Genomic DNA, 114,632 nt, shown 5'->3' with positions numbered 1-114,632 from the left:
GCCCTTCGGGTCGTTGAGGCCGATCTTCCCGGTGGACCTGCCGAAGCCGCGGGCGGACCAGGTCAGCACCGCGTAGCCGTCGCGGGCGAGGTCCTCGGCCTCGGCGCGCATGTCGTCCTTGTTGCCGCCGAAGCCGTGGGCGAGGAGGACCGCGGGGCGTCGGCCGGTGCCGGCGGTGGTGAAGAACGAGGTGTCCAGACGCACCCCGTCCACGGCCATGACCTTGTCGGTCCGCTGCACCGGGGGCGGGTCGTCGGAGGCGACGGCCGTCCACGTACCGGCACCGGCGAGCACGACGACGGCGGCCGCGGCGGCCAGAAGCCGCCGCGGCCGCCGAAGCAGGGCTCGTAGGCCGGGGGGTCGAAGATCCATGCTTCAACGGTACGGGGCAGGACCGACATCCGATGCCGACGCTGGGGTGAACCCCCGGCCATCCCCGAGGAGTACGGGCACGTCGCCGTGTACTTCGGCCGCGGTACACCGGGTTGCCGCCGGGCACGATTCCGTCGGCGTTGAATCGGGCAGTGGATCCCCGCGGGCCGGTGGGGGCTGGTCGCGCCCACGCGGCGGCAGCCGCACATCAAACACAGCCCCGCGCCCCTGGGTCGGCCACCGCCCCGGCGCCCACAACCCACCGCCGCTCCCCCGAACATCGCCGCCCCACCCGATCCCGCCGCAACGGCGATCGGCCACAGCGGCGGATTCCGGCGGTGCCGGACCGGACGGTGAGTGCCCGCGGGCCGGTGGGGGCTGGTCGCGCAGTTCCCCGCGCCCCTTGCGGGGCGCTCCTGGCGGGGCGTCTCAAGCGGGGTGCCCCGAGCGGGGCTCGTCAGGGCTGGGTGTCGTCCGGGATGGAGACGACCCAGTGGGTGTTCTTGCGGGGGCGGAGGTAGAAGGCCCAGTAGAGGGTGGCGACGGCGGTGATGCCGCCGGTCCAGAGGAGGTAGGTCGTTTCCTGCTGGGTGAGGATGTAGGCGAGGACCGCGATGAGGAGGATCGGCATCGCCGGCCAGAGGGGCATCCGCCACGCGGGGGTGTGCTTGTGGTGGCCTCGGCGGGAGAGGAGGGCGGCGATGGCGACGAGGAGGTACATGCCCGTCACCGAGACGCCCGTGACGCCGTAGAGGGTGTCGAGGTTGACGAAGCAGAGGAGGGCGCCGGGGACGCCGACCGCGAGGGTGGCGACCCAGGGGGAGCCGAAGCGGCCCAGCCGGGAGAGGGCCCTGTTGACCGGGGCCGGCCAGGCCTTGTCGCGGGCAGAGGCGAACAGCACGCGGGAGTTCTGGATGACCATGACGATGCCCGCGTTGATGATCGCGAGGGCCACGCAGAGGCTGACGAAGGTGCCGACCGCGGAGTTGGACCAGGCGGTGACCATGGCGCTGATGTCGCCGCCCGTGAGGGCCTTGAGGTCGGTCGCGCCCATGGTGATCGCGGCGACCGGGACGAGGATGACGACCGTGGAGATCGCGAGGGTGGCGAGGACCGTGCGGGCCACGTTGCGGCGCGGGTTCTCCAGTTCCTCGGAGAGGTAGACCGCCGTCGAGAAGCCCTGGGTGACGAAGAGGGCGATGGCGAGGCCGGAGACGACGAGCATCGCGGTGACCGTGGTGGTGTGGCCGCCCGTGTCCGCCACCTGCATGGAGGTGAGGCTGCCGACCCCGCGGTGGCTGTGGGAGAAGCCGAGGACGGCCACGACGCCCGCCGCGATGACCTCCAGGACCAGGAAGATGCCGGTGATCCAGGCGTTCGCGCGCAGGTCCAGGAGACCGGCGAGGGTGGCGAGGAGCATCACGCCGGCGCCGGTCATGGCCGGGTCCAGGTGGACGATCGGGGACAGGTAGTCGGCCGTGCCCATCGCGATCACCGGAGGGACGATCATCACGACGAGGAGGGAGAGGACGAAGACCAGCCAGCCGGCCAGGCGGCCCGCCATCGTCGAGACCATCGCGTACTCGCCGCCCGCGCTGGGGATGAGCGTGCCCAGCTCCGAGTAACAGAAGGCCACGGCGATACAGAGGAGGGAGCCGATGGCGATCGTGAGGGCGGTGGCGGTCCCGAGGGAGCCGAACAGGTCGGGGACGACCACGAACAGCGTGGAGGCCGGTGTGACGCAGGAGAGGGTGAGGAGGGTGCCGCCTACCACTCCGATGGAGCGCTTGAGCGTCTTGGGGCTGTCGGACGCCTCTGTGACGGCGTTCTCGACAGGGCGGAGCGTGTCGGTCATGCGGCGGTTCCGATCGACTTGTGCGGATGCCTCCGGCGGTTGGGCTGTGCTGCATGGAACCCCGACGAAAACCGTCGCGTCAATGGCCGTTTACCTTCGGATTCCGCACTCTTAAAGCGACGGGCATCACATCGCTTTCGTAGGGTCGAGTACCCCAGTAGGGCAATCATCAAGACCCTGTCGCGCATGACCTTGCTTTCGAAGGTCATGAACGCAAAGAACTTAAGCCACCCGTTTCATCCCCGACAAACGAGAACCGCAGCGCGGCTTACAAAAAAAGTTGAGGCCGTCCGGTATCCGGACGACCTCAACGGGGTCAAGCGGTCACTCTCAGTGGTTGCGCGGGAAGCCCAGGTCGACGCCCGCGGGGGCCTCGGACGGGTCGGGCCAGCGGGTGGTGACGACCTTGCCGCGGGTGTAGAAGTGCGTGCCGTCGTTGCCGTAGATGTGGTGGTCGCCGAAGAGCGAGTCCTTCCAGCCACCGAAGGAGTGGTAGCCGACGGGGACCGGGATCGGGACGTTCACGCCGACCATGCCGGCCTCGATCTCCAGCTGGAAGCGGCGGGCCGCGCCGCCGTCCCGGGTGAAGATGGCGGTGCCGTTGCCGAACGGGGAGGAGTTGATCAGCGCCACACCCTCCTCGTACGTGTCCACGCGCAGGACGCACAGGACCGGGCCGAAGATCTCGTCCTGGTAGGCCTTGGCGGTGGTGGGCACCTTGTCGAGGAGCGAGATGCCGATCCAGTGGCCGTCCTCGAAGCCCTCGACCGTGTAGCCGGTGCCGTCCAGGACGACCTCGCAGCCCTCGGCGGCGGCGCCGGAGACGTAGGAGGCCACCTTGTCGCGGTGGACGGCCGTGATCAGCGGGCCCATCTCGGAGGTCGGGTCGTTGCCGGGGCCGATCTTGATCTTCTCGGCGCGCTCGCGGATCTTCTCCACCAGCTCGTCACCGATCGCGCCGACCGCGACGACGGCCGAGATGGCCATGCAGCGCTCGCCGGCCGAGCCGTAGGCGGCGGAGACGGCGGCGTCGGCCGCGGCGTCCAGGTCGGCGTCCGGCAGGACCAGCATGTGGTTCTTGGCGCCGCCCAGCGCCTGCACCCGCTTGTGGTTGGCGGCGGCGGTGGTGTGGATGTAGCGGGCGATCGGGGTCGAGCCGACGAAGGAGACGGCCTTGACGTCCGGGTGCTCCAGCAGGCGGTCGACGGCCACCTTGTCGCCGTGTACGACGTTGAAGACGCCGTCGGGCAGCCCGGCCTCGGCCAGCAGCTCGGCGATCTTGATGGAGGCCGACGGGTCCTTCTCGGACGGCTTCAGGACGAAGGTGTTGCCGGTCGCGATGGCCATCGGGAACATCCACATCGGGACCATCGCCGGGAAGTTGAACGGCGTGATACCGGCGACGACGCCGAGCGGCTGACGGATCGAGGAGACGTCCACGCGGGACGCGACCTGCGTGGACAGCTCGCCCTTCAGCTGCACGTTGATGCCGCACGCCAGGTCCACGATCTCCAGGCCGCGGGCCACCTCGCCGAGGGCGTCGGAGTGCACCTTGCCGTGCTCGGCGGTGATCAGCTCGGCGATCGCGTCGCGGTTGGCGTCCAGGAGGGCACGGAAGCGGAACAGGATCTCCGTGCGCTTGGCCAGCGAGGACTGGCCCCAGCTGAGGTACGCGTCCTTGGCGGTGGCGACCGCGGCGTCGACCTCGTCGACCGACGCGAACGCGACCTTCGTGGTGACCGCGCCGGTGGCCGGGTCGGTGACCGGCCCGAAGTTGCCCGACGTGCCTTCGACGGACTTGCCGCCGATCCAGTGGTTGACGATCTTCGTCATGACCGGTTACTCCTTCACAGATGGCGGCGTCGGGTGGAGACGTGCCGTTCGTAGAGCTCACGTGCCTTGACCGCGGAGGATCGGGTCGCGGTCGCGGCCACAGGTACATCCCACCAGGCCTGCGCGGGAGGCGGGCCCGACACAGTGTCGGCCGTTTCGGTCTCCACGTAGACACATGTGGGAGTGTCGGCGGCCCGCGCCTCGGCGAGCGCCGTGCGCAGGTCCCGGACAGTCTTCGCGCGCAGGACGCGCATGCCGAGGCTGGCTGCGTTGGCGGCCAGGTCGACGGGGAGCGGGGCACCCGTGAAGGTGCCGTCGTCCGAGGTGAAGCGGTACGCGGTGCCGAACCGCTCGCCGCCCACCGACTCGGAGAGGCCGCCGATGGAGGCGTAGCCGTGGTTCTGCACCAGCACCACCTTGACGGCTATCCCCTCCTGGACGGCGGTGACGATCTCGGTCGGCATCATCAGATACGTGCCGTCGCCGACCAGCGCCCACACGTTCCGCTCCGGCGCCGCGAGTTTCACCCCGATGGCGGCCGGTATCTCGTAGCCCATGCACGAGTAGCCGTACTCCAGGTGGTACTGGTCGTGCGAGCGCGCCCGCCACATCCGGTGCAGGTCGCCGGGGAGCGAGCCGGCCGCGTTGATCAGTACGTCGGTCTCGTCGACGATCGCGTCCAGGGCGCCGAGGACCTGCGGCTGGGTCGGCCGGATGTCGGGCTCGTCGGCCTCGTAGCAGGCGTCGACGCGCTGCTCCCAGCGCTCCTTGTCCTCGGTGTACTCGGTGACGTACGGGTCGGCGACCCGGTGGTCGTGCATGACCAGTGCCTCGGTCAGCTCCGCGAGGGCGCCGCGGGCGTCGGCGACCAGGGGCAGGCCGGCGAGCTTGTGGCCGTCGTACGGGGCGATGTTGAGGTTGAGGAAGCGGACGTCCGGGTTCTCGAAGAGGGTGCCGGAGGCCGTGGTGAAGTCGGTGTAGCGGGTGCCGACGCCGATCACCAGGTCGGCGGTGCGGGCGAGCTCGTCGGCGGTGGCGGTGCCGGTGTGGCCGATGCCGCCGACGTCCTGCGGGTGGTCCCAGCGGAGCGAACCCTTGCCGGCCTGGGTCGAGGCGACCGGGATGCGGGTGGCCTCGGCGAACTCGGCGAGGACGGCCTCGGCGCGGCTGTGGTGCACTCCGCCGCCGGCGATGACGAGAGGCCTGCGCGCGTCCCTGATCGCCCGTACCGCGGCGGCGAGTTCGACGGGGTCGGCGCCCGGCCGGCGTACGGTCCACACCCGCTCGGCGAAGAACTCCTCCGGCCAGTCGTACGCCTCGGCCTGCACGTCCTGCGGGAGGGCGAGGGTGACGGCGCCGGTCTCCACCGGGTCGGTGAGCACGCGCATCGCGGCCAGGGCGGAGGGGATCAGCTGCTCGGGGCGGTTGATCCGGTCGAAGAACCTCGACACCGGGCGCAGGCAGTCGTTGACGGACACGTCGGCCGCGTACGGGACCTCGAGCTGCTGGAGGACCGGGTCGGCGGGGCGGGTGGCGAAGACGTCGCCGGGCAGGAGCAGGACCGGGAGGTGGTTGATGGTGGCGAGGGCGGCGCCGGTGACCAGGTTGGTGGCGCCGGGGCCGATGGAGGTGGTGACGGCGTGCGTGGCGAGACGGTTCGATTGACGCGCGTAGCCGACCGCCGCGTGCACCATGGCCTGTTCGTTGCGGCCCTGGTGGTACGGCATCTCGTCCGCGTACTCGACGAGCGCCTGGCCGAGGCCGGCCACGTTGCCGTGGCCGAAGATGCCCCAGGTGGCGCCGATCAGGCGGCGGCGCTCGCCGTCCCGCTCGGTGAACTGGACGGCGAGGAAGCGGACAAGCGCTTGCGCGACGGTCAACCGAATCGTCATCGGTAACCCTCCGTATGGTCCGGGTGGAAGCAGATCCGCCACTCCCGCGTCGCACCCGGCCCCGCCATGACGTTCAGGTAGTACATGTCGTGCCCGGGCTGCGCGATCGACGGGCCGTGCCATCCGTCGGGAACGAGCACGGCGTCGCCGGAGCGGACCTCGGCGAGGACGTCCGTACCGCCCTCACGGGAGGGGAATACGCGCTGATACCCGAATCCGTTCGCGCCGTCGATCTCGAAGTAGTAGATCTCCTCCAGCTCCGACTCCTCGCCGGGCCGGTACTCGTCGTGCTTGTGCGAGGGGTACGAGGACCAGTTGCCGCCGGGCGTGATCACCTCGACGGCGATGAGCTTGTCGCAGTCGAAGGCGTCCGCGGAGGCGAAGTTGCGCACCTGCCGGGCGGCGGTGCCGCTGCCGCGGTCTTCGACGGGGACCTCCGGCGCGGGGCCGTAGCGGGCGGGGAGTCGTCGCTCGCACTTCGCTCCTGCCAGGGCGAAGCGGCCTCCCGCGCCGGAGGCGATCTGGACCTGGGCGTCCCGGGGCACGTACGCGAAGTCCGAGACTCCGCTGAACACGCTCTCCCGGCCCAGGATCTGGAACTCGGTTCCCTCTGTTTGCACCGTACAACCGCCCTGCAGCGCAAGCACGATCCACTCACTGTCCCCGGTGGTGAACAAGTGGGTACCACCAGGCGGCAGTTCGACGATCCGCAGGCTGCTGTGCGCCCAACCGGCCCGCTTGGGGTCGATGTCGAGCGCGTACTGGGCGTTCGCGGTCGAACCCTTGGTGAGATGCAGCTCGTTGGTCGTCATCTTCTCGCCCTCACAGCAGTCCGACGGCGGTGTCCACGGCGGCGGCCACGTCGCCGTCCGCCGGGTACAGCAGCGAGCGGCCGACCACCAGGCCGCGCACGGTCGGGAGGCGCAGGGCGCTGCGCCACTTCTCGTACGCCCCGGCTTGTTCCTCGACGGAGCCGCCGACCTCGCCGCCCAGCAGCACGGCGGGGAGCGTGGACGTCTCCATGACCTGGGCCATGTCGTCGGGGTCGTCGGTGACCGGCACCTTCAGCCAGGTGTAGGCCGAACTCCCGCCCAGGCCGGAGGCGATGGCGATGGACTTGGTGACCGCCTCGGGGGACAGGTCGTTCTTGACCTTGCCCTCGGGGGTGCGGCGGCTGATGAACGGCTCGACGAAGACCGGCAGCCGGCGCGCGGCCATGTCGTCGATGGCACGGGCCGTGGACTCCAGCGTGGTCAGCGAGCCCGGGTCGTCGTAGTCGATGCGCAGGAGCAGCTTGCCGGCGTCGAACCCGAGACGCTGTATGTCCTCGGCGCGGTGGCCGGTGAACCGGTCGTCGAGCTCGAAGGAGGCGCCCTGCAGGCCGCCGCGGTTCATCGAGCCCATGACGACCTTGCCGTCGAGGGCGCCGAGGAGGAGCAGGTCGTCCAGGATGTCGGCGGTGGCGAGGACGCCGTCGACGCCGGGCCGGGACAGTGCCAGGCAGAGGCGCTCCAGCAGCTCCGCCCGGTTGGCCATGGCGAGCCGGTCGCCGCCCACGCCGAGCGCGCCGCGGGCCGGGTGGTCGGCGGCGACGATCATCAGCTTGCCGTCCTCGTTGAGGAGCGGACGGCGGGCGCGCCGGGTGGCCGCCTCGGCGATGGCCTCGGGGTGGTGGGTGCGGGTGTGGACGAGGGCGGAGACGTCGACCTTCACCTGCGGGGCGGGGGCGCCCGCGCCGGCGCCCTCGTCGGGGTGCGCGCCCGTGACGCGGCCGGCCCTCACAGCACCGCTCCGGCGGCGAGCGCGGCGTCGATCTCTTCGCTGGTCGGCATCGCGGAGGAGCACTCGAGGCGGGAGGCGACGATGGCGCCGGCCGCGTTGGCGTGCCGCATGATCTTCTCCAGGTCCCAGCCTTCGAGGAGGCCGTGGCAGAGGGAGCCGCCGAAGGCGTCTCCGGCGCCGAGCCCGTTCAGGACGCTGACGGGCAGCGGCGGGACCTCGGCACAGGCGCCGTCGCGGTGGACGGCGAGGACGCCCTTGGGGCCCTGCTTGACCACGGCGATCTCGACACCGGCGTCGAGGAGGGCCTGGGCGGCGGCCTGCGGCTCCCGCACGCCGGTCGCGACCTCCACCTCGTCGAGGTTGCCGACGGCGACGGTGGTGTGCTTGAGCGCCTCGGCGTAGAAGGGCCGGGCCGCGTCGGGGTCCTTCCAGAACATGGGGCGCCAGTCGAGGTCGAAGACGGTCGTGCCCGCCTTGGCGCGGTGGGCGAGGGCCGCGAGGGTCGCCGTGCGGCTGGGCTCCTCGCTCAGGCCGGTGCCGGTGATCCAGAAGATGCGGGTGTCGCGGATGGCGTCGAGGTCCAGCTCGTGGGCGTCGATCTCCAGGTCCGGGGCCTTGGGCTGCCGGTAGAAGTACAGCGGGAAGTCGTCCGGCGGGAAGATCTCGCAGAACGTGACCGGGGTGTTCAGGCCGGGGACCGAGGTGACCCAGCGGTCGTCCACGCCGAAGCCCTGGAGGGCCTCGTGCAGGTAGGTGCCGAAGGCGTCCTCGCCGGTGCGGGTGATGACGGCGGTGCTGCGGCCGAGGCGGGCGGCCGCCACGGCCACGTTCGTCGCCGACCCGCCGAGGAACTTGCCGAAGGACGACACCTGGGCGAGCGGGACACCGGTCTGGAGCGGATAGAGGTCCACCCCGATCCGCCCCATGGTGATCAGGTCGTACGCCATCGGCTTCCCTTCGTCATGGCTCTCCCGTGGTTTGTAGTCCGGGAGAGGAGGTCGTGTCAATGGTTTGTCCGGACATTCGGACGAGAGGGTGGGGGGTGAGAGTGCCTACGGGGGTGGTGGGATCGGTGGTGTGGCGGGTGCGGGGCCGTTGTGGCTGGTCGCGCAGTTCCCCGCGCCCCTTAGGGGGCGCTGACCCTTCCGCCTACTGGAATGAGCCAGCAGGATGAGGCCATGGGCGGGTGGGAGATGGTCGTGGGGTGGCCGCACCCGGCGTTGCGGCCGGGAGTTCTGAGTTATCGGGGGATCCGGATCGCGCTCGACCGGCCCCGTCGGCGTCTGGAGACGCCCATCGGGGCCGCCACTCTGCTGCTGGGGTTCGGGGAGCCGGTACGGATCCTGCGGGACGGGCGGGCGCCCGTCACCCTCGTCTGCGTCTGCAACGGGCTCACCACCACGCCCGCCATCGGTGAGCACGGTGGCCGCATCTCGGGGATCGAGGTGCTGCTGATGCCCTGGGCCGCCTTCTCGCTCTTCGGCATCCCGCAGTACGAGTTGACCAACAGGTCGGTGGATCCGGACGAGTTGCCGCACTCGCTGGGGCACGGGGTGGGGGAACTCGCCGCCGCTCTCGGCGCCCTGCCGCGCTGGCCGGATCGGTTCCGGCTGCTGGACGACGTGCTGTTGCGGTGGAGCCGGGCCGGCGTTCCGGCCTCGCCCCAGGTGGAGCGCGCCTGGGAGCTGCTGCGGCGCGACTGGGGTGCCATGCCCGTGCCCCGGCTGGCCGACGAAGTCGGGTGGAGCGTACGGCACTTGGAGAACCGCTTCCGGGAGCGGATCGGGCTCGGGCCGAAGGCCGCGGCGCGGGTGCTGCGGCTGCAGCGGGCGCGGCGGATGCTGGCCGCGGGGCGGGGGCAGGCGGAGACGGCGGCGGTGTGCGGGTTCTACGACCAGGCACATCTCAGCGGGGAGTTCAAGGCGATGACCGGGTGCACGCCCGGGGAGTTCGTGGCGGCGCGGGCGGCCGCCGCCTCGGCGCCGGCGGACCGGATGTCGGGGCAGGCGACGAGCCTGGTGCTGGGACCCGGCGGAGGGAGTGCGGTTTTCTCCAAGACCGGCGCGGGCGGGGTTGTGCACGCTGATCGCCAGAGCCTTTGAGTGGGGGAAGCCGACGGGCCGGACCTGGCGCAGCGGGTCCGGCCCGTCCTGCTCGCCCCCGGTCGCACGGGCGCCGTTCACACGGATGTCAACACGCCCCGCTGACCAGCCGACGGGCACCTGTGCCCCAGCTGTGTCACAAACACCCCCCTTGTGTCACACATGTCGCGCCTACGCGGGTTCTCGGTCACACCAGGTCGACAGCCGCTTGCTCACAGTCACTCTCCGTCGTTCACCGGGCACAGGCTTTGTGATCGCCAGCGCAGCGCCCGGCTCCCCCGACGACCGACTCCGGTCGCCCCCGCGGTGCGCGCAGGGAGGTGCATCTCATGACCGACCGACGGCTCTGGTCCTACAAGGAGATCGCGGCGCACATCCGGGTGCAGCCGGACACCGTCCGCTCCTACCGCAAGCACGGGCTGCTTCCCCCGCCGGACCATGTGGAGGGCGGCAAGCCCTACTGGTACGCCGACACGGTCCGCGCCTGGGTCGCCTCCCGGCCGGGCAACCGAGGGCGCAGAGACATCTGAGCCCTGTCGCGGAATGCCCCGCCCTTCGAGGGCGGGGCGCGCACACGTCAGGCCCAGGGTTCGATGACGGTCACCCCCGCCGCCGGTGCCCCGCCCATCGCCGCCAGGGCTGCCGGGGCCGCGTCCAGGGGAATCGTCGAGGTGACCAGGAGGTCGGGGCGGAGGGTGCCCGCGCGGACCAGTTCGAGCATGGCGGGGTAGGTGTGGGCCGCCATGCCGTGGCTGCCGAGGAGTTCCAGCTCCAGGGCGATCGCGCGGGCCAGTGGCACCGGGGTGTTGCCGTCCGGGGACGGCAGCAGGCCCACCTGGACGTGCCGGCCGCGACGGCGCAGGGAGTTGACCGAGGCGGCCGAGGTGGCGGGTGAGCCGAGGGCGTCCAGGGAGAGGTGGGCGCCGCCGGAGGTCAGGTCACGGACCGCGGCCGCCGGGTCGCCGGTGTCCGTCGCGTCCACGGCGTGGGCGGCGCCGAACTTCCGTGCCAGGTCCAGCGCTCGGGGCGACACGTCGACCGCCACCACCCGCGCCCCCGAAGCCGCCGCGATCATCACCGCCGACAGGCCGACGCCCCCGCAGCCGTACACCGCCACCCACTCCCCCGCCGCGGCCCTGCCCTGCTGGACCACCGCGCGGAACGCGGTGGCGAAGCGACAGCCCAGGGAGGCCGCCGTCGCGTACGACATGTCGTCCGGGATCGCCACCAGGTTCACGTCTGCGTGGTCCAGCGCCACGTACTGGGCGAAGGAGCCCCAGTGGGTGAAGCCGGGCTGGGTCTGGCGTTCGCAGACCTGCTGGTCGCCGGCGGCGCAGGACGGGCAGCTGCCGCAGGCGCAGACGAAGGGGACGGTGACCCGGTCGCCGGGGTGCCATGCGGTCACCCCGGCGCCGACCGACTCCACGACACCGGCCAGTTCGTGGCCGGGGACGTGCGGGAGCGTGATGTCCGGGTCGTGGCCCGCCCAGCCGTGCCAGTCGCTTCGGCAGAGGCCGGTGGCTTCCACGCGGACGACCACTGCGTGGGGGGCGGCCGGGTGGGGGTCGGGGACGTCCCGTACCTCGGCGGGGGCGGCGTAGTGGTCGAAGACGACGGCGCGCATCGCGGGGGCTCCTTTCGGGGGCTGCGCGCAGATTAAGCGCCGTGGTGGTCCGGTTGCAGCGCTGGTTCCGGCTCGTTGTGGCTGGTCGCGCAGTTCCCCGCGCCCCTTTGGGGCGCGTCCGGCTGAGGTGCGTCGGGCTGGGGTGCGTCCGGCTCGGGTGCCGGCTGTTCACCCTCGCTGAGGCCGAAGCGGGCGTGGAAGCGGCGGAGGGGGGCCGGTGCCCACCACGTGGCCTTCCCCGTCAGGCGCATGACGGCCGGGACCAGGAGGCTGCGGACGACCATCGCGTCCATCAGGACCGCCAGGGCGATGCCGAGGCCGAGCATCTTGGTGTTGGTGACCCGGGAGGTGCCGATCGCCACCATCACCACCGCCAGGATGACCGCCGCCGCGGTGATCAGGCCCCCGGTGCGCTGCAGGCCGAGGCGGACCGCCCGCTCGTGGTCGCCCGTCCTGTCGTACTCCTCCTTGATGCGCGAGAGCAGGAACACCCCGTAGTCCATGGAGAGGCCGAAGGCCACGCAGAACATCAGGACCGGGAGGGTGGTCTCGATCGAGCCGGGGCTGGTGAAGCCCAGCAGGTCGGAGAGGTGGCCGTCCTGGAAGACCCAGACCACCGCGCCGAACATCGCCGTGAGGCTGAGCGCGTTGAGCAGGACCGCCTGGACGGGGATGAGGACGCTGCCGGTGAGGAGGAAGACCAGGAGCAGGGTGACGATCGCGATGATGGCCGCCGCCCAGGGCAGGCGCTGGGCGATGGCGTGCTTGGAGTCGACCAGGACCGCCGCCGTGCCCGTCACCTTCGTGTCGAAGGGGGTGTTCAGTGCGCGCAGTTCACCCACCAGGCGCTGGGCGCCGTCGTCCACCGACTCGCCCTTCGGCTGCACCGTGAAGTACGCCGCGTCGCCCTTGACCAGGGGACCGCTCACCCCGGCCGCCTCCGGCAAAGCCGCCACCCGCTCCTTGTACGCCGCGTACTGCGCCGGGGTCGCCCGGCCCTCGGCCAGGACTTCGAGGGCGCCGCCGGGGTTGCCGGGGAAGCCGTCACGGATGTGCTGCTGGACGACGTGGGACTCGGCGCCGGCCGGAAGCTGGCGGTCGTCGGCGGTGCCGAACTTGACGCCCAGGAAGGGGAGTCCGAGGACGATGAGGAAGGCCGTGGTGAGGATGGCGAAGAGCGGGGCCCTGCGCATCACCAGGGTCGCGGCGCGGGCCCAGGCCGTGCCCTCCGGGCCGGACGGCCGGGACTGCCGGCCCCTGCGGAACAGCCTGCGCAGGTCCAGCGCGTTGACCCGGTTGCCCAGCAGGACCAGGGCGGCCGGAAGCAGGATCAGGGCGGCCGCCGCGGCCAGCAGGACCACCGCTATGCCGGCGTAGGCGAACGAGCGGAGGAAGTACTGGGGGAAGACGAGCATCGCCGCGAGGGAGACGGCAACGGTCAGGGCCGAGAACAGCACGGTGCGGCCCGCGGTGCGCAGTGTCGTGGCCACCGCGGTCAGCGGGTCGGCGCCGGTGGCCAGCTCCTCGCGGAAGCGGCGGACGATGAAGAGCGCGTAGTCGATGGCCAGGCCGAGGCCGAGGGCCGTGGTGAGGTTCATCGCGAAGACCGAGACGTCCGTGAAGGACGTGATGCCGCGCAGCACCGCGTTCGTGCCGAGGATGGCGACGATGCCGACGCCCAGCGGGAGCAGGGCCGCGATCGCGCTGCCGAACACCATCACCAGCAGGACCAGCGTGATCGGCAGGGCGATCAGCTCGGCGCGGGACAGGTCCTCCTTGATGATCGTCTGCATGTCGCTGCGGACCGCCACCATGCCGCCGACCTTGACGGTCACCGGGCCGTGCGTGCCCCGGTAGTGCGGGGCGATGCGGTCCAGGGTGTCGGCCGCCGCCTTCTCGTCACCCGTGATGCGGGCCGCTATCAGTGCCTCGTGGCCGTCCTCGGCGCGCAGGGACGGCGACTTGGTCTGCCAGTAGGAACCGACCCCTGTGACGCCCTTCTCGCCGGACAGTCTGGTGACGAGGGCCTTCGCCTCCGCCGCCACGGCCGGGGTGTCCACCGAGCCGCCCCGCGCGTGCACCAGGAGGAGCAGGTTCGGCTGGGAGTTCGGGAACTCGCGCTCCAGCGCCTTCGTCGCATAGGTCGACTCGGCTGCCGGGTCCTCCCAGCCGCCGCTGCCCAGCCGGTCGGCGACCCCGCTGCCGGCCAGCACGGCGAGCGCGGTGATCACCAGGGCGAGCAGCAGGGAGAGCCGGGGCCGGGCGGTCACGAACCGGGTCCAGCCCCCTGGGCGGGCCCCGCCTGCGGCCTGCGGTGGCTTGTTGACTTCGGTCATCCTGCGGTGTCCCCTTCAGCGTGACCACTGCCTGCCGGTGCGCATCCGCTGCGTGCGCGGGGCAGCATGGGTCGGCCATTGCCACCTAGACTGGCAAACACGAGAGATCGCTCGCGTTCCATCAGAATGCGAGCGACCGCTCGTGTTTGTCAATCGCGTTCGAAGAGCTGGGGATAACGCGTGCCCGACAAGCCCGAGACACCAGAGCAGCCCGAGGCCACGGCCGCGGGCAAGGAGCAGCCGCGCCGGCGGCAGGCTCGCGGCGAGCGGCGCATCCAGCAGCTGCTCGAAGCCGCCGCCTCGGTCTTCTGCACCACGGGCTACACGGCCGCCAGCACCAACGCGATCGCCCGCGAGGCCGGCGTCTCCCCCGGCACGCTGTACCAGTTCTTCCCGAACAAGGAGGCGATCGCGATCGAGCTGGGCGACCGGCTCGTGCACGACCTGCGGAACACCTACGGCGAGGCGCTCGCGCCGATCGACCCCGCCACCCCGCTGGCGGACGCGGTCGCCGCCGTCGTGGACCGCCTCACCGCCTTCAACACCGAGCACCCCGTGTTCTTCGCGCTGATGCACGGCCCCGACATGCCCGGCGGCATCGCCGAGGCCCACGACGCCCTGCACACCAACCTGCTCGGCCGCATCGAGGGCCTGCTCGCCCCACTCCTCCCGCCGGGCACCGACCAGGCCGACGTCACACGGACGGCACACGTCTCACTCGGCATCTACAAGGCGGGCCTGGAGCTGGTGCTCAGCCACGAGGGCGCCGAGCGTCAGGCATACGTCCAGGAGATCAAGAACGTACTCACGCGCTACCTGGAGCCCCTGGTGGGCGACCGCCTCGGCCGGCCCGCCGGCTGACCGGCCGCCACCCCGCCGCCCGTCGACCGACAGGCCGCCAGCCCGCCGCCGCCCGCCCGACCGCCACCCCATAGCCACCCACCCGCGAACCGGACAGCCACTCCCCCGAGCCACCCGGACTGCGACACGCGGAACATCTGCCTAAGGTGCGGATAAATCACCCCGATCCAGATCCCGATCCGACGAGCGCCACCCTCACCCGCAGGAGCGCAAGGGGGACCCGCCGTGACCCACTCTCCGCCGCCCGGCAGGCCGAGGGCCCGTATCCCCGGTCCGCTGCAGCCGCCACCGCCGTACCCCCGCATCCGCGCCGGCCTGTGGAAGCGCTGCCTCGGCGGCGGGCTCGCCCTGTGGGCGCTGACGGCGGCGGTCACGTACGCGACGAGGGACACCACCCTGCTGCCGACGCTGATCCTGCTCGGCAGCTTTCTCGTGCCGGTCGCCTTCGCGCTGTGGGCCTACGAGCGGCACGGCCGCGACCTCGGGGTCAGCGCGGTCCTCGGCTGTTTCCTGGCCGGCGGCACGCTCGGGGTGCTGGGCGCCTCGGTGATGGAGTCCTACCTCGTCCGCCCCTCCTGGGGGATGTTCGTCACCGTCGGCCTGATCGAGGAGACCGCGAAGCTCGGCGCGCTGGTGTTCGTACTGCGCCGGATGCCCGGGATCCGGGGCATCCGGGCCGGACTGGTGCTCGGCGGCGCGGTCGGCTTCGGCTTCGCGGCCCTGGAGAGCGCCGGATACGCGTTCGACGCGGCCGTCTCCACCGAGGGGATCGACCTGCGCGCGCTGATCGAGACGGAGATCCTGCGCGGCGTACTGGCCCCCTTCGGACACGGCCTGTGGACGGCGATCGCCGGTGGCGTCCTGCTCGCCCTGCGCCGCCCGAACGGCCGTTTCCGCCTCACCGCCCAGGTCGTCGCCGCCGGCCTCGGGGTCACCCTGCTGCACGCCCTGTGGGACTCCACGCACGGCGTCGCGATCTGGCTGGTGGCACGTCTGGCGGGAACCGGACCGGACCGGCAGCTGTTCGCCGAGGGGTACATCCCGCGCCCCGACGCGGCACAGGAGCACCTCTTCACGATGTTCTCGGTCGGCCTGCTGGTCCTGGTCGCCCTGCTCGGGGTCACCTGGGTGCACTCGCTGGCGCGCCGGGACCCTTGGAGAAATACCCCCTAGGGGTATAGTGTGACAACAGTGGGGTTCCCTCGTGGGCCCCACCGGCCCCACACGCCTCGACGAGGAGAACCACATGACCGCCCAGACCGACACCCCGGGCTCCGTGACCGCCGTCTACAAGGTGACCGGCATGAGCTGCGGACACTGTGAGGGTTCCGTCTCCGCCGAGCTCTCCGGGCTCCCCGGCGTCAGCTCGGTGCAGGCCGTCGCGGCGAGCGGCGAGGTCACGGTCGTCTCCGCGGCCCCGCTCGACGACGAGGCGGTCCGCGCCGCCGTCGACGAGGCGGGCTTCGAGCTCGCCGGCCGCGCCTGACACCCCGGAGAGCAGACACAAAAGCAAGCAGGGGCGGGCAGGAACCACCAGCGCCACGAGCCGTACGTACGACGGAAACACATCTCTCCGCCGGGCCGTGCCGACCAGCTGATACTGGCTCCGCACGGTCCGGTCCGTTGTCTGGAGTCCGGACATGACGACCAGCACCACCACCAGCACCGCACAGACACCGATAGCCCCGCCGCGACCGGCCGGCGATTCCGAGGCCGATTCCCGGGCTGGTTCCCAGGTCGAGCTGCTCATCGGCGGCATGACCTGCGCGTCCTGCGCCGCCCGGGTCGAGAAGAAGCTCAACCGGATGGACGGCGTCACCGCCACCGTGAACTACGCGACCGAGAAGGCGAAGGTCACATACCCCCAGGGGGTTCAGGTCGCCGACCTGATCGCCACGGTCGTGAAGACCGGGTACACCGCCGAGGAGCCCGCACCCCCGGCACCCGAGCCGGACGGCGACGCGCCCGGGGCCGCGCCGGATCCCGAGCTCGCCGCCCTCCGCCACCGCCTCCTGGTCTCCGCCCTGCTGGCCGTCCCGGTCGTGCTGCTCGCGATGGTCCCGGCGCTGCAGTTCGACAACTGGCAGTGGCTGTCGCTGACGCTCGCCGCACCGGTGGTCGTCTGGGGCGGCGCGCAGTTCCACCGGGCCGCCTGGACCAACGCCCGGCACGGCGCGGCCACCATGGACACCCTGGTCTCGGTCGGCACGCTGGCCGCGTTCGGCTGGTCGCTGTGGGCGCTGTTCTTCGGCGACGCCGGCATGCCCGGGATGCACGACGAGTTCCGGTTCACCGTCTCCCGCATGGACAGCGCGTCCACGATCTACCTGGAGGTCGCCTCCGGGGTCGTCGCGCTGATCCTGCTCGGCCGCTACCTGGAGGCGCGTTCCAAGCGGCGCGCGGGGGCGGCCCTGCGGGCACTGCTGGAGCTGGGCGCCCGGGACGTGGCAGTGCTGCGGGACGGGCGCGAGGTGCGGGTGCCGGTGGCGGCGCTGGCGGTCGGCGACCGGTTCGTCGTACGGCCCGGGGAGAAGGTCGCCACCGACGGGACCGTGGTCGAGGGGGCGTCCGCGGTGGACGCGTCGATGCTGACCGGCGAGTCCGTGCCGGTGGACGTGACCGTCGGCGACGCCGTCACGGGCGCGACCGTGAACGCGGGCGGGCGGCTGATCGTCGAGGCGACCCGGGTCGGCGCCGACACCCAGCTCGCGCGGATGGCGAGGCTGGTGGAGGACGCGCAGAACGGCAAGGCCGAGGTGCAGCGCCTCGCCGACCGGATCTCCGCCGTCTTCGTCCCGGCCGTCATCCTGATCGCGCTCGGCACCTTCGGGGTCTGGCTCGGCGTCACCGGGGACACGGCCGCCGCGTTCACGGCCGCCGTCGCCGTCCTGATCATCGCCTGCCCGTGCGCCCTGGGCCTGGCCACGCCGACGGCGCTGATGGTGGGCACCGGCCGGGGCGCCCAGCTGGGCATCCTCATCAAGGGTCCGGAGGTGCTGGAGTCCACGCGCCGGGTCGACACCGTCGTCCTCGACAAGACCGGGACGGTGACCACCGGCCGGATGCGCCTCCAGGAGGTGTACGTCGCCGAGGCCGCCGGCAAGGACGACTCGGCCGAGGACGTCACGGCCGAGGTGCTGCGGCTCGCGGGCGCCCTGGAACACGCCTCCGAGCATCCGGTCGCCCGGGCGATCGCCGCGGGGGCGCGGGAGCGGGTCGGGACGCTGCCCGCGGTCGAGGACTTCGAGAACGTCCCCGGGCGGGGCGTACGCGGGCGCGTGGACGGCCGCCAGGTGGCCGTGGGGCGCCTCTTCGACGTGGTGCCCGAGGAGTTGGCCCTGGCGCGCTCCCGGGCCGAGCAGGAGGGGCGTACGGCCGTCCTGGCCGGGTGGGACGGGCGGGCCCGGGCGGTCCTCGCCGTCGCCGACGCGGTCAAGGAGACCAGCGCCGAGGCGGTCCGCGAGCTGCGCGCGCTCGGGCTGACGCCGGTGCTGCTGACCGGGGACAACCGGACGGTGGCCGAATCGGTCGCCCGGGCGGTCGGCATCACCGAGGTCGTCGCCGAGGTGCTGCCCGAGGACAAGGTGGCCGTCGTACGGCGGCTGCAGGACGAGGGGCGGACGGTCGCCATGGTCGGCGACGGCGTCAACGACGCGGCCGCGCTGGCCACCGCCGATCTGGGGCTGGCGATGGGCACCGGGACGGACGCGGCGATCGAGGCCGGCGACCTGACCCTGGTGCGCGGGGACCTGCGGGTGGCGGCGGACGCGATCCGGCTGTCCCGGCGGACCCTCGCCACCATCAAGGGCAACCTCGTGTGGGCCTTCGGCTACAACGTGGCCGCGCTCCCACTGGCCGCCGCCGGACTCCTGAACCCGATGATCGCGGGCGCCGCGATGGCCTTCTCCTCGGTGTTCGTGGTGACCAACAGTCTGCGGCTGCGCACCTTCCGCTGAAAGTTACCGGCGGTTCGGCACAGTGGATGTAGGAGTCCCCCTAGAGTCCAACGCGCACCTCACATAAGCTCTTCACAAGGCTCGCGCATCATCCTTACGCTTGAGCTCCGATCACCGTATCGGGGCTCTTGCGCATCTATCGGACGGATGCAAGAGACGCAGATCACAGTGGTGTGAACGTAACCATCGAAGGGCTTCGACGGTCTAAGTTGGCGATGTCAGAGAGGCGTCTTGGGGGGCGCTGACCTGGCATCTGGGGATGTCTTGGGGGACTTCCTCAGAGATGCGTTGCCGGGGCACGTACGACGGGAAGCTTTGAGCGGCCCTCTCGTGCCGTACGGGTCCCGGCAGATCGCACCGCATCACTGGATCAAGTACGGCGAGTTCTGCTCGTTGTGCTCAACGCAGCGATTCAGGCGCTGCCGTACCGAGCGCCCGGCCGGATCCCGTGGGGGGAATCCGCACCGGGACACGGGAAGGCGCCCTGGTCGCCGGCCCGTGGGGGGACCGGCGCTCCAGGGCGCCTTCTGCTGCGTCTGCACGCCTGCTGCGTTGCACGCCTGCCGTGCCTGTGCGCCTGCGGCGGGGGCGCCGATGAAGACAGCGCCCCCTGACCCGGTGACCGGCTGGTGTCAGCGCTCCTCGACCGGCACGAAGTCGCGCTCGACGACGCCCGTGTAGATCTGGCGCGGGCGGCCGATGCGGGAACCCGGCTCCTTGATCATTTCCTGCCACTGGGCGATCCAGCCGGGCAGCCGCCCGAGGGCGAACAGGACCGTGAACATCTCGGTCGGGAAGCCCATGGCGCGGTAGATCAGGCCGGTGTAGAAGTCGACGTTCGGGTAGAGGTTGCGCGAGACGAAGTAGTCGTCGGAGAGCGCGTGCTCCTCCAGCTTCAGCGCGATGTCCAGCAGCTCGTCGGACTTGCCGAGGGCCGAGAGGACGTCGTGCGCGGCAGACTTGATGATCTTCGCGCGCGGGTCGAAGGACTTGTACACCCGGTGGCCGAAGCCCATCAGGCGGACGCCGTCCTCCTTGTTCTTCACCTTGCGGATGAACGAGTCGACGTCGCCGCCGTTGGCCTGGATGCCCTCCAGCATCTCCAGGACGGACTGGTTGGCGCCGCCGTGCAGCGGACCCCAGAGCGCGGAGATACCGGCCGAGATCGACGCGAACATGTTCGCCTGCGACGAGCCCACCAGGCGGACCGTCGAGGTCGAACAGTTCTGCTCGTGGTCCGCGTGCAGGATCAGGAGCTTGTCGAGGGCCGAGACGACGACCGGGTCGAGCTCGTAGTCCTGCGCCGGCACCGAGAACGTCATGCGCAGGAAGTTCTCCACGTAGGAGAGGTCGTTGCGCGGGTAGACGAACGGGTGGCCGACCGACTTCTTGTACGCGTACGCGGCGATCGTCGGCAGCTTGGCGAGCAGCCGGATGGTGGAGAGGTCGCGCTGCTTGGCGTCGAACGGGTTGTGGCTGTCCTGGTAGAAGGTGGACAGCGCGGAGACGACCGACGACAGCATGGCCATCGGGTGGGCGTCACGCGGGAAGCCCCGGTAGAAGTTCTTGACGTCCTCGTGCAGCAGGGTGTGCCGCGTGATCTCGTTCTTGAACGTGGTGAGCTCGTCCACCGTCGGCAGCTCACCGTTGATCAGCAGGTAGGCCACCTCCAGGAAGGTGGAGCGCTCCGCCAGCTGCTCGATCGGGTAGCCGCGGTAGCGGAGGATGCCCGCCTCGCCGTCGAGGTAGGTGACGGCGGATTTGTAGGCAGCGGTGTTGCCGTAGCCGCTGTCCAAAGTCACAAGACCGGTCTGGGTGCGGAGCTTCCCGATGTCGAAGCCCTTGTCGCCGACGGTGCTGTCGACCACCGGGTAGGTGTACTCGCCGTCGCCGTACCGCAGTACTACAGAGTTGTCGCTCACGTCTTCCCTCACCGACGTAGTGCCTCATCTTCGAGGTGCCCTGACTGTCTCTACCATCCCCCATTTGGCTCAGGAGAGTGCACTCGGGGTCGACCGTTGGGCCCATCGGCGGCACTCAGTGCCGCCAACCTGCTCATCCTGCCCCCTTGTTTCCCAATCGGAAAGGGCTCTGTGACCTTCACGACTCATTTGATCGATCATTTTTCTGGAGATCGCCCCGACCGAGCCGGAAGTCCAGTGCCGTACAGCGCCGGCCTGCCGAGACCGTGCGCACCGCCTGGCCGATCGCCTTGCGCGAACCGACGAGCACGACCAGCTTCCGGGCCCGGGTGACCGCCGTGTAGAGCAGGTTCCGCTGGAGCATCATCCACGCTCCGGTGGTGACCGGGATCACCACTGCGGGATATTCACTCCCCTGTGAACGGTGGATGGTCACCGCGTAGGCATGGGCGAGTTCGTCCAGTTCGTCGAATTCGTACGGCACCTCCTCGTCCTCGTCCGTCAGTACGGTCAGGCGCTGGTCGACCGGGTCGAGGGCGGTGACGACGCCGACGGTGCCGTTGAAGACGCCGTTCTCGCCCTTCTCGTAGTTGTTGCGGATCTGGGTGACCTTGTCGCCGACCCGGAACACCCGGCCGCCGAACCGCTTCTCGGGCAGGTCGGGGCGGGCCGGGGTGATGGCCTGCTGCAGCAGGCCGTTGAGCGCGCCGGCACCGGCCGGCCCGCGGTGCATCGGCGCCAGCACCTGTACGTCGCGCCGCGGGTCCAGCCCGAACTTGGCCGGAATACGCCGGGCGGCGACGTCCACGGTGAGTCTGCCCGCCTCCTCCGTCTCGTCCTCCACGAAGAGGAAGAAGTCCTTCATGCCGTCGGTGACGGGCTGCTGCCCCGCGTTGATCCGGTGCGCGTTGGTCACCACCCCGGACTGCTGGGCCTGCCGGAAGACCTGGGTGAGCCGGACCGCGGGGACGGGACTGCCGTCGGCGAGCAGGTCCCGGAGCACCTCCCCCGCCCCGACGCTGGGCAGTTGGTCCACGTCCCCCACGAAGAGCAGGTGCGCGCCGGGCGGCACGGCCTTCACCAGTTTGTTGGCGAGGAGCAGATCGAGCATGGACGCCTCGTCGACCACGACCAGGTCGGCGTCGAGCGGGCGGTCCCGGTCGTAGGCCGCGTCCCCGCCCGGCTTCAGCTCCAGCAGCCGGTGGACGGTCGACGCCTCCGCGCCGGTCAGCTCGGCGAGCCGCTTGGCGGCCCGGCCGGTAGGAGCGGCGAGCACCACCTTGGCCTTCTTCGCCCGCGCCAGCTCCACGATGGACCGGACGGTGAACGACTTGCCGCAGCCGGGCCCGCCGGTCAGCACGGCCACCTTCTCGGTGAGCGCCAGCCTGACGGCGGCCTCCTGCTCGGGGGCCAGGTCGACGCCGGTGCGGTCCTTCAGCCAGGCGAGCGCCTTGTCCCAGGCGACGTCCCGGAACGACGGCATCCGGTCGTCGCCGGTGCGCAGCAGCCGCAAAAGCTGGGAGGCGAGGGCGACTTCGGCCCGGTGGAAGGGGACGAGGTAGACGGCGGTGACCGGTTCGGCGTCCGGAACGGCACCGGGCAGCTTCTCCCGTACGACGCCCGGGTCCTCCCCGCCCTCGGGCGGCGCCGCCAGCTCGGCGAGGCAGTCGATGACGAGCCCGGTGTCGACCTGGAGGAGTTTCACGGCGTCCGCGATGAGCCGTTCCTCGGGGAGGTAGCAGTGCCCCTGGTCGGCGGACTGGGACAGCGCGTACTGCAACCCCGCCTTCACCCGCTCCGGACTGTCGTGCGGGATCCCGACGGACTGCGCGATCTTGTCGGCGGTCAGAAAGCCGATGCCCCACACGTCGGCGGCGAGCCGGTACGGCTGGTTCTTCACGACGGAGATCGACGCGTCGCCGTACTTCTTGTAGATCCGCACGGCGATCGACGTGGACACCTCGACGGTCTGGAGGAAGAGCATGACCTCCTTGATCGCCTTCTGCTCCTCCCAGGCGTCGGCGATCTTCTTCGTCCGCTTCGGCCCGAGCCCCGGCACCTCGACCAGCCGCTTCGGCTCCTCCTCGATGATCCGCAGGGTGTCCGTCCCGAAGTGCTGGGTGATCCGGTCGGCGAACACCGGCCCGATGCCCTTGACCAGCCCCGACCCCAGATAACGCCGCATCCCCTGCACGGTGGCCGGCAGCACGGTCGTGTAGTTCTCGACGGTGAACTGCTTGCCGTACTGGGGGTGCGAGCCCCAGCGGCCCTCCATCCGCAGCGACTCCCCCACCTGGGCACCGAGCAGCGCGCCGACGACCGTGAGCAGATCGCCGGCGCCTCTGCCGGTGTCGACCCGCGCAACCGTGTAGCCGTTCTCCTCGTTGGCATACGTGATGCGTTCGAGCACACCTTCGACGGTGGCGAAGCGCTGTTCGCCGGTGGGGGTCGTCGTCTGCTGAGCCATGATCCGACGGTACTGGTACGGACTGACAGTCGTCCCCCGTCCCAGCCGGGCGTTCCAAGGGCATGACGTTTGCGCAGGTCAGAGTGGACGCGAGCGTTCCAGCGTCCCGTAATCCCCGGAGGTGTGGCAGCTGGAACGGATCACACTGCAAGGTTGTGGTCGTCGGACAGCGTGATGCACAACGACCGGTGCCACGCGACTTTCGTATCCGCGACTTTCGTATCCGAGGGGAACCCGAAACACCATGAAGAACAAGCTGATCGCCGTGATCATCGCGACCGTCGCCGCCGCCGGTACCGCCGCCACCGTCATCCCGGCCTCGGCCGCCACGGCCCAGCCGACCCGCTGCCACACCGCCGACCTGAAGGCCGGCTTCGCCACGGGGGGCGACGCGGCGCCGGAGATGAAGCAGACCAGCCACCAGACCCAGGCGTTCGTCTGGTTCACCAACAAGAGCAACCGCACCTGCACCCTGTCCGGCTTCGCCGGTGTCGACATGGTCGGCGCCCAGTCGACCGACGGCACCTGGTCGCTGGCGCGTTCCTCCAAGACGGTCGGGAAGGTCACCCTCAAGAAGGGGGACACGGTGGACTTCAGCATCACCCTGCAGCCGGTGGCCAAGTCCACGCCGAAGAAGCAGAAGTTCGTCCCGGCGAAGTTTGTCGTCACCCCGCCGAACGAGACGAAGTCCTTCACCCTGAAGTGGCCCTTCGGCGGCCAGATCCTCAAGCAGGACGGCGCCACCCACCCCGCCACCTACCTCAACCCGATCGGGAAGTAACCGACCGCAGCAGGCGCCGGCCACGATTCGGTGGCCGGCGCCGGCCTTGTCGAGGAGGCGCCGACGGGGAGGTCCTGAGGGCTTCGAGGAAGAGGGCGAAGGTGAAGGTGAGGGTGCGGGAGATGGGGGCTTTGGAGTCGCGGACGGCTACGGAGGTGGGGGGTGGCGGTGGCGATCTCGACGCAGTTGTTGCCGTCACCTTCGCCGCCGGAAGGCGCTGGCCTACCTGGGTCCCGCGCCCCGCCGAGCATCGAGGCCGCCGGTCGTGGAAGACGAGGGGACGGTGGAAGACGGATCTCCCGTGCCATGAACCGGGGGGCCGAACGCCCCGGCCGTGAGCCCGAGGGGATACCCCGGCAGGCCGGATTGCCCGGCACCCGCGCCGACGGCGGGGACCGCCGGGGGTGGACCGAGGGACTCGAAAACGGGCCACAGCAGTACCCCGGCGCCTTCCGGGTCAATCACAGGCCGGGGCTCGACACGCCCCTCAGCGATCGAACTGGCACTCTTGGCCAGCATGAATTTCAGCTGAACTGAATTGAACTGCCCTTCATGGAGCATGACGTCCGTCCGGAGAACCTTCGCCTCGCCGCGCTGGTCGAAGCGAAACTGTGCGTCCTCCAGCGCCCGCACCTCTTCGGGCTCCGGAATCCGCTCGCCGCGGGCGATCTCGTCGATCCCGGTCCGGGTCAGCACTTCGAAGAACGACGCGTCCGGCCCGAACTCCGGGCTCGGCGCAATTCCCAGCGGCCACAGGGCCTTTCCCCCCTTCTCCAGCCCGAAAGTGGCACGGATCGCCTGGGCCCGGTACCCGGCCTCCAGTGACACGGCCTGCGCCCTGATGAGCTCGGCACTCTCCGGCCGCTGCAAGGAAGAATATTCCGCGAGCTGCCCCTTGGTGAAATCAACCTCCCGGGGCACCTTGGATGAGATCTTCAGATCCATCCCCGCGTTCCCCACACGCTCCAAAGGCATGCACCCACCAAGCAGAGCCCGCAACTCCCCCACGCCCCCCACACGCCCGTCCTCCGCGAGCTTGTTCAACCCATGCACACCGAGCAACCTGTCCAGCGAGTCAATCCCACCCCACCTCCGGTCCGGCATCACCCCCACCGGGACCAGCCCCTCACTCCCGACCCGGTCGAAGACGCTCCCGAGAAAACTCGCCTTCAGCCGATCGACCTCCCGACGCTGCCCAGCCACAGACTTCAGAAAATCCTCAGGACTGAAACTACCGAGGACCGAAAGGCTGGAATTGAGCCTATATCCGACGTCTGGCGAGCCGACCGGATCAAGCCTCAGCACCCGCAGCAGATCATACTCAAGCGGATGGAATGCCTTTTGACCTTTATCGATTCCAAGCAATCCGATTCTCTTAGTAGCACTGTCACGTTGGCCAGTGGCCGGGCGAACCGCCAACGGAATCCCGGGATTCCGAACGCCCGGATGCACGCCGTAGAGTACGGCTTCACCCAGGACGATAGGAATCTGGCGATTATTGCCGTACACAACGGATTCGAGATCGACTGTGAGCCGACGATCATCCTGCAACTGCAGACGAAATCCCGCCTGCTCGAAGTCCGACCTCAGCTCCGAGGGTACCGGTAGCTGCTCAGCCACTACTTCGTGGATCAACTTGGCAGGGCGATCTTTTACTCCCGATAGCTTGCCGCCCGGCATATTGCCCAGCGGGTAGTGGTGAGGGATCTCACGATAAAGCCTCCTCAGCGATCCAACCACTTTCCACCGCCATAGCTCATTTCCGTGCGACTCACGCGGGGAATCGATATCAAGCCGCCACTGCTGACCATGGACTCTAGTGGCAAGAGCAGGAACAGCTCGTGTCAGCTCTTGCATTTCCCGGAGCTCCACCCCCTCTCCATCAACCAGGACTTCGATCATGCGGCTCTTGAAAGCCGCCTCCTCATCAGGACTGAGAGCTGACCCAGAAGGGGTGTACCGCCGGCGAACTACGTCCGCGTATTCTTCGTCGGTAGGCACGGTCTGATCCTCCGATCGTCAGGAACTATCACCACCGCGCACAACGTGACGGGCCGTGCGCCGGTTCACCGGCCGACACCCGCTCGGTCCGCCGACCGAAAACGCCGTCGAAAGACGAACTGCCTGCCGCACCGGGGATGCGATCCCCAGCAGCACGCCCACGACCGTGAACAGGTGGTCATCGACGCGTGGGCCGGTGTCGGCAGGGGGGCGACGGCGCAGCCGTTCTCCTCATGGATGTACGTGATGTGTTCGAGCACGCCTTCGAGGGTGTGACGGACTGCCGTTCATCGTGGCGGCTGCGCATGCCGAGCCCTGAACCGACGGTACCGGCGGGGACTTGCCGACGAGATGGGGCACAGTGCGCACGGACGCCCGCGGTCTGCCCAGCCTTCCCTGCCAGCCTGCGCGGCCCCTGCTGCGGGAAGGGCTGGGGGGCTCAGAGCGGCGGCGAGGGTAGAGCATGACCTCCTTGATCGCCTTCTGCTCCTCCCAGGCGTCGGCGATCTTCTTCGTCCGCTTCGGCCCGAGCCCCGGCACCTCGACCAGCCGCTTCGGCTCCTCCTCGATGATCCGCAGGGTGTCCGTCCCGAAGTGCTGGGTGATCCGGTCGGCGAACACCGGCCCGATGCCCTTGACCAGCCCCGACCCGAGATAGCGCCGCATCCCCTGCACGGTGGCCGGCAGCACGGTCGTGTAGTTCTCGACGGTGAACTGCTTCCCGTACTGCGGATGCGACCCCCACCGCCCCTCCATCCGCAGCGACTCCCCCACCTGGGCGCCGAGCAGCGCCCCGACCACCGTGAGCAGATCACCGGCACCTCTGCCGGTGTCGACACGGGCGACCGTGTAGCCGTTCTCCTCATTGGCATACGTGATGCGTTCGAGCACACCTTCGACGGTGGCGAGTCGTCGTTCGCCTGTGGGGGTCCCCGCCTGCTGAGCCATGATCCGACGGTACCGGTGGGGACTGACAAGAGGTGAAGGACCGTGTTCTTCGGGGGCGAGGCAGGCGCGGGGAACCGCCGGAACGCGTCGATCTGCCGTCGCGGTACGCCACCCGGTTCACCTTGTACATACCGTCCCGGCGTACCGCCTCCAGCCTGTGGGTGGCCCGGCAGAGCGGCCCGCGAACGGCGCGTCCGCGCCCACGCGGGAGGCGGCATGCCCTACCGGCTCAGCCGGTTCGTCATCTTGCCGAGCTCTCCATCGACTCCCAGGTGTGGTGCGGCTACTACCGCTTCGAGGCCTGCGGTTTCGTCGGGTTCTGCCGCTCCTGCCAGGTCGGCTGGGTGGAGGATCCGGCACCGAGAGCGCCGCCACCAGCGGGGAGGAAACTCCCGGCGCTGCCGGGGATCAGGTTGCCGGACGCGGCGGCACCCGCGCCGACGGGGGCCACCTGAGGGGGAAGCAAAGACTCAAAACCGGGCCACCGCGCAACGACGGTGCCCTCCGGGAGCTCAGACACCGGCCTGGGCACGACCTTGCCGGCACCGATCCACTCGGCACTCATGACCATCATGGCTTCCCTCAGCTCGTCAGTGAGCTGCCGTTCCTGGACCACCCCCTCTGTCCGCAGAACCTTCTCCTCGCCATGCCTGTCGAAGACGAACTGCACGTCCTCCAGCGCCCGTATCTCTTCAGGCTCAGCTCTCCGCACACCGCGGAAGAGCTCATCGATCCCGGTCCGCGTCAGCACCTCGAAGAACGACGCGTCCGCCCCGGACTGCGGATCCGGCCGCACTCCCAGCGGCCACAGCGCCTCTCCCCCCTCAAGCCCGAAAGTGACACGGATCGCCAGCGCCCGGTACCGGGCCTCCAGCGCCACGGCCTGTGCCGCCATGCCCTTGCCGACCACCGGATTCCGCTGCCAGGTAGCAAGCTCCGCGAGCTGCGGCTTGGTGAAATCACCCTCCCGGTACACCCTGGAAGAAATCTTCAGGTCGTTTCCCACACGCTCCAGTGGCATGCCCCCACGAAGCAGCACCCGCAACTCCCCCGGACCCCCCACACGTCCGTCCTCCGCGAGCTTGTTCACCCCATGCACACCAAGCACCCTGTCCAGCGAATCAATCCCACCCCACCGCCGATCCGGCATCACCCCCCACGGGACCAACCCCTCACGCCCGTCCAAAGAGAGAACATCACTGAGAAACCTCGTCTTCAGCGCATCAGTCTCCGGACGCTGCCCAGCCATGAGCCGGCCGAAATTCTCAGTGGAGGAATAGCCCTTCTGCAAGCCGGGACCGGACGTATATCTACCCTCCGAATCGACAAGGTCAAGTCCCACCACCTCCAGCAGATCACGTTCAAGCGAAGAAATTTGAGATTTTGTACCTTTTACGCCAATATCATAGATTCGCCTACCTGAAGTAGTGTTGTAACCGATCTGACTGGTCGGACAAAACGCCAATGGAAGCACGGGATGCCGAACACCGGGAGACACACCATAGAGTTCGGCTTCACCCAGAACATGAGGTATACCCGCATTGTTGCCATACGTAACGGATTCGGGATCCACTTTCAACTGCATATCATCCTGCAGCTGCAGACGAAATCCTGACCGCTCGAAATCGGGTCTCAGCTCGAAGGGCACCGGAAGCTGATTTTCCACTATCTCGCGAATCAGGCGAGCAGGCCGATTTGTAATACGACGTTTAGCACTAGGGGACGACACATTCCCCAGCGGGTATCGGGAGGGTGATCCACCATACAGCCATTCCAGCGATCCGGCGACTTTCCACTTCCAGAGCTCATACCCGCGCGGCTCCTTCGTGAAATTGATGTCAAGCCGATACCACCCCTCAGCATTACCTCTCGCGCGAATATCGTCAACGGCAGTAATCAGCGCTGCCCACTCCTGATGCTGCACCTGAACTCCATCAACCAGGATTTCGATCATGCGCTTTTTAAAATTTTCATCCAGAGCTGCCCCAGAACCGGCATACCGCTCGCGAACTAGAGACGCATATTCAGCGTCAGTAGGCATATTCTCATCCTCCGATCGTCAGGAACTGTCACCAACGACCACAACGTGACAGGCCGACCGCCGGTTCATCGGCCGGCACCCGTCGACCGGTCCCCATTCCTCGGTGGTCTGCTGCTTGCCCTACCGGGGATGCGAGGCCCAGCAGCGCGCCGACGACCATGAGCAGGTCATCGGCGCGCCTGCCGAGCCTTGAACCGACGGTACCGGTGGGACGGGCAGGGAGGCGGGGCACGGTGCCACGCATGCATCCGTGGCCAGCTGAACAGCCGCCCCCGCTACTTGGCGCGCCCTCCAGGGCTGGGGGACCGCTGCCCGCCGGTGGCGCGGCGCAAGCCGATCAGTTCCCAGGCGCTCGGCGCCTTCGGCTCCTCGGCCTTGCCAGCCCTGGGCTGGGGCCCGGAGGAAGGGGGCCCGTATCGGCCGGCACCACCAGAGACGGGGTTCCCGCTTGACGACGTTGAGGCCGAGTCCGAGGTTCCCGACGGCGCAGGCACCGGTTTCCTGCGAATTGCTTTGCTCCTCGCCAGGGGTCCGGATGAAATCCTCCGCGAACTCGCCTCGGCCGCCGCCGTGAAATCCGCCGCGGACGGCTCGCTCGGCTTCGGGTTCTGGCGCTGGGCCTCTCGGATGCTGCTTATAATCGCCCGTTCAATTGCCTGCTCCTCCGTCAGCCCTTTCGGCTGGTACACGGTAGTGTCCACAGGGGGCGCCGACGGCACGCTCGGCCTCGCGTTATCCGCAGAGGTTCCCGCCTCGGTGAATACGGGGTACCGCTCTGGGGTTGCCCTATCAAAATAGCCTGGGTAGTTTTCCTCCGAATCGGACCGGCCAGTGGGCGGAGGGCTCTCTGGTGGCACTGTGTGGCTCCCATCGCGTCGGCTTCGAATGGTCTTCGTCCGGCCTGGCCGAGAGGCGGGGCTCTCCGACTGGCCTGCGAGGCCACTACGGGACGACGGACTCAACGGTTCATTCCGGGCGGGGCCTGCTTCAGGGCTTCGAGGAAGGGGGTGAAGGTGGTCGTGGGGAAGGTGAGGGTGGCTCTGGCCGGGGCCTTGGAGTCGCGGACGGCTGTGCGGGTGGGGGTGGTGGATATCTCCACGCAGTTGTTGCCGTCGCCCTCGCCGGAGTAGGACGACTTCCGCCAGTTGTCCATGGGGCCCTCACAGCTCTTTCAGCAGCCGGTTGATGAAGTCACGCGAGCGATCCGGTTCGAGCGATACATCTTCCACCTTGTGGAAGCGTGTTCGATAGGTGCTGAGCTGAGCTTCAGAATCAAGGAAGATCGAGCCATGGGGAGCGTCGCGCGAGACTGTGTCGAGCTTGGGCACAGGCCCGCCCACGTACGTCATCGTGCTCGACGCCACAGCGAAGCCATCCAGGTCGAAGGGGATGACCCGCAAGGTGATGCGATCCGTGTCGGACAGCTGCAGGAGCGCGGAGAGTTGAGCCCGTGCGGCGGCACGGTCACTGACTCGCATGCGCAGCGCGGCCTCGTGGATCACGATCTCATGCGGGAAGTTGACCTTGGCCTGGCGTGCCATTCGGTGCCTGACACGCAGCTCAAGCTCGTCATCGGTCAGTTGCGGCAGTCGGGAGGAGAAGACCGCGCGCGCGTACTCCGCTGTCTGAAGCAGGCCCGGCACGTACACGATGGCCACATCCTTCTGGAACGCGGCATGGTGGTCGAGTTCCGACAGGTCCAGGAACGAGGTAGGCAGCAAACCCCGGTACTCCTCCCACCAGCCACGCGTCCGGTCGGTGGCGATGGCGACCAGGGCATCGATGAACGACTCGTCCGTGCAGGCGTAGTGGGATGCGAGGCGCCGTAGCCGCTCCTCGCTCACGCCCGCGAGTCCGGATTCGAGGTGGCTCATCTGGGCGCGGTTTGCCCCAAGCAGAGCTGCCGCCTCGATGGCCGTGAGCCCCGCCGCCTCACGGAGTCGGCGCAGTTCGACGCCCAAGCGCATCTGACGTGCGGTTGCTTCGCGCCTCAGGGGCATCGATTGCTCCTCGTTCGGGGGCGGATCACGCGATCGGCTTGCTCAGGTACACATGTTACCCCTACCGTCGGTGACGCACCGCTCACGCAGCGGAAGTGCACCGACCCGCCCTGCCACGGCGGCCGCGGTAACGCCACCCTGCGTGAAACTCCCCCACATCCACCGGAGTTGATGACGCATGCCCGAAGCCTGGGAGTACACGCTCACCATCCCCAACGACCTCCGTGCCGTCACCGTCAGCCGGCACACGCTCCGGCTGGTGCTCACCGCGCACGGACTCGCCCGCTTCCTCGACGTCGCCGAGCTGCTCGCGACCGAGTTGGTCTCCAATGCCGTACGGCATACGAAAGGCCCCGCCGCCCTGCGCGTGCGCTGGGCGCCGCCCGGGACGCTGCGGATCGGGGCGTGGGACGCGGATCCCGAACCGCCCGAGCCGCCCGTGCCGTTGGAGCGGCTCGGGGAGGTGGAGGACGGGCGGGGGCTGGCGCTGGTGCGGGCCTGTTCGGATCTGTGGGGCTGGCAGCCGCTGTCGAGGTTCGGCAACCGGGGGAAGTACGTGTGGTGCGAGCTGGCCGCGGCCTAGGCGAACCTGGCGGCCAGGCGGCGGAAGAGCGCGGGGGCGGCGCCGTGCAGGCGGGCCGGGAAGCGCATCCAGGCAACACGGCTTCGCCAGACAACACCGATCACCCCTGTTCGCTTCGGAACGGCCGCGATCAAGCTGACTGCGGGAACAGGACGGGGAAGATCGATCAGTACGAAGAGACACCCACGCCTTCCCGTCCGTACCGGGCGGGCCACGGCGCGAGGCAGTCCACTTTGTTGCGACTGGCCATGTCCCCACCGCCCGGGCGCCCGTTGTGATGGGGCTGATTCCCTCACCGAGAGGCCGTGATGACCATGCCGCCGCTCACCCGTCCCTTCGTCCAGGTCGACGTGTTCTCCACGAGTCCCTACCGGGGCAACCCGGTCGCGGTCGTCCTCGACGGGACCGGCCTGACGGACGAGGAGATGCAGCGCGTGGCGACCTGGACCAACCTGTCCGAGACCACGTTCGTGGTGGCTCCCACCGTCGCGGAGGCGGACTACCGGCTGCGGATCTTCACGCCCGACGGCGAGCTGCCGTTCGCCGGGCACCCCACCCTCGGCTCCGCGTGCGCCTGGCTGGACGGCGGCGGGGTGCCGCGGCAGGCCGACCGGATCGTGCAGGAGTGCGGCGCCGGCCTGGTCACCGTGCGCCGCGCCCCCGATGGCGTGCTGCTGTCCTTCGCCGCCCCGCCCCTCGTGCGCGACGGCGCGCTCGACGACGCGTACCTGGAGCGGATCGTGGCCGCGTTCGGCATCGGACGCGACCGGGTCCTCGCCCACCAGTGGGTCGACAACGGGCCGGGCTGGGCCGTGCTCCGGCTGGCCACGACCGAGGAGGTGCTCGCCCTCGAACCCGACCTCGCCCTCATCCCGGACGCGATGGTCGACGCGATCGGCGCCTACCCCGACGGTTCCCCGTACGACTTCGAGATGCGGACCTTCGCTCCTCGCTGCGGAGTGCCCGAGGACCCCGCCTGCGGCAGCATGAACGCCGCCGTCGGGCAGTGGCTCACCGGCACCGGCGCGGCCCCCGCCGCCTACCGGGTCTCCCAGGGCGCGCGGGTGGGACGGGCCGCGGCCATCGAGTCGCACCGCCCATCTACCAGACGGCCGCGTTCTCGGCCCCCGACGGCGAGACGTTCGCGCGGGGTGCCGTCGAACCGCGGGGCAAGGACTTCTACACCCGCTTCGGCAACCCGAACCACGCCCAGGTCGCCGCCGTCGTCGCGGAGCTGGAGGGCACCGAGGCGGCCATGGTCACCGCGTCGGGGATGGCCGCGCTCACCACCGCCGTACTGGCCCTGGTGTCCGCCGGTGACCACGTCATCGGACAGCGGTCCACCTACGGCGGTACGGCGTCGGTCCTGCTGAACCTGCTGCCCCGGTTCGGCGTGGCGACCACCCTGGTCGACCAGACCGACCCCGAGGCGTTCGCGCGGGCGCTCACCCCGCAGACCCGCCTGATCCTGGTGGAGACCCCGAGCAACCCGCTGCTCCAGATCACCGACCTGCGCGCGGTCTCCGACCTGGCCCGCGCGCACGACATCCTGACCATGGCCGACAACACCTTCGCCACCCCGCTGAACCAGCGCCCGGCGGACTTCGGCATCGACCTGGTCTGGCACAGCGCGACCAAGTACCTCAACGGACACACCGACGTCTCCGCCAGGGTGCTGGCCGGTCCGGCCGAACTCCTGGACAAGGTCTGGGACACAGGACTCCTCACCGGTGCCGTGCTCGGCCCGTTCGACGCGTGGCTGCTGCTGCGCGGTATGCGCACCCTGCCGCTGCGCATACCCCGGCACAACGCCAACGGCCAGGCACTCGCCGAGGCACTGGCCGCCCACCCCGCGGTGAGCCGGGTGCACTATCCCGGCCTCGCCTCCCACCCCCAGCACAAGCTGGCCACCGAGCAGATGAGCGGGTTCGGCGGAGTGCTGAGCGTCGAGTTCACCGACGGCTACGAGGCGGCCGACGCGTTCCTCGGCCGGCTGCGCTACGCCCGCCGGTCGGCCAGCCTCGGCGGCGTGGAGTCGCTGGCCGTGCACCCGGCGTCCATGTGGCGGGGCATGCTCGACGACGAGCAGATCGCCGCGTCGGTGCCGCCGGGCCTGGTCCGGCTGGCGGCGGGCACGGAGGACACGGAGGACCTGGTCGCCGACGTGGTCGCGGCGGCCGACGCGAGCGACGCGGGCGACGCGGGCTTGGGTGGCTGAACTGCCCGTGCCTCAGGGGGCGGAGAGCGTCTTCATCGTGACGTAGCTGCTGACGGTGGCGACGCCGGGCAGGTCGGCCAGCCGGTTGGCGTGGAAGTCCTCGTAGGCCGGCAGGTCGGCGACCTCGACCTGGAGCAGGTAGTCGTAGTTGCCGGTGACGTGGTGGACGTGGACCACCTCGGACAGCCGGACCACCGCGCGTTCGAACGCGGCCACGTCACCGCGGTTGTGCCGCATCAGCCGGACACCCGCGAACACGCGCAGGCTGCGGCCGACGGCCGCGGGGTCGATCTCCGCCCGGTAGCCGCGGATCACCCCGGTCTCCTCAAGGCGGTGCACGCGCCGCAGGCACGGTGACGGCGACAGGCCGACCCGCGCGGCGAGCTCGGCGTTGCTGATCCGCCCGTGCTTCTCGAGCACGGCGAGGATCGATCGATCCACATCATCCATGGGGCAGATTATTGCCCGCCTGCCTCCCCTACCACCATCCGATGCCCCGCTGCGGCGCAACTTCCTGCCAACGTTGCCAGGATCGGCTTACATCCGCGCGCCGCCCGGGAAGACTTGTCCGCATCGCGAATGCGGACAAACAACCACTTTTCACAGAGTCTCGTAGAGGAGTTTTCTGATGAGGATCCTGCTTACCGGCGGCACCGTGGTCAGCATGGACCCGGCCGTCGGCGATCTCGAACGCGGTGACGTGCTGATCGAGGACGGTGTGATCGTCGAGGTCGCCTAGGCGGTCGACGCCCCGGACGCCGAGGTGATCGACGCGAGGGACCGGATCGTCATGCCCGGCTTCGTCGACACCCACCGGCACACCTGGCAGACCGCGTTCCGCGGCATCGGCGCGGACTGGACGTTCCCCGAGTGGGCGCAGGCGATGCACCGCACACTGAAGCCCGAGTACCGGCCCGAGGACGTCTACGCGGGCACCCTGCTCGGCCGCCTGGAGGCCCTGCACTCCGGGGTGACCACGATGCTGGACTGGTTCCACTGCGCGCAGAGCCCGGAGCACGCGGACGCCGCCGTCGCGGCGCTGCGGGACGCGCCGGGACGGTCCGTCTTCTGCCACGGCGCGGGCTGGGGCACCGCCGACCCGGTCGAGGCCGAGATCCGCCGCGTACGGTCCGCACTCTCCTCGGACGACGGCCTGCTCACCATGTCGTTCGGGCTGCGCGGCGCGGAGGACACCTCCTTCGGGACCGTCGCCGCCGAGCTGAAGCTGGCGGCCGAGCTGGGCCTGCGGAGCAGCCTGCACGTCGAGTCCGAAGGGATCCGGCGCCCGGTCGCCGACCTGCACGAGCACGGCCTGCTGCGGGACACCACGACCTTCGTGCACGCCAACGGCCTCGGCGACGACGAGCTGCGGATGCTCGCCGACGCCGGCGCCTCGGTGTCCATCAGCCCGGACGTCGAGCTGAAGATGGGGTTCGGCTGGCCCCTCCGCACACCTCGACTGGACCCCACACCGTGTCCGCGGCAAGGACCGGGCTGCCGGAGTCGCCCGTGCAGGTGGTGCGGGCGGCGTCGGCGGTCGGCACGGCGGTTCAGCATTTCTTCTTCTTCGTCTCCACGGTCAGGCCCATCACGTTGTGCCATACGTAGGTGGAGTCGCCTACGTGATAGTGGACCAGGACTCCTGACGCGTGCGCCTTGGCGGCGGTGACCTGGATGTGCAGGACCAGGTTGTTCGCGACCTTCGCGTTGTCCGGCTGGGGAGAGACGGTCGCTCCCACGGCCCTGCGGCGGTGGGCCCAGTCGATGCCGGGCTGGTTGCGGGCCTCCGGGACGGGAGGGTACCCCCTGCTGACACCGATGAAAGCGGTCGAAGTGGACACGATGACCGCCTCGACCAGTCGCAGACCGCCGGCCTTGCGCAGCGTGACCTCGTCGATGACGACAGCCTTGCTGCCGTAGTTGTGCAACTCGTCCATACCGAACGTGACGCTGCCGCCCTCCTTTTCCGGGATGCAGTCCTCGCCCGATCCGGCATCGGCATAGTCGGGCCCGTTCAATGGCCCGTCGGCGGAATCCTGGTGATGGACCACGGAGCAGCCCGTCACCAGGGCCGCTAGCAATGCCAGGGCTGGCAGCGACCGCCTTACGTTCATCGGGTGTGTCCGCTCTTCGTGGTGGTGGCGACGAAGTTGTACGGACGGCTGCCGCCCGGCGGTCCGTGCGGCCGTCCGCATGGTTCTGGAGCATGACGAATAACGCGTGGTACGCATCGAATCCCCCGCTGCCGCATCCACCGTGACGGCTGCAAGTGAAGTGGGCACACCAACACGTGGGCAACACCAAATCCCTGCATCTCCAGCAGAGTTGACCACCCTTTTGCATGCGCACCGGATCCGCGAGGACGCCCCGGTACAGCCTGCTGTACCGGGAGTCGGGGCGCACGCGGCAATGATCGCGGGGCTCGGAATTGGTGTGCTGGTGGCATCGCAGGCACGCCTCCCGAACACCCCGAAGGGACCTCCGGTGACCCTCACCACCAGCCCCCCGCAGCCGCAGACCGACACGCCTCTGCGGGCCCGTGTCCGCCGTCGTCCGCTGACCTGGTTCTTCGCCCTGGCCATGGGTATGAGCTGGCTGGCCTGGACGCCGTACATCCTGGCCGGGAACGGGCTGGGGGTGTGGCACTGGGCCTTCCCCGGCGGCGCGCTCGGGAGTCAGCTGCTCGGGGTGCTGCCCGGCGCCTACCTCGGTCCCATCGGGGCGGCGCTGTTCGTCACCGGGATGACGCAGGGGCGCGCCGGGCTGCGGGAGTGGCGGGGGCGGATGACCGGGCTCAGGGTGCGATGGCGGTGGTTCCTCGTGGTCGCGGTCTCCGTGCCCGCCGCACTGACCCTCGCCTCGGCCGCGCTGACCGGCCAGGACCCCGTGACGCCGCCGGCGGCCGTACTCGCCGCGTACCTGCCGGGCCTGGTCGTCCAGATGGTCACCACCGGGCTCGCGGAGGAGCCGGGCTGGCGCGAGTTCGCGATGCCGCGGATGCAGCGGAGGTACGGTCCGCTGGTCGCCACCCTCGTCGTCGGACTGCTGTGGGGCGCCTGGCACCTGCCGCTGTTCCTCACCCAATGGGGCGGCGGGCCCGGCGTGAGCCCGGTGCGGCCGCTGGAGTTCATGGTCACCACGCTCGCCTTCAGCTACGTGATGACCTGGGTCTTCAACCGCTCCGGCGAGAGCATGCCGCTGGTCATGCTGCTGCACACCAGCGTCAACAACTACTTCTCCGTGGCCTGGACCGACCTGTTCCCGCACGGCACGGTCGAGAACACCACCCACGCCTTCCTGCTCGCCTCGGTACTGGCGGCGGCCGTCGTCCTGGTGGTGACCCGGGGGCGGCTGGGGCTCGCGGCCACTCCCGGGTGAGCCGAGCGTAAAACTCCGGCCGTTCGGGTGGCGGGAAAGGACCGGGGCGGTGAAGGTGGGCGGCGGGGAACTTCTTCGCGCGCAGGGAGAAATGCACATGCCCGAGATCACCACTCCGTACCCGGCCGGCACCCCGTGCTGGGTCGATCTGATGGCGCAGGACCAGCAGGCGGCGCTGGACTTCTACCGTGACCTGTTCGGCTGGCAGGGCGAGGTCGGCGGGGCCGACTTCGGCGGGTACGCGGTCTGCACGCTGCAGGGCAAGCCGGTGGCCGGCATCGGCTCGGCCATGGCGCCCGAGGGGCAGCCGGAGCCGCCGACGGTGTGGACCACCTACCTGGCCAGCACCGATGCGCAGGCCACCCAGGACACCATCGTCTCGGCGGGCGGCACGCTGATCGCCCCGGTGATGGACGTCGGCGACATCGGCCGGATGCTGATCGCCGCCGACCCGCAGGGCGCGGTGTTCGGGGTGTGGCAGCCGGGCGAGTTCCACGGCGCCGGGATCGTCAACGAGCCGGGCGCGCTGATCTGGAACGAGCTGAACACCACCGACGTACCCGGCGCCACCGGCTTCTACGGCGAGTGCTTCGGGATCGAGATCCAGCCGATGGAGGGCGCCGGCGGGAACTACTGGTCGCTGAACGTCGGCAACCGCGGCGTCGGCGGCGCCGCCCGGCTCGGCGACGACCGTCCCGGCGTCCCGCCGCACTGGCTCACCTACTTCGCGGTCGACGACGTCGACTCCACCGTGGACGCCCTGGTCAAGCGCAACGGCACGGTCTTCGCACCGCCGTTCGAGATGATGGCCGGCCGCATGTCCGTGGTCGCCGACCCGCAGGGCGCGACCTTCGCGGTGTTCAAGCCGAAAGAGATGTGAGCCACCGCCGACAGCAGAGCACCGGCAGAGCAGCCCCTCGCCGTAACGACCAGGCCCTGGCCCCCTTCCGCTTTCCGTACGGCCCGCGACACCCCCTGAGGTGACCGGCGGTACGGGAGAGGACGGGGGCACGGCCATGGGAACCGGACAGGCCGGGCGGCGCACCAGGCCCCGGACGTAGGCCAGCAGGAACACCAGGCCCCCGAATTCCACAGGTCAGGCCGTGCGTGGGCCAGCCCCCCTCCGCTCCCCCCTCGGTCACGATTGGGTTTCGGCCGCCTCCCGACCCTTGCCCGGCACTCGTGTAATCGATTCCAATCCTCGGCACACGCAACCGTGTAATCGATTCCACGCGGTGCACGAGTTCCACGAGGAGGTGGAGCGGCGATGGCGAGCATCAAGGACGTCGCCGCCGAGGCGGGCGTTTCCGTCGCCACGGTGTCCCGGGTCCTGAACGACCATCCGTCGGTCAGCGACGACGCCCGTACCCGCGTACGGGCCGCCGTCGCGGCGCTGGGCTACCGCCCGAACGCCGTCGCCCGTTCCCTGCGCACCGACCAGACCCGCACCCTCGGCCTGGTCATCAGCGACGTGATGAACCCCTACTTCACCGAGCTGGCCCGCTCGGTCGAGGAGGCAGCCCGCGCCCTCGGCTACAGCGTCATCATCGGCAACGCCGACGAGCGGCCGGAGCTGCAGGACCACCACGTACGGACGCTGCTCGACCGGCGGATCGACGGACTGCTGGTCTCCCCCACCGACGGCGGCTCGCCGCTGATGCTGGAGGCCGCGCGGGCCGGGACGCCCATGGTCTTCGTCGACCGGTGGATCCCGGGCGTCGACGTGCCGGTGGTGCGGGCGGACGGGCGGGCCGCCATCCGCGATCTCGTCGCCCATCTGTGCGGGCTGGGGCACCGGCGGGTCGCGATCATCGCGGGCCCGGCGGCCACCACCACCGGCAGTGAGCGTGTCCAGGCCTTCCGCGAGGCCCTCGCCGAGTACGGCGTCCCCCTCCCCGACGCCTACATAGGCCAGGGCGACTTCCAGGCCGAGAGCGGGCGGCGGGTCACGGAGGGGTTCCTCGACCTGCCCGAGCCGCCCGAGGTCGTGTTCGCCACGGACAACCTGATGGCGCTGGGTGCGCTGGACGCGGTGCGGGCGCGGGGGCTCCGGGTGCCATGTGACATAGCACTGGCCGCCTTCGACGACATCCCCTGGTTCGTCCACACCGACCCGCCCGTCACCGCCATCGCCCAGCCCACCGGCGAGCTCGGCCGTGCCGCCGTCCGCGCGCTGGTCGACCGGATCGAGGGCCGGCCCCCGCAGTCCGTCACCCTCCCCGCCCGGCTCGTCGTCCGCCGCTCGTGCGGCGAGCACCCCGACCCCCCGCAGTCCCCCACCCCTGTGCAAAGGAGCACGTCGTGAGCAACCCGGACGAGTTGCTGCGCATCGAGGGCATACGCAAGTCCTTCCCCGGCGTGGTCGCGCTCGACGGCGTCGACTTCGATCTGCGCCGGGGCGAGGTGCACGTGCTCCTCGGTGAGAACGGCGCGGGCAAGAGCACCCTCATCAAGATGCTCTCCGGCGCCTACACCCCCGACGCGGGGCGGATCCTGGCCGGCGGCGAGGAGGTGCGCATCCACGGTGCGCAGGACTCCGAGCGGCTCGGGATCGCCACCATCTACCAGGAGTTCAACCTCGTCCCCGATCTCACGGTCGCCGAGAACATCTTCCTGGGACGGCAGCCGCGCCGTTTCGGGATGATCGACCGGAAGAAGATGGAGGCCGACGCCGAGGTCCTGCTGGAGCGGGTCGGCGTGCACGTGTCGCCTCGCGCGCGGGTCCGTGAACTCGGCATCGCCCGCCTCCAGATGGTGGAGATCGCCAAGGCGCTCAGCCTGGACGCGCGCGTGCTCGTCATGGACGAGCCGACCGCCGTGCTCACCTCGGAGGAGGTGGAGAAACTCTTCGCGATCGTGCGGCAGTTGCGGGCCGACGGGGTGGGGATCGTCTTCATCACGCACCACCTGGAGGAGATCGCCGCTCTCGGGGACCGGGTGACGGTGATCCGGGACGGGAAGAGCGTGGGCCAGGTGCCCGCCACCACCCCGCAGGACGAGCTGGTACGGCTCATGGTCGGGCGCTCCATCGAGCAGCAGTACCCGAGGGAGCGGGCGGAGACCGGCGCCGCGCTGCTCTCCGTCCAGGGGCTGACCCGGGACGGCGTCTTCCACGACGTGAGCTTCGAGGTGCACGCGGGTGAGGTCGTCGGGATCGCCGGGCTCGTGGGCGCCGGTCGTACGGAGGTCGTACGGGCCGTCTTCGGGGCCGATCCGTACGACAAGGGGGCCGTGAAGGTCTCCGGTTCGGCCCTGCGGCGGCACGACGTGAACGCGGCCATGGCCGCCGGGATCGGGCTCGTCCCGGAGGACCGCAAGGGGCAGGGGCTGGTGCTGGACGCCTCCGTGGAGGAGAACCTCGGGCTGGTGACGCTGCGGAAGGCGACCCGGGCCGGGATCGTCGACCTCAAGGGGCAGCACGTCGCCGCCGAGCGGATCGCCGGGCGGCTGGGCGTGCGGATGGCCGGGCTCGGTCAGCACGTGCGCACGCTCTCCGGCGGCAACCAGCAGAAGGTCGTCATCGGCAAGTGGCTGCTCGCCGACACCAGGGTGCTGATCCTCGACGAGCCGACGCGCGGTATCGACGTCGGCGCCAAGGTCGAGATCTACCAGCTGGTCAACGAGCTGACGGCCGCCGGAGCCGCCGTGCTGATGATCTCCAGCGACCTGCCCGAGGTGCTCGGGATGAGCGACCGGGTGCTGGTCATGGCCCAGGGCCGGATCGCGGGCGAACTGACCGCGGACGAGGCCACCCAGGACGCCGTCATGTCCCTGGCCGTGAGCACCCCGGCGGCCCCGGCCACCCCGAGCGCCCCGACTGTCCCGGCTGTCCCCGCCACCCCCACCACAACCGACAAGGAGGCCGGACGTGGCCACTGACACGCTCAAGAGCAGCAGCACGGGCGCCGGTGGCGCCGCGGGCGTGCGCCGGCTGCTCCTCGACAACGGCGCGCTCACCGCGCTGATCGTTCTCGTCATCGCCATGTCGGCGCTGTCCGGGGACTTCCTCACCACCGACAACCTGCTCAACGTCGGTGTCCAGGCGGCCGTGACGGCGATCCTCGCCTTCGGCGCGACCTTCGTGATCGTCGCGGCGGGCATCGACCTGTCGGTGGGTTCGGTGGCGGCCCTGTCGGCCACCGTGCTGGCGTGGAGCGCCACCTCGCACGGGGTGCCGGTGTTCCTGGCCGTCGTCCTCGCCGTCGCCACCGGCATCGCGGCCGGTCTCGTCAACGGCTTCCTCATCGCGTACGGCAAGCTGCCGCCGTTCATCGCGACGCTGGCGATGCTGTCGGTGGGGCGCGGTCTGGCGCTGGTCATCTCCGGCGGCTCCCCCATCGCCTTCCCCGACTCGGTCTCGCACCTCGGCGACACCCTCGGCGGCTGGCTGCCGGTGCCGGTGCTGGTCATGGTCCTCATGGGACTGATCGCGGCCTTCGTCCTCGGCCGTACCTACATCGGGCGCTCGATGTACGCGATCGGCGGCAACGAGGAGGCCGCCCGGCTCTCCGGGCTGCGGGTGCAGAAGCAGAAGCTCGCGATCTACGCGCTGTCCGGGCTGTTCGCGGCCGTCGCCGGCATCGTGCTGGCCGCCCGGCTCTCCTCGGCGCAGCCGCAGGCCGCCAACGGCTACGAACTGGACGCCATCGCGGCCGTCGTGATCGGCGGCGCCTCGCTGGCCGGGGGCACCGGCAAGGCGTCCGGCACGCTGATCGGCGCGCTGATCCTCGCGGTGCTGCGCAACGGCCTCAACCTGCTCAACGTGTCCGCGTTCTGGCAGCAGGTCGTCATCGGTGTCGTCATCGCGCTGGCCGTGCTCCTGGACACCGTGCGCCGCAAGGCCGGGGCCGGTTCGGTGGTCACCGGCGGGGACGGCGGCAAGGGCAGGCAGGCCGGGACGTACGCGCTCGCGGCCGTGGTCACCGTGGCGCTGGTCGCCGCGACCTCTCTCCTGCACACCGGTTCCTCCTCCGCCAACCCGAAGATCGGCCTGTCCCTGTCCACCCTCAACAACCCCTTCTTCGTGCAGATCCGCTCCGGCGCCCAGGCCGAGGCGAAGAAGCTGGGCGTGGACCTGACCGTCACGGACGCCCAGAACGACGCCTCGCAGCAGGCCAACCAGCTGCAGAACTTCACCAGTTCGGGACTGGGCGCGATCATCGTCAACCCGGTCGACTCGGACGCGGCGAGCAACTCCGTGCAGGCCGCCGACAAGGCCGGCATCCCGGTGGTCGCCGTCGACCGGGGCGTCAACAACGCCACCACGGCGACCCTGGTCGCCTCCGACAACGTCGCCGGCGGCGAGCTGGCCGCGAAGACGATCGCCGAGAAGCTGGGCGGCCAGGGCAAGATCGTGATCCTGCAGGGCCAGGCCGGCACCTCCGCCGCCCGGGAGCGCGCGCAGGGCTTCGCCGACGGCCTGAAGGCCTACCCCGGCATCCAGGTGGTGGCCCAGCAGCCCGCCGACTTCGACCGCACCAAGGGCCTCGACGTGATGTCGAACCTGCTCCAGGCACACCCGGACGTCCAGGGCGTCATCGCCGCCAACGACGAGATGGCCCTCGGCGCGATCAAGGCGCTGGGTTCCAGGGCCGGTTCGTCGGTGTCGGTGGTCGGCTTCGACGGCACCCCGGACGGCCTGACCGCCGTGAAGAACGGAACGCTGTACGCGTCGGTCGCCCAACAGCCGTCCCAGCTCGGGAAGATCGCCGTGGACAACGCCCTCAAGGCGGTCAAGGACCAGAAGATCCCGTCGGCGATCAAGGTCCCGGTGAAGGTGGTCACGAAGGACAACGTGGCCGGGTTCACGGGCTGAGACACCAGGGAGGCGGCCGGGCGCTTGAATGGAGCCCCGGCCGCCTCGACCCATTTGTTTAGGGAGTCACGTGATGTACGACTACGACCTGCTGGTCGTCGGCTCGGCCAACGCCGACCTGGTGATCGGGGTCGAGCGGCGCCCTGCCGCCGGTGAGACCGTGCTCGGCGGCGACCTCGCCACCCACCCCGGCGGCAAGGGCGCCAACCAGGCGGTCGCGGCCGCCCGGCTCGGTGCCCGTACCGCCCTGCTGGCCCGGGTCGGCGACGACGCGCACGGCAGGCTGCTGCTCGACTCGCAGCGGGCGGCCGGTGTGGACACGGTGGGCGTGCTGGTGGGCGGGGCGCCGACGGGCGTCGCGCTGATCACCGTGGACCCCTCGGGCGACAACAGCATCGTGGTGTCCCCGGGCGCGAACGGCCGTCTCGCACCGGAGGACGTACGGGCCGCGGGCAGCCTCTTCCACGCCTCCCGGGTGGTCTCCACCCAGCTGGAGATCCCGCTGGAGACGGTGCTGGAGGTCGTCCGGAACCTGGCCCCCGACAGCCGTTTCGTCCTCAACCCGTCCCCGCCGCGCCCCCTCCCCGGTGAGGTCCTGGCGGCCTGCGACCCGCTGATCGTGAACGAGCACGAGGCGCGGGTGCTCCTCGGCGACGCCTGCGTGAGCGAGGAACCGGCCGACTGGGCGCGGCTCCTGCTCGCCAAGGGCCCGAAGTCGGTGGTCGTGACCCTGGGCGCGGAGGGTGCGCTGGTGGCCGACCGCCACGGGGTCGTGCCGGTGCCGTCCGTGAAGGTGGACGCGGTCGACACCACGGGCGCCGGGGACGCGTTCACGGCAGCCCTCGCGGTACGGCTCGGCGGGGGCGCCGGCCTCGCGGAGGCGGCGGCGTACGCGGCCCGGGTCGGGGCGGCGGCGGTGACGAAGCGGGGTGCGCAGGAGTCGTACCCGACGGCGGCGGAGGTCGACGCGCTGTGAGGAGGGCGGGGATCCTCAACCGCCATCTCGCGGGCGCGCTCGCCGAGTTGGGGCACGGCCACGGGGTGCTGGTGTGCGACGCCGGGATGCCGATCCCACACGGCCCCCGGGTCGTGGACCTCGCCTTCCGGGCCGGGGTGCCGTCCTTCGCGGAGGTGCTGGACGGCCTGTTGGCGGAGCTGGTCGTGGAGGGCGCGACGGCGGCGACGGAGGTACGCGGAGCCAACCCGGCCGCCGCCAGGCTCCTGGACGACCACTTTCCCGACCTGGCCCTGGTCCCGCACGAGCGGCTGAAGGAGCTGTCGTGGGGCGCCCACCTGGTGGTCCGCACGGGCGAGGCCCGGCCGTACGCGAACGTGCTGCTGCGGTGCGGGGTGTTCTTCTAGGAGTCCGCCGCCGTGGGGAGCAGCACGGACCGGCGGGTCCCGGCGTTCCGGGGCCCGCCGATCCGTCATCCGCCGGTCAGCAGATGGACGACCAGCGGTGCGAGCGGAACTTGAGGTTGATGTTCGACGCGGTATCGCCGTGCTGCGCGATGAACCAGCACCTGGTACCGCCGTAGTTCGCACCGTCGTAGAGAACGACCCAGTCGTACGAGGACGACGTGCCGTTGTTCTTGGCCGACCCGACGACCTGGTCGTCGGCCCACGAACACACGACGGGGGCGTTGTACCAGTCCACGTCGGCGTTCGACCACGTGCACCGGCTGCCCGTGCCGGCGGTCCCGGTCCAGATGCACAGATCGCCGCTCGGACAGTCCCACGCCGCTTGCGTCGAGGCACTCGCGGCACTCGGTGCGATCAGGCCCAGGGCGGTCGTGGCGATGGCGAGCGCCGCGGCGGCGAGGGTCCTGCGGCCCCGACGTGGTGTGCGGCCGGACTTCCGGTCGTGCTCCTGCTCGTGCGAGGACATTCCGTGCCCTTTCTCGTGGACAGCGCCAACGTGCCTATGACTGGCGAAAATCCATGTTTCCGACCGGGCATGTCACTGTCATCCTCATGCGAGTGCACTGACATGTCGCAGGTCACCGACGGGGGCTCACGGGGACAGGGATGCTCCGCTTTCATTTCACGTCCGAGGACCTCACCAGGGTCAGAGTGGCGACCGAGCCGCATGCGCTGTGGGAGATCGCGGTCAGTCTGCACCGGCTCCAGACCCGCGAGGGCCGCCGGGCCTACGCGCCCTGGTTCCGTGCCGCGCGTGCCGCGTTGCGCCAGGACGGGCTCGAGCGGACGGTGCGGACCTTCCTGCTGCCGCTCTTCCCGCGCGCCAGCTACTTCCCCGACTTCCTGACGCCGCCGGAGGGCGCCCACGGGCTGGACGCCGGGCTGGAGGCCGTTCTGGCGACGCCGTACGAGCGGGTCGCGAGCGAGGTCGACGTACTCAGCCGGGGCGTCGGTGCCCCGGCCTGGGCAGGCCGGCTCACCGAGCGGGACCTGCGCGAACAACTCGTGGACGCCCTGCGCGCCTACCACCGTGCCGTGATCGCGCCGCACGAGGAGGTCATCCAGGAACGGCTGCACGCCGAGCGGGCCCGGCACGCCCACACCCTGTTCCACGCCGGGACCGAGGGCCTGCTCACCGGACTCGGCCCCACGATCCACTGGCGGCCACCGGTCCTGGAGATCGATCCGTATCCGGCCCACCGCGATGTCCACCTCGACGGGCAGGGGCTGCTCCTGATCCCCTCCCACTTCTGCTGGCACGCCCCCATCGCCCTTGCCGACCCCGGCCTCCCGCCCGTGCTGCTCTACCCCCTCCACCACCTGCCGGCGATGACCCCGCAGGCCGGCTCCCCACCGCTGAACGCGCTGCTCGGCCCCACCCGCGCCGCCATCCTGAGGGCCAGCGCGACCGGCTCCACCACCACCGAGGCCGCCCGCCGGGCCGGTGTGACCCCTACGACGGCAAGCCATCACACCGCCGTACTGCGGGACGCGGGCCTGATCACCAGCCACCGCCACGCCAACACCGTGCTGCACACCCTGACCCCGCTCGGGGCCGCACTGCTGCGCCGCGCCGGGCATGCTTCGAGGGGGCCCGGTCCGTCGACCGAACCCCCTCGGCTTACCCCCTCCGTATCAGAACCCCCGTAGATCCCCCCGGATCCCCCTCCGAAAGCCCTGATGCCAAGTACGACCGGCAGGGTGGGGAGAGGGTTGTACGGCAGTCCAAGATTTTTCCGGGCAGGACGCGTCTCACGTTTCCGGCCGCTCGCGCGTCTTCCTTCTGGCACAGGTGGCACTCGCAGAGGAGACCGGGATGGATACGCGCCACGCGCTGGTGGAGACGGTGCTGGGTCGGCTCACGCTCGTCGCCGGCGGTGACGCGCTGGTGGGGCTGTACTTTCCGCGCTACCGGTACACGCCCCCCGCATGGCCCCTGGGGCGCCGCGTCGACGCACCGGCGGATCCGGTCCTGGCGCAGGCGGAGAGCGAGCTGAGCGAGTACTTCGCCGGGCGCCGACGCGTGTTCGATGTTCCTGCCGTGACGGACGGTGACGAGTTCCAGGAGCGGGTGTGGGCGCTGCTTCGGGAGATTCCGTTCGGTGAGCGGATCACCTACGGCGACATCGCCGTCGAACTGGGGGACAAGGAGAGCTCCGATGAGCAGCACCGACGGTTCGGGCATCAGCGCACTCACCGCCGTGACGGGCGGCACCGTCGAGCATCTGGCCGAGCTCCGGGCCCGGCTGGCCGCCCGGGCCGAGCAGGCGGGCATGGTCGATGTCGCCTACCGCACCATCGACACCCCCGTCGGAGCGCTGCTGCTGGCCGCGACCGATCAGGGCCTGGTCCGCGTGGCCTACGCGAGGGAGGGTTTCGACGACGTCCTCGGCGTCCTCGCGGCGAGGATCAGCCCGCGCGTCCTGCACGCTCCGGCGCGCCTGGACGAGACGGCCCGGCAGATCGAGCAGTACTTCGCCGGCACCCGGCACACCTTCGACGTGCGGCTGGACCACCGGCTGTCGTCCGGGTTCCGGGAGACCGTGCAGTTGCTGCTCCCGCGCATCGAGTACGGGCACACGCTGAGCTACAAGCAGGTGGCCGAGATGGCGGGCAGCCCGAAGGCGGTCCGCGCCGTCGGGACCGCGTGCGCGACCAACCCGCTCCCCGTCGTCGTCCCCTGCCACCGGGTGCTGCGCACCGACGGCGGCCTGGGCGGGTATGTCGGAGGCCTGGCCGCGAAGACCCTGCTGCTCGACCTGGAGAAGGAGGCCGCATGACGAACCTCCGCAGCACCCCGATCTCACCTCTCACCTCTCACCTCTCTCGTCTCTCGTCTCTCCTCTCGCATCCCCCGTCTCACGTTCGGGGGCGCCGGGACGTCTTCCCTTCGGGACCGAGATCCGGTCCGTAAGGAGACGACGATGTCCGACATCCGCACCCGGCAGGAGCGCGCCGAGCAGTTCCGCAGCCTGCACGACGACTTCCTCGTGCTGCCCAACGCCTGGGACGCGGGCAGCGCTCACCTGATCACCGCGGCCGGTGCCAAGGCCATCGCGACCTCGTCAGGCGCGCAGTCGTGGTCGCAGGCCGTTCCCGACGGCCGCTCGCTCGCCATGGCGGACGTGCTGGCGAACATCGAGCGCATCGTGGCGGCGACCGGCCTGCCCGTCAGCGCCGACATCGAGAACGCCTACGCCGACAGCGCCGACGGCCTGCGCGCGACGGTCACGCAGTTCCTCGCCACCGGCATCGTCGGCGTCAACCTGGAGGACTCCGGCGCGTCCGACGGCCCGCTCTACGACACCGCGGCGGCCGCCGACCGTGTCGCGGCCGCCCGCGCGGCGGCCAAGGACACGGGCGTCGACCTGTTCGTCAACGCCCGCACCGACGTGTTCCTCCTCGCCGTGGGCGAGGAGGACGGCCGGCTCGCCGACGTCATCGCCCGCGGAAACGCCTACCGGGAGGCCGGCGCCGACGGCCTGTTCGTTCCCGGTCTGCTCAACACCGGCGCGCTCGGCACCGTCGCGCGCGAGACCGGACTGAAGATCAACGCCATGTGGCTGCCCGGCGCACCCGCGCCCGAAGAGCTCCGCGACGCCGGTGTCTCCCGGTACTCCGCCGGGACGGCGATCGCCCAGGTCGCCTACACCGGCGCCTTCGATGCGGCCCGCTCGTTCCTCGCCGGTCTGTACACGCCGATGGTCGGCGCCATCGACTACTTCGCGTTCAACGACAAGTTCGCGAAGTGACCCGACCGGGGTGGGCGGTCAACGCCCGCGGCCGCCCACCCCATCCTCGGTCGAACCCCGAACCCGGCACCCCGAACCCCGCACCGCCCCGGCTGCCGTGAGCGTGTCAATTAACCACAATCTAAGGGAGCCGTGAGGACAGGTGACCCATAGGATCCATAGGATTCGGCGAGCGCGCAGGCGCCCCGACGACACCTGCCCCACCCCGGATCGGACGGGGTGGGGCAGGATCTCAGGGCAGCCGGTCAGGGGAAACCGGCGTGTTCAGCCGCGGCACACCGCGGACGGATTCAGCGGACCGTGACGGACACGTTCTTGGAGACGGTGCTGCCGTCCTTGACCCGCAGGACCTCGACACCCTTCTTGTCGAACTTGTCGGTGAGCTTGTAGGCCGCCTTGGAGACCTTCGCCGTCGCGGGCAGCGAGACCCACTTCGAGCCGTCCTTGACCTGGAGGGTCACCTTGCTGCCCTCCTTGAGGCCGTCGACCTTGCCGGTGAAGGTGACGACATCGCCCGGCTTGACGGTGCTCTTGCTCGCCTTGAGGGTGATCGAGGAGGCCGGGGCCGGGGCGGCGACGGCGGCGGTGGCACCGGCGGCGACGAGTGCGGCAGAGGCCACGGCAACGGCGGCGATACGCATGTTCACAGAGAACTCCTTGGTTTTTAATTACCTTTTCCAGCCGCAATGTTGGGCCATTTGCTCGCCCCTTGCGGCCGACTCGAATCCTATAGACACGGCCTGGCCGGACCCGGTTCCAGGCGATCGCAAAAAACCTGAACTGACAGGTGAGCCACAGCAAATGTGAAACACGGAAATCGCTGAGCAGCGGATATAAAGAAAACCTGTGTGAAGAACTCCTCACACAGGTTCTGGGCTGCCTGCGGCAGCGTGAACGCACCGTCAGTTCTCCAACCGGACCGGCATCAGGAGCGAGAAGGCCTCCTCGTCCTCGGGCCGACGGATCACGATCGGCGCCGTGGGCGCGCCGAACTCCAGAACCAGTCGGTCACGGGCCCCGGCGGCCAGCGCGGCCAGCAGGAACTCACGGTTGACGGCGACACGGTCCGGGTCTTCGTCGACATCGGCGCAGAGGGTCACCGCCCCGCCGTCCTCCACCCCGAGCACGCTGAGGTCGGGCTCCCCGGCCTCCCCGGAGCGGACCGGCCCCGTCTCCAGAGCCTGCCGGAAGGCCGCCACCTCGACGACGGTGCGGCGTCCGCCGGCCCGGGGCAGGAGCCGGCGGTAGTCGGGGAAGTCGTGGTCGAGGCACCGGCCGGCCGCCTGCCGGTCCCCGGCCTCCAGTGTCACCCGGTCACCGTCGAGAGAGAGTCGCGCAGATCCCTCACCGTCCAGGAGCGCACGCATCGCGTCGATGACCGGACTGGGCACGATGACCTGCACCCGGTCCCTGCCATGCCCGGCGACACCGGCCCGCGCGACCGCCATCCGGTACCGGTCGGTGGCCACCGCGTGCAGGCTCTCGCCCTCGATGTCGAACAGAACCCCGCCGAGCATCGGCAGTTCGGGGTCGGTGCTCGCCGCGAAGCGGACCGTGTCCAGTACGGCTGCCAGCTCCGGCGCGGCGACGGACAGGCGGACGGAGGCGGAGGCGATGTGGGGCGAGGTCATGGCATTCTCCCGGTGATCGAGTAGCGCTCGGAGCGCGGAGAACTCGGCGCGGGCATCGGACAGCCCCTGTTCGAGACGGCACAGGTGTGCCGTGAGCAGCTTCCGGACCAGACCGGTGTCCGGGCCGCACCAGCCGGCCAGCACCAGCCGGATGTCCGCCAGCGGCATCCCTGCCCGGCGCAGGCGGGCCAGCACCCGGGCCTCCTCCACCTGCCCAGGGTCGTACCAGCGGTATCCGCTCACCGGATCCACCCAGGCAGGCACCAGCACACCGGCCCGGTCGTAGAACCGCAGGGCACTCACGCCCAGCCCGCTGTCACGGGCCAGTTCCCCGATGCTGCGCATGTCGTTCTCCACAACCGGCACTCTGGGCCCTGCACCAGGTCGAGGGTCAACCCGGCAACCGCACGCCCCCGCTCCCGAAACTCAGGAGGCTTTCTCGCAGGCAACTTGATGAAGAGCCCGGAGCTGGTGGAAACCGTCTTCGGATGGCACAAGTCCGGAGCCTCCGGCCCGGCGTTGGTCTTCGCGTCCAGCGGCTGGGCCACGTTCGTAGGGGCCGTGCGGGACGGGCGTATCAGTAGCTGACGCCCCGGAAGTGCAGGAACGCGGTCCGCAGTTCGGAATCGAGGAGGAGGCCGAGAAGCTCCTCCTCGCCCGCGAACAGGGCATCGGCCGCCGGATGGCCGGACTGGTGGAACATGGCGACCAGTACATCGATGAGAGGGCGGTTCCAGGCGACCCGGACGATCCGCTTCGCCTTGTCACGGTCTCCCTTGTCCATGGCTGTGCGCCACAGCTCGACGGAGTCCCTGGCCGTCCAGTAGGCGTCCACGCGCCCCTTGACCAGGACCGCTCTTTCGTTGAGGCCGAACACCTCGATACAGGCCCGCCCCCGGTCGGTCAGGCTCCGGTACGTACCGAGCGGGAGCACCAGCCGTAGGTGGTCCAAGGGGTCCTCGGCCGTCGGGTCGACGAGGAGAGGGCTGCCATCGGCTGCGGTGGGGAAGAGGTTCCGCTTCTGGTTGCTGTTGCAGAACGAGCAGGCGAGCAGATGGTTGAGCCAGTCGAAGGTACGCAGCGGGGCGAGGCTCTTCGGCTCGAAGTGGTCGATGTCCGTGCCCTGGCCGTCACCGCAGTACATGCAGCGTTCGTGGCCGGGAGCCATCTCCGCGAGCCCCTTGACGAGTGCGGGGCGGACCTGCCGGCGGTTCGCCCAGAGTTCCTTCGCCCTGTCCTTGCGTTCCTGCTCCGTGGCCTGCTGCCGGATGTCGTCGGTGTAGTCCCTCAAGCGATCCACCGTGTCCGCCGGCAGGACGGCACGCCGAAGCCGGATCACTCCCGCTCGTCCTTGATCTCCTCCGCGATCCGTCGGAGGTGCGCGCCCACCTCGTCCACGCGGGCCGACGGCGAGCTGGCGAGCCGTTCCTTGAGTTCCCGATAACGGGCGAGCGACTCCGCCGACGGGACCCCGTCGTAGACCTCCGCCTCCAGCTCCACAAACTCGGCCCTCGCCCGCTCGGCCTGCTCGGAGTAGGGCGTGTCGAGACCGAAGAGGTCGGAGAGCACTGCGTCGTCACCGCTGCCGTACACCACCCGGTCGTACAGGTTCTGGTCGACGACCTCGGGCGGGCGCGCCTGGTCCACGCCCGGCAGCCTGATGAGGCCGCCCGGGTCGGCCGCCTGGCAGATGTAGGGGCTGTGCGTGGTGACGATGAACTGGATGCGGGGGAAGTGGGCGGTCAGCCAGGGGCCGATCCGGCGCTGCCAGGAGACGTGCAGATGGGCGTCGATCTCGTCGATGATGACGACGCCGGGCGTCATCAGCGCGATCGGCTCCCCGCCGGCCGCCCAGGGACGGGACTCCCACAGGTCGTCGCCGAACACGTCGTGCAGCTGCTTGAGGATGTCGACGACGAGTGCCGCCACCGTACGGAACCCGTCGCTCATCTCCCGCAGCGGGAAGCGGCTGCCGTGCCGTTCGACCCACAGGCCCTCGGAGTCGACGTCGTCGATGCGGTACCCGTCCGGCAGCAGCCCGTCTCCGAGCAGCGCCAGTGCGAACTCCTTCAGCCCCTGGGCGCCCGATCTTCTTTCCAGCGCGCGCAGATGCTGCTCGATCAGCCAGGTGACGCCTTCGGCGAGGGAGGCGTCCTCGTGGAAGAGGCTCGTGTGCCTGGCCACGGGCCCGGACGCCAGCATCAGCCGCTGCACCTCGCCCGAGCCGCCGGCCATCCGCCGGAACGGCCCGTAGGCCGCGGAGAACCAGCCCGCGGGACTGTCAGCCCAGGGACCGCGGCGGGCGATACTCGTCTGTGCCTTGGTGTACCTGATCTCGTCGGGCCCGGACAGGACGCCCCGGCGGATCGGAACCCTGCCTGCGAAGCCGTCGCGGGGCGTCTTCCAACTCAGCCCGGCCCAGAACGCACCAGCGGGCGGACGGCCCTGCGAGAACCGGTCGTGCTGCGTGTCACGGCTGATCTCGACCTCGACCTGACCCGCTGTACGCGCTTCCGTCACCCAGTTCTCGAACTGAGGCACCAGACTGCGGGCCACCCCGGGCCCGGTGAGCGCCAGCGCCATGGCCCGCAGCAGCGTGGTCTTGCCCGAGCCGTTGCGTCCGGCGAGCACCGTCCACCCGGCGTGACTTCCGTCGGGGCGGGTCAGCGTGAGGTCGACTTCGCGGGGGCCGTGGAAGGGCTTGATGTCCTTCACGATGATCCGGCTGACGTACATGGGCGTCGGCGTCCGTTCGCTCGGGTGTCACCCCGATCTTAGGGGCGAGGCCTGCCGGCCTGCCCGTCATCACAGGACGCGGGCAGGCCACCGGCCCGTCAGTCCGCCGCGTGCTCCAGGAACCGGGTCGCCGTCTCCGCCAGCACCTCGCGGCCGTCCCTCGCCCACAGCCCGTCGTTGAACAGCTCGACCTCGATGGGACCGGTGTAACCGGCCGCCTCCACATATCCCTTCCACTCGCGCATGTCGATCGCGCCGTCGCCGATCTGGCCGCGGCCGTTGAGGACGCCTTCGGGCAACGGGGTGGTCCAGTCGGCGAGTTGGAAGGTGTGGATGCGGCCGCCCGCCCCGGCCCGGGCGATCTGCTCAGGTGCCCGGTCGTCCCACCAGATGTGGTACGTGTCGACCGTGACCCCGACCTGGTGGGCCGGGAAGCGTTCCGCGAGGTCCAGGGCCTGGGTGAGGGTGGAGACCACGCAGCGGTCGGAGGCGTACATCGGGTGGAGGGGCTCGATGGCCAGGCGGACGCCGTGCTGTTCGGCGTAGGGGCCGAGTTCGGCGAGGGCGTCGGCGATGCGTTCACGGGCGCCGTGCAGGTCCTTGGAGCCGGCCGGCAGGCCGCCGGAGACCAGGACCAGGGTGTCCGTGCCGAGGGTCGCGGCCTCCTCGACCGCCCGCCGGTTGTCGGCGAGCGCGGCGGCCCGCTCGCCCGGGTCGATGGCCGTGAAGAAGCCGCCGCGGCACAGGGTGGTGACGGTCAGGCCGGCCTCGCGGACCAGCTTGGCGGTGGCGTCGACGCCGTAGGACCGGACCGGCTCGCGCCACAGGCCGACGCCCGGCACGCCCAGTTGCGTGCAGGCGTCGGCCAGTTCGGGCAGCGTCAGCTGCTTGACGGTCATCTGGTTGATGGAGAAGCGGGAGAGGTCGCCGGTCACTGGTTCACTCCGTACAGGGCGAGGAGGGTCTTCATCCGGTCCTCGGCCAGCTTCGGGTCCGGGAACAGGCCCAGGCCGTCGGCGAGTTCGTAGGCGCGCGCGAAGTGCGGGAGGGAACGCGCCGACTGCAGGCCGCCGACCATCGTGAAGTGGCTCTGGTGGCCGGCCAGCCAGGCCAGGAAGACCACGCCCGTCTTGTAGAAGCGGGTGGGGGTCTGGAAGAGGTGCCGGGAGAGTTCGACGGTGGGGTCGAGGAGGGTACGGAAGCCCGCCGTGTCGCCCGTGTCCAGGACCCGGACCGCCTGAGCCGCCAGCGGCCCCAGCGGGTCGAAGATGCCGAGCAGGGCGTGGCTGAAGCCCTGCTCGTCGCCCGCGATCAGCTCGGGGTAGTTGAAGTCGTCGCCGGTGTAGCAGCGGACGCCCTGCGGCAGGCGGCGGCGCAGGTCGACCTCGCGCTGCGCGTCCAGCAACGACACCTTGATGCCGTCGACCTTGTCGGGGTGGGCGGCGATGACCTCCAGGAAGGTGTCGGTGGCCGTGTCGAGGTCGGCCGAGCCCCAGTAGCCCTCCAGCGCCGGGTCGAACATCGGGCCGAGCCAGTGCAGGACCACCGGCTCGGCGGCCTGGCGCAGCAGGTGGCCGTAGACGTCGAGGTAGTCCTCGGGACCGGTGGCGGCGGCCGCGAGCGCCCGGGAGGCCATCAGGATGGCCTGGGCGCCCGACTCCTCGACGAGGGCGAGCTGCTCCTCGTACGCGGCCCGGATCCCGGCGAGGGTGCCGCCGCCGGTGAGCTGGTCGGTGCCGACACCGCAGGCGATCCGGCCGCCCACCGCACGGGCCTCGGCGGCGCTGCGGCGGATCAGCTCGGCCGCGCCCGCCCAGTCCAGGCCCATGCCGCGCTGGGCGGTGTCCATCGCCTCGGCGACGCCCAGGCCGTGCGACCACAGGTGGCGGCGGAAGGCGAGGGTGGCGTCCCAGTCGACGGCGGCGGGCGCGTCGGGGCTGGTGTCGGCGAACGGGTCGGCGACGACGTGCGCCGCCGAGAAGACCGTACGGGAGGTGAAGGGGGTGCCCGGGGTGAGGGCAAGGGGCTCGCTGCGGGGTTCGTACGCCCGCAGCGACCCGTCCGGGGCGGGGAGGTGGAGGGTCACAGCTCGATCTCCGGTACGTCGAGGCGGCGGCCCTCCGCCGACGACTTCAGGCCCAGCTCGGCGAGCTGGACGCCGCGGGCGCCGGCCAGCAGGTCCCAGTGGTAGGGGGCGTCGGCGTAGACGTGCTTGAGGAACAGCTCCCACTGGGCCTTGAAGCCGTTGTCGAACTCGGTGTTGTCGGGGATCTCCTGCCACTGGTCGCGGAAGGCGTAGGTGGCGGGGATGTCCGGGTTCCAGACCGGCTTGGGGGTCGCGCTGCGGTGCTGGACACGGCAGTTACGGAGGCCGGCGACCGCTGAGCCTTCGGTGCCGTCCACCTGGAACTCGACCAGTTCGTCCCGGTTGACGCGGACCGTCCAGGAGGAGTTGATCTGGGCGATCGCGCCGCCGTCGAGCTCGAAGATGCCGTACGCGGCGTCGTCCGCCGTCGCGTCGTAGGGCTTGCCGTTCTCGTCCCAGCGCTGCGGGATGTGGGTGGCGGTGAGGGCCTGGACGGACTTCACCCGGCCGAACAGCTCGTGCAGGACGTACTCCCAGTGCGGGAACATGTCGACGACGATGCCGCCGCCGTCCTCCGCGCGGTAGTTCCAGGACGGGCGCTGCGCCTCCTGCCAGTCGCCCTCGAAGACCCAGTAGCCGAACTCGCCGCGGACCGAGAGGATCCGGCCGAAGAAGCCGCCGTCGATGAGCCGCTTCAGCTTGAGCAGGCCGGGCAGGAAGATCTTGTCCTGGACGACGCCGGACTTGACGCCCTTGGCGTGCGCGAGCCTGGCCAGCTCCAGGGCGCCCTCCAGGCCGGTCGCCGTCGGCTTCTCGGTGTAGATGTGCTTTCCGGCCGCGATGGCCTGCTGGAGGGCCTCCTCGCGGGCGGAGGTGACCTGGGAGTCGAAGTAGATGTCGATGGTGGGGTCGGCGAGCACGGCCGCCAGGTCCGTCGAGATGTGCTCGTCGGACAGGCCGTGGCGGTCGGCGATCTCGCGGAGCGCGTACTCGCGGCGGCCGACCAGGACCGGTTCCGGCCACAGCACCGTGCCGTCGCCGAGGTCGAGTCCGCCCTGCTCGCGCAGGGCGAGGATCGAGCGGACGAGGTGCTGGCGGTAGCCCATGCGCCCGGTGACGCCGTTCATGGCGATACGCACCGTCTTGCGGTTCACGTGGTTCCTTTCGTCCGCGTGCGTCTCAGCAACGCAGCAAGCGCTTTCTATATGGTCAGAAGCTAGCCTTTGAACCCTGGTCTGTACAAGACCGTGATGGGGTCGAGTTGTTCGAGGGGGCGAACAACAGGAGTGAATGGCCTTATGGTCTGCACGGCAAGGGGGCTTCCTTTGAACAGTCTGTGGATCGGCCTGTCGATCAGGCTGTGTACGACGACGTACGACGAGATGCGCGACCGGAGGACGACGAGATGACGGTGACCCTGGCGGACGTGGCGGCCCGCGCCCAGGTCTCGCCCGCGACGGTGTCGCGCGTACTGAACGGCAACTACCCCGTGGCGGCGACCACCCGGGAACGGGTGCTGCGGGCGGTGGACGAGCTGGACTACGTCCTCAACGGGCCGGCGAGCGCGCTCGCGGCGGCCACCTCCGACCTGGTCGGCATCCTCGTCAACGACATCGCCGACCCGTTCTTCGGGATCATGGCGAGCGCGATCCAGGCCGAGATCGGCGGTCCGGGCGGGCGCGCGGGCGGCGAGCGGCTGGCGGTGACCTGCAACACCGGGGGCTCGCCGGAGCGGGAGCTGACGTACCTGACCCTGCTGCAGCGGCAGCGGGCGGCGGCGGTGATCCTGACCGGCGGGGCCGTGGAGGACGCGCCGCACGCGGCGGCGGTGGCGGCGAAGCTGCGCAAGCTGGCGGACGCGGGGACCCGGGTGGTGCTGTGCGGGCGGCCGCCGGCGCCGGACACCGACGCGGTGGCGCTGACCTTCGACAACCGCGGTGGCGGCAAGCAGCTGACCGAGCATCTCATCGGGCTCGGCCACCGGCGCCTCGGGTACATCGCGGGACCCGAGGAGCGGACCACCACCCGGCACCGGCTGGAGGGCCACCGGGCCGCGCTGGCCGAGGCGGGCATCGAGGAGGACCCGCGCTGGACCGTGCACGGGCGCTACGACCGCCGGGCGGGGTACGAGGCGACGCTGGAGCTGCTGCGCCGGGACCCGTCGCTCACCGCGGTGGTGGCGGCGAACGACTCCGTCGCGCTCGGCGCGTGCGCGGCGCTGCGGGAGTCGGGGCTGCGGATCCCGGCGGACGTGTCGGTGGCCGGCTTCGACGACCTGCCGTTCAGCATCGACGCGGTGCCGTCGCTGACGACGGTGCGGCTGCCGCTGGCGGAGGCGGGGGCACGGGCCGGCCGTATCGCCATGGGCCGCGAGGAGCCGCCGCCGGGCGGGATCGCGACGGTGCGGGGGGAGCTGATGGTGCGGGGGTCGTCGGGGGTGCCGCGCGCCTGAAAGCAGGCGGGACACGAGGAATCCGATACCGGGGGGCGCGGCTCAGGTGCCCCCGACCATCCCTCGCCCTCGTCCCCGTCCTCGTCCCGACGGTCGTGTTTCGGCTGCGGGCCGGTGGGGGCTTGTCGCGCAGTTCCCCGCGCCCCTAAAGACAAAGACAGGGCGCTGCGCGACCCCCTGCTTTTCAGGGGCGCGGGGAACTGCGCGAGCGACCCCCACCGGCCCGCGGCCGGCCGACGGCCCTCATCGGCCCAGCAGCGGCAGCGCCGCCTCGCCGCGTTTGCGGTCCTGGTACCAGCGCACGCCCGTGTCGTAGGCGCGGCGGGCGCGGCGTACCGGGGTGTGCTGGATGGCGAGGTGGGTCTGGTACCGCCAGGGGGACTGGTGGCCGCCCTGGCGGACCGCCATCGCGTAGGCGAACTCGACCGGGTCGCGGTCCAGGTAGTCGTCCAGCCGCTCGAACCAGGCCATGCTGGTGCGCGCCGCCGCCTGGACGGGGTGGAGTTCCGCGCGCCGCCGCTTGTCGTACTCGCGCAGCGCGACCCGCGGGTCCGGGAAGCCCCTGAGGGCCTCGGAGAGCACGATCGCGTCGATCATCGCCAGCCGGGTGCCGGAGCCCAGCGTGAAGTGGGTGGTGTGCGCGGCGTCGCCGGCCAGGACGACGGGGCGGCCGTCGCGGTCGTCGACCCAGGTCCGGTTGGTGAGGTGCGTGAACCGCTGCCACTTGGCGGGGGCGCCGCGCGACCGGCTGATCAGGGAGTGGCCGTCGAGCGCGCGGTGGAAGATCTTCTCCAGCAGGGGCAGGGCGTCCTCCTCGTCGAGCGTGTCCAGGCCGAGGCCCTGCCAGGTCTCCGGGGAGCACTCCACGATGCAGGTGCTGACGCCCTTGAACGACGGGTAGGCGTGGAACCAGATCCAGCCCGCCCCAGTCTCCTCGAAGGCGAACACGAAACTGTCGAACTGGCGGTCCGTGGCGAGCCAGATGAACGGGTTGCGGCCGGTCTCCAGGCGGGTGCCGAAGTGCTCGGCGCGGCTCTGCCTGATCCGGCTCCTGGCCCCGTCGGCGGCCAGGACCAGGTCGGCGTCGGGCAGGTCGGCGGGGTCGGCGAGGCGCTCTCCGTGCCGTACGTCGACGCCGAGGGACTTCGCGCGCCGGGTCAGGACGTCGAGGAGGGCGGCGCGGCCCATGCTGTAGCCGTAGCCGCCGAAGTACGCGGTGCCGTCGTACCGGTTGCCGTGCACGCGGATGTCCTGCTGCTGCCAGAGCACCGAGCCGGCGCTGACCTCGCGTGCGCTCTCGGGGTCGTTGCGGTGCAGGATGTCCAGCAGGTCGTTCCAGTAGACGACGCCCCAGCCGAAGGTGGCCTCGGGCGGGTCCGCCTCCAGGACGATGATCTCGTGCCCGGCGTCCCGCAGTTTCGCCGAGATCGAGAAGTACAGTCCGGCCGGGCCTCCGCCCACACAGACGATCCTCATCCGGTCACCGCCTCCACGGCCGCGGGCCCCGGGGCCCGCAGGGGTCGGGATGCACGGGTCCGGGTGCCCTTGGGTCGGGCACCCGGATCCGTCCTTTGCTGTCAGGGAGCTTCACACGCTGTGACCTGGCTAGTCCCAGCCACCTCCGCCCCAGCCACCGCCGCCGCCCCAGCCGCCACCGTTGTGGCCGCTCCAGCCGTAGTCGTCGCCCCAGCCGCCGTAGCCGCCGTGACCGCCGTAGCCGCCGTAGCCGCCGCCGTAGCCGCCGTGACCGCCGTAACCGCCACCGCCGTAGCCGCCGTGACCGCCGCCGTAGCCGCCGCCACCGTGACCGCCGCCGTAGCCTCCGCCGCCATGGCCGCCACCGCCGCCGCCGTGGCCCCCGCCACCGCCGCCGTGACCGCCACCGCCACCGCCGTTGTCCTGGTAGGAGACGACGTGGGCGGGCGCCGCGTGGGTGGCCGCGCTGGCGACTCCGGCTCCGGCGGCGAGCGCCAGAACAGGTGCCGAAATCGCAGCGATGGCGACCCTCTTCATACGTGTGGTGTGCGCGCGCATGGTTTCGCCCCTCTCCGAGGGTGTGGTTGTCTTACGACGGCCGCCGCCTCAGGGGGGCCGCCCTGCGTGCGCTCCGGAGCCTGCGCGCAGCTCCGAGCGCGTCCGCCGCCCGCGATTCCGGGTTTCTCCGCACCCGTCCGGGCTCTCCGGCGGACCACGTCACGTCCTCGTTGAAACGGACATAAGTGACGTTCGTGTATAAACCTACGGCGCTGGCGCGACGAAGTCAAAAGCAGGACCAGGCCCAGGCAAAAAAGAACAAGTAAAGCCTGCGGGACCGCCGTTCGGGCCGACGCCTTCCGGCCGGACGGGGTGTCGGGATAGCCTCGGAGGCACGGTATCTCTGACTCAGTCAACCATCGGGGTCCAGCCATGACCGTCCAGGACATCCGCGCCTTCAACCGCTTCTACACCAACCTCATCGGCGCCCTCGACTACGGCCGCCACCTCTACGCCCCGTACACCCTCACCGAGGCCCGCGTGCTGTACGAGCTCGCGCACTCCGCCGACACCGACGCGGCCGACCTGCGGTCCGATCTCGCACTCGACGCCGGGTACTTGAGCCGGATCCTCAACAAGTTCGAGGAGGCCGGGCTGATCGGGCGCGCGCCCTCGGAGAAGGACCCGCGGCGGCGCCGCGTCTCGCTCACCCCGGCCGGCCGGGCCGCCGCCGGGCTGCTGGACGAGCGGGCCCGGGAATCGGTCGGCTCGCTGCTGGACGCCGTCGACCCCGGTGCGCGGACACGCCTCGCCGAGGCCATGCGCACCATCCGCACGATCCTCGGCGACGGGCACACCCCCGAGGGCTCCGGCGAGGTCGTGCTGCGCGAGCCGCACCCCGGCGACCTGGGCTGGATCGTGCAGCGCAACGCCGCCCTGTACGCCGCCGAGTACGGCTTCAACGCCGACTACGAGGGGCTCGTCGCCCGGATCGTCGCCGACTACGCCGAGGACCACGACCCGCACCTGGAGCGGACCTGGATCGCCGAGTGGGCCGGGCGGCCGGTGGGCTGCGTGATGTGCGTACGGGACGACGCCCCGGGCACCGCACGGCTGCGGCTGCTGCTCGTCGAACCGGAGGCCCGCGGGCTCGGCGTCGGCGACCGGCTGGTCACCGCCGTGACCGACTTCGCGCGCGGGGTCGGCTACCGGGAGCTGGTGCTGTGGACCAACGACGTGCTGTCCGCCGCCCGCCGCATCTACCAGCGGCACGGCTTCGTCCTCACCGCCGAGAAACCGCACCGCTCCTTCGGCAAGGACCTGGTCGGCCAGGACTGGCGGCTGGACCTGCACACGACCGGCGAGTGAGAAGTAGGTTGGTGGACATGAGGTTCGCCTTCTCCACCCTCGGGGTACCCGGTCTGCCGGTGCCCGACGTGCTGGCGCTCGCCACGGCCCACGGCTACCACGGCGTGGAGCTGCGCGCCCACCCGGAAGAGCCGGTGCATCCCGGCCTCGGCCCGGCCGCGCGCGCCGACGTGGCCGCCGAGTTCAAGGCGGCCGGGGTGGAGGTGCTGGGCGTCGCCGGGTACGCGCGGGTCGCGGCGCCCGGCGAGGACGCCCCGGTCCTCGACGAGACGCGCCGACTCCTCCAGCTCGCCCATGACTTGGGCGCCTCCTACGTGCGGGTCTTCCCGGGCGCCGACCCGGACCTGCCCGCCGCCGAGTCCGACGCGATCGCCGCCCGGCGGCTCGGCACGGTCGCCGAGGACGCCTCCGCGCTCGGCGTGCGGGTCCTCCTGGAGACCCACGACTCGCACCGCACCGGCGCCGCCGCGATCCGGATCCTCGGACCGGTCGGCCACCGCATGGTCGGCTCGCTCTGGGACGTCATGCACACCTGGCTGGGCGGCGAGCAGCCCGCCGAGAGCTACGCGGCGCTCGCCCCGCACCTCGGCTATGTCCAGGTCAAGGACATCGCCTCGGCCGACGACACCACCCCGCTGCCGCTCGGCGCCGGGATCCTGCCGCTGTCCGAGTGCGTGGAGGTGCTCTCCCGGCACGGCTGGGACGGCTGGCTGTGCTGGGAGTACGAGAAGCGCTGGTACGAGGCGGCGGCCCCGCTGCCCGGGCTGCTGGCGGCGGGGCGCGACCACCTGGCGCGGCTGCTCAACGAGTCGGCCTGAGCCCGGGTCCCGCCGTCGCGCTCACGCGCCGGCGAGCGGGATCCCCCACCCCCCGGCCAGCTCCCCGAACGCCTCGTGGAAGCCCGGGAAGGTCTTCTTCACGCACCCCGGGTCGTCGAAGGAGATGCCGGGGGTGCGCAGGCCGGTCACCGCGAAGGACATCACGACGCGGTGGTCGCCGAAGGTCTTGATCTCGGCCGGGGCGGGGGTGCCGGGCCGGATCTCGATCCAGTCGTCACCCGTGACGGCCTCGATCCCCAGCCGGCGCAGGTTTTCCGCGCAGGCGTCCAGCCGGTCACACTCCTTCACCCGGGTGTTGGCCACGTCCTCGATCCGGACCGGGCCGTCCGCGAAGGGCGCGACGGCCGCGAGGGTCGGCATGGTGTCGGAGATGTCCCGCATGGCGACGGTGAGGCCGCGGAGCGTGCCGGTGCCGCGCACGGTCGTCCGGTCCTCGGCGATCTCGACGTCCGCGCCCATCCGCCGCAGGACGTCCACGAACCCCAGGTCGCCCTGGAGCGCGCCCCGGCCGAGCCCCGGCACGGTGACCTCACGGCCCGTCACGGCCGCCGCGGCGAAGAAGTAGCTCGCGGTGGAGGCGTCGGGCTCGATCGCGTAGGTGGTGGCCCGGTAGCCGCCCGGCGGGACGACGAAGACCTCGCCCTCCCGCGCCACCTCCACCCCGAACGACCGCATCATCGCGATGGTGATCTCCACGTACGGCGCGGACACCAGGTCCGTCACCCGGATCCTGAGGCCCCTGCGGGTGAGTGGGCCGAGCAGCAGCAGGGCGGTGAGGTACTGCGAGGACTGCCCGGCGTCGAGCGTCACCTCGCCGCCCTCGACCCCGGCCGCCTCGATGCGCAGCGGGTGGTGGCCCTCCGCCTCCTCGTGGCGCAGGTCGACACCGAGGTCGCGCAGGGCGCGGGTGAGCGGGGCGAGGGGGCGGCGGCGCATCTGCTCGGAGGCGTCGAAGCGGTAGCTGCCGTGGCCGGCCGCGGCGAGGGTGGGCAGGAAGCGGGCGGTGGTGGCGCCGTCCCGGCAGTAGACCTCGGCCTCCGGCAGCGCCGGGCCCTGCGGGCGGCCGTCCACCTGCCAGGTGTCGGGGGTCCGGCCGACGCGGTAGCCGAGCCGGGTCAGGCCCTCGGCGAAGCCCTCGGTGTCGTCGGAGCGGAGGGGGCGGACGAGGGTGGTGACTCCGTCGGCGGCGGCCGCGAGGAAGAGGGCGCGGGCGGTGACGGACTTGGAACCGGGGATCGCGACGAGGGGCATGGGCCGATGATCTCTGGTTTCCCGGGGGTGCGGGGGCGTTTGTCCATGGGCTGGAACAGGTTGTTCGGTGTGCGCGGGCCGGTGGGGGCTTGTCGCGCAGTTCCCCGCGCCCCTGACGGGGCGCTCCGGCTGGACGGTGTCACATTCGTCCCGGCAGTCCTCCTTGTCACGACTTCCGGGGATTTTCGTACGCGCGGGAACCCGGCTCCTCCCCCGTCCGTCGAACCCGCAGGCTGCCGGGAGAGTCTCCGTGGTGTGGTGTCGGCCCTCGCTGCTGGCTGCGATCGCCGACCTACCCTCTCCGCCGCACCACGGCCGTCGGCCCGCCGCCATCGACGTGCCCCCCTCCAATGCGCCGATGGCGGCCCCTTTCTGGTTACTGTGCATTCCCCACCAAAAGGAGCGCACGTGCCCTCCAGACGCACCGTTCTCGCCGCGACCGCGGGCGTCACCGCGGGACTGGCCGTCGGCACCGGCGCGGATGCCTTCGGCGCCGGCGACACGAACTCCGACGACAAGAAGCTCCGGGCGATCGTCGCGCGGATGACGGTCGAGGAGAAGGTCGGCCAGCTGTTCGTGGCGCGGTTCTACGGGCACTCGGCCACCGACCCCGACCAGGCCGACATCGACGCCAACCTCAAGGAGATCGGCGTCCGCACCGCCGTCGAGCTGGTCGCGAAGTACCGCATCGGCGGGATCATCTACTTCACCTGGACGCACAACACCCGGGACCCGCGGCAGATCGCCGAGCTGTCGAACGGGATCCAGCGGGCCTCGCTGGCGCAGCCGCGCGGCCTGCCCGTCCTGATCGCCACCGACCAGGAGCACGGCGCCGTCTGCCGGATCGGCAGGCCCGCCACCCTCTTCCCCGGCGCCATGGCCATGGGGGCGGGCGGCTCCCGGGCCGACGCCCGCGCCCTCGGCCGGATCTCCGGCGCCGAGCTGCGCGCGATGGGCGTCCGGCAGGACTACTCCCCCGACGCCGACGTCAACGTGAACCCGGCCAACCCGATCATCGGCGTACGGTCCTTCGGGGCCGGTCCGGACGCGGTCGGGTCCCTGGTCGCCGCCGAGGTGCAGGGGTACCGGGACGCGGGCGTGGCGGCCACCGTCAAGCACTTCCCGGGGCACGGCGACACCGCCGTCGACAGCCACACCGGCTTCCCGGTGATCACGCACAGCCGGGAGCTGTGGGAGAAGCTGGACGCGGTCCCGTTCCGGGCGGCGATCGCGGCCGGCGTCGACTCGGTCATGACCGCGCACATCCAGTTCCCGGCCCTGGACGGCTCCGGCGACCCGGCGACCCTCTCGCACCCCGTCCTCACCGGCATCCTGCGCGGCGAACTCGGCTACGACGGGGTGGTGGTGACCGACTCCCTCGGGATGGCGGGGGTCCGCACGAAGTACGGCGACGACCGGGTGCCCGTGCTCGCTCTCCAGGCAGGCGTGGACCAGCTCCTCGACCCGCCCCACCTGGACATCGCCTGGAACGCCGTCCTCAAGGCCGTACGGGACGGCGAGCTGACCGAGGCCCGGCTGGACGAGTCGGTCCTGCGGATCCTGCGGCTGAAGTCCCGGCTGGGGCTGCTCGACCGGCCGTACGTGCACGAGAAGGACGTCGGCCGGGTGGTCGGCACGGCGCAGCACCTCGCCGCCGCCGACCGGATCGCCGAGCGCACCACCACGCTGCTGGTCAACGAGGGCGGCCTGCTCCCGCTGTCCCGCCGTACGCACGGCACGGTGCTGGTCGTCGGCGCCGACCCGGCCTCCCCGTCCGGTACGACGGGACCGCCGACCGGCGTGCTCGCCGCCGCCCTCACCGAACTGGGCTTCGCCGCGACCGCGTTGTCCACGGGCATGGACCCCTCCGCCGCCGACGTCGACAAGGCGGTCGCGGCGGCGCGGGGAGCGGACGCGGTGGTCGTCGGGACGTACAACGTGACGGCGGGCGGCGGGCAACAGCGGCTGGTGGAACGGCTGGTCGCGACCGGCGTCCCGGTGGTGGCGGTGGCGGTGCGCAATCCCTACGATGTCGCCCAACTCCCCTCCCTGAAGGCCTGCTTGGCGACCTACTCGTGGACCGACGTCGAACTGCGGGCTGCGGCACGGGTGATCGCGGGCCAGGTGGCACCGCACGGCAGGCTGCCGGTGCCCGTACCGCGGGCGGACGATCCGGCGCAGGTGCTGTACCCGATCGGCCACGGGCTGACGTACTAGACGTACGTCACGGAACCGGGCGTAACACCCACATCAGGCGGAAAGCCTCCCGGACAGCTGGCGTGGGCCGTGACCGCGGGCCACGCTGGCAAGGGGGGTCGGTATGCGCAGCAGGCGTTTTGCGGGGGTTCTGGTGACGCTGGCCGTCGTGCTGCTGCCGGCCGGCTGCCGGACGTCCTCGTCCGGGGCACCGGCGGGCAGCGCCCGGTCGACGGCGAGCCCGACGCTGCCCGGGTACGGCACGCAGTTCCTCGCGGTCGACGAGTGCAGCTCGTTCGGGACCGCGAGCTTCACCGAGGTGCCCTGCGGCGGCGAACGGGCGGCGGCCCGGGTGATCGCCCGGTACGACGGCGCCGTGGCCGACGGGCCGCTGTGCCCGGCCACCACCGACTTCGTGCTGCACATCGGCGCCCAGCACACGGGCGGCGACGAGGACGGCGACGGAACGATCCCGCAGGGCTACGCCTGCATGCGCAACCTGGAGCCGCCGCACCCGGGTGACCCCGGCGGGGGCGGCGGGCCGCGCACGATCGTCGGCGACTGCGTCTACGGCTCCGGCCACGGCCAGGTCCGGGAGACCGTCTGCGACGGCTCGGGGAAGCGGAAGCCGCAGTACCGGGTGGTGCGGGCGGTGACCTCGCGGGACGCCTGCCCGGCCGCCACCGCCCTGTACGTCCAGCTCGGCGGCGAGCACCCGGTGGGCTGCGCCCGCCGCGTGTGAACGCGGGCGGGCCGCCAGAAGCACGGCCGGGCACGCGGCCTCACGACATCACGGAAAGGCGGGGCGCCCCTCAGCAGAGGATCCATCCCGAGCTCACCGAACTCCGCCCCACCGTGCCCCGCACCCACACGCACCGGTGCCCGGCGTGGACCGTGACCGGGCCCGCGCGGTGGCTGTACTTGCCCTTGTCGACGACCGGGCGGTTGCCGCGGGCCTGGACGCTGACGGACATCGTCCGCCTGCCGCCGGACTTCCTGGGGAGGGTGATCGCGCAGACGTAGCCGCCCTGCCGGTAGACGTGCACGGTGCCGGTGGCGAAGGACAGGGTCCGCACCTCGCGCCCGGCGCAGTTCGCGGCCGTCGCCGCCTGGGCCTCGGCCGGCGCCACGAGGGCGAACACCCCGGAGGCGGCCAGCACGGCCGCACCGAGCGCCAGCCGCCGACGTATCGCACCACTGTCCACAGTCGTCCCCTCCCGTACCGCAGCTGTGCACCCACCATGACCGTACAGATGTACGGACGCCCGACGTATGTCGGATGGTTGCACGGCCGTCAGGGACGCGAGTCCACCGACCCCTGCGCACGGCCGCGTCGCCTCAGGAAGCGGCGAGGCGGGCCATGACGGCGTCGAGGGCGAGGTCGAGGGTGAACTCGAACTCGGCGTCACTGTCGAAGCGGGCCAGGTCGGCGGCGGCTTCGGCGACGCGAGGCAGGCCCGAGCGCTCCAGCACGGCCTGGCGCTGCGCGATGCCGGGAGCGTCGCTCACGCCGTACGTGGGTCCCGCGTGCACCTCGCGGAGCAGGGTGCCGATCAGCGTGGCGACCAGGCTGCGCAGGATCGAGACGGCCTCGCGCCGCGGACAGCCCGTGGCGCGGAGGGCGGCGAGGACGGCGTCGACCGGGGCGAGCCCTTCGAGCGAGGCGAGTTGGCGGGTGAGGACGAGCTGCGCCGCCCGGGGATGGGCGAGGGCGCGGTCACGGAAGGCGTGGCCGATGGCGCACAGGTCGCCGCGCACGTCTCCGGTGGGCTCGGGCAGGCTCATCGATCCGAGGATCTGTTCGGCCACCGCGTCGAGGAGGCCGTCCTTGCCGGCGACGTGGTTGTAGAGGCTCTTCGGGTCGACGCCGAGGATGCGGGCGACGGAGCGCATGGAGACCGCGTCGATGCCGTCCAGGTCGATGACCTCGAGGGTGGCTTTGACGATCGCGGCGCGGTTCAGCAGCGGCGCCCCCTTGGGCGGGCGACCCCGTCGGGGCTCTCGTGGCTCGGTCATCACCCCATGATGCCCGCCGCGATGCCCCACAATGACGCCCGCCATTGAATTAATCCACGGCGTGGGTATATTTGGCCCAGCCCAGTTAATACCCACGACGTGGGTAAAGAGGGAAGGAGCCGCGATGCGATTTCCGTGGGGTCCCGGTGAGGTGGCCGACCTGCCGACGGTCGGCACCGGCATCGACACCCTGACCGACCTGTCGAGGTCGGACGAGCCGCCGGGCGTCCGGTTGCGGACGGCGCGTGCCCAGGCGCGGGCGTTCCGTGCCGAGTTCGCCCCGACGGGTACGCCGGACACCGTCGTCACCTGCGATCTGGTCACGCTGCCCTACCCCACGCGGTTCGGCCTGTTCCGCGCCTCGCGCGCGATCGCCCCGTTCCTGTCGATCACCAACCGCATGCTCGTCATCCGGTGGCGGGAGGGCGACGGTCGCCCGCGGGTGCTGCTCTTCGAGCCGAGCGACGTCGAACTGGGCCGCTACACGCCCTACTTCGACAACCTCGCCCGGAAGACGCCGAGCGTCATCGAGCGACGGATGGTCCGCGAGCACGGCACGGTGCCGGGGCACCTCGCCCGGCTCGGCATCCGGCCGGACGAGGTCGACTACCTGATGTTCGACCACCTGCACACGCAGGACCTGCGCCGCTGGGTGGGCACGACCGCCCACCAGGACGATCTCGACGCCCGCCCGCGGGCCGCGTTCCCCCGCGCCAAGGTCGTCGTCCAGCGGGACGAGCTGGCCGGCATGGCCGAGCTGCATCCGCTGCAGCGGCCCTGGTACCAGCCGGACACCTACCGCGACGTCCCGCCCGAGGCGTTCCTGCCGATCGACGGCTCGGTCGTCCTCGGCCCGGGCGTGGCCGTGGTCAAGACGCCGGGCCACGTCTTCGGCAACCAGAGCCTCGTCCTGAACACGTCGACCGGGATCTGGGTCAGCAGCGAGAACGTCATCGCCGCCGAGGCCCTCACCCCCGAGCACTCCCGGCTGCCGGGCATCGCCACATGGGCGCGGGGATGGCAGCAGGAGGTGGTGCTCAACGCCAACACCATCGAGACCACCGCCGACCAGTACAACTCCGCCGTCCTGGAGAAGACGCTGGCCGACCGCAGCCAGGCCGACCCGCGCTTCCTGCAGTTCTTCCCCTCCAGCGAACTGACCGGCGCCTGGACGAACCCCGGCACGACGCCGACGTTCGGCCACGGTCACATCACCCACGGCGTCCAGCCGGTCTGAGGAGGCCACCATGTCGCGATTCACCCTGCCGCCCGAACCCGTGCTGCGCGCCCGCGAGAAGCTCGTGCTCGACCACTTCCACGACGAGGTCAGCCAGGACTGGGACGCCACGCTGTCGACGTTCCCGCATCCGCACTACGAACTGATCGCCCAGATGACCGTCCACGACGGCGACGCGGAGGTGCGCGAGTACTACCGGGACACCCGCGTGGCCTTCCCCGACCAGGACCACGAGATCATCGCGTTCCGGCACAGCACCGACGCCGTGATCGTGGAGTTCTGGCTGCTGGGCACCCACCACGGGCCGCTCGGCGGGATCCCCCCGACCGGGTCGAGGCACCGCACCCGTATGACGGCGTACTTCGTCTTCGACGAGCACGAGCACCTCGTCACCGAGCGGATCTACTTCGACCGGCTGACCATCCTCAGGCAACTGATCGGCGGCGTCGACAAGCGCACCCCGCGCGGCCTGCTCAGGCTGCTCCGCATCCTCAGGGGTCTGCGCTCGATGTCCGGTCCCGCACCCGACCCGCGGCTGCTCACGACCACGCCGCCCGACTTCGTCCGTTGACGACCACCGACCAGAGGAGTTCACCGATGCCCCCGACGACCACCGTCACGACTCCGGCCACCATGCGCGCACTCGTCGGCGGCAAGGGAGACACCTGGAGCCTCGAAGAGACCGCACTGCCCGCACAACTGGGAGCCGTCCGGATCCAGGTCCACGCGGCCGGCCTGAACCGGGCCGACCTCTACGCTCTCGAAGGCACCTACACCGCCAACTCGCAGGGCGAGGGGCCGTTCACGGCCGGCATGGAGGTCGCGGGCGTCGTCGAGACAGGGAGCCCGCTGGCACCCCACCTGCCCGCCGGAACCCGGGTCATGGGCATCACGGTCGGCGCGTTCGCCGACTACGCCCTGTGCCATCCGCGGCTGGTCGTCCCGATCCCGGACCGGCTCGGCTTCGAGGAGGCCGCGACCCTCCCCGTCGGTCTCGTCACCGAGCACGACGCGCTGGTCACCCAGGCCGGGTTCACCGCCGGGCAGTCCGTACTGATCGTCGGCGGCACCAGCTCGATCGGCCTGATCGGCATCCAGCTCGCCCGAGCGCTCGGAGCGGGCACCGTCATCGCCACGACGACCGCCGACACCAAGCGGGCCGCCCTGCTGGACGCCGGCGCGGACATCGCCGTGAACACCGCCACCGAGGACCTCGCCGCCGCGGTCCTCGCCGCCACGGACGGGCAGGGCGCCGACATCACCCTCGACCACGTCGGCGGGGAGCTGTTCGCCGTGCTCCCGGCGGCCACCGCGATCGGCGGCACCGTCATGAGCATCGGGCGGCTCGCCGGACCTGTGACCGCCCTCGACCTGGACACCGTCGCCTTCCGCCGCCAGAAGCTGGTCGGCACCACCTTCAGCATCCGCACCCGCGCCGAACTCGGCGACGTGGTCGCCGCGTTGGGCGAGCACGTGCTGCCCGCGGTCGCCGACGGAAGGATCGCCCCCCGCCTGGACACCGTCCACCCGGTGTCCAGGGCCGACGAGGCCGCCCGCCGGCTCCGCACCGGCGACGCCACCGGCAAGGTCGTGATCTCCTTCGCCGACGCCCACACCGGACCGGCGCCCGCCCCGAGCCCGGTGGCGAACATGTTCGGCAGCATCGCGCAGATCGGCTACGTCGTCCGCGACATCCGCGCGTCGATGGAGAACTTCACCAGGGCGGGCATCGGCCCGTGGTTCCACCTCAGGGGCGTCCGGCCCGGGGACTTCACCTACCAGGGCAAGCCCTCCGACCTGGTCATGGACGTGGCCGTCGCCAACAGCGGCGACATCCAGATCGAGCTCATCACCCCGGTCAACGACGCGCCCTCGATGTACCGGGACTTCCTCGCCGCCGGCCACGAAGGCGTCCAGCACCTCGCCTACTGGAGCGAGAACTACCAGGAGCTCTACGACCGTGCCCGCGCCGCCGGATTCACCGTCGGGCAGGAGGGCCGGCTCGGCGGAGCCGACGGACGGTTCGCCTATCTGCAGACCGAGCACCACCCCGGCACCGTCATCGAGATCTCCGACACCGGCGGCGCCAAGAAGGTCGTCTTCGACCTGATCAGGCTGGCCGCCGCCCACTGGGACGGCACCCAACCGATCCAGGAGATCGACGCCTCTCTCCTCGGCGGCGATCCCGCCGCCATGGCCGCGACGCTGGCGGCGTTCGGATGAGGGTCCACCACCTGAACTGCGGCACCATGCGTCCCTGGGGCGCGCCCGAGGGGCTGGTCTGCCATGTCCTGCTGGTCGAGACCGGCACCGGACTGGCCCTCGTCGACACCGGTCTCGGTCTCCTCGACAGGGCCGCACCCGGCCGGCGGTTCGGACCGGCCCGGCACTTCGTGCGCCCCGTGTTCGAGGAGTCCGAGACGGCCGTCCGGCAGGTCGAGAGGCTCGGCCTCGACCCGGCGGACGTCCGCGACATCGTGCTCACCCACTACGACGCCGACCACGTCGGCGGGCTGACCGACTTCCCCTGGGCACGCGTCCACCTCACCGACGCCGAGGCCACCGCGGCGCTCCATCCGGTCACCCGTGTCGAGAAGGGGCGGTACAGGCCCGCGCAGCGCGCCCACGCCCCGGCGTTCGTCCGCCACACACCCGAGGCGGGCGAGGCCTGGCGCGGGTTCGCGGCCGCCACCGAGCTCACCGGGATCTCGCCCGGCATCGTGCTGATCGGCCTGCCCGGACACACCCGCGGGCACGCCGCGGTCGCCGTCGACGCCGGCGACCACTGGGTGCTCCACGCCGGTGACGCGTTCTACCACCACGGCCAGGTCGACGGTGTCGGCAGGGCGCCGAAGTCGCTGCTCGCCATGGAACGTGCCGTCGCCCACGACTGGCGCAGAGTACGGGCCAACCACGAGCGGCTGGCCGAACTGTGGCAGGCCGCCGACCACGACCTCCTGCTCGTCAACGCCCACGACCCGGGCCTGTTCGCCGCGGCCCGGGCCGCCGGGTGAGAGCCGGGCGGCCGGGTGGGAGAGGTCAGCGGGTCGCGCCCACCGGCTCCTCCGGTTCCTCTTCCTCGGGCCGGCCGATGAAGGTACGCCACAGTTCGGCGTACCGGCCGTCGAGGGCCAGCAGCTCGTCGTGGGTGCCGTCCTCGGCGACCCGGCCGTGGTCCATGACCACCACCCGGTCGGCGCGGGCCGCGGTGGTCAGCCTGTGCGCGACCACGAGGGTGGTACGGCGGCCCGTCAGGCGGTCGGTGGCCATGTTGACCTGGGCCTCCGTCGCCAGGTCCAGGGCGGCCGTCGCCTCGTCGAGGAGCAGCACGTCGGGGTCGACCAGTTCGGCGCGGGCGAGGGCGATCAGCTGGCGCTGGCCCGCGGAGAGGTTACGGCCGCGCTCGGCCACCTCGTGGAGGTAGCCGTTGTCGAGGGTGGCGATCATCTCGTGGGCGCCGACCGCGCGGGCCGCCGCCTCCACCTCGGCGTCGGTCGCGTCCGGGCGGCCGTAGGCGATGGCGTCCCGGACGGTCCCGGGGAAGAGGTACGCCTCCTGCGGGACGACCCCGAGCCGGTGCCGGTACGAGGTGAGGTCCAGGTCGCGCAGGTCCGTGCCGTCGACGGTCACCCGGCCGCCCGTCGGGTCGTAGAACCGCGCCACCAGCTTGACCAGGGTCGACTTCCCGGCGCCGGTCTCGCCGACGAAGGCGACCGTCTGCCCGGCGGGGACGGTCAGGTCGATGCCGCCCAACGCCGCGTCGCCCTTGTCGGCGGCACCGTACGCGAAGTGCACGTCCTCGAAGGCGATGTCGCCGTGCAGCGAGGTCACGGCGAGGGGCTCGGCCGCGGACTCGGTCGACGTCGGCTCGCGCAGGAGTTCCTGGATGCGGCCGAGGGAGACGGTCGCCTGCTGGTAGCCGTCGAAGACCTGGGAGAGCTGCTGGACGGGGGCGAAGAACAGGTCGATGTAGAGCAGGTAGGCGACCAGCGCGCCGGTGGTGAGGGTGGCCGCCTCCACCCGGTGGGCACCCGCCATCAGCACGCTCGCCGCGGCCACCGACGACAGCAGCTGGACGAACGGGAAGTAGACCGATATCAGCCACTGGCCCCGGATACGGGCACGGCGGTAGTTCTCGCTGCGCTCGGTGTAGCGGTGGCGGCTGTCCCGCTCGCGGCGGAAGGCCTGCACGATCCGCAGGCCCGACACCGACTCCTGGAGGTCGGCGTTGACCACCGACACCCGCTCCCGGGCGAGCTCGTACGCCTTCACGCTCGCCCGGCGGAAGAAGAAGGTCGCGAGGATCAGCGGGGGCAGGGTGGCGAAGACGACGAGGGCGAGCTGCACGTCGATCACCAGCAGGACGACCATGATGCCGAAGAAGGTGACGACCGAGACGAAGGCGGTGACCAGGCCCGTCTGCAGGAAGGTGGACAGCGCGTCCACGTCCGTGGTCATCCTCGTCATGATCCGGCCGGTCAGCTCCCGCTCGTAGTAGTCGAGCCCGAGCCGCTGGAGCTGGGCGAAGATCTTCAGACGCAGGGAGTAGAGGACCCGCTCGCCGGTACGGCCGGTCATCCGGGTCTCGCCGATCTGCGCCGCCCACTGGGCGAGCACCGCGAACAGGCCGAGCAGCGAGGCCGCCCAGACCGCGCCAAGCGCCATCCTGCTGACGCCCTGGTCGATGCCGTGCCGGATCAGGACCGGGAGCAGCAGGCCCATGCCGGCGTCCACGGCGACCAGGCCGAGGCTGACCAGCAGGGGCGCGCCGAAGCCGCGCAGCAGGCGGCGCAGGCCGTAGGAGTCCTCGGGACGTACGGCGCCGGCCTCGTCGATGTCGGGGGTGTCGGTCGCCGGGGGCAGCGCCTCGACCTCGGCGAGGAGTTCGGGAGTGGCGGGGGTGCCGGCGAGGGCGAGGTCCCGGGGCGTACGGTCCCCCGTCCACAGCCGCGGGGTCACGCCGCGCTCGGCGTCGAACTCGGCGTCCAGCTCGTCCCGCACGGACGTGTCCTCGCGCGAGACGGCCGGGAGGGCGTGCCCCGGGGAGACCCCGCCCAGCTCGTCGGGGTCGGTGAGGAGCCGGCGGTACAGGGCGGACCGCTGCTGGAGCTCCTCGTCGGTGCCGATGTCGGCGAGCCGGCCGCCGTCGAGGACGGCGATGCGGTCGGCGAGGTTGAGGGTGGAGCGGCGGTGCGCGATGAGGAGGGTGGTGCGGCCCCGCATCACGTGGGCGAGGGCCTCGTGGATCTCGTGCTCCACGCGGGCGTCGACGGCCGAGGTGGCGTCGTCGAGGACGAGGAGGCGGGGGTCGGTGAGCAGGGCGCGGGCGAGGGCGATGCGCTGGCGCTGGCCGCCGGAGAGGGTGAGGCCCTGCTCGCCGACCTTGGTGTCGTAGCCGTCGGGCAGCTCGGCGATGAAACGGTCGGCCTGGGCGGCGCGGGAGGCGGCGCGGATCTCGTCCTCGGTCGCGTCGGGACGGCCGTACGCGATGTTGTTGCGGACCGTGTCGGAGAAGAGGAACGAGTCCTCCGGTACCAGGCCGATCGCGGCGCGCAGCGAGTCGAAGGTCAGCTCGCGGACGTCGTGGCCGCCGATCAGGACGGCGCCGTGGGTGACGTCGTAGAAGCGCGGCAGGAGGAGGGAGACCGTGGACTTGCCGGAGCCCGAGGAGCCGACGACGGCGAGGGTCTCGCCCGGCCGGATCTCGAAGCTGAGCCCTTGGAGTACGGGGCGCTCGTGGTCGTACCCGAACGACACGTCGTCGAACTCGACGGTCGCGGGCGCGTCGGCGGGGAGGGTCTTGGTGCCCTCCTGCATGGTCGGGCGGGTGTCGATCAGCTCCAGGACGCGCTCGGTGCCGGCGCGGGCCTGCTGGCCGACGGTGAGGACCACGGCGAGCATCCGGACCGGGCCGACCAGCTGGGCGAGGTAGGAGGAGAAGGCGACGAAGGTGCCGAGGGTGATGTGCCCGCGGACGGCGAGCCAGCCGCCGACCGCCAGCATGGCGACCTGGCCGAGGGCCGGGACGGCCTGCAGGGCCGGGGTGAATTTGCTGTTCAGCCGTATCGTGCGCAGCCGCCCGGCGAAGAGCCGGCGCCCGACCTCCCTCAGCTTGCCGGTCTCCTGCTCCTCCTGCCCGAACCCCTTGACCACGCGTACGCCGCTCACCGCGCCGTCGACCACACCGGCCACGGCGGCGGCCTGGGCCTGGGCGTACCAGGTGGCGGGGTGGAGCTTGCTGCGGCTGCGTTTGGCGATCCAGTACAGGGCCGGGGCGACGGCGAGGGCGACCAGGGTGAGCGGCGGTGACAGCCAGGCCATGATCGCGAGGGAGATCAGGAAGAGCAGGACGTTGCCGATGGTCATCGGCAGCATGAAGAGGAGGCCCTGGATCAGCTGGAGGTCGCTGGTGGCCCTGCCCACCACCTGGCCGGTGGACAGCTCGTCCTGCCGCCGCCCGTCGAGCCGGGTGATGGTCCCGTACATCTCGGTCCGCAGGTCGTGCTGGACGTCGAGGGCGAGCCGGCCGCCGTAGTAGCGGCGGACGAAGGTGGCCGCGTAGACGAGGACGGCAGCGCCGATCAGGGCCCCGGCCCAGGGCCCCATGGACCGGCTGTGATCACCGATGACATCGTCGATGATCACCTTGGTGATCAGGGGTACGACGGCCAGCACCGCCATGCCGGCCAGCGAGGACCCGAGCGCGAGCACGACGTCCCTGGGATGGCGCCAGGCGTATCCCGCCAGCCTGCGCGCCCAGCCGTCCTGCTGCCGCTCCCCCTGCCGCCGCTCCCCCTGTTGCGCTGCCACGCGGGTGCCCTCCGTTCGCCCTGTTCTTCCGCATGGCCACAACACGGAACGGAGCGGATTTCATCCCTCCGCAACAATTGGACCGGCCTGCCCGGCCTGCCCGGCCTGCCTGGCCGCTGCCGCCGGGGTGACGGGCGTGAAGAAGTTGACGAGGTTGCCGTCGGGGTCGCGGAACAGCAGGGAGCGGTTGCCCCAGGGCATCGTGGTCGGCTCGGTGACGAAGTCGGTCACGAGACCGGTCAGGTTCCGGTACACACGGTCCACGTCGTCGACGAGGAACTCGGTGATCACGCTGTGGTTGTCCGCGGGGCGGGCGGAGCCCGGGGCGAACAGCGGGACGGTGCGGGTACCGGCGATCGCGAGGGTCGCGGCCGCGGTCCTGAGTTCGGCGAAGTCCTCGGTGGCCCAGGTCGCCCGCACCCCCGTGGCCCGCTCGTAGAACGCGACGAGGCGCGCCACGTCGCCGGTGATGATGCGGATCGAGACGAAGTCCATGGGATCTCCCTTGCCGTGCATGGCCGTGCCTGAGGTGTGCACTGCGCAGGCTAGGAGGAATAGTGGACAGAACCGGTCCGGTATTCGCGGCTTTCTGCGTTAGGTTTCTGCCCATGCCTCGCCCCACCGGCCGCGTGCTGACCCTCCTGGAGCTGCTCCAGTCGGGCGGCACCCGGACCATGGCCGAACTCGCCGACCGGCTCGGCGTCGAAGGGCGCACCGTGCGGCGGTACGTGGACCAGCTGATCGACCTGGACGTGCCCGTGGAGTCGGTGCGCGGCCGCTACGGCGGCTACCGGCTCGCCCCCGGGTACCGGCTGCCGCCGCTCATGCTCAGCGACGACGAGGCGCTGGCCGTGCTGCTCGGCCTGGTCGCCGGCCGCCGGACCGGGCTGACGGCGGCGGAGCGGACGGCGGGCGAGACGGCGTCGGCGAAGATCCGGCGGGTGCTGCCCAAGCACCTCGCCCGTCGCCTCGACACGCTCCTGGAGGCCCTCGCCTTCACGGACCGGCCCGGTGGGTTCGACATCCCGGACGCGGGTGTCCTGCTCACCGTCGCCGATGCCGTGCGCCACCGCCGTCCGGTCTCGATCCGCTACACCGACCGTGACGGACGGCGCACCGACCGCACCCTGCACGCGTACGGGATCGTCGCCCACTCGGGCCGCTGGTACGTCACCGGCACGGATCCCGGGATCGGCGAGGACCGGACCTTCCGGCTCGATCGCATCGCCGACGCCCGCACCCTGCCCGGCTCCTTCGAGGCGCCCGCGGGTCCCGGTCCGGCCGAGCGCGTGCTGTCGGGGTTCGCGGCGGCCGGGTACCGGCACGAGGTGAGCCTGCGGATCCACGGGACGGTCGAGCAGATCCGCGCCCGCCTTCCCGCCGGCGTCGCGACCGTGGAGGAGCACGAGCCCGCGGCGGACCAGGACGGGGCCGCGGCGGACCGGGACGAGGCCGCGGCGGAGCAGGACGGGGCCGCGGCGGACCAGGGCGTGGCGGCCGAGCGCTGGCTGCGCGTCGGGCTGCGGGCGGAGCGGCTCGACTGGCTGCCCCCGGTACTCGCCGCCCTCGACCGGCCGTTCGTCATCGAGCACCCCGCCGAACTGCGCTCCCTCGTCGCCGCGTTCGCCGACCGCCTCGCGTCCCGCGCCCGTCAGGTCTGACGGCGAGGACCCGGTGTCCGGGACCGGCCCGGCGCGCCCGCCCCGTGCCTCCGTTCGCGGATTCCCGGTGCAGGCACGAGGATGCGTGGCAGGGGAGCCCGGCGGGACCGGCCGCCACTGGAGGTCCGCATGGCGAGGTTGCTGTCCGTCAACGTGGGGATGCCCAAGGACGTCTCCTGGCAGGGCAGAACCGTCCGCACCGGGGCGTGGAAGTCGCCCGTGCCCGGCCGCCGTATGGTGCGGCGGCTGAACGTGGACGGAGACGGTCAGGGCGACCTGGCCGGGCACGGCGGGGAGATCCGGGCCGTCCTCGTCTACCAGCTGGAGTCGTACCGGTACTGGCGCGAGCGGCTCGGCCGCGACGACCTGGACTTCGGGATGTTCGGGGAGAACTTCACCGTCGACGGCCTGCCCGACGACGAGGTGTGCATCGGCGACCGGTACCGCATCGGCGAAGCCGAGTTCGAGGTGACCCAGCCCCGCGTCACCTGCTACCGCGTCGGCATGCGGCTGGGCGAGCCCGCCATGGCCTCGCTCCTGGTCGCCCACCACCGTCCGGGCTTCTACCTGCGGGTGATCACCGAGGGACGGGTCCAGGCCGGTGACGGGATCACCCGCACCCGCCGGGGCCCGGGAGAGCTCAGCGTCGCCGACACCGACGCGCTGCTCTACCTGCCCGGCCGCGACCCCGCGAAGCTGCGCACCGCCCTGGACATCCCCGCCCTCAGCCCCGGCTGGCAGCAGTCCTTCCGCGAACTCGCCGCCGCCGGGCAGTCCGGTCCCGAGGCGGGGTCGGGGCCGCCGGGCTTCAGGCCCCTCCGTGTCACCCGCATCGTCCCCGAGACCCCCGACGTCTCCTCGGTCCACCTCGGCACCACCGACGGCACGCCCCTGGCCGAGGCCCGCCCCGGCCAGTACCTCTCCCTGCGCCTCGCCGTCGACGGCACCGCCCGCGCCGTACGCAGCTACTCCCTGTCCACCGCACCCACGGACAGCGCCTACCGCATCAGCGTCAAACACGAGCCCCGCGGCAAGGTCAGCGGCTACATCCACACCCGGCTCCGCACCGGGGACCTCGTGGACGTCGCCGGCCCGCGCGGAACGTTCGTACTCGAAGAGGGCACCGGCCCGGTCGCCCTCCTCTCGGCGGGCATCGGCGTCACTCCCGTGCTCGCCATGCTCCACCGGCTGGCAGCCGTACGGGACCCACGCCCCGTCTGGTGGATCCACACCGCCCGCGACCGCGCCCACCACGCCTTCGCCGACGAGGCCCACGCCCTCCTGGCGCGACTCCCCCACGCCCGCGAGCACATCCACTACACCCACTGCACCTCGGAAACGCCGCCGCCCGGCGACGACCGCGTCACCCCGGGCCGCCCGACCGCCGCCTCCCTCACCGCCCTGGGCATCCCCGCCGACGCCGACGCCTACCTCTGCGGGCCGACCGCCTTCATGGACGACCTCTCCGGCCACCTGCGCGAACTCGGCCTGCGCCCCGAGCGGATCCGCACGGAGCGGTTCGGCGCGGTCGCCGCGGTCAACCCCGGCGTCACCGCCACCGCCGTGGTGCGCCCGCACCAGCCGCCCGGCCCAGCGGGCACGGGCCCCCTGGTCACCTTCGCCCGCACCGGCATCACCACCCCGTGGTCAGCCGCCCACGCCTCGCTCCTCGAACTCGCCGAGGCCTGCGACATCCCCACCCGCTGGTCCTGCCGCACCGGCGTCTGCCACACCTGCGTCACCCCCCTGCTGACCGGCGACGTCACCTACACCACCCCACCCCTCGAACTCCCCGAGCCGGGCACGGCGTTGGTCTGCTGCACCACACCGGCGACGGAGGTCGTCCTCGATCTCTAGGGGGTGACTTTCACGGCCGCGACGAACGGAAGCCATGCCGCGGGCGCGAAGATCACGGCGGGGCCGTGGGGGTGCTTGGAATCCCGGACGGGGATGCCGGAGGGGTGGGCGTCGAGGACTTCCAGACAGTTGTCAGCGTTGGGGCTGCTGTACGTCGACCTGCGCCAGCCGTTCAGTGCGGAAGCATCGGATATGGCCCGGTCAGTCATGGTGCCTGTACTCCTTCGCCGTAGCCCTGAGCAGAGCCAGTGACTCGTCCAACGGCCTTGCATCGCTCAGCGCAAGATCGTAGCGATGCTGCAACTCGCGGACCACGGACGGGGAATCGTGCACCTTTCCCGTCCCGTGCCCCTCGGTGTACGCCAGTGGCGGCTGGTCGTCGAACCACATGAGCCTGAGCGTGCCGTCCAGCAAGGGATGAAGTCCCACTGCAAACGGCAGCGCAGGGAAGCGGATACGTCCAGCCTAGGAATCCGACCGACCGGACGCGTCCCGGCGGCCGACGGTGATCGCCCACCGGACGCCCGCCGTCGCGGTCACCCGCACCGTGCCCGGCGTGTGGGGGCGCGCCGCGCCGCCGTTCATGTTCGTCTCGTTGTCGATGGTGTTGACCCGGCCGGCGACACAGTCGAACGGGAAGCTGAAGCCCAGCGGTTCGACCGTGACGGTCAGTTTGCCCTTGCCCTCGCAGTGCACCTGGACGGACAGGGTGCCGCTCCCGACGCCGCCTTTGATGTCCATCTCCCGGCCTCCGGTGGCGTTCGCCGCCTGGGCGACGACCTCGCCGTCGGGGAACGCCGGGGCCTTGGTGACGGAGTCCGATGTCCTGGTGTCGGCGGCCGGCGTCGCCGTCGCGGGGGCGGGAACGGGCGACGAGGTCGCGGGGGCGGGTGCGGCGCGGCCGGAGCCGCTGCTGCAGCCGGCGGCGGCGAACAGCGCGACCACGGCCGCGGATATCGCAGCGGCCGGCGCACTCGGGGTTCTCATGGACCCCATACTCGGGCACGGGTGGGGCCGGGCGGAGGTCGGACCAGGTGACGGTTCCTTAAAGCCCTGACCGCTCGTACAACCATTCGCGCGAACCCGTGTGTCAAGACGGGTATGACTCACAGACGAAGGAGAGGACTGGTCGCCACCGCTCTCGGCACCGGCTTTCTCATAGCCGGCGTGACCGTCGCCGCGCCCGCCTCGGCCGCCACGCCCACCGTCAGCTGCACGTCGTCCAAGGCGGCACTCGCCACGAAGCTGAAGAAGGACATCACCGCGGCCATCGCGAACCGCAAGGGGACGATCGCCGTCGGGCTGTACGACCGTTCGACGAAGACGACGTGCACCCTCCGGTCCACCACCCACTACGACTCGGCCAGCACGGTCAAGGTGACCGTCCTCGCCACGCTGCTGTGGGACGCGAAGAAGCACAACCGGTCCCTGACGGCCACCGAGCAGTCGCTCGCCAAGGCCATGATCACGCAGTCGGACAACGACGCGACCAGCAAACTCTGGAAGCAGCTCGGCCTGACGAAGATCAAGGGTTTCCTGAGCGCCGCCGGGATGACGCAGACCACCCCGGGTGCCGACGGCTACTGGGGCCTGACCCAGATCGACGTGCACGACGAGCAGAAGCTGCTCGCGCTCGTCACCGCCAAGAACACGGTGCTGAGTGACAGTTCGCGCGCCTACATCCTGAAGCTGATGGGGCAGGTCATCTCGTCCCAGCGCTGGGGCACCCCGTACGGCGCCCCGTCCGGTGTCTCCGTGCACGTCAAGAACGGCTGGCTGCAGCGGGCCACGCACGGCTGGCGGGTGCACAGCCTCGGCACGTTCACCGGCGGCGGCCACGACTACCAGATGACCGTGCTGACGCAGGACAACAGCACCATGAGCTACGGCATCAACACCATCCAGGCCGTCGCGAAGGTCGTCCACAAGGACCTCGCGGCCTCCTGAGTCCGAAGAGTCCACGGCGGCCGGAAATCGCCCCTGTCCTTCACGGGGCGGTCTCCACCCCGTCACCGATCCCCCCTACGGTGACCGCCATGCGCCTGCGAACCGTACTCGCCACCGTCACCGCCGGCCTGGCGGCGGCCACCTGTCTGTCCGCCACCGGGTCCGCCAACGCCGTCGTGAGCGGCACCGACTCGGCCAACACCGCTTCCGCTCACGCCTGTTCGTCCTCGGTCTCCCTCGACGGCTTCTCCGACGCCCTCGACAAGACGACCTTCGGCGGCTACTTCGTCGGCAACCTCTCCGCGCTCGCCGTGGACAAGGACGGATCCCTGGCCGCTCTCGCCGACCGGTCCTACCTCTTCGACCTGGACGCGAAGACGCTCGCGCCGAAGTCGGTCGTCGGGCTCGCCGACGAGAACGGCGCCGCGCTCGACTCCGAGGGCCTGGTCGTGGACCGCGACGGCACCCGCCTGATCACCTCCGAGACCGAGCCGTCCATCCGCCGTTACTCGGCGGACGGCAAGATCCTGGACCGGCTCCCCGTGCCGTCGTCGCTACTGGTGTCCCCGGCCGGGCGGGCCACCACCAACCAGACCTTCGAGGGCCTGACCCTCCTCAACGGTGGCCGCACCCTGCTGGCGTCGATGGAGTACGCCATCGCCGGCGACACCGCCGGGATCGTCCGCTTCCAGACCTGGACGCGGACGAAGGACGACCACTTCAAGCTGTCGGCCCAGTACGCCTACCGCACCGACGACCCGATCCTCGGCGTCCCCGAGGTGCAGGCGCTGCCCGACGGCCGCCTCCTCGTCCTGGAGCGCGGCTTCACCTCCGGCGTCGGCAACACCGTCCGCCTGTACCTGGCCGACCCGCACCGCGCCACGGACACCAGCGGCATCGAGAACCTCACCGGGCAGGCAGGCGTACGGCTGATAAAGAAGACCCTGCTCACGGACGTCGCGAGCTGCCCCTCGCTCGGTGCCACGGCCAAGCAGCCGCAGCCCAACCCGCTCCTCGACAACATCGAGGGCATGGTCGTCACCGGCCGCTCGAAGGGCGCGTACAAGGTCCTCCTGGTCAGCGACGACAACCAGAACCCGGCGCAGACCACGCGGTTCTACCGGCTGTCGGTGCGGGTGCACTGACCCGCCGGCACACCACCGGGGGCCGCTCCCGCCATGGGCAGGAGCGGCCCCCGGTGTCAGGCACGCGCCGGACAGCCCCTAGCGGACGTCCACGTAGTCGCCGGTCGCGGTGGACGGTGCGGTCGTCGCCGTACCGCCGAAGCTGTAGCGGAACCAGCCGTCACGGGCGGCGGTGACGGTCGTCTTGAGGGTGCCCGTCGAGCTGGTGCTGACGGTCTTCACCGTCGTGTAGGTGCTGCTGCCCTTCTTGCGGAACTGCAGCTTGACCGACTGGCCGGCGTAGCCGTGGGACTTGTTGTCGTCCCAGCTGGCCCGGGAGAGCTTGCCGGTGACCGTGAGGGTCCTGCCCTTCTTCACCGGCTCCGGCGCGGCGTTGACCGTCAGCGACGACTGACGCTGCACCTTGAACGTGGTGGCCGCGTCCCGGTGGATGTAGTCGTGGTCGTTGGCGGAGACCAGGGTGGAGAGGTTCCAGGTGGCCGCCGCGGTGTTGTCGACGAAGCCCGTCGCCGCCTGCGGGTCGAAGGTCAGCGTGCCGGTGCAGGTCGACGTGATGGCGCTCACCTTGACGCAGGTGATGTCGCCGTCGTCGTACCAGATCTGCGCGTAGTTCGGCTTCGGGCCGACGGCGTAGATGTACGTGGTCTCGGCGATGCCCGAATCGTCGGACGCGGTCACGGAGACCTTGGCGGACACCATCTTGGTGGTACCGACCACGACGGGCTTGCCGCCGTTGACGACGACCTTGTCGATCGTGATGTTGCCCGCTCCGCCGTCCGTCGCCTGGGCGACGGTGGCACAGGTCGCGGTGGCGACGAGTGCGGCGCTGGTGCTGAGCAGGGCGAGGCGCGTGGTCGCGCGCATGGACATCCCCCCGGAAGTCTCTGTTCGATCAGTCTGATCGAGCACCGGGAGACTACGGCTTTGGCCAACGGTTTACCACTTGATTACCGAGGGGGAGCGACCCCGGGCGCTTCTTACCCACATCTCACCCACGCACAGCCTGCCCCCAGGATCGGCACAGCCCGCGCCCATCGGCCGCCCGCATGGTGGGATGGTGACATCTGCCACCGATCCCACCCCCCACCCGCCCGTGTCCCCCGACTGGGGCCCGCCCACGGCGACGCCCGCGGCGACCCCTGCGGCTCCCCTGCCGGACAAGGCACCGCGCTGGTCGCTCCCCGCGCTGATCGCGATCCTGATCCTGGCGGCGGTGCTCTACTCCTGGAACCTCTCCGGTTCCAACATGAACACCTTCTACAGCGGCGCGATCTGGGCCGGTACGAAGAGCTGGAAGGCCTGGTTCTTCGGCTCCCTGGACCCCGGCAACTTCCTGACCGTCGACAAACCGCCGTTCGCGCTCATGGTCATGGGCCTGTCCTGCCGCATCTTCGGCTTCGGCACCTGGCAGATGATGGCGCCCGAGGTCGTGGTCGCGCTCGCCACGATCTGGATCCTGCACTCCACCGTGAAGCGGGTGTGGGGACACGGGGCGGCGACCGTCGCCGCGCTGGTACTGGCGCTCACCCCCATCACCGTCGCCATCAACCGCGACAACAACCCGGACACCATCCTCGTCTTCCTCATGGTGGCGGGCGCGGCGCTCGCCTTCCGCGCCACCCGTGACGAGAAGCTGCTCCCGCTGCTCGGCGCGGCGGCCTGCTTCGGTCTCGCCTTCAACACCAAGCTGCTCGCGGGCTGGATCGCGCTCCCCGCCGTCTTCGCGCTCTACCTGTACGCGTCGAAGGCCACCTGGGCGAAGCGCGCCGTCAACCTGGCCCTGGCAGCGGTCGTGCTGGCCGTCTCCAGCTTCTGGTGGGCGATCGCCGTCTCCCTGGTCCCGGCCTCCGACCGGCCGTACATCGGCGGCTCCACGGACGGCTCCGCCTGGGACCTGATCATGGGGTACGACGGTCTCGGCCGCGTCTTCGGCGGCGAGGGCAACGGCGGGGGCGGTGGCGGAGGCGGCGGCTTCTCCGGCTCCGCGGGCCTCGGCCGGATGTTCAACGACATCCTCGGCGGCCAGATCTCCTGGCTGCTCCCCTTCTCGGCGATCGCGCTCGTCGGCGGTCTGGTGCTGTGCGGCCGCGCCCCGCGCACCGACCTGAAGCGGATGGCGCTGGTCCTCTGGGGCGGCTGGACCCTGCTGCACTACGTGATCTTCGCGACCGCGCAGGGCACCATGCACCCGTACTACACGACCGCGCTCGCCCCGGGCATCGCGGTGCTGTGCGGCGGCGGTGGCGCGATGCTGCTGGAGGCGTTCCGCACCGACAAGCGGTGGATCTGGGTGCTCCCGGCCGCCTTCGGCGTCACCGGCATCTGGGCGATCGTGCTGCTGCGCCGGGCCTCCGACTGGAACACCTGGCTGTGGCCGACGATCGCGGTCCTGACCGTGGCCGGCATCGCGGGCATGCTGGTCTTCCGCTCCGGCAACCGGGCCCGGCTGCTGACGGCCTCCGTGGCGGCGGCCGTGATCGCGGCCCTTGCCGGCCCGACGGCGTACGCGGCGGCCGATCCGTTCGGCAGCTCGGCCGGCGGCGGCATGGGCGGTACGAACCCGACCGCGGGCCCCTCGACGGGCAGCGGCTTCGGCGGCGGACCCGGCGGTGGCGGCGGCAACCGGGGCGGTTTCCCGGGCGGCGGCACCGAGCAGGGCGGGCAGAACACCGAGGCCGGCGGCGGCTTCCCGGGCGGCATGAACGGCGAGGCCCCGGGCGGCGGCACCGGTACGAACGGCCAGGCACCCGGCGGTCAGGCACCCAGCGGTCAGGCCCCGGGCGGCAGCGGCGGCGGGCAGATGACGCCCGGCGGCGGCACCGGCGAGCTGCCGAGCGGCGGCACCGGTGAACTGCCCGGCGGCGGCACCGGCACCGGCGGCACCAGCCGCGGCGGCGGCGCGCCCGGCGGTGGCGGCATGGGCGGCAGCGTGAGCAGCGACCTGATCGCCTACCTGAAGAAGCACAAGGACGGCGCCACCTGGCTGCTCGCGGTCTCCAACTCCCAGTCCTCGGCGCAGATCGAGCTGAGCTCGAACGAACCCGTCATCTCCATGTGGGGCTTCACCGGCCAGGACAACGCGATGACCGTCGCCAAGCTCAAGGAGCTGGTGAAGGCGGGCAAGCTGCACTACATCCAGCTCGGCGGCGGCATGGGCGGCGGCCAGGGCGGCACCGACAGCGTCAGCTCCCAGGTCACCTCCTGGGTGGAGAAGAACGGCACGGCGGTGAAGGAGAGCGCGTACAGCAAGAGCTCCGGTTCGAGCTCGTCCTCGACGAGCTCCTCCTCGAACTCGTCGTCGGGCTCGACCTCTTCGACGCAGTCGACCACCTCGTCCCTCTACCGGCTGGACCCGTCGGACGTCAGCTGACGCACCGGCAGCACCGAGGCCCCCGACCGCACGGTCGGGGGCCTTTTTTTACGTCGCGTTTACCTGCGCGTCCTCATGTTCATGTCACCCTCCTTCTTGCCGCCTCGTCAACCCGCGTAGATGGGAAACTCTTTATGCTGGCGACACACATCCGGCGCTGGAAGTCGGTGGCCCTGACGACCGCAGCCGTCCTGGTGGGCCTCACCGCCCCCGCGCTGACGGCGACCCCGGCCGCCGCGACCACGACCGCGTACGACTCGACGTACTACAAGAACGCGATCGGCAAGACGGGGACGAGCCTCAAGTCGTCCCTGCACACGATCATCAGCGCGAACGTCACCAAGCTGTCGTACTCGGCCCTCTGGGACGCCCTGAAGAAGACCGACCAGGACCCGAACAACAGCAGCAACGTGATCCTGCTGTACTCGGGCATCTCGCGCAGCAAGTCCCTCAACGGCGGTGACAGCGGCGACTGGAACCGTGAGCACGTGTGGGCGATCTCGCACGGCGACCTCACCACGTCCACCGGCCCGGGCACGGACCTGCACCACATCCGTCCCGAGGACGTGGCGGTCAACGGCAAGCGCGGCAACCTCGACTTCGACGAGGGCGGCTCCACCTTCACCAACAGCGGCGGCAGCAAGGTCGACTCGGACTCCTTCGAGCCCCGCGACGCGGTCAAGGGCGACGTGGCCCGCATGATCCTGTACATGGCCGTCCGCTACGAGGGCGACGACGGGTTCGCGAACCTGGAGCCCGACGACAAGGTCGGCAACGGCTCCACCCCGTACATCGGCAAGCTCTCGGTCCTCAAGCAGTGGAACGACGAGGACCCGCCGGACTCCTTCGAGGAGAACCGCAACCAGGTCATCTACGACACCTACCAGCACAACCGGAACCCGTTCATCGACCACCCGGAGTGGGTGGACGCGATCTGGTAGGGGAGCCGGTCGTACTACTTACCTCACACAGGTGAAGTCGATCTTGGGCTCGGGCGTGTCCGCGTGACCGCCCAGCAGCATGGGGGCGCCCCGGCAGTTCCGCCGGGGCGTCCCCAACTCCCTTTCCGGAGAGCCCCGTGAAGCTGCGTTCCTGGTCCCTCGCCGCCGCCCTCGCCCTGACCGCACTCGTCGTCCCCGCGCAGAGCGCCTCCGCGCACGCGGCCGCCCCCTCCTGTCCCGACGGGTCGGTGTGCTTCTGGAGCGGGGAGGGCTTCGGCGGCTCCTACTGGGAGTGGACGGCCCGCAGCGGCTACCGCGACATGCCGCCGAGCCTCCACGACCACGTCGGCTCCTTCGTCGCCTCCACCCGCGCCTGCCTCGTCAACCGGTCCCCCACCGAGAAGCGCGACGTCTTCAACGGCGACTGGCGCTCCCAGTACCTCGGCGACTTCGGCGGCCGCATCGACGGGGTGGGGGCGGGCGCCTGCTGACCCGCCGGGGCGGGCCGGTCCGGGGACGGCGCCCGAGCCGCCCTCACCCGAGCACGTCCCGCGCGACTGCGTCCTGGCGCTGCATCAGGGACCGCCAGGCCGTGAGGGTCGCGGGGTGCGCGTCGAGCCAGGCGCGCTGGACGACGGCCAGTCTGGCGTAGGCCGTGCGCAGGTAGCCGGTGTCGGACTTGCAGCGGAGGTCGGCCCTGGCCACGGGGTTGGTCGCGAAGTCGGTGTCGCGGGGCAGGCTGTCGAGCAGGTTGACCGGGTCGTCCGTCTCGACCCCGGCGGCCCGCATGCAGCGCGCCCAGCGGACGTCGGCCGCGCGGAAGGCCGGATCCTTGTCCAGGTCCTTGCGGGCCTGTTGTTCGCCCTCGCCGAGCTGGATGGTCGTCCGGAGCCACCGCAGGCGCTCGCTGCCCAGCAGCCGCTTCTCGGCCTCGGCCTGGCAGCCCTCGGCCGGCCAGGACACCTTGATGGTCCTGCCCCGGGCGGAGATACGACGGTCGTCGGGGCCGTAGAGCGCGGCGAGGAAGGCCTTGCTCTCCCGCTGTTCCGACGCGGACGGCCCGGGACTCGCGGTGGCGGCGGTCGGCGATTCCAGGCCGAACGGCAGCGGGTGGTCCGCGTCGGCGGTGCCCGGCCGGGGGATCTCGGCCGGGGTGTACCGGTGGCCGTGGGCGGCCATGCACCGGACGGCCAGCCGCCGTTCCGCCTCGGCGATCCGCCACTGCCGCTCGCTGGGCGCGTGCAGGACGGGATAGAAGGGCAGGCGGGCACTGAGTTCGGCGGTGTCCGTCGCATGCTGCAGGCCGGCGGTCGCGGCCGGGCCGGACCGGTCGGCGTACACCCAGGCGGCGCAGGCGACGACGACCACGGCGGTCGCGAGTGCGGCTGTCTTACGGGTTACCAAGGTCTTCCTCCTCCCGGCGCGGTGGATCCGGCGGCGAGCCGCCGGATCCGTGACGGAGCGCGGGTCAGTAGCAGCCGCCCGGGTTCGAGGTGGTCAGCGAGAGGGAACTGGCCGACAGCGCGGCCGACAGCTCCTCGACCTGGCTGCCCGGCTTGACGCAGAAGAGCATGCCGCCGCCGTTGTTGATGTCCAGGTAGTACCTGGAGTAGTAGCCGCCGGTGCTGGAGTTGCTGGCGGACCAGGCGTTGTCGTTGACCGTCGTACCGGAGCCGCTGCTGCCGTACGTCGTGTCGTTGAAGGTGTCGTTCGTGAAGTTGCTGTCGCTGTTGAAGTACGAGTGCCGCGCGCTGCTGAAGCTGGACCAGAACACACAGTGGTAGCCGCCGGCGCAGTTGGTACCGGCCGACGCGGGCGACGCCGTGACGACGCCGCCGACGGCGAGCCCCGCGGCCAGTGCGGCCGTGGCGGCGAACGCCCTGCGCGACCGGGCCCATCTGGACAGTGGTGTCATAGACATGACATTCCTTTCATGTCGGTCTCAGGTGGCCCGAACAACACTGGCAGCACATCAGCCGCTTTCCCATGCCTTGCGGTCACAGCCGAAAAGCCCAGGTCAACGCCGTAAGTCCGGCACAACCTGCGATTCACCAGTGAACGGACACATGTCCGAATAACGCCCGTGACAGGTGTTGTCAGCCGAGTCCGGTGGCGGCCATGATGACTCGGTCCGGCCACAACTGGCCGGAATCAGGGGGGCGGCCGCCGTGCTGCGGCCGGACGGGGGGACCGTCGTGCTGCGCATCCATTTCACCGAGGCCGATCTGGCCCGCACCCGGCTGGCGTCCGAGCCGGATCCGCTCTGGGAGATCGCCCTGAGCCTGCACCGGTTGCAGACCCAGCAGGGGCGCAGCGCTCACGCGGAGTGGTACCGGACCACCCGCGGCCGGCTGGCGGACGAGGGTCTGGAGGCGGCCTTACGCCACTTCCTGGTGCCGCTCTTCCCCAGATCCGCGTACTTCCCGGACTTCCTGACCCCGCCGGAAGGCGCGCAGGGCCTCGCGGCCGGTCTGGCGGCGATCGTGGACACCCCCGCCGACCGGGTCCGCCGGGAGGTGGCGCGCTTCAGGTCGGTGGGGGCGCCGCCATGGGCATCGCGCCTCGTGGACCGCGGGACACGTCAGGACCTGGCGGGCGCCCTGCGGCGGTACCACGAGGTCGCCGTGGCGCCCTACCGGGAGCGGGCGCTGGCCCGGGTGGAGGCGGACCGCTCGGTCCGGGGGCGGGTGCTGCTGGCCGACGGCGTGGACGGGCTGCTGGGCGGGCTGGGGCCGCAGATGCGCTGGGAGGCCCCGGTGCTCCACGTGCACTATCCGGCGGAGGACCGGGACCTCAGGCTCGGCGGACGCGGGCTCCTGCTCGTGCCGTCGTACTTCTGCTGGGGCCCGCCGATCGCGCTGGCCGACTCGGCGCTGCCGCCCGTGCTGGTCTACTCCCTGCTGCGCGAGACCCGGCCGGCCGCCGTGGGCCGGCCGCTCGGCGCGCTGCTCGGCCGGACCCGGGCCCGGGTGCTGCGCGGCATCGCGCCTGGCTCGACCACCGGCGAACTGGCCCGGCTGGCCGGGGTGTCGGCGCCCACGGTGAGCGAGCACCTCACGGCCCTGCGGGACGCGGGGCTCATCAGCAGCCTCCGGTACGGCACGAGCGTCCTGCACACGCTCACCCCGCTCGGGGCCGCCCTGCTGCAGGGCGCGGAGCAGCCGGCGACCCCGGTCTCCTGAGCCGCGGTCAGCCCAGGTGCGTCGGCGCGAACATCCGCAGCAGGGCCGGGAGGACGACCACCGAGGGACCGGGAGCGGCGAGGGCCTTCGCCAGGTCCGTCTCCAGGGTCTCCGGGGTCGTCCGTACGGCCGGGACGCCGAAGGACTCGGCCAGGGCCACGTAGTCGGGGCGGGCCAGTTCCGTCGCCGTGGCCTCGCCGAAGGCGCCGGTCATGTACTCGCGCAGGATGCCGTAGCCGCCGTCGTCGACGATCAGCCAGGTGACCGGGAGGTCGTGCTGCCGGGCCGTCGCCAGCTCGGCGACGGAGTAGAGGGCGCCGCCGTCGCCGGAGACCGCGAGCACCGGGCGGGTCGGGTCGGCGGCCGCCGCGCCCAGCGCCGCCGGGAAGCCGTAGCCGAGGCCGCCCGAGCCCTGGGCGGAGTGCATGAGGTTCGGCGCCTGGGCGTCGAACGCCGACCAGGCCCAGTACGCCAGGATCGTCATGTCCCAGAAGGACGGGGAGCCGGCCGGCAGGGCGCGCCGGACCGACGCCAGCACCTCCTGTTCCAGGGTGAGTTCCTGGGCGGCGATGCGGGCGGCGACCCGGTCGAGCACGGTCCGTACCCGGTCCGCCGCCTCGTCGTCCTCGCGCGGGGTCACCGTCTCCAGGAGCGCCTGGAGCGCGAGGCGGGCGTCCGCGTGGATGCCGAGGGCCGGGTGGTTGGACTCCAGCTTGCCGAGGTCCGCCTCGATCTGGACGACCCGGCCGCGCGGCTTGAACGTGTGGTAGTTCGAGGAGAGTTCGCCGAGTCCCGAGCCGACGACGAGCAGGACGTCCGCGTCCTCCAGGAAGTCGGTGGTGTGCCGGTCCTCCAGCCAGGACTGGAGGGAGAGCGGGTGGTTCCAGGGGAACGCGCCCTTGCCGCCGAAGGTGGTGACGACCGGGGCGTTCAGCGTCTCGGCCAGCTGCCGCAGTTTGCCGGAGGCGTCCGCGCGGACCACCCCGCCGCCCGCGATGATCGCCGGACGGGCGGCACGGGACAGCAGGTCGGCGGCCACCGCGGTCAGTTCGGGGCGCGGGGGGAGTTCGTCCGGGGTCGCGTCCACCGCCGTCACCACGGGCAGCGCGGTCTCGGCGAGGAGCACGTCCTGCGGGATCTCCACCCACACCGGGCCGTGCGGGGCGGTCAGCGCCGACTTCCAGGCCGCCGCGAGCGCGGACGGGATCTGCGACTGGGTGCGGACGGTGTGGACCGACTTCACCACGCCCCGGAACGAGGCGGCCTGGTCCGGGAGTTCGTGCAGGTAGCCGTGGCGGCCGCCGCCGAGGCCCGCGGTGGGGATCTGGCTGCTGATCGCCAGCACCGGGGCGGCGGCGGAGGCCGCCTCGTGCAGCGCGGCCAGCGAGGTCAGCGCGCCGGGGCCGGTCGACAGGAGCAGCGGGGCCGCCTCGCCGGTGATCCTGCCGTAGGCGTCCGCCGCGAAGCCCGCGTTGTTCTCCACCCGCAGGCCGACATAGCGCAGCGAGGAGCGGCGCAGGGCGTCGAACATGCCGAGGGCGTGCTGGCCGGGCAGCCCGAAGACGGTGGTCGCGCCGAGCCCGGCCAGGGTCTCCACGACCAGGTCCCCGCCGTTGCGGCCGGCGGGCGGGTTCAGGGCTGCGGCCGTCTGCGCCTCGGTCGGGCGGAGCACCAGGTCGTGGTCGTGGGTCACTTCGCGCGCGCCTCGGCAATCTGTCGGGTCATGATCGTGGTCAGTTCGTACGCCGTGTGCGAGGCCGCCACCGAGGTGATCTCGGCGTGGTCGTACGCGGGGGCCACCTCGACGACGTCCGCCGAGACGAGGTTGCAGGAGGAGAGCCCGCGCAGGATCTCCAGGAGCTCCCTGGACGTCATACCACCCGCCTCGGGCGTGCCGGTGCCCGGGGCGTGCGCCGGGTCAAGGCAGTCGATGTCGATGGAGATGTAGAGCGGGCGGTCGCCGATGCGCTGCCGCAGCTGGTCGGCCACCTCGTCGGCGCCCCGGCGGTAGATGTCCGCCGAGGTCACGATGCCGAAGCCCAGCTTCTCGTCGTCGGTCAGGTCCTGCTTGCCGTACAGCGGCCCGCGGGTGCCCACGTGCGAGAGGGCGGAGGTGTCCAGGATCCCCTCCTCCACCGCCCGCCGGAACGGGGTGCCGTGCGTGTACTCGGCGCCGAAGTAGGTGTCCCAGGTGTCGAGGTGGGCGTCGAAGTGGAGCAGCGCGACCGGCCCGTGCTTCTTCGCGACCGAGCGCAGCAGCGGCAGCGCGATGGTGTGGTCGCCGCCGAGGGTCATCAGCCGGGCGCCGGTGCCGAGGAGATCGTCCGCGGCCGCCTCGATGGTCTCGACGGCCTCGTTGATGTTGAACGGGTTGACGGCGATGTCCCCGCCGTCCGCCACCTGCGCCAGCGCGAAGGGGGAGGCGTCCTGTGCCGGGTTGTAGGGGCGCAGCAGCCGGGACGCCTCGCGGATGGCGTTGCCGCCGAAGCGGGCGCCCGGCCGGTACGAGACGCCCGAGTCGAACGGCACGCCCACCACCGCGACGTCGGCGCGGCCGACCTCGTCGAGGCGGGGCAGCCGGGCGAAGGTCGCGGGACCGGCGTACCGCGGTATGCGGGAGGAGTCGACGGGGCCGCGGGGCGTCTCGTTGCCGCTCATGAGGGGGTGCCTTCTTTCCTACGCTTCATCGCGTACGTACCGCTATGCACTGCTTCTGCTACGACTCTACTGGTGGGCCGGAACCGGTTCGGACACGAGTTCGGGGGTGCCCCGGCCCGCGAGCCGCTCCCGCCAGTTCGCCAGCACGGCCGCGTCGGTCGGCCGCGTCGCCAGGGAGACGGCGACATAGGCGACGAGGGAGGAGAGCAGGCCGTAGTAGACCGGCTCGTTGGCGAGGATGCCGTAGCCCGCCATCAGGCCGATCACCGCGAGGCCGCCGACGACCACGGCGGCGAGGGCGCCCTGGACCGTGCCGCGCTTCCACAGCAGCCCGCCGAGGATCGGGACGAGGAGACCGCCGACGAGCAGGTTGTACGCCACGGTCAGCGCCTCGACGACGTCGTTGAGGGCGATGGCCGTGCCGATCACCCCGACCCCCATGACCAGGATGAGGGCGAGCAGGCCCAGGCCGATGGTGAACACCATCCAGGCGCCGGACAGCCCGTACTGGTACCCCAGTCCGACCCCGCCGATGGTGGACGCGCCGCCGAGGACGATCGCGGCCATGGTGCCGGAGTACATGACGGGCCCGAGCCGGCGTCCGGCCACCAGGAAGTCGCTCTTGGACCTGGCGCGGCGCATGCCCCACCAGCCCATGGCCAGCATGCCTGCCAGATAGATCACGATCACTGCGTAGTCGACGGCCACAGGGCCCTCCTTCGCTGGGGGTCTCGCCGGCGGGTGACGGACACCGACACTAGGTGGCCGGGAAGCGGCTGCGAAGTGTACGTTTCATCCATTCGAGCCGTACCGGACGGAGGAAACGCACACCGTGCCGGACCCTGCGCTTCCCCCCACGCCACCGACGCCCGCCGTGCCCCTCGCGGCCCTGCTGGCCCGGGAGGACCTCGCCCTGCGCCTGATCGCCGGGCCGTCCGGCCCCGCCCTGGTGATCCACTGGGTGCACACCTCGGAGATGGCCGACCCGTACCCGTACCTGCTGGGCGGGGAGCTGCTGCTGAGCGCCGGGGTGCACATCCCGGAGGCGGCGGGCTCGGGCACCTACTTCGACGACTACGTCGGGCGGATCGTGGCGGCGGGCGGCGCGGCCCTCGGCTTCGGGGTGGCCCCCGTGCACGACACGGTCCCGCGTGCCCTGGTCGAGGCCTGCGACACCTACGGCCTCCCGCTCGTCGAGGTCCCGCCGCAGACCACGTTCACCGCGGTCGCCCGCGCGGTCTGGCAGCTGATGGCCCAGGCCCGCCTCGCCGAGCTGCGCCGCGTCACCGAGGCCCAGCAGAGCCTCGCGGCCGCCGCGGGCCGCCCCGACCCGGTCCCGTCGGTCCTGCGCCAGCTGGCCCAGCGGGTGGCCGGCTGGGCGGCCCTGTACGGCCCGGAGGGCACGGAGATCGCGTCGGCGGGCCGGGAACCGGAGACACCGGTCCGCGCCGCACTGGCCGAGCTGACGGAGGTCGTACGGCCGTCGGGCCCCGGCACCCCCACCTCCGCCACCCACGCCACCGCCGGCACCCACCTCGCGGCCTACACCCTCAGCACCGGCTTCGCACTCGGCGTGGCCACCCCGACCCGCGAACCGGGCGACCACACCATCACCTCGGTGGCCACGGTCCTCCTCACCCTCCTCACCGGCGAACAACAGAGCGGCTCGGGCGCGGCCCGCACGTCAGCACTCGTACGACTCCTGCTGGGCGGCAGCCCGGAGGAGGTGGCACCCCTACTGGGCGGGGACGACAACTGGTTCGTCGTACATGCCTGCTCTGACAGCCAACGCGACCTTCCCTACTCAGGGGCGCGGGGAACTGCGCGACCAGCCCCCAAGCACCCGCACCCGCCCGACCTCCTCGCCGCCACCGCGCTGGGCGCCGCACTCGGCTCACCCCTCATCGACCCCGTAGGGGACATCGTCCAGGTCCTCGTCCCCGCCGACCAAACCCCTCACCCACAGCCCGGCTGGACCCTCGGCGTCAGCGCCCCCGTACCCGCACAACAGCTGGCCCTCGCCGGCACCCAAGCGGCACGCGCCATCGCCCGAGCGCGAGCGACCCGCACCTCGCTGGTGAGGCACGGCAGCCGCCCCGGCCTGGCCGAACTCGTCCCGAGGGAAGAAGCGCAGGCCCACGCCCGCGCCCTCCTCGGTCCCCTCGCGGAGCGCCCCGCCCTCACCGAGACGCTGCGCACCTGGCTCTCCCTGCACGGCAGTTGGGACCGTACGGCGGTCGCCCTGGCCGTCCACCGCAACACCGTGCGGCACCGCATCGCCCGCTCCGCGGAGCTCCTCGGCGTCGAACTCGACGACCCGGACGTGCGGATGGAGCTGTGGTTCGCGCTGCGGCAGGACTGAGTGACGCACGTCCCAGCGGGCGATACGCAGGGAAATCGCGCAGTGCGCTGCCTCACAATGGAGCCATGCCGATACCCGGGACGCCCAGCCGCGCCGAGCTCGTAGAGCACCTTGTGAAGACCCGTATCGCGGGCGATGTCGCCACGCCCCGCGAGAACAACCTGCTCCACTACCGCAAGCTGGCCAACGGCGAGCGCAACTGGTGGCTGGGACTGGAACTCGGCGACCGCTGGACCGACGAGCAGGACGTGCTGGCCGTGATGGCCGAGCGGGTCGGGGTGAACGACGACCCCGAGTACCGGTACGGCCAGGACACCATCGACCCGGAGCTGACCGTGGACGGCCTGGACCGGCTGGCGGCGCGGCTGCGCAAGGCGGCCGAGGGGCGGCAGCGGGTGCTGTTCGCGACCGGTCACCCGGGCGGTCTGCTGGACGTGCACCGGGCGACGGCGGCCGCGCTGCGCACCGCGGGCTGCGAGATCGTGGTCATCCCGGACGGCCTGCAGACGGACGAGGGATACGTCATGCAGTTCGCCGACGTGGCGGTCCTGGAGCACGGTGCGACGCTGTGGCACACGCACTCCGGGGAGCCGATGAAGGCCATTCTGGGCGGACTCGAACGCGAGGGCCGCCCGCTGCCGGACCTGGTCGTCGCCGACCACGGCTGGGCGGGCTACGCGGCGCAGGTGGGCCTGGACTCGGTCGGGTACGCGGACTGCAACGACCCGGCGCTGTTCCTCGCCGAGTCGGAGGGCACCCTCCAGGTGGCCGTACCGCTGGACGACCATGTGCTCAGCCCGCGGTACTACGACCCGCTGACCGCGTATCTGCTGGCCGGGGCGGGACTGGCCTGACCGGCCGATGTGCGGCCCCCGGGAGCGGGAGCCGCACATCGTGGCCTGGTCCTAGACCCTGATTCCCTGGTGTGCTGACGGCGGTCGCTCAGAACCCGAGGCCGCCGAAGCCGAGGCCGCCGTAGCCCAGGCCGCCGAAGCCGGCCACCCCGTACCCGACGGTGGGGACGACCACGACGGGGACGACGGCGACGGCGACGGGGTAGTACCCGTACCCGTAGTTGCCGTAGCCGTAACGGCAGTTGTTGAAGCCGCCCCGGAAGCCGTTGCAGCCGCCGTAGCCGCCGCCACCGGTGACGACGCTCTGATGAGTGGAGGCGGGGGCCGCCGAAGCGGTTCCCGCGGCGCCGATCGCGGCTCCACCGGCCAGCAGCAGGCCGGCGGCGGACATCGCCGCGATGCGCCTCGCGCGCTGTACTCGCATGGGAAATACCTTTCTGCCGGACTTCCGTCCGCTACGCGGCACGTCCGCTATGCGGCACATGCACTGTGCGGCATTTCACTCATAGAGCTTAAATCCGGACACGACGGGCGGCATGTCGGGTGGTCACCGCCCGTGATCCTGCGAGGTCACCGGCCCGAAGCCGGCTCTTGAGCCGACCCCGGAGCCGATCCCGGGTCGGACCCCGGAGCCGATCCCGCGGCCGGCCCCGGAGTGGGGTCCAGGTACACCCGGCCGATCGCCGGGAACGCGGCGCGCAGCCGGTGCTCGGCCCGCTCGCAGGCCCACTCGATCTCGGCCGCCGTCGACACGTCCCGGAAGTCCACCTTGGCGGCGACCAGTGCCTCCTCCGGGCCCTGCACCAGCGTGGTCAGCTCCAGTACGGCCACGATGTGCTCGGACTTCAGCAGCTCCGCCCGGATCCGCTCCCGCACGGGCTTCGGCAGCGGCCGCCCGATGAGCAGCTCGGCGTTGGACCGGCCCAGCACCCAGGCGACGTACAGCAGGAGCAGGCCGATGAGGAGGGAGGCGAGGCCGTCCCAGAGGCCCGAGCCGGTCAGCTGGCCGCCGAGCAGGCCGCCGGCCGCGAGCACCAGCCCGACGAGCGCGGCCGAGTCCTCCATCACCACGGCCTTCACGGCGGTGTCCGGGGTGTGCCGGAGGTACAGCTTGAACGGCGCCTTGAAGCGGGCCGCCTCCCCGCGCGCCTGCCTGAGCCCGGTGCGCAGCGAGAAGCCCTCCAGCACGAAGGCGACGGCGAGCACGATGTACGACACCAGCGGGTCGCCCGGCTTCTCCCCGACCACCAGGGTGTGGATGCCGTCGTAGAGGGAGAAGACCGCGCCCCCGACGAAGGTGGCGACGGCGGCGAGCATGGCCCAGATGTACCGCTCGGGGCCGTAGCCCAGCGGATGCTCCTCGTCGGCGGGTTTCTCGCTGCGCTTGAGGGCGGTGAGCAGCAGCAGCTCGGTGACGGTGTCGGCGACCGAGTGCGCCGCCTCGGAGAGCATCGCGCTGGAGCCGCTGACGACTCCGGCGACCGCCTTGGCGAGCGCGATCCCGAGGTTGGCGACGGCGGCGACGATCACCGTCATGGTGCTCTCGCCGCCGCCCTGCGGGGTCTGTTCGAGGTGTTCGACTTGGGCCATGCCCCAGTTCTACCTGGGGACGCGGACCACACCCTCCTGGATCACGGAAATGGCGAGTGAACCGTCCTGGGTGTAGATCCGGGCCTGGCCGAGCCCGCGGCCGCCGTGCGCGGACGGCGACTCCTGGTCGTAGAGCAGCCACTCGTCGGCGCGGAACGGCCGGTGGAACCACATGGCGTGGTCCAGCGAGGCACCCACCACGTCCCCGACCGCCCAGCCACCGCGGCCATGCGCGAGCAGGACGGAGTCGAGGAGGGTCATGTCGGAGACGTAGGTCGCGAGGACGACGTGCAGCAGGGGGTCGTCGTCGAGTTTGCCGTTCGTCCGGAACCACACCTGGCTGTGCGGCTCGCGCGGCTCGCCGTACTTGCCGAACGGCGGCTCCTCGACGTAGCGCAGGTCGATCGCCTCGCGGGCCTCGAGGAACTTCTCGACGACGGCGGGGTCGAGGTGGCCGTAGTCGCGGAAGCGCTCCGCCGAGGTGGGCAGGGTCTCCGGGTCGGGCGCGGCGGGCATCGGGGCCTGGTGTTCGAGGCCCTCCTCGGCCAGCTGGAAGGAGGCCGACAGGGCGAAGATCGGCCGGCCGTGCTGGACGGCGACCGCGCGCCGGGTGGTGAAGGAGCGGCCGTCGCGGAGGCGCTCGACCGTGTAGACGATGGGCGCGCCCGGGTCGCCGGGGCGCAGGAAGTACGCGTGCAGCGAGTGGGCGTGCCGGTCCGCCGGGACGGTGCGCCCGGCGGCGACCAGCGCCTGGGCCGCGACCTGTCCGCCGAAGACGCGCGGGACGACGGCGGACCGGGACTGGCCGCGGAAGATGTTCTCCTCGATCTGCTCCAGGTCGAGCAGGTCGAGGAGATCACTTAGTGCCTGGTTCATGGCACCTTTTCTACTGGCGGGTTGTTGCGGCAGCCCTACAGGCCCATGTCCTTCGCGATGATCGTCTTCATGATCTCGCTGGTGCCACCGTAGATGCGGTTGACGCGGTTGTCCGCGTACAGGCGGGCGATCGGGTACTCGTTCATGAAGCCGTAGCCGCCGTGCAGCTGGAGGCAGCGGTCGATCACGCGGTGGGCGACCTCGGTGGTGAACAGCTTGGCGCTGGCGGCCTCGGCCGGGGTCAGCTCACCGGCGTCCAGGGCCTCCGTGGCGCGGTCGACGACGGCCTCGGCGGCGTCCACCTCGGCCTGGCAGGCGGCCAGCTCGAACTTGGTGTTCTGGAAGGCGGCGACGGGCTGGCCGAAGACGACGCGGTCCTGCACGTACTGCTTGGCGAACCGGACGGCGGCCTTGGCCTGCGCGTAGGCGCCGAAGGCGATGCCCCAGCGCTCGGAGGCGAGGTTGTGGCCGAGGTAGTAGAAGCCCTTGTTCTCCTCGCCGAGCAGGTCCTCGACCGGGACCTTGACGTCGACGAACGCGAGCTCGGCGGTGTCGGAGGTCTTGAGGCCCAGCTTGTCGAGCTTGCGGCCGACGGAGTACCCCTCCGCCTTCGTGTCCACCACGAAGAGCGAGATCCCGTGCCGACGGTCTTCCTTGGTCGGGGCGGAGGTCCGGGCGCACACGATCATCCGGTCGGCGTGCACGCCGCCCGTGATGAAGGTCTTGGCGCCGTTGAGGACGTAGTGCGTGCCGTCCTCGCTGAGCTTGGCGGTGGTCTTCATGCCCGCGAGGTCGGAGCCGGTGCCCGGCTCGGTCATCGCGATCGCCCACATCTCCTCGCCGGAGACGAACTTGGGCAGGTACTTCTTCTTCTGCTCGTCCGTCGCCAGCAGCTTTATGTACGGCAGGCCGAGCAGCACGTGCACGCCGGAGCCGCCGAAGGCGACGCCCGCGCGGGCGGTCTCCTCGTACAGGACGGCCTCGAACTTGTAGGAGTCGATGCCGGCGCCGCCGTACTCCTCGTCGACGCGGATACCGAAGACGCCGAGCTCGGCGAGCTTGTAGTAGAACTCGCGGGGGGCCTGGCCAGCTGCGAACCACTCGTCGTACACGGGTACGACCTCGGCCTCGATGAAGGCGCGGATGGTCTCCCGGAACGCCTCGTGATCCTCGTCGAACAACGTACGGCGCACGGCCGCCACCTCCACGGACTCCGGCATGTCTAAGCGCTTGCTCAGACCCCAAGGTACCGGTGGGTAGCCGACGGGTCCAGGGTGCAAGGCGGAGCGAGGGGGGTAACGCTCGTCACGCCCCCCGCCCCGGGGGGATGCACCGCCCCACTTCGGGATACGGCAGACCCGCACCTCACCGCCCACCAAAAATCCCGCCGCGACGGCGATCGGCCACGACGGCGCGGACCGGCGGCGCCGAACCGACCCCAGGCAGCTCGGCAGGCGCGGCGGGGCGGGAGCGGCAAGGCGCCGCCGTTCCCCCGCCCCTGCCCTCACTCCTCCCCCGCCGCCGCCCCGAACGCGCCCCTCGCCATCCGGTGGAGCAGGACTGCCGTCGCGCCGCGGCCCGGGAGGGAACCCGGTCGGCCCAAATGCGGGGTGGAGTTCAGGAGGCCGAAGACCGAGTGGACCGCGGAGCGCGCCGCGGGCTCCGCGAGCGCCGGGTAGACGCCGCGGAGGACCTCCACCCAGAGTTCGACGTACTGGCGCTGGAGCTGCCGCACCAGCTTGCGGTCGCTGTCGCGCAAGCGGTCCAGCTCCCGGTCGTGCAGGGTGATCAGTGGACGGTCGTCGAGGGCGAAGTCGATGTGGCCCTCGATGAAGGAGTCCAGGACCGCCGAGGGTGCGGTGTCCCCGTCGGCCTCCGCCAGACGGCGCCTGGCCCCCGTCAGCAGCTGCCCGCTGATCCCCACCAGCAGCTCCGCGAGCATCGCGTCCTTGCCCGCGAAGTGCCGGTAGAGACCGGGCCCGCTGATGCCGACCGCGGCACCTATCTCGTCCACGCCGACGCCGTGGAAGCCGCGCTCGGCGAACAGCCGGGCCGCCTCCTTGAGGATCTGCTCGCGGCGGGTCGGGGCGTCGGTTCTCGTGACCATGAGGCAATTCTAGACAGGGAGGTTAGCGGTCGTTAACCTGAAGGAAATGCGTTAACGCTCATTAACAAAGTGAGGGGATCGCGGCATGGACCAGGCACCGGAGCTGACGAGCGCGGCGGACCCCGCGTCGGAGGCCTTTCGGGCCAACGAGGAGGCGCACCGCGTCCTCGTGGACGAGCTGCGCGCCAAGCTCGCCGCGGCCGCGCTGGGCGGCGGCGAGAAGGCGCGCGCCCGGCACACCGCACGCGGGAAACTGCTGCCCCGGGACCGGGTGGACACCCTGCTCGATCCGGGGTCCCCGTTCCTGGAGCTGGCTCCCCTGGCCGCCGAGGGGATGTACGACGGGGCGGCCCCGGCCGCAGGCGTGATCGCCGGGATCGGGCGGGTCAGCGGCCGCGAGTGCGTGATCGTCGCCAACGACGCCACGGTCAAGGGCGGCACCTACTACCCGATGACCGTGAAGAAGCACCTGCGGGCGCAGGAGGTGGCCCTCGACAACCGCCTCCCGTGCGTCTACCTGGTCGACTCCGGCGGCGCCTTCCTCCCCATGCAGGACGAGGTCTTCCCGGACCGCGACCACTTCGGGCGGATCTTCTACAACCAGGCCCGGATGTCGGGGGCGGGCATCCCGCAGATCGCGGCCGTCCTCGGATCGTGCACCGCCGGCGGCGCGTACGTCCCGGCGATGAGCGACGAGGCCGTCATCGTCCGGAACCAGGGGACAATCTTCCTCGGCGGCCCCCCGCTGGTGAAGGCCGCCACCGGCGAGGTCGTGACCGCCGAGGAACTGGGCGGCGGCGAGGTCCACTCCCGCGTCTCCGGTGTCACCGACCACCTCGCCGAGGACGACGCGCACGCCCTCCGCATCGTCCGGAACATCGTCGCCACCCTCCCCGTCCGGCGCTCCCTGCCCTGGGAGGTCACCCCGGCCGTCGAGCCCAAGGCCGACCCCTACGGCCTCTACGGCGCCGTCCCGGTCGACCCCCGCACCCCCTACGACGTCCGCGAGATCATCGCCCGGGTCGTCGACGGCTCCCGGTTCGCCGAGTTCAAGAGCGAGTTCGGGCAGACCCTCGTCACCGGCTTCGCCCGCATCCACGGCCACCCGGTCGGCATCGTCGCCAACAACGGCATCCTCTTCTCCGAGTCCGCCCAGAAGGGCGCCCACTTCATCGAGCTCTGCGACCAGCGCGGCATCCCGCTGGTGTTCCTGCAGAACATCTCCGGCTTCATGGTCGGCAAGGACTACGAGGCCGGCGGCATCGCCAAGCACGGCGCGAAGATGGTCACGGCGGTGGCCTGCACGCGGGTGCCGAAGCTGACCTTCGTCGTGGGCGGTTCGTACGGCGCGGGCAACTACTCCATGTGCGGCAGGGCCTACTCCCCCCGCTTCCTGTGGATGTGGCCCAACGCCAAGATCTCCGTCATGGGCGGCGAGCAGGCCGCCGGCGTGCTGGCCACGGTCAAGCGGGACCAGCTGGAGGCGCGGGGCGAGTCGTGGCCCGCCGACGAGGAAGAGGCCTTCAAGGCGCCCGTCCGCGCCCAGTACGAGCACCAGGGCAACGCCTACTACGCGACGGCCCGCCTCTGGGACGACGGGGTCATCGACCCGCTCGACACCCGGCAGGTGCTGGGACTGGCCCTGACGGCCTGTGGCAACGCGCCGCTGGGTGAGCCCCAGTTCGGCGTCTTCCGGATGTGAGGAGGGGACTCGTGTTCGACACCGTACTCGTGGCCAACCGGGGCGAGATCGCCGTCCGGGTCATCCGTACGCTGCGCTCGCTGGGCGTCCGCTCGGTGGCCGTGTACTCCGACGCCGACGCGGACGCCCGGCATGTCCGGGAGGCCGACACCGCGGTCCGGATCGGTCCGGCGCCGGCGGGCGAGAGCTATCTGTCGGTGGCGCGGCTGCTGGCGGCGGCCGCGGTGAGCGGTGCCCAGGCGGTCCACCCCGGGTACGGCTTCCTCGCCGAGAACGCCACCTTCGCGCGGGCATGCGAGGAGGCCGGGCTTGCCTTCATCGGCCCGCCCGCGGACGCGATCGCGCTGATGGGCGACAAGATCCGCGCGAAGGAGACGGTGCAGGCGGCCGGGGTGCCGGTGGTGCCCGGCGGTCGCGACCCCGAACTGGCCGACGCGGCACGCGCATTGGGCGCCCCCGTACTCCTCAAGCCCTCCGCCGGTGGCGGCGGCAAGGGCATGCGGCTGGTGCGCGACCTGGCCCTCCTGGACGAGGAGATCGCGGCCGCCCGCCGCGAGGCCCGCGCCTCCTTCGGCGACGACACCCTCCTCGTCGAGCGGTGGATCGACCGGCCCCGGCACATCGAGATCCAGGTCCTGGCCGACGGCCACGGCAACGTCGTCCACCTCGGCGAGCGCGAGTGCTCGCTCCAGCGCCGGCACCAGAAGGTGATCGAGGAGGCGCCGTCGGTCCTGCTCGACGAGGCGACCCGGGCGGCGATGGGCGAGGCCGCGGTGCAGGCGGCGCGCTCGTGCGGGTACGTCGGCGCGGGCACGGTGGAGTTCATCGTGCCGGGCGGCACTGTGCCTGTCGGGGGGACACCCCCCGAACCCCCCGTGTCGTCGTTCTACTTCATGGAGATGAACACCCGCCTCCAGGTGGAGCATCCCGTCACTGAGCTGGTCACCGGCCTTGACCTGGTGGAGTGGCAGCTGCGGGTGGCGGCCGGCGAGCAACTGCCCTTCGCGCAGGACGACATCACACTCACCGGGCACGCCGTGGAGGCCCGGATCTGCGCCGAGACCGTGTCGGTCAAAGAGGGCGCACGCGGCTTCCTGCCCACCGGCGGCACGGTGCTGCTGTTGCGGGAACCGCACGGCGACGGCGTCCGCACCGACTCCGGGCTCCGCGAGGGCACCGAGGTCGGCAGCCTGTACGACCCGATGCTGTCCAAGGTGATCGCGTACGGCCCGGACCGCGCGACCGCGCTCCGCAAGCTCCGCCGGGCCCTCGCGGAGACGGTCACGCTGGGCGTGCAGACCAACGCGGGTTTCCTGCGCCGTCTCCTCGCCCATCCGGCCGTGCTGGCGGGCGAGTTGGACACGGGTCTGGTCGAGCGGGTGATGGACGACCTGGTCTCCACGGACGTACCGGACGAGGTGTACGAGGCGGCGGCGGCCGTACGCCTGGAGGCGCTGAAGCCGGTCGCGGCGGACGGGCGCTGGACGGACCCCTTCTCCGTGCCCAGCGGCTGGCGCATCGGCGGTACTCCCAGGCCCGTCGGCTTCCACCTCCGGGTGCAGGACCCGGTGGAGTACGTCCCGCGCGGCACGCACACCGTCACCGCCGACCGCGTGTCGGTGGACCTGGACGGCGTCCGGCACACCTTCCACCGTGCCGCCGACTGGCTCGGCCGGGACGGCGACGCCTGGCAGGTCCGCGACCACGACCCGGTCGCCGCCTCGCTGAGCCGCAGCGTCCACGCCGGTGCCGACTCCCTCACCGCGCCGATGCCCGGCACGGTGACCGTCGTGAAGGTCGCCGTCGGGGACGAGGTCACCGCCGGTCAGAGCCTGCTGGTGGTGGAGGCGATGAAGATGGAGCACGTCATCTCCGCCCCGCACGCCGGCACGGTCGCCGAACTCGACGTGAAGCCCGGCGCCACGGTCGCCATGGACCAGGTGCTGGCCGTGATCGCCCCGCACGAGGACGAGGAGGAGACGGCATGACCGCCCAGGAGTCCGGCCTCCCCATGGTCGTACCGGCGACCGACCTCCCCGCCCGGGTCCGCATCCACGAGGTCGGCGCCCGCGACGGACTGCAGAACGAGAAGACGGCCGTACCGACTGAGGTCAAGGCCGAGTTCATCCACCGCCTGGCCGACGCGGGCCTGACGACGATCGAGGCGACCAGCTTCGTCCACCCCAAGTGGGTGCCCCAACTCGCCGACGCGGAGGACCTGTTCCCCCAGCTCGCCGATCTGCGGGGCGTCGCCCTCCCGGTCCTGGTCCCCAACCAGCGCGGCCTGGACCGTGCCCTCGGCCTCGGCGCCCGCCGGGTCGCCGTCTTCGCCAGCGCCACCGAGTCCTTCGCCGAGGCCAACCTCAACCGCTCGCTGGACGAGTCCCTGGCCGTCTTCGACCCGGTCGTCCGGCAGGCGAAGGACGCCGACGTGCACGTCCGCGGTTACGTCTCGATGTGCTTCGGCGACCCCTGGGAGGGCGCCGTCCCGCTCCACCAGGTGGTCCGGGTCTGCAAGGCGCTGCGCGACATGGGCTGCGACGAGCTGAGCCTCGGCGACACGATCGGGGTCGCCACGCCGGGCCATGTCCTGGAACTGCTCTCCCTGCTCAACGAGGAAGGCGTGCCGACGAACGTCATCGGCGTGCACTTCCACGACACCTACGGCCAGGCGCTCGCCAACACCTACGCGGCCCTGGAACACGGCGTGACGACGGTCGACGCGTCCGCCGGCGGGCTCGGCGGCTGCCCGTACGCCAAGTCCGCCACCGGCAACCTCGCCACCGAGGACCTGGTCTGGATGCTCCAGGGCCTCGGCATCGAGACCGGAGTAGACCTCGGCAAACTCACCGCCACCAGCGTGTGGATGGCCGAACAACTGGGCCGACCCAGCCCGTCCCGTACCGTCCGCGCCCTCTCCCACCAGGAGTGACGACCATGGACCACCGCCTCTCCCCCGAACTGGAAGAACTCCGCCGTACGGTGGAGGAGTTCGCGCACGACGTCGTGGCGCCGAAGATCGGCGACTTCTACGAGCGGCACGAGTTCCCGTACGAGATCGTCCGCGAGATGGGCCGCATGGGCCTGTTCGGGCTGCCGTTCCCCGAGGAGTACGGCGGCATGGGCGGCGACTACCTGGCCCTCGGCATCGCCCTGGAGGAGCTGGCCCGGGTGGACTCCTCGGTCGCCATCACCCTCGAAGCCGGAGTCTCCCTGGGCGCCATGCCCATCCACCTCTTCGGCACGGCCGACCAGAAGCGCGAATGGCTCCCCCGCCTCTGCTCCGGCGAGCTCCTCGGCGCCTTCGGCCTCACGGAGCCGGACGGCGGCAGCGACGCGGGCGCCACCCGCACCACCGCCCGCCTGGACCCCGCCACCGACGAGTGGGTGATCAACGGCAGCAAGTGCTTCATCACCAACTCGGGCACGGACATCACGGGGTTGGTGACGGTCACCGCGGTGACCGGCCGCAAGCCGGACGGCAAGCCGCTGATCTCCTCGATCATCGTCCCCTCCGGCACCCCCGGCTTCTCGGTCGCCGCCCCCTACTCCAAGGTCGGCTGGAACGCCTCCGACACCCGCGAGCTGTCCTTCGCCGACGTCCGGGTCCCGGCCGCCAACCTGCTCGGCGCGGAGGGCCGCGGCTACGCCCAGTTCCTCCGCATCCTCGACGAGGGCCGCATCGCCATCGCGGCCCTGGCCACCGGCCTGGCCCAGGGCTGCGTCGACGAGTCGGTGAAGTACGCGAAGGAACGGCACGCCTTCGGCCGCCCGATCGGCGCCAACCAGGCCATCCAGTTCAAGATCGCCGACATGGAGATGAAGGCCCACACGGCCCGCCTGGCCTGGCGCGACGCGGCCTCCCGTCTGGTCGCCGGCGAACCCTTCAAGAAGGAGGCGGCCCTCGCCAAGCTCTACTCCTCCACCGTCGCCGTCGACAACGCCCGCGACGCCACCCAGGTCCACGGCGGCTACGGCTTCATGAACGAGTACCCGGTGGCCCGGATGTGGCGCGACTCCAAGATCCTGGAGATCGGGGAGGGCACGAGCGAGGTGCAGCGGATGCTGATCGCACGGGAGCTGGGGCTGGTGAGCTGAGGCCGGCCGGCGGCTTCCCCGATCACGGGATTCCTGCCGGGCCGCGCGTCAGTTCGCGGTCGTGGTGGTGCGGTGCGGCATCAGTTCGCCGTGGCGGTGGTGTGGTGCGGCCGGTTGCGTACCAGCAGGGCCGAGACCACGGCCGCGCACAGGAACACGGCGGCGACGACGGTCATGCCGGCGTGGACGCCGGAGGTGAAGGCGTCGCCGATCGCGGCGGTCACGTTCGGCGGCGTCGCCCCGTGGCCGCCGCCGGTGCCCGTGGAGACGGCGTGCTCGACGGCCGGCCAGGCGGCCCGGGGGACGTGGTGCGCGTCGAGCCGGTCGGGCAGCCGGGACTGGAGCCGACTGGCGAGCAGGGCGCCGAGCAGGGCGGAGCCGGTGACCGACCCGATCTGGCGGAAAGCGTTGACGGCCCCGGAAGCCATGCCGGCATGTTCATGGGAGACGCTGACCAGGGCGGCGGCGGTGCTCGGCGCGGCCACCATCCCGGACGCGGTGCCGAAGAGCACGTACAGCCACCACACCCGGGCGTAGGGGGTGGTCGGCTCCACCGTGGTGAACCCGGCCGTGGCGGCGGCTCCGACGAGGAAGCCCAGGGTCAGCGGCAGTTTGAAGCCGGTACGTCGGATCACGCGTCCGGTCGCGTAGGCGACGACGACGTAGACGCCGAAGAAGGCCAGCAGCCGCCAGCCCACGTCCAGGGCGGAGAGCTGCTGGACACGCTCGTAGAAGAGCACCGAGAGGATGGCCACCCCGGTGAAGCCGAACAGGGAGACGGCCGCGACGAACATGACGGCGCTGAACGACGGCGACCGGAACAGGCTCATGTCCAGCATGGGGGTGCGGGCGGCCCGCTCGACGAGGACGAAGCCGCTCAGCGCCGCTGCCGCGACGACCCAGGCGACGAGGATCCGGGGGCTGGTGTAGCCGTCGTGCCCGCCTTCGATGAGGGCGTAGACGAGGGCGGCTATGCCCAGGGCGGCCAGCACCTGGCCCGGGATGTCGAGCTTGCCGGCGGGGCCGCGCGACTCGGCGACGAAGACGGCGGCGGCCATGGTGACGACCGCGAGGGCGGCGGTCGACAGGAAGACGGTGTTCCAGTGGAAGTGGTCCAGCAGGGTGCCCGCGATCAGCGGTCCTGCGGCGAGTCCGATGCCGGAGGCGGCCGCCCAGGCGGTGACGACCTCGGTGCGTCGGTGCGGGTCCGGGAAGGCGGCGCCCAGGATGGCCAGGCTGTTGGGCAGGATGAGGGCGCCGCCGAGGCCGGAGACGAGCTGGCCGGCGATGACGCCCCCGGTCGAACCCGCCGCGAAGACGGTGAGCGACCCGACGATCATGACCACGGCACCGGCGAGGAAGGCGCGCTTGCGGCCGTAGAGGTTGCCGATGGTGCCCGCGGACATCACCAGGCTGGCCACGAGCAGGGTGTACGCGGAGGGGATCCAGACGAGGCCGGTCGGGGAGACGTGCAGGTCGTCCTGGATGGCCGAGAGGGCCGACACCGATGCGGTGATCAGCAGGAAGGTCGTCATCGCGCCCAGGCACATCGCGACGAGGGTGACGGCCGCCGCGCGCCGGGAGGGCTGGTCGGAGCGGGAGGGAGGCCGGTCGCCGGGTTGCCGGTCGGTCCGCTTGAGCCGGCCCGGTGCGGGGGTGGGGGTGGAAGCCATCGTGTCCTCGTCTCGGCCGAGCTGCGGGCAGTGGGCGGCAGTGCCCTCGACGACCCGAGCTGACTTACGATTGCAGAAGTCAGCTGTGACGTTATAGGCTGACTTCGCATGAGGCAAGTCAGGCGGAGGGTGGAGAGAGGGAGCGTGGAGAGATGACGGACCTGGTGCGGGAGCGGGACGCCTGGTCCATGGCCAACTGCTCCGTCGCCCGGACTCTGGAGATCGCCGGCAACAGGACGGCGATGCTGATCATGCGCGAGGCGTTCTTCGGCACCCGCCGCTTCGACGACTTCGCCCGGCGGGTGGGCATCGGCGAACCCGCCGCCGCGGCGCGCCTGAAGGAGCTGACGGCCGCCGGACTCCTGGAACGCGTGCCGTACCAGGAACCCGGCCAGCGGACCCGGTACGCCTACCGGCTGACCGACAAGGGACGGGACTTCCTGCCCGTCCTCACGGCGTTGCGGCAGTGGGGCGACACCTGGGCCGCGGACGAACAGGGGCCCCCGGTGGTCGTACGCCACCGGGACTGCGGCGCCGCGGTGCACGCGGTGCTGCGCTGCGACGACGGCCACGACGTGCGACGCGGGGAGTCGTTCGTCGACGCGGGCCCGGGCCTCATCCGCGTCGGCTCGGAGAGCCCCGAACCCGACGGCGACAGCGACAGCGACTGATACGCCCGGCACCGCCCCCCCCCAGGAAGCACTACGAGGAGTTGTCTTGACGCTCGACTTCCAGCCCGGACAGACGTCCAGGTCACGTACGTTCAGCTGGGGAGACCCGGCCGTGTCCGCCGGCGCCGTCCCGGACCACAGCGGTCTCGGCTTCCTCCGCGAGATCCTGGCCGGGCGCCTGCCCGCACCGCCGATCACCGCCGCCCTGGGTATCACCCTGAAGGAGGCCGAGTACGGCCGGGCGGTCTTCGCGCTGGTGCCGGGCGAGGAGCACTACAACCCGATAGGCAGCGTCCACGGCGGCGTCTACGCCACGCTCCTCGACTCGGCGGCCGGCTGCGCGGTGCAGTCCGTGCTGCCCCAGGGCACCGGGTACACCTCGATCGACCTGACCCTGAAGTTCCTGCGCCCGATCACCGTCGGCACCGGCAAGATCCGCGCCATCGGCACCGTCCTCAACAGCGGCCGCCGCACGGCCCTCGCCCAGGCGGAACTCCGCGACTCCGAGGACCGGTTGCTGGCCCATGCGACCAGCAGCTGCATGCTCTTCCCGGTCGGGGGCAGCCAGGAAAAGTGAGCCTGGGGGACGGTGCCGGCCCACGGGAACCACCGAGCGAGGTTCCCGCAGGCCGACGCACATCCCAGCGCGCCCCTGCACGGCGGCCTCTTCGTCTTCGTCCCGAAGCTGCCGGGACCGTTCATCGGTCCGGCAGGCAGGAGCGGAATCGGTGGAGCAGCTCCAGTGCCGCAGGGCTCTCCGCGTCGAAGGTCTGGCCTTGTTGCTCGACAGGAAGACCCGGCCCCCAGATGCGGGCACCGTGACAGCGGAAGCAGAAGGCGATCTCGAAGAGCTGCTCGGAGGAGCTGTGCGCCCGGATTCCCCAGCCCGGGAGGAAGCAGCGGTACGGCTCGCTTCCCGGCAGGCCGGCGATCAGAGCCAGTGCCTGCCGGGCTTGGTCTCCCTCCCAGATCGCGGCAATGTCGCCGGCCAGGTCCTCCGAACCGAGGTGCCTGACGGGGTCGGTGATGCGGACGACCTCGATGAGTTCGGTCTTCCCGTGCGTGGGCGGCAGCAGCATGCCCCCAGCCTCTCAACGACAGCGCCTGGACGTCAGCGGAACAGCTCGGGCACCGGGCAGGCCGACCGGACACCTCCGCAGCGCCCCGGCCATCGTTACTCCCGCAGCCTGCCGAGCGGCCTCGGAAGGCTCCGGGCGCATAGTCGGTGGCGATGACCGTCCCTCCACACAGCAGGCCGACTCCCACCAGGATGAGGAAGACGCAGTTGTTCTGGCCTGACAAGCCCGGACGCTTCCCCTGGGAGGACGGAGTGACCGACCACTGCCGGACGAGCCAACCACTGCTCTGGATCCCGAAGTCCGACACCGAGGGACCGTGGTCCCACGTCGCGTGAAGGCCACCCGTGCTGCCTCCGGCACACACAGCACCGAGAGCAGCGCCTTCTGATCTGTAGCTCCGTAGAGATCGGTCATGAAGGTCATACAGGCTGCTGTACCGCATCACAGATCCACTCGGGTCTCCGTCTCCGTGCTCCCCTGCCGCAACACGACGTGGGCCGGCCGGAACGGCAGACCGCGAAGGGTCGGCTCCATCACCTTGAACAGCGCCTCCGCATCAGCCCCGTAGGCGTACAGGACGGCTTCGCCTCCGCCGAACTCGTTCCCGTCCATCTCACCGACCCCCGCCTCTTCGACGGCGGCCGTCATGGTGCGCTCAGCGTCAAAGACCGCCTCCCGCTCGGCACGCGAACCGTACTGGTCGTCGCTCAGCCGGTAGTGAGCAATGACGGCCTCTTCCGCTGTCTCCGGTTCGGGAAGATCAAAGAGCGTGTCCATACGGGCACGATGCCACCAACCTCTGACTGTCAGTCTCTTCGTACCGGATCCCGCAAGGATCGGGTGGTCCCGGCCGTGTCGGTCTGACCCTTGCTTATGACTGACCCTGTGGGTGTCCTGGCGTTGATCTGTCGACCGTCCGGCCGGGCACGCAGCAAGCGCTGCCGCCGGGCGGACGTGACCTGCCCCAGACCGGCCCACTCGGTCAGCTGGTCGTACGTCGCCATCGAACGATCCTCTTCCGCAGGCTGTGGCCCTGACCCTATCGAGCCGGTCTGAGGTCAAGGCACGGCCGCACTTGCCGGACAGCCAGCCCTTAGGTCCGGCAACGTGTGCCGTCGGCTCCTTCATTGCTGCGAGCAGCCGCACCTTCCGGCCTGTCCGTGGCACGCCGGGCCTTCACCAGATAGCCCGCGAAGCTAACGTCCGGCCTGGCCTTCACCCACCCGTCCGCCTCGCGCACCGGCACGAGCACGGTCGTGCCCGGAACGGGGGAGTTCACCTTTTCCACAGCGCCCGGGGGTACCCCGTAGCGGCAGTGCACCTCGACGATCGACACCACCTCCAGCGAGGCGGTTGCGTGCCCCTCCCCCTGGCCGTGATGCTCCTCGCGGAAGTCGATCTCATCGGCCCGTTCGCTGCCAATGACGTCGGCGTAATCCTCTGGATCGACCTCCAACAGCGTCCAGGAGACGACATCCCCTGGCGCGAAGCTCTGACCGCAGCACTGGATCTGCCAGTCATCGACCCAAATCGTCAACGTCATGCCGCCATTGTCCGCCGAGCGACCCGAGCTCATCCGGGGCCCCGCGCATGATCTACGACATCCGCTCCAGGAGTTCGGTCTACGCCCGCCTCCGGGTCCGTCGTCAGGTGGTCCGACGGTCGCCGGGGGGGCTGTATGCCGCCGTCCGGCCTCGTTGATGTCAGCCGTGGATGGCAGACGGCTCTGGCATCCTGCGCCAGTGAGAATGACCGGGCCGCCTTCTGGGCACTGACAGCCGTCCTGAACAGCAAGCCACGCAGGCGAGTTGTCAGCGCCTGGCCGAGGACACCCTGCTCGTCGAGCCACCCCGAACCGGAATACCTCAGACGAAGCCGTGGCCGGCCTTCCTGCTGTACCTGTACGTCAGCGCGACACCCGTCACGGCACCACCTCGCGGCGGCCGGGGTCGCTCCCCGCGTCGTGATGGGGGTCCCCGCCTCCTGACTTCCGGTCCGCTCGACGGCGACGTCGATGAACTCCTCGACATCAACCCTGTCGACGTGCCTCGACTCCCGGTCAAGCCCCCCACACCGGCCCCGCCCGGCTAAGGAGTCAGTCCTGCCTTCGCGCAAGCGGCCCGTAGCTGCGGTGTGCAGATCTGGGCGATGGTGTACACGCCGTCCTTGACGAGCGTCTGCTCGATGTTGGCGGTTGTCACGGCTACCGGAGTGAGGAGCACGGACGGGATGTCGTGGGTGGTGGGGCTGTCGGTCGTCGTCGTGGCGATGGTGTGGAGCTTCTCGCCGCGGCCCAGGGCCAGGGCCATGGCGACGGCTGTTTCGGCTTCCGCGCGGAAGGACTTGTACACCGTCATGGACTGCTCACCGTCGACGATGCGCCGCACCGCGTCGAGGTCGGCGTCCTGGCCGGTGACCGGTGGAAGGCGCCTGGCATGGGCGGTCTTGAGCGCGGAGATGACACCTGCGGCCATGGCGTCGTTGGCGGCCAGGACGCCGTCGATCCGGCCCAGGCCCAGCGCCGAGATGGCGGCGGACATGTTGGCGTTCGCGTTGTCCGTGCTCCAGCCCGGGGTGTCGTAGGAACGGCCGATCCGCACCTTGCCCCGCAGGACGGACAGCGCACCCCTCTTGTACCAGGCGGCGTTGGGGCTGGTCGGGTCGCCGTTCATCATGACGACGGTGGTCCCGCCCCCGCCCCCGCCCCCGCCCCCGGCCGGGGCGTGCATGGCCTTGAGGAGACCCTGGCCCTGCAGCGTTCCGACCTTGGCGCCGTCGAAGCTGACGTAGCCCGAGACCGGCCCCTCGGCGAGCCTGTCGTAGGCGACGACGGGGACACCCGCGTTGTGCGCCTCCTGGACGGTGGAGCGCATCGCCCGGTTGTCGGTGGCGACGAGGATGAGGACCCTGACCCCCTTGGTGATCATGGCGACCATCTGCTGCCGCTGGGTCGTCAAGTCGTCGTTGGCGTTGGCATACGTGACATGGCAGTGCGGGCAGAGCTGTTTCACCCGTTGCTCGATCAGCGGCCTGTCGGAGTGCTCCCAGCGCGGCACCGCCCGGCTCGGCAGCAGCAGGCCGACGGTGAAGCTGTCCGTGGTGGTCGTTCCGCCTCCGCTGCAGGCGGCCGACGGCACGGTCAGCAGGCCCGCGACAAGCGCGGCGACGGCATACCGCGTACGGGACGTCATGCATGGGCTACGAAACGTCATGATCGGTCCCCGTCCTCGGTGCCGGGTGCCGCGCCCGCAGCAGCCGGTTCACGACCCGGTACCGCTATCTCGCTGCACACCTGCTTGCCGCCGGCCACCGGCACCGTGCCGAAGGACTCCGACACCGCCTCGACCAGGAGCAGGCCCCGGCCGCCGGTCGACTCCCAGTCCACGATCACGGGCTTGGCGGGCGCCCGCGGAGAGGAGTCGCTCACGCAGACGCGTACCCGGTCCCCGCGGAGCACCAGTTCGAGACGGACCGCGCCCTGGGTGTGCATCAGCGCGTTGGTGACGAGTTCGGACACCACCAGCAGCACCGGATCGGTGGCTGCTTCGACCTTCCAGCGGCGCAGCGTGCGTGCGGTGAAGCGGCGGGCGTGCATGACGGCGTCGGGCAGCCGCCACACCACCCAGCCCGACCGGATCGGCCGGGTCTTCATGCCGTCGTAGCGCAGCAGCAACAGCGCCACGTCGTCCTCACGGCGGCCGTAGTCGCCCAGCAGGTCGTCGGCCACCCGCCCGGGATCCGACGGGTCGGCCGTGGCGAGGGTGGCGCGAGCGCGGCGCATGCCCTCGTCCATGGAGAGATCGGCGGCCTCGATCAACCCGTCGGTGACCAGGGCCAGCATCATCCCGGGTGCCAGTGCCACCGCGGTCATCGGGAAGTCCGCCTCCATGGAAATGCCCAGCGGAAGGCCGCCCTCGACCTCGACCTCCTCGGTGCTGCCGTCGGGATGGCGCAGCAGCGGTGCGACGTGCCCGGCCCGGACGAACAGGACGTCGCCCTCGTCCATGTCCAGTTCGGCGTAGCAGCAGGTGGCGAACACATCCGTCTCCATGCCGACGAGGAGGCGGTTGGCGTGCGAGACGACCACGTCGGGCGGATGGCCCTCCACGGCGTACGCCCTGACCGCGGTGCGCATCTGTCCCATGACCGTCGCGGCTGCGGCGCTGTGGCCCTGCACGTCGCCGATGACCAGCGCCACCCGGTCCTCGGAGAGGGCGATCACGTCGTACCAGTCGCCGCCCACCTGCAGCCCTCGCCGGGCGGGCAGGTAGCGGGCGACGGCGATCCCGCCGGAGAGCTCGGGCAGGCATCGCGGCAGCAGGCTGCGCTGCAGCATCGTCGCGAGTTCCTGCTCGGCGTCGTGGGCGTGGGCGCGGGTGAGGGCCTGACCGGCCAGTGAGGCGGTGGCGGTCAGCAGTGAACGTTCCCTGGGGGCGAACTCGTGCGGCCGGTCCCAGCCGATCAGGCACACGCCGGCGGCCCGGCCCTCGGCGGGCAGCGGCAGGACGGCAAGGCCCCCGGGGCCGACGCCGTCGAGTCCCGGTTCGAAGGCGGTGCCCGCGGGCCACAGGTGCATACGTCCGTCTCGCAGAGCCGTCCGCAGGGTGGGCAGGGCGCTGAGGGGTGTGTCGGGCCACTCCGGACGTCGCTGGAGACGCCAGGTCCGCGGCCAGTCGGCGGACTGCGGCGGGTCGAGCCCGGTGACCTGGAGCCGTTCGTGCCGCAGTTCGGCGAGCGCCACCCGGTCGGCGCCCAGGGACGCGCGCAGGGCGGTGACCACCACGTGGCTGACGTCGCGCACGGTGGTGGCCTCGTCGAGTGCCGCGGTCAGCCCCTGGATGCGGGAGACGTCGTCGGCGCCACGGTGCAGGACCGAGGCCTCCGTCACCACACCCAGCACCTGCTCCGGCCGGTCGTCCGTACCCGCAGCCACGCGGCAGCTCAGGCTCAGCCAGCGCGTCTCACCGGTGGGGCATCGGACGCGGAAGTCCAGTTCCCGTCGGCCGGACGTGCCGGTGGACGGCTCCAGCACCGACATCAGCGCGTGCACGTCTTCCGGCAGTGCGTGCGCGAGCAGGGAGTCCGCCCCGCCGTCGAAGTCGCCCGGCCCGATGCCGACCAGTTCGCGCAGCGTCTCGTCCGCGTCGAGCAGGCCGGTTTCCGGCACCAGGACGAAGGAGCCGACGCGCATCCGGCGCAGTGCGGAACTCAGGAGGGCCGGCGCCGGCCCTTCTCCGGCCCCGGCCTCCAGCACGGCGGCGACCGCGTCCGCATAGCGCTCCAGGAAGCGCCGCTGCCCGGCTTCGAAGCCGTTCTCGCCGGCGCCCACGATGACGAGGCAGCCGAGCCGTCCGCCCTCGGCGCCCAGGGGCAACGCACCGAGCGATGTCCGGGCTCGCGGCGGCGCCGGACATCCCTCGGGCCAGGAGGCGAGTGCCGCGGGGGTCAGCCACACGGGGTGGCGGGCGCGGAAGGCGCTGGCCGCAGGCGAGCCGCCGGACAGGGCCAGGCGCTCCGGCAGCCCGTACTCGGCAGGGGAGCGTCCGGCCGTGTCCACCGACCGAAGGTCGTCAGAACCCGCGTCGGGCACATAGAGCACCGCCGACGCCGCTCCGGCGAACGTCAGGGCGCGGACGCTCGCGGTCCGCGGCCCCGCTGGTACGCCGGTGTCCGCGACGCCGGCCCCGGCCGCTCCCGGCTGCGAGAGTCCGGCCCCGGCACTGCCGTGGTGAGGCATCTCCGCATCCACCTCCCGTCTGTGCCGGGGTGCCGCTACCGCTGGTGACTCCCCATACCAGAGTCGCATAGAGGGTGCATGGAGGGATGAACCGGACGGGCTGGTGGACAGGCTGGTGTCCTGTCGGCTGCGTGGCACCGGGTTCGCGGTTCACCAGGGCCGGTGCCAGACTGGCGAGGTGGTCGTTGTGCGATTTTCGCCTGCTCCGGGCGTGCACCGGCCGGAACCCCGCCCCGCCCTGGCTGCACCGGCCGGAACCTTGCCCCGCCTTGGCGCACCGGCCGGAACCCTGCCCCGCCCTGGCCGGCCACGCTGCCGCGCCGCGGTTGCAGCCACGGCGCTCCAGGGCGGAGGGAGGTCTCGCGCATGAAGGCCCGCGTTCGGAACACCGCCCTCGCCCTTGCCGCGGTCTCGACGGCCGTGTCCCCCACCGCCTGCGGAGCGGACGCCGGTAGCACCTCCGACGCAGGGAGCGCGCGGAAGATCAGCGTGCTGCTGCCGGACGCCACCACGGCCCGCTGGGAGACACGGGACAGGCCCCTGCTGGAGCGGAGGATCGGGCAGCTGTGCGGCGACTGCGCGATC

Annotated in this window: 99 protein-coding genes and 3 pseudogenes (2 of these 102 cut by a window edge); 49 read left to right on the top strand and 53 right to left on the bottom strand. The window is 71.2% G+C overall.

Going from position 1 to position 114,632, the window contains the following annotated elements; genetic code table 11:
* The 7 genes from ABZ887_RS16480 to iolC form a co-directional block, all read right to left on the bottom strand.
* Positions 1-372, bottom strand: the 5' portion of a protein-coding gene (locus ABZ887_RS16480; protein WP_361289091.1) for a CocE/NonD family hydrolase. It extends 2,274 nt beyond the left edge of the window; the window shows 372 of its 2,646 coding nt (coding positions 1-372); its start codon is at positions 370-372; its stop codon lies off the left edge, out of view.
* 457 nt (positions 373-829) lie between these two features.
* Positions 830-2,227, bottom strand: a complete 1,398-nt coding sequence (locus tag ABZ887_RS16475) for an APC family permease (RefSeq protein ID WP_361289088.1) — start codon at positions 2,225-2,227, stop codon at positions 830-832.
* 330 nt (positions 2,228-2,557) lie between these two features.
* Positions 2,558-4,060 (bottom strand): CoA-acylating methylmalonate-semialdehyde dehydrogenase, encoded by a 1,503-nt coding sequence (gene mmsA, locus ABZ887_RS16470; RefSeq protein WP_361289085.1) that lies wholly within the window; start codon positions 4,058-4,060, stop codon positions 2,558-2,560.
* 14 nt (positions 4,061-4,074) lie between these two features.
* Positions 4,075-5,952, bottom strand: a complete 1,878-nt coding sequence (iolD, locus tag ABZ887_RS16465; protein ID WP_361289082.1) for a 3D-(3,5/4)-trihydroxycyclohexane-1,2-dione acylhydrolase (decyclizing) — start codon at positions 5,950-5,952, stop codon at positions 4,075-4,077.
* Complete coding sequence (gene iolB, locus ABZ887_RS16460; protein ID WP_361289079.1) at positions 5,949-6,764, bottom strand: 5-deoxy-glucuronate isomerase; 816 nt, start codon at positions 6,762-6,764, stop codon at positions 5,949-5,951. The genes iolD and iolB overlap by 4 nt, the downstream gene beginning before the upstream one ends.
* A gap of 10 nt (positions 6,765-6,774) precedes the next feature.
* A complete protein-coding gene (locus ABZ887_RS16455) occupies positions 6,775-7,665 on the bottom strand; it encodes a deoxyribose-phosphate aldolase (protein ID WP_361289320.1) in 891 nt (296 codons plus the stop codon).
* Between the two features lie 65 nt (positions 7,666-7,730).
* Positions 7,731-8,681, bottom strand: coding sequence for a 5-dehydro-2-deoxygluconokinase (gene iolC / locus ABZ887_RS16450; RefSeq protein WP_361289076.1), 951 nt, complete (start codon positions 8,679-8,681; stop codon positions 7,731-7,733).
* A gap of 210 nt (positions 8,682-8,891) precedes the next feature.
* On the opposite strand from iolC, the gene ABZ887_RS16445 reads away from it, so the two are divergent.
* The gene (locus tag ABZ887_RS16445) at positions 8,892-9,836 is read left to right on the top strand and encodes a helix-turn-helix domain-containing protein (RefSeq protein ID WP_361289073.1); all 945 of its coding nucleotides are present in this window, start codon (positions 8,892-8,894) and stop codon (positions 9,834-9,836) included.
* A gap of 329 nt (positions 9,837-10,165) precedes the next feature.
* Positions 10,166-10,366: a MerR family transcriptional regulator gene (locus ABZ887_RS16440; protein ID WP_189261342.1), complete on the top strand. Its 201-nt coding sequence runs from the start codon at positions 10,166-10,168 to the stop codon at positions 10,364-10,366.
* A gap of 47 nt (positions 10,367-10,413) precedes the next feature.
* Here ABZ887_RS16440 and ABZ887_RS16435 read toward each other — a convergent pair whose 3' ends face one another.
* Positions 10,414-11,460, bottom strand: coding sequence for a zinc-dependent alcohol dehydrogenase family protein (locus ABZ887_RS16435; protein ID WP_361289070.1), 1,047 nt, complete (start codon positions 11,458-11,460; stop codon positions 10,414-10,416).
* Between the two features lie 32 nt (positions 11,461-11,492).
* Positions 11,493-13,796, bottom strand: coding sequence for an MMPL family transporter (locus ABZ887_RS16430; protein WP_361289067.1), 2,304 nt, complete (start codon positions 13,794-13,796; stop codon positions 11,493-11,495).
* Between the two features lie 180 nt (positions 13,797-13,976).
* On the opposite strand from ABZ887_RS16430, the gene ABZ887_RS16425 reads away from it, so the two are divergent.
* From ABZ887_RS16425 to ABZ887_RS16410, 4 genes are all read left to right on the top strand, one after another.
* Positions 13,977-14,657, top strand: coding sequence for a TetR/AcrR family transcriptional regulator (locus ABZ887_RS16425; protein ID WP_361289064.1), 681 nt, complete (start codon positions 13,977-13,979; stop codon positions 14,655-14,657).
* 225 nt (positions 14,658-14,882) lie between these two features.
* A complete protein-coding gene (locus tag ABZ887_RS16420) occupies positions 14,883-15,830 on the top strand; it encodes a PrsW family intramembrane metalloprotease (RefSeq protein ID WP_361289061.1) in 948 nt (315 codons plus the stop codon).
* Positions 15,831-15,903: 73 nt separating this feature from the next.
* Entirely contained in the window at positions 15,904-16,143 is a 240-nt protein-coding gene (locus ABZ887_RS16415; protein ID WP_089105366.1) for a heavy-metal-associated domain-containing protein, read from the top strand.
* Positions 16,144-16,297: 154 nt separating this feature from the next.
* Positions 16,298-18,613, top strand: coding sequence for a heavy metal translocating P-type ATPase (locus tag ABZ887_RS16410; protein WP_361289056.1), 2,316 nt, complete (start codon positions 16,298-16,300; stop codon positions 18,611-18,613).
* Positions 18,614-19,245: 632 nt separating this feature from the next.
* On the opposite strand, the gene ABZ887_RS16405 is transcribed toward ABZ887_RS16410, so the two are convergent.
* On the bottom strand, positions 19,246-20,535 hold the full coding sequence (locus tag ABZ887_RS16405; RefSeq protein ID WP_361289053.1) for a citrate synthase: 1,290 nt from the start codon (positions 20,533-20,535) through the stop codon (positions 19,246-19,248).
* Between the two features lie 178 nt (positions 20,536-20,713).
* Entirely contained in the window at positions 20,714-23,002 is a 2,289-nt protein-coding gene (locus ABZ887_RS16400) for an ATP-dependent RecD-like DNA helicase (protein WP_361289050.1), read from the bottom strand.
* A gap of 244 nt (positions 23,003-23,246) precedes the next feature.
* Between ABZ887_RS16400 and ABZ887_RS16395 the strand changes: the two genes are divergently transcribed.
* Complete coding sequence (locus ABZ887_RS16395; RefSeq protein ID WP_361289047.1) at positions 23,247-23,783, top strand: DUF4232 domain-containing protein; 537 nt, start codon at positions 23,247-23,249, stop codon at positions 23,781-23,783.
* Between the two features lie 222 nt (positions 23,784-24,005).
* Here ABZ887_RS16395 and ABZ887_RS16390 read toward each other — a convergent pair whose 3' ends face one another.
* The 3 genes and pseudogenes from ABZ887_RS16390 to ABZ887_RS16380 form a co-directional block, all read right to left on the bottom strand.
* Positions 24,006-25,784, bottom strand: a complete 1,779-nt coding sequence (locus ABZ887_RS16390; protein ID WP_361289044.1) for a hypothetical protein — start codon at positions 25,782-25,784, stop codon at positions 24,006-24,008.
* Between the two features lie 456 nt (positions 25,785-26,240).
* Positions 26,241-26,732 (bottom strand): annotated as a pseudogene (locus ABZ887_RS16385) (ATP-dependent RecD-like DNA helicase); the annotation flags it as partial.
* A gap of 286 nt (positions 26,733-27,018) precedes the next feature.
* Positions 27,019-28,773: a hypothetical protein gene (locus tag ABZ887_RS16380; RefSeq protein ID WP_361289041.1), complete on the bottom strand. Its 1,755-nt coding sequence runs from the start codon at positions 28,771-28,773 to the stop codon at positions 27,019-27,021.
* A 318-nt stretch (positions 28,774-29,091) separates the two neighbouring features.
* Here ABZ887_RS16380 and ABZ887_RS16375 point away from each other — a divergent pair, with 318 nt between their 5' ends.
* Positions 29,092-29,571 (top strand): hypothetical protein, encoded by a 480-nt coding sequence (locus ABZ887_RS16375; protein ID WP_361289038.1) that lies wholly within the window; start codon positions 29,092-29,094, stop codon positions 29,569-29,571.
* 160 nt (positions 29,572-29,731) lie between these two features.
* On the opposite strand, the gene ABZ887_RS16370 is transcribed toward ABZ887_RS16375, so the two are convergent.
* Both ABZ887_RS16370 and ABZ887_RS16365 read right to left on the bottom strand, forming a co-directional pair.
* Positions 29,732-29,926 carry a DUF397 domain-containing protein gene (locus ABZ887_RS16370; protein WP_361289035.1) on the bottom strand — a complete coding sequence of 65 codons (195 nt, stop codon included), beginning with the start codon at positions 29,924-29,926 and terminating at the stop codon, positions 29,732-29,734.
* A 7-nt stretch (positions 29,927-29,933) separates the two neighbouring features.
* Positions 29,934-30,773 carry a helix-turn-helix transcriptional regulator gene (locus tag ABZ887_RS16365; RefSeq protein WP_361289032.1) on the bottom strand — a complete coding sequence of 280 codons (840 nt, stop codon included), beginning with the start codon at positions 30,771-30,773 and terminating at the stop codon, positions 29,934-29,936.
* A 178-nt stretch (positions 30,774-30,951) separates the two neighbouring features.
* Between ABZ887_RS16365 and ABZ887_RS16360 the strand changes: the two genes are divergently transcribed.
* The 3 genes and pseudogenes from ABZ887_RS16360 to ABZ887_RS16350 all read left to right on the top strand — a co-directional run bounded on the left by ABZ887_RS16360 (position 30,952) and on the right by ABZ887_RS16350 (position 33,574).
* Positions 30,952-31,356, top strand: a complete 405-nt coding sequence (locus tag ABZ887_RS16360) for an ATP-binding protein (protein WP_361289029.1) — start codon at positions 30,952-30,954, stop codon at positions 31,354-31,356.
* A gap of 308 nt (positions 31,357-31,664) precedes the next feature.
* Positions 31,665-32,384, top strand: a pseudogene (locus ABZ887_RS16355) (PhzF family phenazine biosynthesis protein); the annotation flags it as partial.
* The gene (locus ABZ887_RS16350) at positions 32,363-33,574 is read left to right on the top strand and encodes an aminotransferase class I/II-fold pyridoxal phosphate-dependent enzyme (protein ID WP_361289026.1); all 1,212 of its coding nucleotides are present in this window, start codon (positions 32,363-32,365) and stop codon (positions 33,572-33,574) included. The pseudogene ABZ887_RS16355 and the gene ABZ887_RS16350, both read left to right, overlap by 22 nt.
* A gap of 12 nt (positions 33,575-33,586) precedes the next feature.
* Here ABZ887_RS16350 and ABZ887_RS16345 read toward each other — a convergent pair whose 3' ends face one another.
* The gene (locus tag ABZ887_RS16345; RefSeq protein ID WP_361289023.1) at positions 33,587-34,024 is read right to left on the bottom strand and encodes an Lrp/AsnC family transcriptional regulator; all 438 of its coding nucleotides are present in this window, start codon (positions 34,022-34,024) and stop codon (positions 33,587-33,589) included.
* Between the two features lie 313 nt (positions 34,025-34,337).
* On the opposite strand from ABZ887_RS16345, the gene ABZ887_RS16340 reads away from it, so the two are divergent.
* Complete coding sequence (locus tag ABZ887_RS16340; RefSeq protein ID WP_361289020.1) at positions 34,338-35,243, top strand: amidohydrolase family protein; 906 nt, start codon at positions 34,338-34,340, stop codon at positions 35,241-35,243.
* Here the strand turns inward: ABZ887_RS16340 and ABZ887_RS16335 are convergent.
* The gene (locus ABZ887_RS16335) at positions 35,125-35,511 is read right to left on the bottom strand and encodes a hypothetical protein (RefSeq protein ID WP_361289017.1); all 387 of its coding nucleotides are present in this window, start codon (positions 35,509-35,511) and stop codon (positions 35,125-35,127) included. The genes ABZ887_RS16340 and ABZ887_RS16335 overlap by 119 nt on opposite strands.
* A gap of 547 nt (positions 35,512-36,058) precedes the next feature.
* Between ABZ887_RS16335 and ABZ887_RS16330 the strand changes: the two genes are divergently transcribed.
* From ABZ887_RS16330 to rbsD, 7 genes are all read left to right on the top strand, one after another.
* Positions 36,059-36,952: a type II CAAX endopeptidase family protein gene (locus ABZ887_RS16330; RefSeq protein ID WP_361289014.1), complete on the top strand. Its 894-nt coding sequence runs from the start codon at positions 36,059-36,061 to the stop codon at positions 36,950-36,952.
* A gap of 97 nt (positions 36,953-37,049) precedes the next feature.
* Positions 37,050-37,832 (top strand): VOC family protein, encoded by a 783-nt coding sequence (locus ABZ887_RS16325; RefSeq protein ID WP_361289011.1) that lies wholly within the window; start codon positions 37,050-37,052, stop codon positions 37,830-37,832.
* Positions 37,833-38,219: 387 nt separating this feature from the next.
* Entirely contained in the window at positions 38,220-39,257 is a 1,038-nt protein-coding gene (locus ABZ887_RS16320; RefSeq protein WP_361289008.1) for a LacI family DNA-binding transcriptional regulator, read from the top strand.
* Positions 39,254-40,831, top strand: a complete 1,578-nt coding sequence (locus ABZ887_RS16315; RefSeq protein WP_361289005.1) for a sugar ABC transporter ATP-binding protein — start codon at positions 39,254-39,256, stop codon at positions 40,829-40,831. Before ABZ887_RS16320 ends, ABZ887_RS16315 begins: the two co-directional genes overlap by 4 nt.
* Complete coding sequence (locus ABZ887_RS16310) at positions 40,821-42,767, top strand: substrate-binding domain-containing protein (RefSeq protein ID WP_361289002.1); 1,947 nt, start codon at positions 40,821-40,823, stop codon at positions 42,765-42,767. Before ABZ887_RS16315 ends, ABZ887_RS16310 begins: the two co-directional genes overlap by 11 nt.
* 73 nt (positions 42,768-42,840) lie before the next feature.
* Positions 42,841-43,743, top strand: a complete 903-nt coding sequence (locus tag ABZ887_RS16305; protein ID WP_361288999.1) for a ribokinase — start codon at positions 42,841-42,843, stop codon at positions 43,741-43,743.
* Complete coding sequence (rbsD, locus tag ABZ887_RS16300; RefSeq protein ID WP_361288996.1) at positions 43,740-44,129, top strand: D-ribose pyranase; 390 nt, start codon at positions 43,740-43,742, stop codon at positions 44,127-44,129. Before ABZ887_RS16305 ends, rbsD begins: the two co-directional genes overlap by 4 nt.
* 76 nt (positions 44,130-44,205) lie before the next feature.
* Here rbsD and ABZ887_RS16295 read toward each other — a convergent pair whose 3' ends face one another.
* Positions 44,206-44,655, bottom strand: coding sequence for a peptidase inhibitor family I36 protein (locus tag ABZ887_RS16295; protein ID WP_361288993.1), 450 nt, complete (start codon positions 44,653-44,655; stop codon positions 44,206-44,208).
* Positions 44,656-44,795: 140 nt separating this feature from the next.
* Here ABZ887_RS16295 and ABZ887_RS16290 point away from each other — a divergent pair, with 140 nt between their 5' ends.
* From ABZ887_RS16290 to ABZ887_RS16275, 4 genes and pseudogenes are all read left to right on the top strand, one after another.
* On the top strand, positions 44,796-45,839 hold the full coding sequence (locus ABZ887_RS16290; protein WP_361288990.1) for a helix-turn-helix domain-containing protein: 1,044 nt from the start codon (positions 44,796-44,798) through the stop codon (positions 45,837-45,839).
* Between the two features lie 166 nt (positions 45,840-46,005).
* A pseudogene (locus ABZ887_RS16285) lies at positions 46,006-46,332 on the top strand (MGMT family protein); the annotation flags it as partial.
* Positions 46,333-46,348: 16 nt separating this feature from the next.
* On the top strand, positions 46,349-46,969 hold the full coding sequence (locus ABZ887_RS16280; RefSeq protein ID WP_361288987.1) for a methylated-DNA--[protein]-cysteine S-methyltransferase: 621 nt from the start codon (positions 46,349-46,351) through the stop codon (positions 46,967-46,969).
* 144 nt (positions 46,970-47,113) lie between these two features.
* Positions 47,114-47,941: an isocitrate lyase/phosphoenolpyruvate mutase family protein gene (locus ABZ887_RS16275; protein ID WP_361288984.1), complete on the top strand. Its 828-nt coding sequence runs from the start codon at positions 47,114-47,116 to the stop codon at positions 47,939-47,941.
* A gap of 290 nt (positions 47,942-48,231) precedes the next feature.
* On the opposite strand, the gene ABZ887_RS16270 is transcribed toward ABZ887_RS16275, so the two are convergent.
* The 7 genes from ABZ887_RS16270 to ABZ887_RS16240 form a co-directional block, all read right to left on the bottom strand.
* Positions 48,232-48,582: a hypothetical protein gene (locus ABZ887_RS16270; protein ID WP_361289317.1), complete on the bottom strand. Its 351-nt coding sequence runs from the start codon at positions 48,580-48,582 to the stop codon at positions 48,232-48,234.
* 261 nt (positions 48,583-48,843) lie between these two features.
* Positions 48,844-49,917, bottom strand: a complete 1,074-nt coding sequence (locus ABZ887_RS16265; protein WP_361288981.1) for a MerR family transcriptional regulator — start codon at positions 49,915-49,917, stop codon at positions 48,844-48,846.
* Between the two features lie 232 nt (positions 49,918-50,149).
* On the bottom strand, positions 50,150-50,863 hold the full coding sequence (locus ABZ887_RS16260; protein ID WP_361288978.1) for an HNH endonuclease: 714 nt from the start codon (positions 50,861-50,863) through the stop codon (positions 50,150-50,152).
* Between the two features lie 44 nt (positions 50,864-50,907).
* Complete coding sequence (locus tag ABZ887_RS16255) at positions 50,908-52,308, bottom strand: AAA family ATPase (protein ID WP_361288975.1); 1,401 nt, start codon at positions 52,306-52,308, stop codon at positions 50,908-50,910.
* A gap of 98 nt (positions 52,309-52,406) precedes the next feature.
* Positions 52,407-53,207 (bottom strand): sugar phosphate isomerase/epimerase family protein, encoded by an 801-nt coding sequence (locus tag ABZ887_RS16250; protein ID WP_361289314.1) that lies wholly within the window; start codon positions 53,205-53,207, stop codon positions 52,407-52,409.
* A 32-nt stretch (positions 53,208-53,239) separates the two neighbouring features.
* The gene (locus ABZ887_RS16245; RefSeq protein ID WP_361288972.1) at positions 53,240-54,394 is read right to left on the bottom strand and encodes a dihydrodipicolinate synthase family protein; all 1,155 of its coding nucleotides are present in this window, start codon (positions 54,392-54,394) and stop codon (positions 53,240-53,242) included.
* Positions 54,391-55,548: a Gfo/Idh/MocA family oxidoreductase gene (locus ABZ887_RS16240; protein WP_361288969.1), complete on the bottom strand. Its 1,158-nt coding sequence runs from the start codon at positions 55,546-55,548 to the stop codon at positions 54,391-54,393. The genes ABZ887_RS16245 and ABZ887_RS16240 overlap by 4 nt, the downstream gene beginning before the upstream one ends.
* Before the next feature lie 251 nt (positions 55,549-55,799).
* Between ABZ887_RS16240 and ABZ887_RS16235 the strand changes: the two genes are divergently transcribed.
* Positions 55,800-56,846 carry a LacI family DNA-binding transcriptional regulator gene (locus ABZ887_RS16235; RefSeq protein ID WP_361288966.1) on the top strand — a complete coding sequence of 349 codons (1,047 nt, stop codon included), beginning with the start codon at positions 55,800-55,802 and terminating at the stop codon, positions 56,844-56,846.
* A gap of 243 nt (positions 56,847-57,089) precedes the next feature.
* On the opposite strand, the gene ABZ887_RS16230 is transcribed toward ABZ887_RS16235, so the two are convergent.
* Positions 57,090-58,322, bottom strand: coding sequence for an FAD-dependent monooxygenase (locus tag ABZ887_RS16230; RefSeq protein WP_361288963.1), 1,233 nt, complete (start codon positions 58,320-58,322; stop codon positions 57,090-57,092).
* A gap of 129 nt (positions 58,323-58,451) precedes the next feature.
* Complete coding sequence (locus ABZ887_RS16225) at positions 58,452-58,859, bottom strand: hypothetical protein (protein ID WP_361288960.1); 408 nt, start codon at positions 58,857-58,859, stop codon at positions 58,452-58,454.
* A 393-nt stretch (positions 58,860-59,252) separates the two neighbouring features.
* Between ABZ887_RS16225 and ABZ887_RS16220 the strand changes: the two genes are divergently transcribed.
* Positions 59,253-60,188 (top strand): helix-turn-helix domain-containing GNAT family N-acetyltransferase, encoded by a 936-nt coding sequence (locus tag ABZ887_RS16220; RefSeq protein ID WP_361288957.1) that lies wholly within the window; start codon positions 59,253-59,255, stop codon positions 60,186-60,188.
* Positions 60,189-60,205: 17 nt separating this feature from the next.
* On the top strand, positions 60,206-61,006 hold the full coding sequence (locus ABZ887_RS16215; protein WP_361288954.1) for a sugar phosphate isomerase/epimerase family protein: 801 nt from the start codon (positions 60,206-60,208) through the stop codon (positions 61,004-61,006).
* Between the two features lie 21 nt (positions 61,007-61,027).
* On the opposite strand, the gene aroA is transcribed toward ABZ887_RS16215, so the two are convergent.
* Positions 61,028-62,278, bottom strand: coding sequence for a 3-phosphoshikimate 1-carboxyvinyltransferase (aroA, locus tag ABZ887_RS16210; protein WP_361288951.1), 1,251 nt, complete (start codon positions 62,276-62,278; stop codon positions 61,028-61,030).
* A gap of 408 nt (positions 62,279-62,686) precedes the next feature.
* Here aroA and ABZ887_RS16205 point away from each other — a divergent pair, with 408 nt between their 5' ends.
* Positions 62,687-64,495 (top strand): glycoside hydrolase family 3 protein, encoded by a 1,809-nt coding sequence (locus ABZ887_RS16205; protein ID WP_361288948.1) that lies wholly within the window; start codon positions 62,687-62,689, stop codon positions 64,493-64,495.
* Between the two features lie 103 nt (positions 64,496-64,598).
* Positions 64,599-65,216: a hypothetical protein gene (locus tag ABZ887_RS16200; protein ID WP_361288945.1), complete on the top strand. Its 618-nt coding sequence runs from the start codon at positions 64,599-64,601 to the stop codon at positions 65,214-65,216.
* A 70-nt stretch (positions 65,217-65,286) separates the two neighbouring features.
* On the opposite strand, the gene ABZ887_RS16195 is transcribed toward ABZ887_RS16200, so the two are convergent.
* The gene (locus ABZ887_RS16195) at positions 65,287-65,679 is read right to left on the bottom strand and encodes a hypothetical protein (protein WP_361288942.1); all 393 of its coding nucleotides are present in this window, start codon (positions 65,677-65,679) and stop codon (positions 65,287-65,289) included.
* 133 nt (positions 65,680-65,812) lie between these two features.
* Positions 65,813-66,490 carry a TetR/AcrR family transcriptional regulator C-terminal domain-containing protein gene (locus ABZ887_RS16190; protein ID WP_361288939.1) on the bottom strand — a complete coding sequence of 226 codons (678 nt, stop codon included), beginning with the start codon at positions 66,488-66,490 and terminating at the stop codon, positions 65,813-65,815.
* Between the two features lie 124 nt (positions 66,491-66,614).
* On the opposite strand from ABZ887_RS16190, the gene ABZ887_RS16185 reads away from it, so the two are divergent.
* The 4 genes from ABZ887_RS16185 to ABZ887_RS16170 are packed head-to-tail and all read left to right on the top strand — an operon-like array spanning position 66,615 to position 70,741.
* The gene (locus tag ABZ887_RS16185) at positions 66,615-67,727 is read left to right on the top strand and encodes a hypothetical protein (protein ID WP_361288936.1); all 1,113 of its coding nucleotides are present in this window, start codon (positions 66,615-66,617) and stop codon (positions 67,725-67,727) included.
* Between the two features lie 10 nt (positions 67,728-67,737).
* A complete protein-coding gene (locus ABZ887_RS16180) occupies positions 67,738-68,298 on the top strand; it encodes an ester cyclase (protein ID WP_361288933.1) in 561 nt (186 codons plus the stop codon).
* Positions 68,299-68,324: 26 nt separating this feature from the next.
* Entirely contained in the window at positions 68,325-69,950 is a 1,626-nt protein-coding gene (locus ABZ887_RS16175; RefSeq protein ID WP_361288930.1) for a zinc-binding dehydrogenase, read from the top strand.
* Positions 69,947-70,741, top strand: a complete 795-nt coding sequence (locus tag ABZ887_RS16170) for an MBL fold metallo-hydrolase (RefSeq protein ID WP_361288927.1) — start codon at positions 69,947-69,949, stop codon at positions 70,739-70,741. The genes ABZ887_RS16175 and ABZ887_RS16170 overlap by 4 nt, the downstream gene beginning before the upstream one ends.
* Before the next feature lie 25 nt (positions 70,742-70,766).
* On the opposite strand, the gene ABZ887_RS16165 is transcribed toward ABZ887_RS16170, so the two are convergent.
* Positions 70,767-74,537: an ABC transporter ATP-binding protein gene (locus tag ABZ887_RS16165; RefSeq protein WP_361288924.1), complete on the bottom strand. Its 3,771-nt coding sequence runs from the start codon at positions 74,535-74,537 to the stop codon at positions 70,767-70,769.
* A 60-nt stretch (positions 74,538-74,597) separates the two neighbouring features.
* Complete coding sequence (locus ABZ887_RS16160) at positions 74,598-75,032, bottom strand: VOC family protein (RefSeq protein ID WP_361288921.1); 435 nt, start codon at positions 75,030-75,032, stop codon at positions 74,598-74,600.
* 113 nt (positions 75,033-75,145) lie between these two features.
* Between ABZ887_RS16160 and ABZ887_RS16155 the strand changes: the two genes are divergently transcribed.
* Both ABZ887_RS16155 and ABZ887_RS16150 read left to right on the top strand, forming a co-directional pair.
* On the top strand, positions 75,146-76,198 hold the full coding sequence (locus ABZ887_RS16155) for a YafY family protein (protein WP_361288918.1): 1,053 nt from the start codon (positions 75,146-75,148) through the stop codon (positions 76,196-76,198).
* Positions 76,199-76,327: 129 nt separating this feature from the next.
* A complete protein-coding gene (locus tag ABZ887_RS16150; RefSeq protein WP_361288915.1) occupies positions 76,328-78,055 on the top strand; it encodes an MOSC and FAD-binding oxidoreductase domain-containing protein in 1,728 nt (575 codons plus the stop codon).
* Here ABZ887_RS16150 and ABZ887_RS16145 read toward each other — a convergent pair.
* Genes ABZ887_RS16145 through ABZ887_RS16135 form a run of 3 tightly spaced genes read right to left on the bottom strand, consistent with a single transcriptional unit; the run spans position 78,052 to position 79,042 of the window.
* Positions 78,052-78,264 (bottom strand): DUF397 domain-containing protein, encoded by a 213-nt coding sequence (locus ABZ887_RS16145; protein ID WP_361288912.1) that lies wholly within the window; start codon positions 78,262-78,264, stop codon positions 78,052-78,054. The two genes, ABZ887_RS16150 and ABZ887_RS16145, sit on opposite strands and share 4 nt — an antisense overlap.
* Positions 78,257-78,511 carry a Scr1 family TA system antitoxin-like transcriptional regulator gene (locus ABZ887_RS16140; RefSeq protein WP_361289311.1) on the bottom strand — a complete coding sequence of 85 codons (255 nt, stop codon included), beginning with the start codon at positions 78,509-78,511 and terminating at the stop codon, positions 78,257-78,259. Before ABZ887_RS16140 ends, ABZ887_RS16145 begins: the two co-directional genes overlap by 8 nt.
* A gap of 9 nt (positions 78,512-78,520) precedes the next feature.
* Positions 78,521-79,042, bottom strand: coding sequence for a hypothetical protein (locus ABZ887_RS16135; RefSeq protein WP_361288909.1), 522 nt, complete (start codon positions 79,040-79,042; stop codon positions 78,521-78,523).
* A gap of 114 nt (positions 79,043-79,156) precedes the next feature.
* On the opposite strand from ABZ887_RS16135, the gene ABZ887_RS16130 reads away from it, so the two are divergent.
* Together ABZ887_RS16130 and ABZ887_RS16125 are read left to right on the top strand one after the other, a co-directional pair.
* Positions 79,157-80,002, top strand: coding sequence for a serine hydrolase (locus ABZ887_RS16130; RefSeq protein WP_361288906.1), 846 nt, complete (start codon positions 79,157-79,159; stop codon positions 80,000-80,002).
* An 89-nt stretch (positions 80,003-80,091) separates the two neighbouring features.
* A complete protein-coding gene (locus ABZ887_RS16125; RefSeq protein ID WP_361288903.1) occupies positions 80,092-81,147 on the top strand; it encodes an esterase-like activity of phytase family protein in 1,056 nt (351 codons plus the stop codon).
* A 78-nt stretch (positions 81,148-81,225) separates the two neighbouring features.
* Here the strand turns inward: ABZ887_RS16125 and ABZ887_RS16120 are convergent, their stop codons facing one another.
* Positions 81,226-82,011 carry a calcium-binding protein gene (locus tag ABZ887_RS16120; protein ID WP_361288900.1) on the bottom strand — a complete coding sequence of 262 codons (786 nt, stop codon included), beginning with the start codon at positions 82,009-82,011 and terminating at the stop codon, positions 81,226-81,228.
* A 193-nt stretch (positions 82,012-82,204) separates the two neighbouring features.
* Here ABZ887_RS16120 and ABZ887_RS16115 point away from each other — a divergent pair, with 193 nt between their 5' ends.
* The 3 genes from ABZ887_RS16115 (at position 82,205) to ABZ887_RS16105 (ending at position 85,949) form a co-directional block, all read left to right on the top strand.
* Positions 82,205-84,517 carry a glycosyltransferase family 39 protein gene (locus ABZ887_RS16115; RefSeq protein ID WP_361289308.1) on the top strand — a complete coding sequence of 771 codons (2,313 nt, stop codon included), beginning with the start codon at positions 82,205-82,207 and terminating at the stop codon, positions 84,515-84,517.
* Positions 84,518-84,651: 134 nt separating this feature from the next.
* A complete protein-coding gene (locus ABZ887_RS16110; RefSeq protein WP_361288897.1) occupies positions 84,652-85,458 on the top strand; it encodes an endonuclease in 807 nt (268 codons plus the stop codon).
* 137 nt (positions 85,459-85,595) lie between these two features.
* Positions 85,596-85,949 carry a peptidase inhibitor family I36 protein gene (locus ABZ887_RS16105; protein WP_361288894.1) on the top strand — a complete coding sequence of 118 codons (354 nt, stop codon included), beginning with the start codon at positions 85,596-85,598 and terminating at the stop codon, positions 85,947-85,949.
* Between the two features lie 43 nt (positions 85,950-85,992).
* Here ABZ887_RS16105 and ABZ887_RS16100 read toward each other — a convergent pair whose 3' ends face one another.
* Positions 85,993-86,862 carry a hypothetical protein gene (locus ABZ887_RS16100; protein ID WP_361288891.1) on the bottom strand — a complete coding sequence of 290 codons (870 nt, stop codon included), beginning with the start codon at positions 86,860-86,862 and terminating at the stop codon, positions 85,993-85,995.
* Between the two features lie 64 nt (positions 86,863-86,926).
* Positions 86,927-87,379 carry a hypothetical protein gene (locus tag ABZ887_RS16095; protein ID WP_361288888.1) on the bottom strand — a complete coding sequence of 151 codons (453 nt, stop codon included), beginning with the start codon at positions 87,377-87,379 and terminating at the stop codon, positions 86,927-86,929.
* Between the two features lie 274 nt (positions 87,380-87,653).
* On the opposite strand from ABZ887_RS16095, the gene ABZ887_RS16090 reads away from it, so the two are divergent.
* Entirely contained in the window at positions 87,654-88,640 is a 987-nt protein-coding gene (locus ABZ887_RS16090; protein ID WP_361288885.1) for a winged helix-turn-helix domain-containing protein, read from the top strand.
* A gap of 7 nt (positions 88,641-88,647) precedes the next feature.
* Here ABZ887_RS16090 and ABZ887_RS16085 read toward each other — a convergent pair whose 3' ends face one another.
* The 3 genes from ABZ887_RS16085 to ABZ887_RS16075 form a co-directional block, all read right to left on the bottom strand.
* Positions 88,648-90,333: a thiamine pyrophosphate-binding protein gene (locus ABZ887_RS16085; RefSeq protein ID WP_361288882.1), complete on the bottom strand. Its 1,686-nt coding sequence runs from the start codon at positions 90,331-90,333 to the stop codon at positions 88,648-88,650.
* On the bottom strand, positions 90,330-91,298 hold the full coding sequence (gene speB, locus ABZ887_RS16080; protein WP_361288879.1) for an agmatinase: 969 nt from the start codon (positions 91,296-91,298) through the stop codon (positions 90,330-90,332). The genes ABZ887_RS16085 and speB overlap by 4 nt, the downstream gene beginning before the upstream one ends.
* Before the next feature lie 66 nt (positions 91,299-91,364).
* Positions 91,365-92,006: a hypothetical protein gene (locus ABZ887_RS16075; RefSeq protein WP_361288876.1), complete on the bottom strand. Its 642-nt coding sequence runs from the start codon at positions 92,004-92,006 to the stop codon at positions 91,365-91,367.
* 124 nt (positions 92,007-92,130) lie between these two features.
* Here ABZ887_RS16075 and ABZ887_RS16070 point away from each other — a divergent pair, with 124 nt between their 5' ends.
* Both ABZ887_RS16070 and ABZ887_RS16065 read left to right on the top strand, forming a co-directional pair.
* Positions 92,131-93,660, top strand: a complete 1,530-nt coding sequence (locus ABZ887_RS16070) for a PucR family transcriptional regulator ligand-binding domain-containing protein (protein ID WP_361288873.1) — start codon at positions 92,131-92,133, stop codon at positions 93,658-93,660.
* A gap of 65 nt (positions 93,661-93,725) precedes the next feature.
* Positions 93,726-94,514, top strand: a complete 789-nt coding sequence (locus tag ABZ887_RS16065) for a phosphatase (RefSeq protein ID WP_361288870.1) — start codon at positions 93,726-93,728, stop codon at positions 94,512-94,514.
* 88 nt (positions 94,515-94,602) lie between these two features.
* Here ABZ887_RS16065 and ABZ887_RS16060 read toward each other — a convergent pair whose 3' ends face one another.
* The 5 genes from ABZ887_RS16060 to ABZ887_RS16040 form a co-directional block, all read right to left on the bottom strand.
* A complete protein-coding gene (locus ABZ887_RS16060) occupies positions 94,603-94,938 on the bottom strand; it encodes a hypothetical protein (RefSeq protein ID WP_361288867.1) in 336 nt (111 codons plus the stop codon).
* A 146-nt stretch (positions 94,939-95,084) separates the two neighbouring features.
* A complete protein-coding gene (locus ABZ887_RS16055; RefSeq protein WP_361288864.1) occupies positions 95,085-96,104 on the bottom strand; it encodes a cation diffusion facilitator family transporter in 1,020 nt (339 codons plus the stop codon).
* 9 nt (positions 96,105-96,113) lie between these two features.
* Positions 96,114-96,980, bottom strand: a complete 867-nt coding sequence (gene tesB / locus ABZ887_RS16050; protein WP_361288861.1) for an acyl-CoA thioesterase II — start codon at positions 96,978-96,980, stop codon at positions 96,114-96,116.
* 35 nt (positions 96,981-97,015) lie between these two features.
* Positions 97,016-98,173, bottom strand: coding sequence for an acyl-CoA dehydrogenase family protein (locus ABZ887_RS16045; RefSeq protein ID WP_361289305.1), 1,158 nt, complete (start codon positions 98,171-98,173; stop codon positions 97,016-97,018).
* 311 nt (positions 98,174-98,484) lie between these two features.
* Positions 98,485-99,087: a TetR/AcrR family transcriptional regulator gene (locus ABZ887_RS16040; RefSeq protein ID WP_361288858.1), complete on the bottom strand. Its 603-nt coding sequence runs from the start codon at positions 99,085-99,087 to the stop codon at positions 98,485-98,487.
* 85 nt (positions 99,088-99,172) lie between these two features.
* Between ABZ887_RS16040 and ABZ887_RS16035 the strand changes: the two genes are divergently transcribed.
* Genes ABZ887_RS16035 through ABZ887_RS16020 form a run of 4 tightly spaced genes read left to right on the top strand, consistent with a single transcriptional unit; the run spans position 99,173 to position 104,887 of the window.
* Entirely contained in the window at positions 99,173-100,789 is a 1,617-nt protein-coding gene (locus ABZ887_RS16035; protein WP_361288855.1) for a carboxyl transferase domain-containing protein, read from the top strand.
* Positions 100,790-100,800: 11 nt separating this feature from the next.
* Positions 100,801-102,777: a biotin carboxylase N-terminal domain-containing protein gene (locus ABZ887_RS16030; RefSeq protein WP_361288852.1), complete on the top strand. Its 1,977-nt coding sequence runs from the start codon at positions 100,801-100,803 to the stop codon at positions 102,775-102,777.
* Positions 102,774-103,721: a hydroxymethylglutaryl-CoA lyase gene (locus ABZ887_RS16025; RefSeq protein ID WP_361288849.1), complete on the top strand. Its 948-nt coding sequence runs from the start codon at positions 102,774-102,776 to the stop codon at positions 103,719-103,721. Before ABZ887_RS16030 ends, ABZ887_RS16025 begins: the two co-directional genes overlap by 4 nt.
* A 5-nt stretch (positions 103,722-103,726) precedes the next feature.
* A complete protein-coding gene (locus tag ABZ887_RS16020; protein WP_361288846.1) occupies positions 103,727-104,887 on the top strand; it encodes an acyl-CoA dehydrogenase family protein in 1,161 nt (386 codons plus the stop codon).
* An 80-nt stretch (positions 104,888-104,967) separates the two neighbouring features.
* Here ABZ887_RS16020 and ABZ887_RS16015 read toward each other — a convergent pair whose 3' ends face one another.
* The gene (locus ABZ887_RS16015) at positions 104,968-106,560 is read right to left on the bottom strand and encodes an MFS transporter (protein ID WP_361288843.1); all 1,593 of its coding nucleotides are present in this window, start codon (positions 106,558-106,560) and stop codon (positions 104,968-104,970) included.
* Between the two features lie 152 nt (positions 106,561-106,712).
* On the opposite strand from ABZ887_RS16015, the gene ABZ887_RS16010 reads away from it, so the two are divergent.
* Together ABZ887_RS16010 and ABZ887_RS16005 are read left to right on the top strand one after the other, a co-directional pair.
* Complete coding sequence (locus tag ABZ887_RS16010; protein WP_361288840.1) at positions 106,713-107,231, top strand: helix-turn-helix domain-containing protein; 519 nt, start codon at positions 106,713-106,715, stop codon at positions 107,229-107,231.
* A 46-nt stretch (positions 107,232-107,277) separates the two neighbouring features.
* Positions 107,278-107,808: a PaaI family thioesterase gene (locus ABZ887_RS16005; RefSeq protein ID WP_361288837.1), complete on the top strand. Its 531-nt coding sequence runs from the start codon at positions 107,278-107,280 to the stop codon at positions 107,806-107,808.
* A 121-nt stretch (positions 107,809-107,929) separates the two neighbouring features.
* Here the strand turns inward: ABZ887_RS16005 and ABZ887_RS16000 are convergent, their stop codons facing one another.
* The 5 genes from ABZ887_RS16000 to ABZ887_RS15980 all read right to left on the bottom strand — a co-directional run bounded on the left by ABZ887_RS16000 (position 107,930) and on the right by ABZ887_RS15980 (position 114,047).
* Positions 107,930-108,310 carry a hypothetical protein gene (locus ABZ887_RS16000; protein WP_361288834.1) on the bottom strand — a complete coding sequence of 127 codons (381 nt, stop codon included), beginning with the start codon at positions 108,308-108,310 and terminating at the stop codon, positions 107,930-107,932.
* A 441-nt stretch (positions 108,311-108,751) separates the two neighbouring features.
* The gene (locus tag ABZ887_RS15995; protein WP_361288831.1) at positions 108,752-109,087 is read right to left on the bottom strand and encodes a hypothetical protein; all 336 of its coding nucleotides are present in this window, start codon (positions 109,085-109,087) and stop codon (positions 108,752-108,754) included.
* Between the two features lie 316 nt (positions 109,088-109,403).
* On the bottom strand, positions 109,404-109,853 hold the full coding sequence (locus tag ABZ887_RS15990; protein WP_361288828.1) for a DUF6578 domain-containing protein: 450 nt from the start codon (positions 109,851-109,853) through the stop codon (positions 109,404-109,406).
* Positions 109,854-110,397: 544 nt separating this feature from the next.
* Complete coding sequence (locus ABZ887_RS15985) at positions 110,398-111,501, bottom strand: substrate-binding domain-containing protein (RefSeq protein WP_361288825.1); 1,104 nt, start codon at positions 111,499-111,501, stop codon at positions 110,398-110,400.
* Positions 111,502-111,518: 17 nt separating this feature from the next.
* Positions 111,519-114,047 carry a SpoIIE family protein phosphatase gene (locus tag ABZ887_RS15980; RefSeq protein ID WP_361288822.1) on the bottom strand — a complete coding sequence of 843 codons (2,529 nt, stop codon included), beginning with the start codon at positions 114,045-114,047 and terminating at the stop codon, positions 111,519-111,521.
* Positions 114,048-114,413: 366 nt separating this feature from the next.
* Here ABZ887_RS15980 and ABZ887_RS15975 point away from each other — a divergent pair, with 366 nt between their 5' ends.
* Positions 114,414-114,632, top strand: partial view of a substrate-binding domain-containing protein gene (locus ABZ887_RS15975; protein ID WP_361288819.1) — the start only. It continues 870 nt past the right edge of the window; 219 of the gene's 1,089 nt are visible here — the first part of the coding sequence; it begins with the start codon at positions 114,414-114,416; the stop codon falls past the right edge of the window.

The organism is Streptomyces sp. NPDC047061 (assembly GCF_040643955.1).
Lineage (GTDB): Bacteria > Actinomycetota > Actinomycetes > Streptomycetales > Streptomycetaceae > Streptomyces.
The sequence above is the reverse complement of the archived record's forward strand: the minus strand, read 5'-3'. Positions and strand labels throughout refer to the sequence as shown.

Bases quoted from the DNA above. Each gene is read 5' to 3' on its own strand.
- ABZ887_RS16435 (WP_361289070.1), bottom strand. From the start codon at position 11,460: ATGCGCGCCGTCGTCTTCGACCACTACGCCGCCCCCGCCGAGGTACGG.
- ABZ887_RS16235 (WP_361288966.1), top strand. From the start codon at position 55,800: ATGACGGTGACCCTGGCGGACGTGGCGGCCCGCGCCCAGGTCTCGCCC.
- ABZ887_RS16170 (WP_361288927.1), top strand. From the start codon at position 69,947: ATGAGGGTCCACCACCTGAACTGCGGCACCATGCGTCCCTGGGGCGCG.
- ABZ887_RS16430 (WP_361289067.1), bottom strand. From the start codon at position 13,796: ATGACCGAAGTCAACAAGCCACCGCAGGCCGCAGGCGGGGCCCGCCCA.
- ABZ887_RS16325 (WP_361289011.1), top strand. From the start codon at position 37,050: ATGCCCGAGATCACCACTCCGTACCCGGCCGGCACCCCGTGCTGGGTC.
- ABZ887_RS16475 (WP_361289088.1), bottom strand. From the start codon at position 2,227: ATGACCGACACGCTCCGCCCTGTCGAGAACGCCGTCACAGAGGCGTCC.
- ABZ887_RS16280 (WP_361288987.1), top strand. From the start codon at position 46,349: ATGAGCAGCACCGACGGTTCGGGCATCAGCGCACTCACCGCCGTGACG.
- ABZ887_RS16015 (WP_361288843.1), bottom strand. From the start codon at position 106,560: ATGGCTTCCACCCCCACCCCCGCACCGGGCCGGCTCAAGCGGACCGAC.
- ABZ887_RS16275 (WP_361288984.1), top strand. From the start codon at position 47,114: ATGTCCGACATCCGCACCCGGCAGGAGCGCGCCGAGCAGTTCCGCAGC.
- ABZ887_RS16360 (WP_361289029.1), top strand. From the start codon at position 30,952: ATGCCCGAAGCCTGGGAGTACACGCTCACCATCCCCAACGACCTCCGT.
- ABZ887_RS16335 (WP_361289017.1), bottom strand. From the start codon at position 35,511: ATGGACGAGTTGCACAACTACGGCAGCAAGGCTGTCGTCATCGACGAG.
- ABZ887_RS16000 (WP_361288834.1), bottom strand. From the start codon at position 108,310: ATGCTGCTGCCGCCCACGCACGGGAAGACCGAACTCATCGAGGTCGTC.
- ABZ887_RS16060 (WP_361288867.1), bottom strand. From the start codon at position 94,938: ATGCGAGTACAGCGCGCGAGGCGCATCGCGGCGATGTCCGCCGCCGGC.
- aroA (WP_361288951.1), bottom strand. From the start codon at position 62,278: ATGCCCCTCGTCGCGATCCCCGGTTCCAAGTCCGTCACCGCCCGCGCC.
- ABZ887_RS16395 (WP_361289047.1), top strand. From the start codon at position 23,247: ATGAAGAACAAGCTGATCGCCGTGATCATCGCGACCGTCGCCGCCGCC.
- ABZ887_RS16215 (WP_361288954.1), top strand. From the start codon at position 60,206: ATGAGGTTCGCCTTCTCCACCCTCGGGGTACCCGGTCTGCCGGTGCCC.
- ABZ887_RS16160 (WP_361288921.1), bottom strand. From the start codon at position 75,032: ATGGACTTCGTCTCGATCCGCATCATCACCGGCGACGTGGCGCGCCTC.
- ABZ887_RS16440 (WP_189261342.1), top strand. From the start codon at position 10,166: ATGACCGACCGACGGCTCTGGTCCTACAAGGAGATCGCGGCGCACATC.
- ABZ887_RS15980 (WP_361288822.1), bottom strand. From the start codon at position 114,047: ATGCCTCACCACGGCAGTGCCGGGGCCGGACTCTCGCAGCCGGGAGCG.
- ABZ887_RS16145 (WP_361288912.1), bottom strand. From the start codon at position 78,264: ATGACTGACCGGGCCATATCCGATGCTTCCGCACTGAACGGCTGGCGC.
- ABZ887_RS16055 (WP_361288864.1), bottom strand. From the start codon at position 96,104: ATGGCCCAAGTCGAACACCTCGAACAGACCCCGCAGGGCGGCGGCGAG.
- ABZ887_RS16040 (WP_361288858.1), bottom strand. From the start codon at position 99,087: ATGGTCACGAGAACCGACGCCCCGACCCGCCGCGAGCAGATCCTCAAG.
- iolC (WP_361289076.1), bottom strand. From the start codon at position 8,681: ATGGCGTACGACCTGATCACCATGGGGCGGATCGGGGTGGACCTCTAT.
- ABZ887_RS16365 (WP_361289032.1), bottom strand. From the start codon at position 30,773: ATGCCCCTGAGGCGCGAAGCAACCGCACGTCAGATGCGCTTGGGCGTC.
- iolB (WP_361289079.1), bottom strand. From the start codon at position 6,764: ATGACGACCAACGAGCTGCATCTCACCAAGGGTTCGACCGCGAACGCC.
- ABZ887_RS16410 (WP_361289056.1), top strand. From the start codon at position 16,298: ATGACGACCAGCACCACCACCAGCACCGCACAGACACCGATAGCCCCG.
- ABZ887_RS16025 (WP_361288849.1), top strand. From the start codon at position 102,774: ATGACCGCCCAGGAGTCCGGCCTCCCCATGGTCGTACCGGCGACCGAC.
- ABZ887_RS16130 (WP_361288906.1), top strand. From the start codon at position 79,157: ATGACTCACAGACGAAGGAGAGGACTGGTCGCCACCGCTCTCGGCACC.
- ABZ887_RS16230 (WP_361288963.1), bottom strand. From the start codon at position 58,322: ATGAGGATCGTCTGTGTGGGCGGAGGCCCGGCCGGACTGTACTTCTCG.
- mmsA (WP_361289085.1), bottom strand. From the start codon at position 4,060: ATGACGAAGATCGTCAACCACTGGATCGGCGGCAAGTCCGTCGAAGGC.
- ABZ887_RS16225 (WP_361288960.1), bottom strand. From the start codon at position 58,859: ATGAAGAGGGTCGCCATCGCTGCGATTTCGGCACCTGTTCTGGCGCTC.
- ABZ887_RS15995 (WP_361288831.1), bottom strand. From the start codon at position 109,087: ATGGACACGCTCTTTGATCTTCCCGAACCGGAGACAGCGGAAGAGGCC.
- ABZ887_RS16095 (WP_361288888.1), bottom strand. From the start codon at position 87,379: ATGTCTATGACACCACTGTCCAGATGGGCCCGGTCGCGCAGGGCGTTC.
- ABZ887_RS16185 (WP_361288936.1), top strand. From the start codon at position 66,615: ATGCGATTTCCGTGGGGTCCCGGTGAGGTGGCCGACCTGCCGACGGTC.
- ABZ887_RS16135 (WP_361288909.1), bottom strand. From the start codon at position 79,042: ATGAGAACCCCGAGTGCGCCGGCCGCTGCGATATCCGCGGCCGTGGTC.
- ABZ887_RS16345 (WP_361289023.1), bottom strand. From the start codon at position 34,024: ATGGATGATGTGGATCGATCGATCCTCGCCGTGCTCGAGAAGCACGGG.
- ABZ887_RS16220 (WP_361288957.1), top strand. From the start codon at position 59,253: ATGACCGTCCAGGACATCCGCGCCTTCAACCGCTTCTACACCAACCTC.
- ABZ887_RS16370 (WP_361289035.1), bottom strand. From the start codon at position 29,926: ATGGACAACTGGCGGAAGTCGTCCTACTCCGGCGAGGGCGACGGCAAC.
- ABZ887_RS16265 (WP_361288981.1), bottom strand. From the start codon at position 49,917: ATGCGCAGCATCGGGGAACTGGCCCGTGACAGCGGGCTGGGCGTGAGT.
- ABZ887_RS16295 (WP_361288993.1), bottom strand. From the start codon at position 44,655: ATGTCCTCGCACGAGCAGGAGCACGACCGGAAGTCCGGCCGCACACCA.
- ABZ887_RS16010 (WP_361288840.1), top strand. From the start codon at position 106,713: ATGACGGACCTGGTGCGGGAGCGGGACGCCTGGTCCATGGCCAACTGC.
- ABZ887_RS16120 (WP_361288900.1), bottom strand. From the start codon at position 82,011: ATGCGCGCGACCACGCGCCTCGCCCTGCTCAGCACCAGCGCCGCACTC.
- ABZ887_RS16180 (WP_361288933.1), top strand. From the start codon at position 67,738: ATGTCGCGATTCACCCTGCCGCCCGAACCCGTGCTGCGCGCCCGCGAG.
- tesB (WP_361288861.1), bottom strand. From the start codon at position 96,980: ATGAACCAGGCACTAAGTGATCTCCTCGACCTGCTCGACCTGGAGCAG.
- ABZ887_RS16400 (WP_361289050.1), bottom strand. From the start codon at position 23,002: ATGGCTCAGCAGACGACGACCCCCACCGGCGAACAGCGCTTCGCCACC.
- ABZ887_RS16445 (WP_361289073.1), top strand. From the start codon at position 8,892: ATGAGCCAGCAGGATGAGGCCATGGGCGGGTGGGAGATGGTCGTGGGG.
- ABZ887_RS16415 (WP_089105366.1), top strand. From the start codon at position 15,904: ATGACCGCCCAGACCGACACCCCGGGCTCCGTGACCGCCGTCTACAAG.
- ABZ887_RS16190 (WP_361288939.1), bottom strand. From the start codon at position 66,490: ATGACCGAGCCACGAGAGCCCCGACGGGGTCGCCCGCCCAAGGGGGCG.
- ABZ887_RS16380 (WP_361289041.1), bottom strand. From the start codon at position 28,773: ATGCCTACTGACGCTGAATATGCGTCTCTAGTTCGCGAGCGGTATGCC.
- ABZ887_RS16125 (WP_361288903.1), top strand. From the start codon at position 80,092: ATGCGCCTGCGAACCGTACTCGCCACCGTCACCGCCGGCCTGGCGGCG.
- ABZ887_RS16290 (WP_361288990.1), top strand. From the start codon at position 44,796: ATGCTCCGCTTTCATTTCACGTCCGAGGACCTCACCAGGGTCAGAGTG.
- iolD (WP_361289082.1), bottom strand. From the start codon at position 5,952: ATGACGATTCGGTTGACCGTCGCGCAAGCGCTTGTCCGCTTCCTCGCC.
- ABZ887_RS16035 (WP_361288855.1), top strand. From the start codon at position 99,173: ATGGACCAGGCACCGGAGCTGACGAGCGCGGCGGACCCCGCGTCGGAG.
- ABZ887_RS16305 (WP_361288999.1), top strand. From the start codon at position 42,841: ATGTACGACTACGACCTGCTGGTCGTCGGCTCGGCCAACGCCGACCTG.
- ABZ887_RS16065 (WP_361288870.1), top strand. From the start codon at position 93,726: ATGCCGATACCCGGGACGCCCAGCCGCGCCGAGCTCGTAGAGCACCTT.
- ABZ887_RS16255 (WP_361288975.1), bottom strand. From the start codon at position 52,308: ATGTACGTCAGCCGGATCATCGTGAAGGACATCAAGCCCTTCCACGGC.
- ABZ887_RS16270 (WP_361289317.1), bottom strand. From the start codon at position 48,582: ATGCGTATCGCCGCCGTTGCCGTGGCCTCTGCCGCACTCGTCGCCGCC.
- ABZ887_RS16200 (WP_361288945.1), top strand. From the start codon at position 64,599: ATGCGCAGCAGGCGTTTTGCGGGGGTTCTGGTGACGCTGGCCGTCGTG.
- ABZ887_RS16155 (WP_361288918.1), top strand. From the start codon at position 75,146: ATGCCTCGCCCCACCGGCCGCGTGCTGACCCTCCTGGAGCTGCTCCAG.
- ABZ887_RS16175 (WP_361288930.1), top strand. From the start codon at position 68,325: ATGCCCCCGACGACCACCGTCACGACTCCGGCCACCATGCGCGCACTC.
- ABZ887_RS16150 (WP_361288915.1), top strand. From the start codon at position 76,328: ATGGCGAGGTTGCTGTCCGTCAACGTGGGGATGCCCAAGGACGTCTCC.
- ABZ887_RS15985 (WP_361288825.1), bottom strand. From the start codon at position 111,501: ATGACGTCCCGTACGCGGTATGCCGTCGCCGCGCTTGTCGCGGGCCTG.
- speB (WP_361288879.1), bottom strand. From the start codon at position 91,298: ATGAGCGGCAACGAGACGCCCCGCGGCCCCGTCGACTCCTCCCGCATA.
- ABZ887_RS16320 (WP_361289008.1), top strand. From the start codon at position 38,220: ATGGCGAGCATCAAGGACGTCGCCGCCGAGGCGGGCGTTTCCGTCGCC.
- ABZ887_RS16250 (WP_361289314.1), bottom strand. From the start codon at position 53,207: ATGACCGTCAAGCAGCTGACGCTGCCCGAACTGGCCGACGCCTGCACG.
- ABZ887_RS15990 (WP_361288828.1), bottom strand. From the start codon at position 109,853: ATGACGTTGACGATTTGGGTCGATGACTGGCAGATCCAGTGCTGCGGT.
- ABZ887_RS16020 (WP_361288846.1), top strand. From the start codon at position 103,727: ATGGACCACCGCCTCTCCCCCGAACTGGAAGAACTCCGCCGTACGGTG.
- ABZ887_RS16110 (WP_361288897.1), top strand. From the start codon at position 84,652: ATGCTGGCGACACACATCCGGCGCTGGAAGTCGGTGGCCCTGACGACC.